Below are 114,060 nucleotides of genomic sequence, written 5' to 3' on the forward strand. Positions count from 1 at the left end.
CTCGATCAGGCCGAACCACCCGAGCGCGTCGAACGCGACGGCGAACGGGTAGAGGAAGATGATCTCGATGTCGAAGACGATGAACAGCATCGCGATGATGAAGTAGCGGATCGAGACCTTGCCGCCGCCCTCGGGCAGCGGGCTCGGCTCGATGCCCGACTCGTAGCGGTCGAGCTTGGCGCGGTTGTAGCGCTTGGGCCCGGTCAGCGGGGCGATCGCGACGCTGCCAATGGCGAATGCAGCCGCAATGGCTCCGAGCACGATGATCGGCGTGTAAGCCGTCACGGCACCTCCCAGGCGTCAACCGACAGAGCAAGAGCTGTGTGTGTTCGTGCGCTTGTGAATCGCTTCACAACGTGATCACGGTCTCACCCTACGCCCGGGTTTTCGGCAGTGTCACTTAGGTCACACTAACCTCGAGATGGAGACCTGGGTCACACCACGACCGATCCCTGCGGCTGCTGGCGACGAACACCTCACAAGACCACACGAACGAGGTGCACGACATGCAGAACTCCTTGCTCATGAGCATCGGTGACTCGCACCGCGTGCTCGATGACCAGCTCGCCGCAGTGGGTCACGCCGTGCAGGAGCGCGAGTCGACCCGCGCCATCGTCCAGAAGACCGACGCCTTCATGATCCATGCGTGCCGGCACGTCTCGGCATCGTGCGCCGTCATCTTGCCGACCGCCCGCCGCGAGCTGCCCGGGGGCCGGCGTCGGGTGCAGCTCTACATCGAGCAGGTGCGGCGGCTCGAGCGGTCCGTGGCGCAGATGAAGCGCCGACTCTACGGCGCCTCACGATCCATCCGCCTGCCGTGGACTCAGGTCTGGGAGGCGATGCAGCACGAGCTGGCGGAGCTCATGGCGATCGAGCTGGCCATCGTCGCGGACGTCGCCGCAGATGTCGGTCCGCGCACCGGCGGCCGTTTGGCCCGCCGCCTCGCGGGCTCCGAGGCCGGCAGTCCGACCCGGCCGCACCCCAACTCCCCGCACACCGGGTGGTTCGCGCCGCTGAGCCGCCACTTCTGGGCCCGCGCCGACACGTTCTGGGACGCCGTCGAGGGCCGCGTCGTCGCCGGCGCCGTCAAGGCGTTCAAGGCGCCCGCACGGCTGGCCTAGGGGCGGAACGAGTGGTGCAGCGCGACGATGCCGCCCGACAGGTTGTGCCACTCGACCTTGCCCCAGCCCGCCTCGACCATGCGGAGCGCGAGGCCCTTCTGGTCGGGCCACTCGCGGATCGACTCGGCGAGGTAGACGTACGACTCGGGGTTGGACGAGACCTTGCGGGCGATCGTGGGCAGCGCACGCATGAGGTAGTTGGTGTAGACCGCGTCGAACGGGCCCCACGTCGGCGTGCTGAACTCGCACACCACGATGCGCCCGCCGGGCTTGGTGACCCGGAAGAGCTCGCGCAGGCCCGCGATCGGGTCGACGATGTTGCGCAGCCCGAACGAGATCGTGACGGCATCGAACGTCTCGTCCCCGAACGGCAGTCGCATGCCGTCACCGGCCGTGAACGCCAGGCGGGGCCGCTCGCGCTTGCCGACCTCGAGCATGCCGATCGAGAAGTCGCAGGGCACGACCGTCGCGCCGGCATCGGCGAACGGCTGGCTCGACGTACCGGTGCCCGCGGCGAGGTCGAGGATCGTCTCGCCCGGCTGCGGGGCGACGAGGTCGACGACGCGCCTGCGCCAGCGACGGTCCTGTCCGAGAGACAGCACGTCATTGGTCAGGTCGTACTTCTCGGCGACCCCGTCGAACATCTTCGCGACGTCGTGGGGTTCCTTGTCCAGACCGGCTCGGCTCACCTTCCCACCTTGCCACGGGTACGCTCAATGACTGTGAGCAACCCTGCTGTCGATGCTGCGACGGCGCCACTCCTGGTCCGCTCCTCACCGATCGACGACCCTGGCGCGCTGCTGTCACTGCTCCCTCCCACCGACGCGTTCGCGTGGGTGCACGGGGGCGACGGGCTCGTCGGCTGGGGTCGCGCCGCTGAGTTCTCCACGGCCGGGCCGGAGCGTTTCGGCGACGCCGCCGAGTGGTGGCAGGACCTCTCGTCGCACGCCGTCGTGCGTGACGACATCGACGTCCCTGGCTCGGGGCTTGTAGCGTTCGGCTCCTTCACCTTCACCGACGACGCCGCGGGCAGCACCCTCGTCGTCCCCGAGGTCGTCATCGGTCGCCGCGACGGCGTCGCGTGGGTCACGGTCATCGGCCCGGGCATCAGCTCGGCGCCCGAGATCGCCGTCTCGACGCCTGCAGAGCCGGTCGGCACGACGTTCGCCGACGGGCCGGTCGACAGCGTCACATGGCAGGGCCTGGTCGGCGAAGCCGTCAGGCGCATCGAGCAGGGCGGCCTCGACAAGGTCGTCCTCGCCCGCGACCTCGTCGCCTCGCTCGACGAGCCCCTCGACGTACGCGCTCCGTTGGCCCGGCTCGCTGCGGACTACCCCAGCTGCTGGACGTTCCACGTCGACGGCTTCTTCGGCTCGACGCCCGAGATGCTCGTACGCCTCGAGCGCGGACTGGTCACCTCGCGCGTGCTGGCCGGCACCATCAGGCGTACCGGCGACGACGCCCACGACCTCGCCCTCGCCGGGTCGCTGGCCCGGTCGAGCAAGGACCTCGAGGAGCACGAGTACGCCGTGCGGTCCGTCGCCGAGGCGCTCGCCCCGCACTGCACCAGCATGAACGTCCCCGAGACGCCGTTCGTGCTGCATCTGCCCAACGTCATGCATCTCGCGACCGACGTCACCGGCGTCATCCGCGACGACGCCAGCGTCCTCAGCCTCGCCGCGTCGCTGCACCCTTCGGCTGCGGTGGGCGGCACGCCGACGGCGGAGGCCGTACGCCTGATCGCCGAGATCGAGCTGCTCGACCGGGGTCGCTACGCCGGTCCGGTCGGCTGGATCGGAGCCTCGGGCGACGGCGAGTGGGGGATCGGCCTGCGGTCGGCACAGATCGAGGACGACGGGACGGTCGTACGCCTGTTCGCCGGCTGCGGCATCGTCGCCGACTCCGTGCCGGCCGACGAGCTCGCCGAGTCCAACGCCAAGCTCATCCCCGTGCGCGACGCCCTGACGCCGCGCTAGCCCTGGAGCGCTTTCGCCGTCGCGTCGTCCGCCGGCAGGAAAGCCTCGATGCTGAGCTCGGCGGCGGTCAGGTCCAGCGCCGTGCCGAAGGTCGTGACGGTGCTGATGAACGACAGCGGACCGTCGGGTGAGTCCAGCACCATCGGCACCGCCACCCCGCCGTCGTCGACGCCGGCCTGCATCCCACCGGGATGGTCGAGAAGCTCCTCGTGCAGGCTGCGGAGCAGCTCCGAGCCGCTCGCCGCGGCTTCTCGGGCCAGGCGGCCCAGCACGTGGAACCGCCACTCGGCGAGGTTGAGGATGCGCGGCGCCAAGCCCTCGGGGTGGAGGCTGATGCGCAGCGCGTTCGGAGACTCCATGAGGTGCGGCGCCACACCCTCGAGGATTGGCGCGACGCCGGCGTTCGCCATGACGAGGTTCCAGCCGCGGTCGACGACGAGGCAGGGATAGGGCTCGTACGCCACGAGGACCCGGTCCAGCCCGGCCCGGATCGCGCCGAGCTCGGGGTCGTCGAGTGGGCGTTCCGGGAACGCCGGCGCGAACCCGGCGGCGATGAGCAGCTGGTTCTGCTCACGCTTCGGCACGTCGAGCGTCTGGGCGAGCTGCAGCACCATCGACCGACTGGGCCGGGACCGGCCGGTCTCGACGAAGCTGAGGTGGCGCGACGAGATGCCCGCCTCGATCGACAGGTCGAGCTGGCTGAAGTGGCGGCGCCGGCGCCACTCACGCAGGAGGGAGCCGACGGGTGAGGCGGCGGTCGCAGCGGTCATGTCCCCCACTCTCGCGGATCCGGGGACGCCGGGCCATGACCTCACAGGTCATTGCGACGCCTACCTGCCCCGTCCAGACTCCTCGGCATGAACACGACAACAGCTGACACCACCACTGCCACCACGGGCCCGGTCACCCTCAAGACCGCGCTCCTGCTCGATGCCGCGACCACCGGAGCGAACGGCCTGGCGTACGTCGCCGGCGCCTCGGTCCTCGACTCGCTGCTCGGGCCGTCGCCGACCCACTTCGTCCTCATCGGCGTCTTCCTCGTGGGGTGCGCCGCGATCCTCGGGGTCATCGGCACCCGTCGGCCGATCCCGCGCGGGTGGGCCACGTTCGCCGCCGAGGTCAACGTGGTCTGGGCGATCGGCTCCGTCGCCGTGGTCGCCCTCGGCTGGCTGGACCTCACCACGACCGGTGCGGTCTGGACGCTGCTGCAGGCGGGACTCGTCGCGACCTTCGCGATGCTGCAGCTCACAGCGCTGCGGCGTACGTCCTGACCCTCGACGGTGACCGAGCGACCTGTTCCGGCATGGGACAGGTCGCTGCGTCACCGCTGGACGGGGGTCAGGGTCGGCCAGCGCGGGCTGAGGTTGTCGCCGGAGGAGACGCCGGTGAGCCGCCGCTTGACCCAGGGCGCGGCGTGCGCCTTGGCCCACTCGAGGTTGGCGGCCCGGCGCTCCTTGGTCGTCAGCGGGGAGACGGGCGGCAGCTCGGCCATCGTCAACGTGTGCTCCACGCCGAGAGCATCCAGCACCGCGATCGCCATGCGTTGGTGCCCGAGGCTCGACATGTGCATGCGGTCGACGTCCCACATCCGGTCGTCGCGGTAGTCGCGCAGGCGCCAGAAGTCGACGAGAGTCGCACCGTACGTGTCGGCCACCTGGCGGACGAGCTCGTTGTAGATCGCGAAGCGGCCACGCAGGGCGCCGAACACCGGCGAGCCGCCCGGGTCGTACGCCGTGAAGAGCAGCAGGTGCGCCCCGGCATCGACCAGCCGGCCCAGCGCCACGTCGTACGCGGTGACGAGCCGGTCGATGTCGATGCGGGGGCGCAGGACGTCGTTGGCGCCGGCATAGATGCTGACCAGGTCGGGCTTCATCTCGATCGCCGGATCGATCTGCTCGGCCAGGATGGGCAGCAGCTGCTTGCCGCGGATCGCGAGGTTGGCGTAGGTGAAGTCGTCGCCGGCCAGCACCTCGGCGACCCGGTCGGCCCAGCCGCGTACGCCGTTGGGCAGGGCCGGGTCGTGGTCGCCGACGCCTTCGGTGAACGAGTCGCCGAGCGCGACGTAGCGATGAAATGGCACGGGGTCAGGCTAGCGAGTGACGTCGGCGTCAGTCGTCGAGGAGTCCGCGGCGGCGCGCGATGGCCGCCGCCTCGGTGCGACCCGAGGCGGCCAGCTTGGCGAGGATGTTGGAGACGTGGACCGACACGGTCTTGGTGCTGATGAAGAGCCGGCTCGCGATCTCGCCGTTGCTGAGCCCGGCGCTGACCTGCTCGAGCACCTCGCGCTCACGCGGAGTCAGCTCGATGTCGGACCTGGTGGGCCGCCGCGTGAGACCGCCGATCTCGCTGAGCAAGGGCCTGGCTCCGAGCCGCTCGGCGGTGACCCGGGCGTCGGCCAGGAGCTGCTTGCCCTCGGCCTCGCCGCCGGTCGTCAGCAGCACCGCAGCCAGCCGGGTCGCGGAGCGGGCGGCCTCGTAGGGGTCGTCCATCCCGATGAACGCCTGGTGGGCGCGGCGCCACAGCTCGGTCAGCTCGTCGCCCTCTGGCACGTCGACGCCGGTCAGCCAGCGCAGCCGCGCGTGCTCGGCGTGCACGCGGAGCTGCCACGCCACACCCTCAGGTCCCATGGGGTGGATGCCCGCCGCGACCCGGTCGGAGAACTCGGCCAGCTCTGCCGCCTGAGCGAGCAAGGGTGCATGGTCGGCGCGATCGAGCGTCGGCACCGCTGTGGCGTACTGGCCGACCAGCAGAGCCGAGAGCCGGATGCCGCCGGAGAACAACGGCTCGTCCCAGGCCCGAACCTGCAGGTCGGCGAGGTCGTCGAACGCCCGCCGTGCAGCCGACAGGTCACCCGCTACTCCGTGGAGCTCGATCAGAGCAGAGGTGGCATGCACCGAGGCGGAGATCTCGTGGCGCCACAGCGAGCGCATCGTGAGGGTGCGTTCGACCTCGTCGACATTGCCCCGGCCGGCATGCACCATGAGGGCGATCGCGGCGAGTGACGCATCGGGGATCGCGGGAGCGTCGGCGCCGACGTCGCGCAGCGCCAGTGCCTCGTCCCACCGCCCACGCATGTAGCAGATGAGTGCGGAGTAGAACCGGCCGTCGAATCCGTAGGGCCCCCAGGCCCACCCCGTCTCGGAGGCCCGGACCATGCCGTGCCGGAACGCGTCCTCGGCGTCGTCGAGCTCTCCGGCGTTGTAGTTGACGAACGCCAGCTGGTGCAGCCCGCGGAGCTCACCCAGCACGTGCCCGTCGGCACGGGAGACCTCGACGAGCTCGAGGAATCCACGCTTGGCCTTCTCGGGGTCGTCGCCCGTGCGGACCATGACGCGGGTCAGCGTGGCCTTGGCGTCGGCGATGACGTCGGCCGCACCGATCTGCTCCGCGATCGCCAGTGCCCGCTCACCCCACTCGATCGCCTCGTCGTGGCGCCTGCGGTTGGACGCCGTGCGCGCCCGCAACGCCGCGACCTCGGCCCGCAGCTCGGTCGGCTCGTCGGGCACGACCTTGACCGCCTCGAGGCTCGCCTGCTCGGACTCGCTGTCGAGATTGGCGTAGTAGGCCGTGTCGCCGATCGCCACGAGCAGGCGACCCCGGTCCTCTGCGGGCGCGTCGGACGGGAGCTGTCCGAGATGGTCGCGCAACAGCTCGACGGCGCGCAGCAACCGGCCCGAGGTGACGAGCGCAGAGGACGCGTCGATCACGAGCTTGACCGGATCGAGGTCGGGCGACGCGGCATCGACGAGGGTCAGCGCCTGCTCGTAGTGCTGGGCCGCCTCGTCGTAGCCCGACAGCCGTTGGGCCTGCTCGGCGGCCTGGACGCTCGCCAGGAACGCCGTCTCGCGCTCGCCGGCGCCGAGGGCGTGCAGGGCGATCTCCGCGGCCGGACCACGGCGACTGCCCGAGGTGAGCGCCTCGAGGTAGGCCGCGTGGATGCGCCGCCGCTCGCCGGGGAGCAGGTCGTCACGCACTGCCTCGGCGAGAAGAGCGTGCCGGAACCAGTAGGAGTCCTCCCCGACCCGGGTGAGCACCTTGTGGTCGATCGCTGAGCGGAGGGCCTCGTCGAGCTCGTCCTCAGCAAGCCCGACGACCTGCGTCAGCACCGCGTAGTCGTGGCGCGCGTCGGAGCACGCCGCAGCGCGGACGAGCCGGCGGGCGTTGTCGTCGAGCCGCTCGAGTCGCATCAGCAGCAGGTCGGCCAGGGTCTCGGGCAGGGCGCCGTCGACGTTGGCGAGGCCGGCGTCGAGCAGCTCCTCGGCGAAGAACGCGTTGCCGGCGGCGCGGCGCACGACAGCCAGCAGGCTCTCGCTGTCGAGCGCGTCGGCACCGTGAGCGCGGACGAGCTCGACGACGTCACCGTCGTCGAGCGGTTCGAGCTCGATGCGACGGACACCTGGCAGGCGTACCCATTCCGACAGCGCCTGGCGCAAGGGGTGGCGGCGGTGGAGGTCGTCGGCGCGATAGCTCACGACCACGTGGACGGGACCGTGGAAGCCGTGGGACAGCACGAAGCGGATGAGGTGGCGAGTCGAGGCGTCGGCCCAGTGGGCGTCCTCGATCACGAGGAGGAGCGGTTGGTCGGCGGCGAGTGAGTCGAGCCCGGCGACGACCGACGCGAACAGCTCGGCGCGCTCGACGCCGTCACCCGGGGCCGACGAGGGCCAGGGCAGGAGGGGCCCAAGCGCAGGGAAGCGAGCGGCGAGCTCGTCGCGCTCGGCGTCGGCGATCGACGCGAAGGCCTCGGAGAACGGCTGGTAGGGCGGTGCGCTGTCGCCGAGGTCGAGGCAGTGCCCGGCGAGGACACGGTGGCCGGCGGCTCGCGCTCGAGCACCGAGCTCGCGCAGCAGCCGGGTCTTGCCGATGCCGGCGTCGCCGCCGATCAGCACGACGTCGCGGGCGGCGGGGTCGGTCACACCGGCGGCCTCGAGCAGCTGCTCGAGCTCGCGCACCCGGCCGATCAGGGGGGTCGCGGGGGTCCGGTCGTGAGCCATGTCCCCCATCATGTCGGACGCGGCCGACATGGGGGCGATGGTCATACGTGCGCCGTCCGCCCCACCGTCATGCTGACGAGGCGTACGACGAGACCGCGGCGCGGCTTGCGGGCGCGCCGCGGGGCGAATCCGCTGCGGTCGCGCTCGTGCCGCGACAGCTCGGTCAGGGCCATTGCCACGGCGTGGTGGCGGCTCATCTCGACAGGGACGAAGGCTTCTGGACTCAGGATCATGACTCCAGAGTCGTCGCATGAGGTAGCCCGCCACATCGGGCGACCTACCTAGTTTCGGAAGGCAGGTACCTCAGATCTGCCTACTTCAGCGTCTTGCTGCCTCCGTGCATCACGGTGATGAGCTTGAGCGCCTTGTTGTCGGTCTTGGCGTCACGCGCGAACGACGTGAGCATCATGAGCGGCTTCATGCGCTGGCGGGTGATCGCCTTGGCGTACGTGAACTCCTTGAGGCCGTCCGGGCCGTGGATGCGGCCGAAGCCGGACTGGCCGACGCCGCCGAACGGCAGGCCGGGCACCGCGGCGAAAGCGATGACGGAGTTGACCGACGTCATGCCCGAACGGATGCGACGGGCGATGTCGACTCCGTTCTTCTTGGCGAACACCGAACCCGCGAGCCCGTACGACGTCGCGTTGGTCAGCTCGACCGCCTCGTCCATGTCCTTGACCGGGTTGATCGCCAGGGTCGGGCCGAATGTCTCCTCGGTGATCTCCGTCGAGTTCTCGGGCACGTGCGTCAGGATCGTCGGCTGCACGAACCGCTCGCCGACCGCCTCCGGACCACCCATCACGACTGTCGCGCCCTTGGCGATCGCGTCGTCGATGTGACTCTTGATGATGCCGATCTGCGACGGCATCGTGATCGGACCGAGCTTGGCCCCGGCGTCATCGCCGGCGCGCAGGTCCTTGGCCTGCTCGGTGATCTCCGTGATGAATGCGTCGAAGACCTTCTCGTGGACGTAGACCCGCTCGGTGCCGATGCACGTCTGGCCGGCGTTGGACATGCCGCCCCACAGCGCCGCCTCGGCGGCCTTGGTGAGATCGGCGTCCTCGTCGACGATCAGCGAGTCCTTGCCGCCGGCCTCGATCAGGACGGGGGTGAGGTTCTGGGCGCAGGCGGCCATGACCTTCTTGCCGGTCGGGCCGGACCCGGTGAACGCCAGCTTGTTGATGTCGGCGGTGCACAGCGCGTTGCCGGTCTCGCCGAGTCCCGTGACGACCTGCAGCACCGGACGGCCGTGGACGACCTCGGTGAACGTGTCGGCGAGCCACTGGCCGACACCGGGTGTGTACTCACTGGGCTTGAAGACGACGGAGTTGCCGGCGGCCAGGGCGTACGCGATGGAGCCCATCGGTGTGAAGACCGGGTAGTTCCACGGGCCGATCACGCCGACGACGCCGAGTGGGTGGTACTCGACCGACGAGGCCTGGTTGGCCATGAGCAGTCCCGACGAGACCTTCTGGGGACCGAGGATCTTCTTGGCGTGCTTGGCGACCCACGCGATGTGGTCGATCGCGATGATGATCTCGAGCTGGGCGTCGCCGTGCGGCTTGCCGGTCTCGCGGTGCGACAGCTCGGCGAGCTGCGCGATGCGGCGGGTGATGACGCTGCGCCAGGTCAGGAGGTAGTCGCCGCGTTCCTTGAACGTCAGCCCGCCCCACCACGCCGACGCGTCACGAGCGCGGGCCACTGCGGCGTCGACCTCGGCTCGGCCCTGGATGGGGTAGGTGCCGACGACGTCGCCGTTGGCGGGGTTGAGCGAGTCGAAGGTCGGCGTCGTGCCGCTCTCGACCGTGGGCTCCAGAATTGCGGTCATCTCGACTCCTTGATGAGGTCGGCAGCCTTCTCGCCGACCATGATGGCAGGTGCGTTGGTGTTGCCACGGGGTACGCGCGGCATGACGGAGGCGTCGGCGACCCGCAGGCCCTCGACGCCGTGGACCTTGAGGTCCGGATCGACGACGCTGCCCTCGATCGTGCCCATCGCGCAGGTCGCGACCGGGTGGTAGAGCGTCTGGCACAGCCGGCCGATCGCGGCCACGATCTCGTCAGTCGTGGGTTCGGCCGACGCCGGGATCCAGGGCTCGTCGATCAGCTTGGCCAGCGGGCCCTGGCTGACGATCTGCTGCACGGTGCGATAGCCGGCGATCATCGCGTCGAGGTCGGCACCGTCCGCGAAGTAGCCTGCCTCGATCTCCGGGTGCCACGTCGGATCGGCCGAGCGCAGCCGGATGTGGCCCTTGCTCTCGACGCGTACGAGCGTCGAGGCGATCGTCAGCCCTCGGCGTACGGGCTCGTGCAGCCCGTTGTCGTAGAACCCTGACGGCGCGACGTGGAACTGCATGTCGGGCGCCGCCATGTCGTCGCGCGTCCGGAAGAATCCGCCGGCCTCGCCGACGTTGGAGGTCAGTGGTCCGCGCCCGGCCTTCTGCGCCTTGAGCACGTTGCCGAGGGACAGGAATTCCGCAAGGTCGGTGGTGTCCTTGGTGTAGAACAGCGCACCGGAGACGGGGTGGTCCTGCAGGTTCTGGCCGACCCCCGGCAGGTCGACGCGTACGTCGATGCCGTGCTCGCGCAGGTGTGCGCCGGGGCCGATGCCGGACAGCATCAGCATCTGTGGGCTCGCGATGGCGCCCGCCGACAGGACGATCTCGGCCTTGGCGCGCGCTGTGTGGGTCGCACCCGCACGGCGATAGGTCACGCCGGTCGCGCGCGTGCCCTCCAGCTCGATGCGGGTCACGAACGCCTCGGTCAGCACCGTCAGGTTGGGGCGCTTGCGGGCGGGGTGGATGTAGGCGTCCGCGACCGACCAGCGGCGTCCCTTCTTGCACGTCACCTGGTAGAGCCCGGCACCCTCCTGCTCGGCGCCGTTGAAGTCGTCGTTGCGCTTGAAGCCCGCGGTCACGGCCGACTCGACGAACGCGTGGCTCAGCTCGTGGCTGTAACGGCGGTCCTCGACGTGCAACGGTCCACTCGTCCCGTGGAACTCGTCGTGCAGCCGGGTGTTGCCCTCGGCCTTCTTGAAGTAGGGCAGGACGTCGTCGTAGCCCCAGCCGGTCGCACCGTAGGAGTCGCGCCACTCGTCGTAGTCCGCGCGGTTGCCGCGGATGTAGATCATGGCGTTCATCGACGAGCAGCCGCCGAGCGCCTTCATGCGCGGCCAGTCGGCCCGGCGGCCGTCGAGCTGCTTCTGCGGCGTCGTCTGGTAGCCCCAGTCCCACTTGGTCTTGAACAGTGAAGGGAAGGCCGCCGGCAGGTGGATCATGTCGTCGTCGTCCTCGGGGCCGGCCTCGAGGAGGAGTACCGACACGGATGGGTCCTCGGTCAGGCGCGCGGCGACGACTCCTCCGGCGCTGCCCGATCCAATGACGATGTAGTCGTAGCTGTCGTCGCCCATGAGTCCCTTTCAGCGGCCGTGACGCGTGCCACACAACCTACTGCGGGTATGTCGCTGACACAACCAGTGTCAGGGTCGGACGGCAGCCCGGACCGCAGCGCCGATCCGTGCCGTCAGGTCGCGGCGCCCGGCCCGGTCGACGGGGACCTCGAGGACCCTGATGCCCAGGACGTCCTCGTCGAGCGCGGCGCCGAGGTCCGCGGGCTCGACGCGCCGGTGCGGCACCCCGTACGCCTGGCACATCGCCGCGATGTCGGCGCCGGTCGGCGTGGCGTAGACGCGTTCGAACGTCGAGGCGTACTCCGGGGCTCCTTGCTCGAGCGTCGAGAAGATGCTGCCCCCGTCGTCGTTCGCCACCACGATCGTGAGGTCGGGCCGGGGCTCGCCGGGTCCGATGAGCAGCCCGTTGCTGCCGTGCAGGAACGTGAGGTCGCCGACGTACGCGATCGAGCGGCTGGACGTACGCGCGAGGGCGGCGCCGATCGCGCTCGAGAGCACGCCGTCGATGCCGGCCAGCCCACGGTTGGCGATGATGAGTCTGCGCTCGCCGACCGTGGAGGGCCGGGCCACCAGGTCGAGGTCACGGATGGGGCTCGACGAGCCGATGAACAGCAAGCCCTCGGGTGGGACTGCGGCGTTGATCGTGCGGGCGACGTCATACGGTGTGGTGCCGTCGAGAAGTGCGTCGATCGCCGCGGTTGCTGCGGCGTCGGCGGCCCTCCAGTCGTCGAGCCAGCCGCGAAGGCTCGCGTCCGCGACCTGGACGGAGTCGACGAACGTGACGTTCTTGCCAGCCGGCACGGGGAAGGTCTCCTGCGTGCCGACATGGATGATCTCGATGTCCGTACGGGACAGCAGCTGTGTGACCGGCCGCGAGAGGGTGGCGTGGCCGAAGCTGACGACGCGCTCGATCTGCTCCGCGAGCGGGGAGTGCTGCAGGAGCATGCGGTAGGCGACGAGCGCTTCGTCTCCGTTGCGCGAACCCGAGCTGGGCTCGGCGAGGAGGGGCCAGTTGCCGATGAGTGCGGCCATCCGGGCCGGCTGCTTGGCGTCGTCACCCGCGACGACGACGGTGCGCGGCCCCGGTTGGAGCATGAGGGTCTCGCCCTCAAGCTCGACGGACGAGACGGCGAACGCGGGGTGGAAGTCCCACTCAATCGGCTCCACCAGCGGCTCGTCGAGCTCGAGGTTGAGGTGCGCCGGCCCCCCGACGATCGCCTTGACCCGGTCGAGAAACGGGATGCCGGGGAAGATCTCGCGCTGATCCGTCGTCTGGTTGGCGCCGGTCCCCCGCAGGCGAGCCGGACGGTCGGCCGTGACGGCGAGGACCGGGACGTACGAATGTCTGGCCTCGAGCATCGCCGGGTGCAGATTGGCGACCGCCGTGCCTGAAGTCGTGATCACCGGCACGAGGCGTCGAGATGACTTGGCCAGGCCCAGTGCGAGGAAGCCCGCCTCGCGCTCGTCGACGCGGACGTGGAGCCGGATCAGCCCTTGCTCGTCGGCCGCTGCGAACGCCAGAGCGAGTGGGCCCGACCGGGAGCCCGGCGCGAGTACGGCGTCGGTGACCTTCCATCCCAAGAGGGTGTTGACGAGTCGGCGGGCAACGCCGACGGCGTGCTGCTTGTCGTCGCTCATGCCAGCACCGCGCGTACGGCCGACAACCGCGCCTGCCAGCGGGCGTCGGTCTCGCCGTCGGCGGCGACCGCGTCGTACGCCATCGGGTCGAGCACCTGACGACCGACCGGCAGGAGCCCGTCGACAGGTCGCAACGGTTCCGCGACCACGTCGCCGGCGAGCAGCGAGGTGGTGGCGAGGCCGCAGGCGTAGGGCAGGTCCGGGAGGGCGGCGGCCAGGGCGAGGCCGGCGGCCAGCCCGACCGACGTCTCGACGGCGCTGGAGACGACGACCGGCAGTCCGATCTGCTCCGCGATCCGCAGGCACGCATGGACTCCGCCGAGCGGTGCGACCTTGAGCACTGCGACGTCGGCGGCCTCGAGCTCGACGACGCGGAACGGGTCGTCGGCGCGGCGGATCGACTCGTCGGCCGCGATCGGGACGCCGACCTTGCGGCGTACGGTTGCGAGCTCCTCGACCGAGGCACAGGGCTGCTCGACGTACTCGAGGCCGTGGGCGGCGATGTTGAGCGCGGCGATCGCGCTGATCGCGTCGTCGACGGACCAGCCGCCGTTGGCGTCGACGCGGATCTTGCCGCGTGGCCCGATGGCGTCGCGGACCGCCTCGACGCGCTCGACGTCGTCGGCGAGGGTCTGGCCCTTCTCTGCAACCTTGACCTTGGCGGTCGCGCACCCGCTCCTGCGCACGATGCCGTGCGCCTGCTCGGGACCGACGGCGGGAACCGTGCAGTTGACCGCGACGTGTGTGCGTACGGGTGTGGGCCAGGCGCGCTCCGCCGAGTCGAGCGCGGCGGCGAGCCAGGGCGCGCTCTCGCGGGCGTCGTAGTCCAGGAACGGGCTGAACTCGGCCCACCCGGCGGGACCCTCGACGAGCATCCCCTCACGCCGGTCGATGCCACGGAACCGCGTGGGCATCTCGATGGCGTACGTACGGAACTGCACGACTGGCAACTTACCGCCCGGTCCGTAGCGTGGAGTCATGACTCGTGTTGCCATCGTCGGAGGCCATGGCAAGATCGCCCGCCTCCTCATCCCGCTGCTCGTCGACGCCGGGCACCAGCCCGTGGCGCTCGTCCGCAATCCCGACTACTCCGCCGAGCTCGAAGCGCTCGGCGCCGAGGTCGGCATCCTCGACATCGAGCAGGACGGCGCGGAGGCATTCGCCGAGGCGTTCACCGGTGCCGACGCCGTGGTGTTCGCGGCCGGCGGTGGCCCCGACGGCAACATCGAGCGCAAGCGGACGGTCGACCTCGGCGGCTCGCTCAAGTCGATCGAGGGCGCACGTGCGGCGGGCGTCAGCAGGTTCGTGCAGGTCTCGGCGATCGGCGTCGACCAGCCGCTCGGCGGGGACGCCGGCGACGTGTGGACGGCGTACGTCGAGGCCAAGCGCGACGCCGACATCGCGCTGCGCGACAGCGACCTCGACTGGACCATCATCCGGCCCGGCGGCCTGACCGACGACGCACCGACGGGCCAGGTCGAGCTGGCCGACAAGGTCGAACGCGGACAGGTGCCTCGTGCCGACGTCGCAGCCGTGATCGTCGCGGCGCTCGACGAGCCGGCCACGATCAACCGCCAGTGGGAGCTCGTCAGCGGCAAGCACCCGATCGACGACGCCATCGCCGGGGCCGTTGCCTAGCGCCTGCGCACGCATCGGCGGTGACCCAGGTCGAACCTTCGCGCGTCGGCGGTGACCCAGGTCGAACCTTCGCGCGTCGGCGGTGACCCAGGTCGAACCTTCGGACCTCGCGTTCGACCAGACTCACCGCTCCCGCAGCCTTCCGACCCCGCGTTCGACCAGACTCACCGCCCACTCGCCGGCGCCGTCGCCTAGGCCCGTGCGGCGCGCCTCAAGGCCTCGCGGTCGAGCTTGCCGCCGGAGAGCAGCGGCAGGGCGTCGAGCAGGACGACCTCACGAGGTGCCCACGTGCGGGGCAGCCCCGCCTCCTCGACGCCGTCCCGCAGCTCGTCGAGCCGCAGCCCGTCGAGGCACACCGCGTCGTCGGGCACGAGAAAGGCCACGACCCGCGCGCCCCACTCCTCGTCGGGCACGCCGAGGGCGACCGCGTCGCGCACCCCGTCGTACGTTCGGAGGGCAGCCGTCACCGCCGGCAGCGGAATGTTGACACCGCCGCTGATCACGACGTCGTCGAGGCGGCCGGTGACGTGCAACCGGCCCTCGTCGTCGATCGAGCCGAGGTCGGCCGTCGCGAACCAGCCGTCGTGCAGCACCCGGGCGGTCGCCGCCGGGTCGGCGTAGCCGTCGAACAGCACCGGACCGGCGAGCTGCACCTGACCCGCGTCGTCGATCCGCACCTGCACGCCGTCGAGCGGCAGCCCGTCGTAGACACATCCCCCGCAGGTCTCGGTCATGCCGTACGTCCGCACGACACGAACGCCGGCCCTTCGGAGCGTGTCAAGGAGCTCCCCCGGAACCGCCGCACCGCCGATCAGCAGAGCATCCAGACCGGCGAGGACCGCGACGTCGCCCGACTCGACGAGGCGGTGCACCTGCGTCGGCACGAGCGAGGCGTAGCGACGAGTGCCGGGGACCGCAGCGATCGCCGCGTCCAGCGACGCGTGCTCGTCGGCGTACGCGGGCTCGAGACCGGCGACCGCCGAACGTACGAGCACCTGGAGGCCCCCGACGCCGCTGACCGGCATGGCCTGCAGCCAGCCGCCGGGTCCGCCGAGCCGGTCGAGGCTCGCGTGCGCGGACGCCAGCACGGCGGCGTGCGACAGCACGACGTCCTTGGGCTCGCCCGTGCTGCCGGAGGTACGGATGACGATCGGCTCGGCGCCGTCGCGGACCCAGGGCTCGACCAACGCGAAGACCTCACGCGGCGACCCAGCGACGGGTCGCAGCCCGGTCACTCCGGCTCCCCCGGCTCGGCCGGATCGTCGAGCGGACGCTTGAGGTAGGTCCAGGGGAACCACATCGTGCCGATGCGCTCCCAACCCTTGGACTCGAGATCCTTGGCCTTGCGGCTGCCGATCACGGCCCGCTTGTGCTCCCACTGCACGGGCGACTTCTCGACGTCGTGGAACAGCGGGCCGTACCCGATCGAGTGCCAGCCGTGCCGACCCCACGCGTTGAGCACGTCGATCTCGTTGAACGCGGTGAGGCCCACGAGCTGCCGCAGCTCGGCCGTGCCGGGGATCGGGACGGGCCGGTGCCCGAAGCGCTGCTGCGCCGCCTGACGCGACATCCCCAGCGCGGAGCCGATCGCCTCCCAGCTCGATCCGGCGGCGCGCGCAGACGTCACGGCGGACCTCAGCAGGCGGCCGACCTCCTCGTACGTACGGTGGGTCAGCACCACCAGATCGAGGTGCGCCTCGGGCTCGCTCTCGAGCCGCCGCTCGATCGTGGGATCCAGCCGGGCTATCGCCCGGCCGATCAGATCCGAGAACTCCTGGTCGTCGATCGCCATGTCGTCAACGCTAGCTTGACACTCAGCAAGCGTCAACCTGACGTTGACATGCTGTCAGGTGGCAGACTGGTCGATCGTGACCACCCCTTCACTCTCGCCCACCCAGCTCTGGGTCGCCGGCGCCAGGCCCCGTACGCTGCCCGCCGCGATCGCGCCGGTCCTGGCCGGCACCGGTGCCGCGGCCTTCGCCGACGCGTTCGTCTGGTGGAAGGCGCTGCTCGCCCTCGGGGTGTCGCTCTCGCTGCAGATCGGGGTCAACTACGCCAACGACTATTCCGACGGCATCAAGGGCACCGACAACGATCGGGTCGGACCCCTGAGGCTGGTCGGGTCCGGGCTCGTGCCGGCTCACTCGGTCAAGCGCGCTGCACTGCTGTTCCTCGGCCTCGGCGCCGCATTGGGGTTCGCCCTCGCGGCGACGTCGAGCTGGTGGCTGCTGCTCGTCGGCGCGGCCGCGATCGGCGCCGCCTGGACCTACACCGGCGGACCGTCGCCATACGGCTATCGCGCGCTGGGCGAGGTCAGCGTCTTCGTGTTCTTCGGCCTCGTCGCGGTGCTCGGCACGGCGTACGTGCAGATCGAGGACTTCACCTGGCTCGCCGTGGCCTGCGCGATCGGCGTCGGAGCGCTGGCCTGCGCGATCCTCGTCGCCAACAACCTGCGCGACATCCCGACCGACTCCGTCACCGGCAAGAAGACCCTCGCGGTCGTCCTGGGCGACACCTGGACGCGCCGGTTCTACTCGCTCCTGCTTCTCGTCGCGGTCGCGTCGCTGATCTGGGCGTCGGTGTTCACGCTGTGGGCGCTGCTCGGCCTCGCGATGGCACCCCTGGCCGTACGTGCCCGGCAGGCCGTCACGTCGGGCGCCAAGGGCATGGCCCTGATCCCCGTGCTGCGCGACACCGGCCTGGCCGAGCTCGTGTTCGCCGTCGGGCTCGCGCTCGGGCTGTTCATCGGGGCCTGACGTGCTGCGCGTCGCGGTGCTCGCCGACACCCATGCGCCGCGCTTCTGGAAGTCGATGCCACCTGCCGTCGCCGAGCAGCTCACCGACGTCGACGTGATCCTGCACGCCGGAGACGTCTGCGTGCCGAGCGTGCTCGAGGAGCTCACCGCGTACGCGCCGGTGCACGTCGTCCTCGGCAACAACGACGGTCCTGACGTCGCGGCGTGGGGCGCACCGGAGACCTTGGAGCTCGACCTCGACGGACTGCGCGTCGCGATGATCCACATCAGCGGTGACAAGGTCGGCCGTGCCGCCCGTATGCGGGGACGGTTCCCCGAGGCCGATCTCGTCGTCTTCGGGCATTCGCACATCCCGTGGGACACCGAGCAGGACGGTCAGCGGCTGTTCAATCCTGGCTCGCCGACCGACAAGCGCCGCCAGCCGCGCGGCACGATGGGCCGGCTCCTGATCGACGCCGGTGTGCTGGTGTCGGCCGAGATCATCCCGGTCACACCCTAGGCAGCACGCCCGTCAGGTCGAACTCGGCGAGCGCAGCCGCGTACGGGCCGATGTCGAGTCCATGGGCCGCGAGCCACGCGTCGTCGTAATAGGTGTGCCCGTAGCGCTCGCCGCCGTCGCACAGCAGCGTGACGACGCTTCCGGTCTCGCCCGCGGCGCGCATCTCGGCGATCATCTGCAGCGACGCCCAGACGTTGGTGCCGGTCGACCCGCCGACTCGCCGACCGAGGATGCCGGACACCCAGCGCATCGCCGCGATGGAGGCGGCATCCGGTACGTGGACCATGTCGTCGATGACGCCGCCGACGAACGACTTCTCGACCCGCATGCGGCCGATGCCCTCGATGCGGGACGGCCGGTCGGTCGTGACGTCCGAGCGGTCGGCCTCCCAGCCGCCGTAGAACGCCGAGTTCTCCGGATCGGCGACCACGACGCGGGTGTCGTGCCGGCGATAACGGACGAAACGGCCGATCGTCGCCGACGTCCCGCCCGTGCCCGCGCCCACGACGATGACGCTGGGGCACGGGTGTGGCTCGGCCGCCAGCTGCTCGAAGATCGACTCCGCGATGTTGTTGTTGCCCCGCCAGTCCGTCGCCCGCTCGGCGAACGTGAACTGGTCCATGTAGTGCCCGTTGCACTTGCTCGCGAGCTCCTGGGCCACGTCGTAGACCGTGCCCGGGTCGTCGACGAGGTGGCACTGTCCGCCGTAGAACTCGATGAGGTCGATCTTCTCGGGACTCGTCGTCGCAGGCATGACCGCGACGAACGGCAGGCCGATCAGGCCCGCGAAGTAGGCCTCGCTGACCGCCGTCGAGCCGCTCGACGCCTCGATGATGGTCGTGTCCGGCTTGAGCCAGCCGTTGCACAACGCGTACAGGAACAGTGAGCGGGCCAACCGGTGCTTGAGGCTCCCGGTCGGGTGGATCGACTCGTCCTTGAGGTAGAGGTCGATGCCCGGGACCGGGATCGGCAGGACGTGCAGATGCGTGTCGGCGCTGCGGTTGGCATCGGCGTCGACCCGGCGGATGGCCTCGGCGATCCAGGCTCGGCTCTCAGTCGACGTCTTCGGCATGGCGAGACTCCTCGATGCGTTGCGTCATCCGCGCGGCCCGCTCCTGGACGTTCTGGGCGAGCTTGTCGCGCAACCCGGCGAGCGCGAAGATCGAGATGACCGAGGACAGCACGAGCGAGACCAGCAGGACCAGGAGCGACGTGAGGTTGCCCCAGTCGACCCAGATCGACGCGATCAGCCAGACCACCCCGAACGTCGCCCCGAACACGGCGAGGCGGGCGAGCGTGTAGGTCCAGAAAGCCTTCATGACCGCAGCCTAATCGCTCGCGGAGTCACGCTGGGAGCCGGTTGCACCGTCCCCGGTACGGTTGACGCATGGGCAAGTTCCTGCTGATCGTCATCGGTCTGGCCCTGTTCGTCTACGCCCTCTTCGACCTCGTCGCGACGCCGCGCGAACGCGTCCGTTACCTGCCCAAGCCGCTGTGGTTCGTGGTCGTCCTGGTCATCGGCATCGGCCCGCTGGTGTGGCTGCTCCTCGGTCGCGAACGTGCGGCGCCAGGTGGCGGCCGGGCGCGGCCGCCCCGTCCGCCGAGCCCCGGCCCGCGCGGTCCCGACGACGATCCGGACTACCTCCGAGGCCTCTAGCCCCGCCCCCCCAGCCAACTTTTGAAGCGTTGCGCAGGTTCTGACGCGGTTTTGGCTGCGCAAGGCTTCAAAAGCTGGCGTGTCCACAGGATCCCCGGGCGCCCGCCGGTTCGCACAGGGCTCGGTCATCGTCGCGTCGCCGTGGCGGCGTGCCTGCATCGTCGGAGGAATGCCTCTCATCCGCGACCTGCCAGCCGATTTGAAAGACGTCCCCTTCACGACGGCGACGGCCAGGAAGCGCGGCATCGGGCGCGGGGTGCTCGCGGGCAAACGGTGTCGTCAGGTGTTCCGGGGTGTCTGGGTCTCCGCGGACGTCGAGCTGACCTTCAGGCTCCTGCTCCAGGCTGCACGACTGGCGTTGCCCCGCGACGTCGTCGTGAGCCACACCAGCGCCATGCGCCTCTACGGCCTCGAACCGCGCACTGGTCGCCACCCGCATCTCGAGTTCTCGACGACCCGCACGACCGTCACTCGCCACGTGGGCATCGTGCTGCACCGCCGGCAACGCCGGATCTCCACAATCGAGATCGAAGGGCTCCCCGTCACCGGCCCCGAGCGCACGTTCGTCGACTGCGCGGGCCGGCTGAGCTTCGTCGAGCTCGTCCAGCTCGGCGACTTGCTGATCCACACCGGGAGGACGACGCTCGACGCCCTCACGGCGTACGCCCTCGATCGCCACCTGCACGGCGTGCGGCGAGCGCGAAGGGCGGTCACGTACGTGCGGGAGAACGTCGAGTCGCCGATGGAGACGGTCATCCGTCTGTTGCTCGTCTTCGCCCGACTGCCCGAGCCGCGGCGCAACGTCGTCCTCCTCGACGACGATGGGCGCTTTCTCGGACGAGGCGACCTGGTCCTCGATCGGTGGAAGGTGCTCATCGAGTACGACGGGTGGCACCACGAACGCTCGTCGGCACAGCGGCAACAGGACATCCGACGGCGGGAACGCATCGAGGCCGCGGGTTGGGTCGTCATCGTCATCACATCAACAGACCTGACACGTCCTCAGGAGATTGCGTGGCGGGTGCACCGGGCGCTCACGGCGCGGGGCTACGCGGGGCGTCCCCCAAGGATGAGCATCATGTGGCAGCGCTGGTTCGCCTGACTCATCGCCAACTTTTGAAGCGTTGCGCACGTTCTCGTGGTCGGGAACCTGCGCAAGGCTTCAAAAGTTGGGGGCTGGTCAGTCGTCCCAGCGGAAGACTCGGCTCGCCACGGCGGAGACGACGACGGCGAAGCCCAGCAGGATGACGATCGGCATCAACGCGGCGCCCGGCCCCTCACCGCGGACCATCGTGTCGAGCATGCCCTCGTTGAGGTGCTTGAGCGGCAGCACCTCGCTGACCGCCGTGACCCAGCCGGGTGCACCGTCGAGCGGGAAGAACGAGCCCGACAGGAACGCCATCGGCAGCACCACGAAGTTGGCGATGCCGACCGCGGCCTCCTCGCTCTTGGCCACCGCGCCGGCCAGCAGCCCGATCGCCATGAACGACAGCGTGCCGGCCGTGAGCAGCGGGACGATCATGGGCCACGAGCCGGTCAGCTGCAGGCCGAAGAGAGCCACGCCGACGCCGATGAAGATCGCCGCCTGGACCGCCGCGATCGCAACGCTGACCGCGATGCGGGCCAGCACGACGGCCCACGTCGGGACCGGGGCCAGGCGCAGGCGCCGCAGCAGTCCGTTCTTGCGCCACACGACGAGGTTGGTCGCCGCTCCGAACGTCGCACCGGAGGCGATCGCCCAGCCCATCAGGCCCGGGGTGAAGAACTGGATCGTCGACAACGAGTCGTCCTCGACCTGGTCGGCGTGGAGCACGTATTTCGGCTGCTGGCCGGTGACGGCGATGTTGGCGGACTGCACGATGCCCTGGAAGGTGCCCTGCACGGTTGCCGCCTTGACCTGGTCGGCCTGTGAGAAACGTACGACCAGCGTGTCCCCGCGCTGCGTGATCATGGCGTCGGCGTCGCCCTTGCGCACCTTGCGGATCGCCGCCTTCTCGTCGGACGTGCGGTGGATGTCGAGGCTCTCCTTGAGGTAGGCCCGAACCTCCTTGGGCGCATCGTCGAGCACGGACACCTTGCCGACCTGCTCGACCTCGATCTTGGACCCGCCCGAGCCGCCCAGCAGGCCGCCGAACAGCGCCAGGAACATCAACGGGAAGATCACCGCGAAGAAGACCGCCATCTTGTCGCGGAAGAACCCCTTGAGCATCGCCACGGCGAGGCTCTTGAACGCGGTGCTCATGCTCGGTACTCCCGGCCAGTGAGGTCGAGGAAGACGTCCTCCAGCGAGGCACCCTTGACGCTCAGCCCGTCCAGCGCGTCGCGGTGCGCGAGCTCGGTCAGGATGCGGGCGGGGTCGCGGGTCGTGATCGTCAGTCCGGACTCCTCGTCGGCGACGTCGTCGGTGCCCGCCATCGTCCGGGCTGCCTCGGCATCGAGCGTGCCCGGCGCGACGCTGATGCGTACCGGGGCATCGAGGCCCCGGACGAGCGCAGCGGGAGTGTCGAGCTCGAGGATCTTGCCGGCGTCCATGATCGCGACCCGATCACACAGCGCCTCGGCCTCGTCCATGTAGTGCGTCGTCAGGATCACGGTGCGGCCGGAGTCGTTGATGCTGCGGAGGACGTCCCACAGGTTGCGGCGGGCCTGGGGGTCGAGCGCGGCGGTCGGCTCGTCGAGGAACACGACGTCGGGGTCGTGGATCAGTGCGCACGCGATCGACAGGCGCTGCTTCTGCCCACCGGAGAGGTCCTCGGTGCGGTCGTCGGCCTTGTCGACCAGGCCGACCTGCTCGAGCATCTCGTCCGTACGACCGGCGGCCACGCCGTAGAGCGCCCCGAACGTGTCGAGCTGCTCACGGGCGGTCAGCCGCTCGAAGAACGACGACGCCTGGAGCTGTACGCCCATGCGCCGCTGCAGCTCGGGCTCACGCCTGGACGGCACGAAGTCGTCGATGCGGACCGAGCCGGACTGCGGCTTGCGCAGCCCTTCGACCATCTCGAGAGTCGTGGTCTTGCCGGCGCCGTTGGGTCCGAGCAGCCCGAAGAACTCCCCCGACGCCACGGTGAAGCTGACGCCGTCGACCGCACGCACGTCGCCGTACGTCATGACGAGGCCCTCGGCTGTGATCTCCGCACCCATGTGGATGAGCCTATGGGACGGGCCGTCGCGTATGCGCCGGGGTTATTTGGCGTACGAGTGCATGCCCGAGACGAACAGGTTGATGCCGACGAAGTTGAAGACGAACGTCGCGAAGCCGATCAACGCGATGATCGCCGCGGCCTTGCCCTTCCAGCCCGCGGTGGCGCGTGCGTGGAGGTAGCCGGCATAGACGACCCAGGTGATGAACGCCCAGACCTCCTTGGGGTCCCAGCCCCAGTAGCGGCCCCACGCGTACTGCGCCCAGATCGGCCCGGCGATCAGCGCGGCGAACGTCCAGATGGGGAACGCGAAGGCGTGCACGCGATAGGCGATCTGGTCGATCTTGGCCGACGGCGGAATGCGCCACAGGAAGCCGACCCGGTCCTCGTCGGCGGTCGTACGCTCCGCACGCGCCTTGACGAGGTAGAGCACCGACGCGGCGGCACCGACGAGGAACGCCGAACCGGCGATCATGGCGCCGAGCACGTGGATCACGAGCCAGTAGGAGTGCAGCGCCGGCACGAGGGGGCCGGGCGGCACGAACACGAGCGCCGACAGGCCGAGCACGACGGTGCCGAAGCCGGTGATGATCGGCCCGACCCAGTCGATCGCCCACATGCGGACCAGCACGATGTACGCCGTGAGGGCCATCAGGGTCGCGGCGCAGCCGAACTCGTACATGTTGCCCCACGGCACGCGCTCGGCCGACAGCCCACGCGTGATGACGCCGGCCAGCAGGACGAGCCAGGCCAGACCCGTGAGCGAGAAGCCGATGCCGCCGGCGACATCGCTGCGCTCGGAGGCGGTGCCCTCGGCCGACGGCGGCGCACCCTCGGCGGCGCCGGCCGTCACCAGCTCACGGTCGGGGGCGATCCGCCGGGCGAAGCCCCACTGGGCGACGTACGCGACGAAGGCGAGGGCGAGGATGCCGGTGGCCGACGCGACGGCGTAGTTGGAGAACTGCTCGTACTGTGCGGCAGTCATGATGTTCTCTCCTCTGTCTCTCCGAGCGCTTCGCGGAACCGCTCGAGGAAGGCGTCCAGGTCGGCGGGCAGGTCGTCACGGGGGACGCGGTCGAGCACGGCGACGTCCACCACGGTACGTGAGCCGTCGCGGCGAGCCCTGATCCAGGTCCTCCGGGGCTTGATCGTCAAGGACGTGACGAGGCCCGCCAGCCCGGCGATGATGCCGATCAACGGCACCTTCACCCCGGGCGACGAGCTGATCTGGAGCCGGGCGAACTGCCTGAGGCCGGCGAACTCGATCGTCCCGCCGTTGGGCAGCTTCTGCGACTGGCCCGCCTTGAGGCTCACGCGATAGCTCTTGTCGCCGTCCTTGTACTGCTTCATCTTCGACTTGTCGAGGATGTAGACCGACTGCGGTGTGCCCTTGTCCAGCCCGAGATCGCCGTGCCACACGAACAGCCCGAGCAACGGGTTGGCGGCGGCGGGATAGACCGAGATGGACGCGCCGTCGGCCCCGGTGGCCGCGGTCGGCAGGAAGAAACCTTGGAAGCCGAGCTGCTGGGGCTCGGCATCGGGCACCTTGACGACGCCGGTCGACGTGTAGGACGGGTCGTTGGGCAGGAACGGCACGGCCTCGTTGAACACGACCTCGCCGTTGGCGTCCGTGACCTTGATGACGGGGGCGTACCCCTGGCCCACCAGGAACACCGAGGTGCTGCCGATCTCCAGCGGGTGGTTGACCGTGATGTCGAACGTACGCACGTCGGCGCCGGGCTTCTGCGTGTAGGTCCCCTGGGCGCGGAACAGCCGCGGAGCGCCGGCCTGCTGGCTGCCGAGCGCCTGGAACTTGGCGGTGAACGTGTCGAGCTTGAGGGAGAACGGCGGCAGCTGGTCGGCCTTGAACAGCGACCCGGAGCCGAACTCGTCGTACTGCGTCAGCGAGTTGGCGAAGCCCTGGCCCTCCGTGACGATCGCGGTGCCGCGATAGCCGAACAGCGTGCCGACCGCGACGCCGACCAGGACCACGACGACGCTGATGTGGAAGACCAGGTTGCCGGCCTCACGCAGGAAGCCACGCTCCGCACTGAGCTCGCCGTCGACGACGTCGACCCGGGCGCGTCCGATCGCCCGGCGACCGGCGCTGATGACCTCGTCGACGGATGCCGCGGTCTCGAAGGACGCAGAAGCCGGCATGCGCGAGAAGTTGCGCGGCGCCTTGGGCGGCCGGGCGCGCAGGGCGCGGAGATAGACGAACGAGCGGGGGACGATGCAGCCGATGAGCGACACCATCAACAGCAGGTAGACCGCGCTGAACCACGGCGACGTGTAGACGTTGAAGAAGCCCAGCTTGTCGAGCGTCGGCGCGCTCTTCGGGTGCTCGAGGAAGTAGGCCTCGACCGCCCGGGCGTCGACCCCGCGCTGCGGCACGAGCGAGCCCGGCACCGCGGCGATGGCGAGCAGGAGCAGGAGGAACAGGGCCGTACGCATCGAGGTCAGCTGGCGCCAGAACCACCGGGTGAACTCCCGGCGACCCAGAGCCGGAACTGCGTTGGAGCTCATACCGCGTCCTCCAAGAAGAGCCCACGATACGGAGGCCGCGGTATGAGTGCTGCCACATGATTCACTCGCTGGCGCTCGCTCATACCGGCGCCTCGAATCCGGTGACCCAGGTCTGCATCTCGCCGACCAGGTCGTTCCACGTGCCGGTCACGAGCATGACGCCCACAGCGATGAGCAGCAGCCCACCGGTGATCGAGACGCCCCGTTGGTGCCGCTTGAACCACGAGACCGTACGCATGAACTTGCCGAAGCCGAGTGCCGCCAGCACGAACGGGATGCCGAGGCCGAGGCAGTAGATCAGCGTGAGGAACGCGCCCCGGGCCGCCGAGGCGTCATCCGTGGCGAACGACAGGCTCAGCACCGCCGTCAGGGTCGGCCCGATGCACGGCGTCCAGCCGAGGCCGAAGAACACGCCGAGGAGCGGCGCGATCGCGAGGCCGACCGTCGGCACGGCGTGCACCCGGGCCTCGCGCTGCATGAACGGGACGAGGCCGATGAAGACCAGCCCCATGAGGATGACGAGGATGCCGGTGATGATCGAGAGGGTGTGCCGGTGCTCCTCGAGGCGCAGCCCGACGGACCCGAACAGCGCGCCGCCCAGAACAAACACGGTGCTGAAGCCGAGGACGAACAGCAGCGCCCCGGCCAGCAGCCGTCCGCGCCGCGCGGTCTCGAGGTCCTGGGCCGCGACCCCCGAGACGTACGACAGGTAGCCCGGCAGCAGCGGCAGGACGCACGGCGAGAAGAACGACACCAGGCCCGCGAGCGCGGCGACGGGTACGGCGAGGAGGAGGTTGCCAGAGAGGGCGGTGTCGCGGAACCAGTCCGTCACGACGTGCTCTTCTGCACGTCGTCGATGACGCCGGCCAGCGTCGACGCGCTGAGCTTGTCGTCCATGATGCGCGCGGCGACCCGGCCCTTGGCATCGATGACCCACGTCGTGGGGATCGCCTGGGTCGGCAGGGTCTTGACGAACTCGAGCTCCAGGCTGCCGCCCTCATCGGCGAAGCTCGGGTAGGTGATGCCCTTCTTGCGGTTGAACGCGATCGCCGACGAGGTGTCGGGCGTCCGCGTGAGCATGCCGACGAACTGGACGTCCTTGTCGGCGTACTGCTCGGAGATCTCCTTGAGCGCGGGCGCCTCGGCCCGGCACGGTGCGCACCACGGTCCCCACAGGTTGATCACGAGGGTCTTGCCGGCGAAGTCCGCGGTCGACAGCGGCTTGCCGTCGAGGCCGTCGCCCTCGAGCGTCGGCGCGGGCTTGCGATCCTTGACCGGCACGACGGTGACGAACGAGCCGTTGGCACCGACGTAGCCGTCGGTGTTGCGGTCGCGGCCGCCACCGCTGCAGGCGGCGAGCAGGACCAGCGCCCCGACCGCCACCATGACGCGGAGCGTGCGCATCGTCGGGTGCACGGGTCAGGCGCCGCCGACGAACTTGTTGCGCAGCGCGTCCGGGATCAGGTCGCCGGCCGGCTCGCTGTAGGTGAGACCGACGAACCGGTCGTCATCGAACGTCAGCGTCGTGAGGCTCGCGAGCGAGCACTGGCGCTTGCGCGGGTCGTGCGCGAAGCGGGCCTTCTCGTACGACCGGCGGGCCGTCCAGACCGGCAGCTGGTGCGACACGATGACGGCCTCGTGGCCGCGAGCGGCTTCGCGGGCGTCGTCGACCGCGGCGCGCATGCGCGCGGCGATCTCCTTGTAGGGCTCGCCCCACGACGGCCGGAGCGGGTTGCGCAGGAGCCACCAGTTCTGCGGACGCTTGAGGGCGCCGTCGCCGACCCCGAACGTCTTGCCCTCGAAGCGGTTGCCGGCCTCGATGACCCGCTCGTCGGTGACGATGTCGAGCTTGAGGATGTCCGAGATCGGCTTGGCGGTCTGCTGGGCGCGCTCCAGCGGCGAGGCGACGAGGTGCGTGATGTCGTTGCTCTTGAGCGACTCGGCGACCTTGGCAGCCATCTCGTGGCCGAGCTCGGAGAGGTTGTAGCCCGCGATGCGGCCGTAGAGCACGCCCATCGGGTTGTGGACCTCGCCGTGCCGCATCAAGTGCACGATCGTACGTTCGGACATCAGGTTTCCTCAGTTCTCGGGGGTGGCCTGCGCTGCAGCACGAGCGGCGGCGGGAAGTGCCTCGGCAATTCTAGAGAGTGCTTCCGAGTCGTGGGCCGCCGAGACGAACCAGCACTCGAAGGCGCTCGGCGGGAGGTAGACGCCGGCGTCGAGCATCGCGTGGAAGAACGGCCGGTAGCGCCACGCCTCCTGCGCCTGCGCACCGGCGAAGTCGGTCACCGGCTTGTCGACGCCCCAGAAGACGCTGAACATGTTGCCGGCGCTCTGCAACGCGTACGTGACGCCGGCGGTGTCGAGGGACTCGACGACGAGCCGCTTCAGCTGAGCGGACGCGTCGTCGAGCCGGGCGTACGCCTCGGCGTCCGCGAGCCGCAGCGTCGTGAGCCCTGCGGTGGTGGCGATCGGATTGCCCGACAGCGTGCCGGCCTGATAGACGGGGCCGACCGGTGCGAGCTGTTCCATGACGTCACGGCGACCGCCGAACGCCGCCGCCGGGAAGCCACCGCCCATGACCTTGCCGAACGTCAGCAGGTCGGGACGCCAGCCCTCGGGCTCGCCGTCGAGACCCCAGTGCCCCGAGCGCGTGACCCGGAAGCCGGTCATGACCTCGTCGCTGATGAACAGTGCGCCGTTGTCCCTGCAGGTCTCTGCGAGGAAGCCGTTGAACCCGGGCTCCGGCGGCACGACACCCATGTTGCCGGCGGCCGCCTCGGTGATCAGGCACGCGATCTGGTCGCCGTACTCAGCGAACGCGGCCTCGACGGCGGCGCGGTCGTTGTAGGGCAGCACGATCGTGTCGGCGGTGACATGCGCAGGTACGCCGGGAGTCTCCGGAAGCCCGAGGGTCACGACGCCGGAGCCCGCCTCGGCGAGCAGCGCGTCGACGTGGCCGTGGTAGCAGCCGGCGAACTTCACGATCTTGTCGCGGCCGGTGAACCCCCGCGCCAGCCGGATCGCCGACATCGTCGCCTCGGTGCCCGACGACACGAGCCGCACCGACTCGACCGGCGTACGTCCGGCGATCTCCTCGGCGAGCAGCACCTCCGGCTCGCTCGGCGTGCCGAACGACGTGCCGCGGCTCACCGCCTCCGCCACGGCGGCGAGCACCTCGGGGTGGGCGTGGCCCAGCAGCATGGGCCCCCACGAGCCGACCAGGTCGACGTAGCGGTTGCCGTCGACGTCAGTCAGCCAGGCGCCGGATCCGGACCGCATGAAGATCGGGGTGCCGCCGACCGCCCGGAAGGCGCGCACCGGGGAGTTGACGCCGCCGGGCGAGACCTCCCGCGCGCGGTCGAACAAGCCTTGCGAAGCGGGGTGTGACGTCACGCCCTCCATTGTCCTCAATGGGATTTCGCGCCGGTCGGCGGCGTCGCCAGACCGTAACCCAGGGGCCGTCGGAGTCGTTGTCAACGGGGTAACTGCTTTGCGGCGCGTCCTGCCTGGCAGTAACATCGGTTTACGCTATGTCGCACCTGTCGCGACAGCATGGAGGGCACGTACTTATGGGAGCTCGCAAGCTCACGCGTTGGCAGAAGGCCAGCGTCCTGGTTCCGATGACCGTTCTGGTCGGGGCCTATGGCGCCGTGCTGTCCCACGCGGACCTCGCGACAGCATCCGACGGCAACACCAGCTCCGACATCCCGGCGGTGCCCTCGACCGCGTTCGAGGACCCCGCCAGCGTGCAGCCGACCCCCGCCGGCATCGACCAGAAGGCGGGCCTCGCCGGCACTGTCTCGACGCTGTCGACCAACGGCATCCCGTCGTCCGCGCTCTACGCCTACCACCGTGCCGAGACGCTGCTCGGCAAGGCCGACGCGTCCTGCAAGCTGCCGTGGAACCTCGTCGCGGCGATCGGGCGGGTCGAGTCCAACCACGGCCGCACCGGTGGCAACTCCCTCAACGCCGATGGCGTCGCGACGCCCGGCATCTACGGTGTGGCGCTCGACGGTCGTGACGGCCGGGCCAAGATCTCCGACACCGACAGCGGCGCGCTCGACAACGATCCGGTCTACGACCGCGCGGTCGGGCCCATGCAGTTCATCCCCGGCACCTGGAAGTCCGTTGCGGTCGACTCCGACAACGACGGCAAGAAGAACCCGCAGGACATCGACGACGCCGCGACCTCGGCCGGCATCTACCTCTGCGCCGGTTCGGACGACCTCTCGACCCAGTCGGGCGCTGCGGCGGCGGTCCGGCGCTACAACCACTCCGACTCCTACGTCGACCTGGTCCTGGCGATCTCGGCCCGCTACGCGCAGGGCGACTTCACCCAGTCGCCTGACGGCTACACGACCGCCCCTGTGCTGACCTCCACGTCCAACGACCAGACGCTGAGCGCCAAGGAGCGCAAGAAGGCCAAGGCTGCTGAGGCCAAGGCCAACAGGCCCAAGCCCGGCTCGAGCACTGGCGGTGGAGGCACCGGCGGCGGGACCGGTGGAGGCACCGGCGGCGGCACGGGTGGCGGCACCGGCGGCGGCACGGGAGGTGGCACCGGCGGTACGACCTCGGGCGGCGTCACCGGCCTGGTCGACGGCCTCGTCACCGACCTGACCGGCGGCGGCACGGGTGGAGACACCGGTGGCAGCACGGACTCCGGCGGTTCGGCCACGCTGACCTGGGCCGAGGCCAAGGTGCAGTGCCTCGCGAGCGGCATCTCCGCCCTCGACCTGCTCAAGCTCACCAACTGCATCACCTCGCTGCTGAGCTGAGACGACCTACACAGAGGGGCCCTCCGATGGAGGGCCCCTCTGTTTGTCTACTTCGGCGCCGGCATCGACCGTTCCGTGCGGCGCACCGCGATGAGCACCGCGAGCCGACGCTTCGCCAACAGCCTGCGACGCCGGGCCGCAGTCCTCATGGCCCCCGTCACTGGGCGAGCCGCCTGACGATCGGCAGCCGGCTCCGTGTGAAGAGCATCGCGGCGAGCGCCGCCAGGACCGGGACCACCACGACCATCGCGCCGAGCAGCAGCCACGGCACCCGGATGGTGGGGGCGCCGATCGACTCGGCCCCCAGGACGTACGACGCGGAGGTCAGTGGCCAGGTGACGGCGATGCCCGGCGCGAAGCCGACAGCGATGCCGAGCACTGTTCCCAGCGAGGCCAGCACGATGGCCTGCGCGCCTGCGACGAGTCGGCGCGTACGCGGTGCGGCGCCGACAGCAGCCAGAGTCGAGAAGTCCGGCCGCGCGTCGCTCAGGGCCAGACCGGTCGCCGTCATCGTGCCGATCAGGACCGCGAGGGCGCCGAGGCCGAGGAGCGCCAGGAACGGAAGGGTGTACTTCTCCTGGAACCCGCGCTCGACCCGCGCGCTCCCGAAGTCGACCGACAACCCCGAGAGCGCGGCGTTGACGTTGTCCTCCACCGCCTTGCTGGGGACCGGAGCGCCCTTCGCCGAGATGGCTCTGACCGTCTGCCACGGCAGGTGGTGCTCCCGCATCGCCGCGGGTGAGATCACCCCGAGTCCGATCGTCGGCTCGAGACCCTGGGGCACGTGCCCGGTGCCCAGATCGCCGACGACTGCCGGGACACGAACCCGTCTCGTCTTCTCCCCCTCTGACACGTCGAGGGTCGCCTCACCGCCCTTGACGATCCCCCGGTCGCTCACGATCACCTGGCCGCGCTCCAGCGCTCGCACCGATCGCTCGTCGAGCCTGACGCCCCACGCGCGCAAGGTCGCCGCGTCGGCGACCATGAGCTCGCTGGGCCCGGAGTATCCGGCGGGTGGCTCCACCGTGACGCCCACGCCGCTGTCGTCCATGGCCTGGATCCCGGCCGTCCCGATCGTGGTGAACGCCAGGCCTCCGCTCGCACTCGACGCCACGTCGAGCATCTGGGCGGCCCGCTCGGGGTCGACGGTCACGACCATCCGGCCTGGCGGCGACTCGTAGACGTACTGCTGGCGACTCTGCTCGAAGTCGCTGGCCGAGCCGATCGCGATCGTCGTGATGCCGGCCACCGACGCCATGATCGCGGCGATCGCCGGAGCGCTGCGTGCCCGCTGCCGGGCGGTGTCGCGGATCGCGAGACGAAGCGGAAGGGGAAGCACCGCGCCGACGCGGGCCACCGCACCGATCAGGATCGGCGTGAGCAGCACGGTGCCCAGCACGATCGCGATGATGGACGCGGCCACCGCGGTCTCGCCGCCCGGTTGGATGCCGAGCGTGAAGCACATGGTCAGTCCCGCGACGATCAGGACCACGCCGAGCGCAGGCCATCCGCGGCTCGATCTGACAGTCCCCCGTCGACCGGCCAGGACCGCGGCCACCTGCTGCGCGGCCGCTTGGTGCGCCGGCACGAAGGCCGCGGCGAGCGCAGCGATCGAGCCCAGGACGACTGCGGCGGCGACGTAGAGCCACCGCACCTCGAACGGCCCGAACGCGACGCTCGGGATCATCGACGGCAGGAGCCACACGGTCACGACCGAGAGAGCGAGGCCGATGACCGCGCCGACGACGCACGAGAGGGCGCCGAGCACGAGTGCCTGGCCCAGCACGACCCGGCGGATCTGCTCGGGAGCCGCACCGGTCGCGGCGAGGAGCGCGAGATCGCGGCGCTGCCTGCGTACGCCCACGGCGAAGGCCGGACCCGCGAGCAGGATGACCTCGAGGACGATCGCCGTCACGATCACGGCCATGACGCCGCGGGTGCTGTCGTCGGCACTGTCACCGAACTGCTTCGCGGGCCCCAGCTCGGACCGGGCCGGCGGGTGGTCGAGGACGTGCCGGGACACGATCAGGAACCCGGCGGCGTTGAGCGTACGCACGTCTCGCCACGTGACGGGGGCGCTGCGATCGATCAGGTATGACGTCTCGCCGCCGGCAGGCGTCGAGCCAGGCATGACGAGGGCTCCCGACGGGTTGCCACCCCGGATCACCGAGCTCAAGCGGCCGATGCCGACCACCTGCGAAGCCTTGCCGTCGCCGATCTCGACGGTCTTGCCGATCGTCGCGCCGTGATCGGCCAGGGCCTTGGTGACCATGACTTCGCCGGCGGCACGCGGTACGCGGCCGCGCTGGACGGTGTACATGCCGCGCGTGACAGATGCGCTCGGGTCGAGTGCGGTGACATCGGCACGGTAGCCACGAGCACCGATCACGATCGACGTGCCGGTCGTACGATCGACCGCGACGATCTTGGCGTGGGTCGCTCGCTCGAGGGCGGCGACCTGTCCGGCCGGAGCGAGGTCGAGCGGCTTCCCGAACACGCCGTGCGACGACCCGTCGGGCAGCTGGCTCACCCCACCTACCCCGAGGAAGGTCGCGGAGGCCGCGGCTGCGCCCATCGAGTCGGCGAGGCCTTCGCGCTGGTCGACGTCGTTGGTCGCGACGAGCGTCGTCAGCATCACGGTCAGGAGCACCGGAGTGCCGACCATGATCGCGATGAGGAAGCTGCGTCCCTTGGACCGGAATGCATCCCGCCGGCCGGCACGCAGCGCCACGCGCCACGACGCGGAGAACTCGCTCACACGTGCCGTCCGGTGCCGAGCAGTGCCTCGGCCGACAGCTCGGAGGCCGTCGTGTCCGTGATCTGCCCGTCGCGGAGGAACACGATGCGGTCGGCCCATGCGGCATGCCGGGCGTCGTGCGTCACGAGCAACCCTGCACCCCCACGGTCGATGCGTCTGCGCAGGACCCGCAGCACGGCCTCACCGGTCTGCGAGTCCAGCGCACCGGTCGGCTCGTCGGCGAGCAGCACCCGACGCGGTCCGACCAAGGCACGGGCGATCGCCACGCGCTGCTGCTGACCGCCCGACATCTCGTCCGGGAACCGGTCGGCGAGATCCATCAGCTCGACGTCCTCGAGCGACTTCAGCGCCGTGCGTCTGGCCGTACGCCGCGACGCCCCGTCGAGCTCGAGCGGGAGGCCCACGTTCTCGACCGCCGTGAGCGTCGGGATCAGGTTGAGGTCCTGGAACACGTAGCCGACGCTGCGGCGGCGCATCGCGGCCAGCTTCTTGGTGGAGAGGTCGGCCAGGCTCTGTCCCTCGATGAACACCTCGCCGCTGGTCGGCCGGTCCAGTCCGCCGAGGAGTGTCAGGAGCGTGGACTTGCCCGATCCGGAGGGGCCCATCACGGCGACGAGCTCGCCCTCGACGAGCGTCAGGTCGACGTCGCGAAGGGCGTGCACCTCCGCCGCCCCTTCGCCGTGCACCCTGCTGACACCGCGCAGCTCGAGCACGACCGCACGGTCGGCCGTGTTCATGACCGCACCCGCTCAGTGTCGGCGGCGGTCGCCGATGCCGGCTCCGCGCGCCGCGCCCGCCTCACCCGTGACTCGACATGGTCGAGCCAGCGCACCTGCGACTCGGCGGAGAAGATCAGTCGTTCGAGCACGAGCTCCCATGCCAGGTCGTGCGCGTCGTCAGCCTGGCGCTTGAGCCTGGTGTAGTCCTGCAGCTGGCGCAGGGTCGCCGAGCGCTGGGCCTGCACGAGCGCCGCGATGTCGACGCCCTCCATGCCGACGCCCAAGGCCAGCTTGATCGACAGCTCGTCGCGGGGGTCCGAGGTCTTGTCGACCGGAGTCGTGAACCAGTCGGCCGCCTGGGCCCGGCCGGCGTCGGTCAGGACGTACGCGATCCGGCCCTCCGCGTCAGCCGCACCAGCACCCTCGACGAGGCCGTCACGCTCGAGGCGTTGCAGCGTCGTGTAGACCTGCCCCACGTTGAGCGGCCACGTCCCGCCCGTGCGCGCCTCGAACTCGGCCCGGAGCTGGTAGCCGTGACGTGGTCCCTCCGTCAGCAGGGCCATCAAGCTGTTCCTGATCGTCATCGGCCGTCCCTATACTCGGTATGCATGCGCTGGACATGACGGTATACCGGGTATGCACCGATGGCAAGCAGGTCAGCGGGACAGGCGCGTGGCGAGCTCGGCGGCCCAGTAGGTCAGCACGATGTCGGCGCCGGCCCGGCGGATCGACAGGATGATCTCGTCGATCGTGCGCTCGCGGTCGAGCCAGCCGTTGGCGGCCGCCGCCTCGACCATCGCCATCTCGCCGGAGATGTTGTAGGCCGCGACCGGCACGTCGACCGCAGCCCGCACGTCGGCGATCACGTCGAGGTAGGACAGCGCAGGCTTGACCATGACGATGTCGGCGCCCTCGTCGATGTCGAGCAGCACCTCACGGATCGCCTCACGACCGTTGGCCGGGTCCTGCTGGTACGTCTTGCGGTCGCCCTGCAGCGACGAGCCGACGGCCTCGCGGAAGGGGCCATAGAAGGCCGAGGAGTACTTCACGGCGTAGGCCAGGATCACCGTGTCGTCATGACCAGCAGCGTCGAGAGCGGAGCGCACGACGCCGACCTGGCCGTCCATCATGCCGCTGGGACCGACGACGTGGGCGCCGGACTCGGCCTGCACGACACCCATCCGGGCGTAGATCTCGAGCGTCGCATCGTTGTCGACCCGGCCCTGGGCGTCGAGCACGCCGCAGTGGCCGTGATCGGTGAACTCGTCGAGGCACAGGTCCGACATCACCAGCAGGTCGTCGCCGACCTCCGATCGCGCGTCGGCCAGGGCCACGTTGAGGATGCCTTCAGGATCGAGGGCTCCGGAGCCCTGGGCATCCTTGTGCTCGGGCACGCCGAACAGCATCACGCCGCCGAGCCCCAGCGCGGCCGCCTCGGCGTACGCCTTGCGGGCCGTGTCACGAGTGTGCTGCACGACGCCGGGCATGCTCGTGATCGGCCGCGGCTCCGCGATGCCCTCCGCGATGAACATCGGCAGGATCAGCTGCGACGGCTGGACGTGCGTCTCCGCCACCAACCGCCTCATCGCCGGCGACTGGCGCAGGCGACGAGGACGGTCGGAGGGGAAGGGCATGTCAGGCCTTGCGACGCGTCGAGGGACGCTTCTGCGAGGGCTTGGTCACCGGCTCGCCCGCGTCGAGGAACGCGAGGCGGCGAGCCGCACCGAACTCCGCGAGCGCGTCGGCCAGCACCTCGACCGACGGGGACTCGGCGAGGACGTCGACCCGCAGGCCGTGCTCCTCGGCGGTCTTGGCGGTCGCCGGGCCGATGCACGCGATGATCGTCGACGTGTGCGGCTTGCCGGCGATGCCCACGAGGTTGCGGACCGTGGACGACGAGGTGAACATGACCGCGTCGAACTTGCCGGTCTTGATCGCCTCGCGCGTCGGCGCTGGCGGCGGGGCGGCCCGGACGGTGCGGTAGGCCGTGACGTCGTCGACCTCCCACCCGAGATCGACGAGCCCGGCCACGAGGGTCTCGGTCGCGATGTCGGCGCGGGGCAGGAAGACCCGGTTGATCGGGTCGAGCAGGTCGTCGTACGGCGGCCAGTCCTCGAGCAGCCCGCGAGCCGACTGCTCGCCGCTGGGGACGAGGTCGGCGCGGATGCCCCACGTGGCGATGGCCTCGGCGGTCTTGTCGCCGACAGCAGCGATCTTGAGGCCCGAGAACGCACGCGCGTCGAGCCCGTACTCCTCGAACTTCTCGCGGACGGCCTTGACGGCGTTGACGCTCGTGAACGCGATCCACTCGTAGCGACCCTCGACCAGACCGCGCACGGCCTTGTCCATCTGCTGCGGGTTGCGCGGCGGCTCGACCGAGATCGTCGGAACCTCCTCGGAGAGCGCGCCGAAACCGCGCAGGCGCGCGGCGAGGCTGGCCGACTGCTCCTTGGTGCGGGGCACCAAGATGCGCCAGCCGTAGAGCGGCTTGGTCTCGAACCACGACAGTGCCTCGCGCATCGAGACGACCTGGCCGACGACCGTGATGGCCGGGGCAGTCATGCCGGCGGCCTTGGCGTCGGCGGCGATGTCGGCCAGCGTGGAGACGACCGTGGTCTGCTCGGTCGTCGTGCCGACACGGGTCATGGCGACCGGCGTCTCGGCCGAGCGGCCGGCGGCGACGAGGCCTGCGGCGACCTCACCGATGCGGGCGACCGCCGACAGCAGGACCAAGGTGTCCTGGCCGGCGTGATCGGACCAGTTGATCGACGCGTCGCCGACGCTGACGACGGAGTACTCGCGGTGCGTGCGGTTGGTCAGCGGCACCCCGGCGTACGCGGGCACGGCCGAGACCGAGGAGATGCCCGGCACGATCTCGAACCCGATGCCGGCCTTGCTGCACGCCGTCGCCTCCTCGGGCGCCGTCGCGTAGGTGAACGGGTCACCCGCGATCAGGCGTACGACGTGGGAGCCGGTCTTGGCGTGCTTGACGACGAGCCGGGCACGGGCGGCGTGCGTCAGGGTCTCGCCGTCCTCGCCGACGCCGCCGTCGATGATCTCGGCACCGTTGGTGACGAGGGCCGCCTGCTCGGGCAGCTCCGTGATGACGATGTCCGCCTGGGCGAGCAGCTCAGCGGCTCGAACCGTCAGCAGACTGGCATCGCCCGGTCCGGCGCCGACGAAGCTCACGTGGCCGCGGACAGCCTTGTGTGCGTTCGGTCGAGCCGTGGACGGTGCTTCTCGCATCGCAGTGGTGATGGTCACGGTGGTCCTTTTCTCGATCTGCCTGGGGGTTATGAGGCGACAGCCACAAGGGTGTCTGCGCCTTCGGCGAGCATCTCGGCAGCGAGACGCTCCCCGACCGCGGCGGCTTCAGATGGCAAGCCGGTCGCGGACAGTCGGATGGTGGGCGAGCCGGAAGTGCTTCCGACCACGGCACGGAGCCAGAGCTCGTCACCGTCGTCGCCCTGGGCGACTTCGGCAAGAGCTCCCACAGGTGCACTGCAGCCTGCCTCGAGGGTGGCGAGGAGGCTGCGCTCGGCGGTGACGGCAGCGCGGGTGTCGCTGTCGTCGAGAACGCTGAGCAGGTGGATCGTCGCGTCGTCATCGGCGCGACATTCGCAGGCAAGCGCTCCCTGCCCGGGGGCGGGAAGCATCTGCAGTGGATCAATGACCTCGGTCGCCTCGTCGGCGCGGCCGAGCCGCAGCAGTCCGGCACGGGCGAGCAGGACGCCGTCGTAGTCGCCCGAGGCGACCTTGGCGATGCGGGTGTCGACGTTGCCCCGGATCGGGACCACCTCGACGCCGAGGCCCAGCGCGTTGAGCTGCGCCTCACGACGCGGCGAACCCGTGCCGACGCGGGCACCCTGCGGCAGCTCGCCGAGGGTCAGCCCGTCGCGGGCCACGAGCACGTCGCGCGGGTCCTCGCGCTGCGGGATCGCGGCGAGGGCGAGGCGGGGGTCGGGCGTCGTGGGCAGGTCCTTGAGCGAGTGCACGGCGATGTCGACGTCACCGCGTACGAGCGCCTCGCGCAGGGCAGCGACGAACACACCCTGGCCGCCGAACTCGACGAGCGGCTGCTGGCTGCGGTCGCCCTCGGTGGAGATCGTGACGAGCTCGACCTCGACGCCGGTTGCCCGGAGGCGGTCGGCGATCTGACCGGACTGGGTCATGGCAAGCGCGGAGGCGCGGGTGCCGAGGCGGAGGACGGTCATGACGACTCCCCCTTGACCTGCGTCACGGCATCGACCGTGGACTGGTCGAGCGCGAACAGGTCGGCGAGCGCCTCGGCGTACGTGAGGTCGGCACGTCCGTCGATGAGCTGCTGGACGCGGACCGTCGGGGCGTGGATGAGCTTCTCGGCGACCCGGTGCAACGCCTTGCGGACCGCGGCGAGCTGGTCGGCCGTGAGGTCGGGCAGCCGGGTCTCGATGCGCGCGAGCTCGGCGGCGACGACGTCGGTCGCCATCGTGCGCAGCGCGACGACGGTCGGGGTGATGTGCGAGGCGGCCTTGGCGGCGAGGAACGTACGGACCTCGTCCTCGACAATCGCGCGCACCTGCTCGACGTCGCCCGCGAGCTCGGTGTTCTCGCCGAGGCGCGCCAGGACGACGAGGTCGATGAGGTCGACGCCGTCGACGTCTCGCACGCCCGGGTCGATGTCGCGGGGCAGGGCCAGGTCGATCAGCGCCATCGAACGGCCGGCACTGGCCCGGGCAATGCGCTCGCGATCGAACACGACACCCGTGGCGCCGGTGCAGCTGATCAGCACGTCGGTCGCGGCGAGCTCGACGTCCATGGCCTCCCAGCGGACGGCGCTGACGCCGAACGTGGCGACCAGCGCGTACGCCCGCTGGAACGTGCGGTTGGCGACCATGATGTGGCTCGGCGCGACGCCACGGTTGATCAGCGTGCGGACCGCGAGGCTGGCCATCGTGCCGGCACCCGCGACCAGGAAGCGGGTGTCCTCGGCGTCGACGACTGCACCGGCGGCGTCGAGGCCGGCGGTGACGATCGAGGGGGCGAGGCGGTCGATGCCGGTCTCGGCGTGACCGCGCTTGCCGATGCGCAGGGCCTGCTGGAACAGGGCGTTGAGCGCCGAGCCGACGGTCTGCTCGGCCTGGGCGCTGTGCAGCGCGTCGCGGACCTGGCCGAGGATCTGGCTCTCGCCGAGGATCATCGAGTCCATGCCGGCGGCGACGCCGAACAGGTGCGCCACGGCAGCCTCGTCGAAGTGCACGTAGACGTGACGGACGAAGTCGTCACGGTCGAGGCCCGAGTGCTCGGCGAGCAGGCGCGACACCTCTTCGACCGCGCCGTGGAACCGCTCCGCCTCGACGTAGATCTCGACCCGGTTGCACGTCGAGATGACGACCGACTCGGACACGAACGGGGCCTCGAGCACGAGGTGCGAGAGCTTGACCGCGGCATCGGTGTCGAGCGACGCGCGCTCGAGCACGTCGATCGGCGCCGACTTGTGCGACATACCGACAACCAAGACGCTCATGCCGCCACCTCCGAGGAAAGGGCACGATACGGAGGCATCGGCATGATTGCTGCCTCNNNNACCCACCACCTTGTCGTTCCCGGCCTTGCGCTGCTCGTGATAGGCGAGGATCTGCAGCTCGATCGACAGGTCGACCTTGCGGACGTCGACGCCCTCGGGCACCTGCACCAGCGCCGGTGCGAAGTTGAGGATGCTCGTCACGCCTGCCGCGACGAGGCGGTCAGCCACCTCTTGGGCAGCCGTGCCGGGCGTCGCGATGATGCCGATCGAGATGGCGCGCTCCTCGACGATCGCCGGCAGGTCGTCGAGCGAGGAGACCGTGATGCCGGAGATCGTGGTGCCGACGCGCTTGGGGTCGGCGTCGACGAGGGCTGCCACGCGGATGCCGCGGGTGCTGAAGCCTTGGTAGGCCGAGAGGGCGGACCCGAGGTTGCCGACGCCGACGATGACGACGTCCCAGTCCTGGGTCTGGCCGATCTCGCGGGCGATCTGGTAGCGGAGGTACTCCACGTCGTAGCCGACACCGCGGGTGCCGTAGGAGCCGAGGTAGGACAGGTCCTTGCGGAGCTTCGCCGGGTTGACGCCGGCGTTCTCGGCGAGGTCGTTGGACGAGCACGTCGAGACGCCCTGCTCGGTCAGCGCGTTGAGCGCGCGCAGGTAGACCGGCAGACGTGCGACGGTGGCATCAGGGATGCCACGAGCGCTGCCGTCCGCGAGGGGCGTGCGAAGTATGGTCACGGTGCTCCTGCACTGCACGGCCGGGGATTATCCCTGTCGGGACTGGCGCGCGGTGCACCCTCAGTTTAAGAGTTTGTGAACGCGTTAACAAAATCCGAGGACTGAGCGAGCCCTGCGAGCGAACGTCCGAGGAGGTTGAGCGATCCGCGCCGCAGGCGCCAGTCTGTCGAAACCACGCGAGATGTGTGACCCACGTCACCAAGAACCGATGGCATATCTCACATGAGCTCGTACTTCAGGACGTACGTTCCAGAGCCCCCCGCAGCCGCACCGCATCCACCCGCCAGAAGTCGTGCTGCGTCCCGTCGACGAACGTCACCGGCACCTGGTCGGTGAATCGTGCGGTCAGGTCGGCATCGTCCGTGATGTCGATGCGCGCCCACGTGTCACCGGTCTCGGCGCAGATCACCGCGACCAGCGCCTCGGCGGTCTCGCACAGATGACAGCCGGGGCGGGAGTAGACGACGACACGGGCGTCGTCGGCGTGCGCGATCGTCACGACGCGTCGAGGCCGAGCGTCTCGCTCCGCGCCAGCGCGCGCAGCCGGCCCTTGGCGACCTTGCCCGTCGCCGAGTGCGGGAGCCCCTGCACCACGACGACCCGCTTGGGCTGCTTGAACCTGGCGAGCCGCGTGCGGCAGTGCGCCTCGACCGACTCGATGATCGTGGCCTCAGGGGTGTCGGCGTTCTCCGGCACGACGAACGCCACGACAGCCTCGCCGGTCTCTTCGTCGGGCAGGCCGACGACGGCCACCTGGGCGACCCCCGGGACCTCGGCGATGACGTCCTCGACCTCGAACGGATAGACGTTGAAGCCTGAGACGATCACCAGCTCGCGCAGGCGGTCGACGAGCGTCAGGTCACCGTCCTCGTCGAGGAACCCGATGTCGCCGGTCGGATACCAGCCGTCGGCGCGCGGGCCGTCGACGCCGTCGGGCCAGTAGCCGGAGAAGAGGTTGTCGCCCTTGACCCAGATCTCGGCGGGGTCGCCGGCGTGCGCGTCGGCGTCGTTGGCCTCGACGATACGGACCTCGATGCCGGGCAGGGGTCGGCCGACCGAACCGGCCTTGGGCGGCGCGCCCTGCTCGCGCAGCGAGCCGAACGTCGTCGCGATGACGGGCGCCGTCTCGGTGAGCCCGTAGCCCTGCTCGATGTGCTTGCCCGAGGACGCGAAGAACGTCTCGGCGAGCTCGGGGTCGAGCGCCGACGCACCCGACAGGATCGTGGTGACTCGGGCGAGCTTGTCGCGCAGGTCGTCGCGACCCGCCCAGGCCGCCACGACGGGCGGCGCCAGTGGGATGTTGGTGACGCCTTCATCGACGATCCGGTCCAGCAGTCCGTCGGGGTCGAAGCCGTCGACGAGCAGCACGCGGGCACCTTGGCGTACGGCCTGGCCCAGGACGCAGTTGAGGCCGTAGATGTGGAACATCGGCAGCAGGCCCAGGCACACGTCGTCGGACGTCATCGCCGGCGGATCGAGCTGGGCGATCTGCTCGATGTTGGCGATCAGCGCCCGGTGCGTCAGCATCGCGCCGCGCGGCTTGCCACTGGTGCCGGAGGTGTAGAGCACGACCGCGAGCGCTTCGGCGTCAGCGGGCGCGGCCGGGTCGGTGCCGGTCGCGTCAGCGAGGAACGCGTCGAACGCCGTCTCGTCATGCTGCGGCGCGGCGCCGTCGACGATCACACTGACCTGGTGGTCGTCGGTGACGGCCTCGCGCACCTGGGTCACACCGGCCTCGTCGCACAGCACGACCCGGGCCAGCGAGTCGGCCAGCATGCGACCGATCTCGCGAGTCGTGGAGCGGGGATTGATCGGCACCGCGACCATGCCGCCCCGCAGGATGCCGAAGTAGGCGATCGGCAGGTCGATCCGGTTGGCCATGACCACCGCGACCCGGTGCCCCGCGACGAGGCCGCGGGCGGACAGGCCGCGCGCCACGGCGTCCGCCGCATCGTCGAGCTGGCGCCACGTGACCTCGCGCCGCTCGGCGCGGTGCTCGACCAGCGCGACGCCGTCTGGATCGGTGGACGCAGCGTCGCGGAGGTAGTCGCTGACATTGACTGTCACGCCTCCGAGTCAACCACACGTGGCACACGCTGGAGGGCGATAGTCTCGGTTACATGCCACGGGACGTACGACCCGATCAGCCGCGCAATCTGCGCTCGCGATCCGTGCTGTCCGGCCAGGCCGCCGCGTCGGCCGCCGAGATCGAGAGCGCGCTGTCGACCGAGCCCGACACGACGGCGGCGGCGTTCTTCGACGTCGACAACACGATCATGCAGGGCGCCTCGATCTTCCACCTCGCCCGCGGCCTCCACCGGCGCAAGTTCTTCACGACCAAGGACATCGCCAAGGCCACCTGGCAACAGCTCTACTTCCGGGTCGCCGGTGTCGAGGATCCCGAGCACATCGCCAAGGCCCGCTCGTCGGCCCTGGCGTTCATCGCCGGCCACAAGGTCTCCGAGCTCGAGGAGATCGGCGAGGAGATCTTCGACGAGCACATGGCGCACAAGATCTGGCCGGGCACCCGCGCCATCGCCCAGTGGCACCTCGATCGGGGCCAGCGCGTCTGGCTCGTGACCGCCGCACCGGTCGAGATCGCCAGCGTGATCGCGCGGCGCCTCGGCCTGACTGGTGCCCTCGGCACGGTGTCGGCCCACGTCGACGGCGTCTACACCGGCGAGCTCGTCGGCGAGATGCTGCACGGCGAGGGCAAGGCCGCGGCGATCCGGGAGGTCGCCGAGCGCGAGGGCCTCGTGCTCGCGGACTGCTACGCGTACTCCGACTCCAGCAACGACCTCCCGATGCTGTCCCTCGTGGGTCATCCCTGCGCGGTCAACCCTGACTCGACCCTGCGTGCGCATGCGCGGGCCAACGACTGGCGCATCCGCGACTACCGCACCGGTCGCAAGGTCGCGCTGGTCGGTGGGAAGGGTGTCATGGCCGCGATCGCGGCCGGTGGTGCCTGGCGCGTGCTGAGGCACAGAAAAAAGCAAAGAAACTGACAGCATCTCCACCCCGGGTTAGTATTTCGGGGATCAGGGAGGGCCTGTGAGAAACACCACGAGTCGGTTGCGCGTCGCGCTGTCGCTCGCACTCGCGACCCCCGACGACAGGTCCCTCCTCGTCGCCCTCGCTTTGGCGGACTCGCCCGCCTACGCACCCTCGACCGGCTCCTCCAGTCCACAGGACGACCAGGACCCCGAAGCCACCCGCCTTCGCGCTCTGGTCGACCTGGCCAAGGAGGGCGACGCCGAGGCGTTCGGCCAGCTCTACGACCACTACGTGACCGGCGTGTTCCGCTTCATCTACTACCGCGTCGGGTCACAGCAGCTCGCCGAGGACCTCACGAGCGAGACGTTCGTCCGCGGCCTCCGCGCCATCCAGCGATTCAACTGGCAGGGCAAGGACTTCGGCGCCTGGCTGACCACGATCGCGCGCAACCTCGTCGCCGACCACTTCAAGTCCAGCCGGGCCCGCCTCGAGATCGTCGCCGAGACGATCCCCGAGGGCAAGGTGACGGTTGCCAGCCCCGAGCAGGAGGTCCTCGCACTCATCTCCAACGAGATGCTGTTCGAGGCGGTCAACGCGCTGCCCAACGAGCAGCGTGACTGCATCCTCATGCGTTTCATCCAGGGCCTGTCGATCGCCCAGACCGCAGCCGCCCTCGGGCGGAGCGAGGGTGCGATCAAGCAGCTCCAGCTGCGTGCCGTCCGAAGTCTCGCCAAGACGATGCCGGAGGACGCCCGATGATCCCCGCCGACCACTTTGTCCTGTCATTTGGCCGTAACTTCGCGGACTCCAACGTCGTTGTACGTGTTGGAACGTCCACAGCAGTGAGGAACGCATCATGATCGGCCGTCGCTCCCACGACGACGCCCAGTCCTTCGAGGAGGCCTGGAGCGGCCGCACACCCCGCGACGAACACATCGCCGACCTCGTGCGTTTCGCCGAGACCCTGTGCGAAGCGGCGGTTGCCGAGCCCACCCCGATGTTCCGCGAGTCCCTGCGCACCCAGCTCATGTCCGAGGCCGAGACGGTCCTCGTGGCGATGCCTGCGAAGCCCTCCACCAGCCCGACCCGCACACCCGAGGCCAGCCCCGTCCGCCGTCGCGTCGCCGGACTCACCGCGGCCCTGGTCGCGTCGGCCGGTGTCGTCGGGATCGTGGCGTCCAGCGCGTCCGCCGTGCCCGGCGAGATGCTCTACCCGGTCAAGCGCAGCGTCGAGTCGGTCGAGCTCGCCCTGCACCGCGACGATGCCTCGCGCGGCTCGTTCCAGCTTCGTCAGGCCGCCGAGCGGCTCGCCGAGGCTCGCGAGCTGAGTGGCGAAGGTGCGTCTGAGAGTCTCATCGCCCAGACCCTCCAGGACTTCTCCTCACAGGCCGAGGCCGGGTCGACCGCACTGTTCAGCGACTACACCGGCAACGGCGAGAAGAAGTCGATCCGCACGGTCAACGACTTCGCGGTCGCGGCCACCGCCGACCTGTCGGCGCTGTCCTCGCAGCTGCCCCCGGGCGCCGACGACCCATTCGAGGCAGCCACTGCGACGATCACCGAGCTGGCGACGCAGGCGTCGTCACTGTGCTCGGCCTGCACGACCGGCGACCTCCAGCAGCTCGTCGCGTCGGTCAAGGACCTGTCGGTCAACCCCACCAGCAGCTCGGGTGAGTCGTCCGACGGCAAGTCGGGCAAGCCCTCGAGCTCGGACGCCAAGACCCCGGCGGCGCCGGCGAGCAGTCAGTCGGCCGACAAGCCGATCGTCGCACTGCCGTTGCCGACGACGGCACCCACCACCAAGGCCCCCAGCCTGACCGACCTCACGGACCCGGTGATCGGCGCCGTGCTCGGTGACGAGAACCAAGAGGGCTTGATCCCCGGCCTGCTGAACGGGCTGCTGGGCAAGAAGTAGAGGGCGCGGCTCGTTCGTCGCCTTCCTGCGCTCGACCCCTGGCCACCTCCATGGTCCAGCGGCGTCACAGCTTCAGAAGAACGCGTTGCCTCGGTCCACCAGCAGGCCGTAGAGCGTCTGCTGGATCGTCTCGCGCACCTGGTCGGTGACGTTGAACAGCAGCATCGGGTCGTCAGCCGACTCCGGGTCGTAGGCATCGGTGCGGATCGGCTCGCCGAACTCGATGATCCACTTGCTGGGGAGCGGGATCATGCCCAGCGGGCCGAGCAGCGGGAAGAACGGCGTGATCGGCAGATAGGGCAGGCCGAGCAGGCGAGCCAGGGACGGGACGTTGCCGACGAGGGGATAGATCTCCTCGGCTCCGACGATCGAGACCGGCACGATCGGCACCTGCGCACGCATGGCCGACGACACGAAGCCACCGCGGCCGAACCGCTGGAGCTTGTAGCGCTCGGCGAACGGCTTGCCGATGCCCTTGAACCCCTCGGGCCACACGCCGGCCAGCTCGCCCGTCGTGAGCAGACGTTCAGCGTCCTCGGTGCAGGCCAGGGTTGCGCCGACCTTGCGGGCGACCTGGCCGACGAACGGCAGCGAGAAGACGAGGTCGGCGCCGAGCGGCCGCAGGTTTCGTCCGCTGTACTTCTTGACCGCGTAGCCCGTGATGAGCCCGTCGATCGGAACGGTGCCCGAGTGGTTGGCGACGAGCAGCGCGCCACCCTCGACCGGGATGTTCTCGATGCCGCGCACCTCGAGGCGGAACCACTTCTCGGCGAGCGGCTCGATCGCCGCGGTCAGGACCTCGGTGATCTGGGGGTCGAAGCCGAACTCGTCGACCTCGTAGTCGCCGCTCATGCGCTTGCGGATCGTCGCGAGCAATGTCGCGACGCGGGCCTCCCAGTCGGTGCCGAGGACCCTCTGGGCCGCCTGGACCAGGGCCACCACGATGTCGTCGAGCGGAATGCCGGCCGACAAGGGTGCGGCGCCGGCGGTCCTCGTACGCTTCGCGGCTTCCTCGGCGGCCGCGGCGGCGGCTGCTGCTGCGTCCTCGTCCGTCACGGCCCGCAGCCGGGGCTTCGGCGGCGGGGTCGACTTCTTGGCTGCGCCGGGGGCACCTGCGGGGCGCTTGGCGCCCGCGGGATTCTTGGCGGCCGGCTTGCTCGTCTTGGCAGCCGGCTTGGCGGCCGGCTTGGCCTCGGCAACCGGACTCTGAGCGACCGGCTTCTTGGCGACCGGCTTCTTGACCGCCGGCCCGCCGGCCAGCGACCTCGCCGCGGCAGATGGCGAGGTCTGGCGGTTGCCGCGGCCCGCCTTGCCGGCCGAACCGATGCTCTTGCGCTCGTCGGTCATGCCCGTCCCCCCACGGCCGACATGATGCCGGGCCTCAATGATTCGCGGAACTCGTCGAACGTGTCCATCGAGCTCCGGGTGAGCTCGTAGCCGAAGATGTCGCGCAGGGCCAAGGTGTCGACGACCCGCCCGTAGGTCAGCAGCCGGTGCAGGTCCGGGGGGATGTCCGAGCCGGCCGCCCGAAGCACCCGCCGGGCGGCGGTCGCGAAGCCGATGGGCGGGAGCGGGATGACCGGGCGTCCGAGGCGGCGCGCGGCCTGGCTCAGAAGCACGACGCCGTCGCCGGCGATGTTGAACGTGCCGGGCCGATCCTTGAGGATCGACTGCTCGAGCACCGCGAACGCGTCGCGGAGGTCAGTGAACTGGAGCCGTGGGTCGAAGCCCATGACGGCCGGGAGCACGGGGCTGGCGAAGTAGGTCGCCAGTGGGGTGTCGATCGACGGGTGCAGGATCTGCGCCGCACGCAGCGTCGTGATGAGCACCTCGGGCCGGCGCCGCGCGAACCCGCGGACGTACGACTCGACCTCGACGATGTCCTTGGGGAACCCGCTGCGTACGCCGTCACGGGCCAGCAGCGACTCGGTGAACATCGCGGGGTCCCGCGGCGACGAGCCGTAGACCGCGGTCGAGGAGCCGAGGATGAACTTCTTGACCGTCGCCGAGCGCTGGCAGGCCGCGAGGAGCTGCATCGTGCCGATGACGTTGAGCTCCTTGGCGCCTCCGGCCCGGCCCCGCTTGGGCGGGTTGACGTCGAGGTGGACGACGGTGTCGACGTCCTCGACGGCGATGACCTTGCCGACCACCGGGGTGCGGATGTCGGCGCGGACGAACTTCACGCCACCGAGGTCACCTGGCGGCAGCATCGTGTCGATGCCGACGACCTTGCCGATGCCCGCGCCCTCGCCGAGGTCTGCGAGTCGGCGCGCGAAGAGCGACGCAAACGAACCCGCAACACCGGTGACGAGGACAGACCGGGCCATAGGGGCCTACTTGCCCAGACGACGACGCTGTACTCGGGTGCGCTTGAGCATCTTGCGGTGCTTCTTCTTCGACATCCGCTTGCGACGCTTCTTGATGACTGAACCCACGGGTCACGACTCAATTCTTGTTGGCCACGCGAAGTGGCTGGTGCCTGAGATTGGTGGCCATTGCGGTGATCGCAGACCCTCGCATGGCGCGGCTGCGGTCGCCCGTACTGGCTGCGAACAGCCTACACGGCAACATCGGCCGGGATTTTCCCCGACCAGTCATGCGCCCGGGCCCCCGGCGTACGGTGCTGCGTCCGGTCAGCCGGCCTGGAAGTAGGACTTGCCGAGGAACTCCTCGACGGCGTCCTCGGGCACCCGGAAGGAGCGCCCCACGCGTACGGCTTCGAGCTCGCCGGAGTGGACGAGACGGTAGACCGTCATCTTCGAAACCCGCATCTGAGCCGCCACTTCCGCGACGGTCAAGAACGTCGGTCCGGATGCCATGTCACCACCTGCTTCCTGAGGGGCACGCGCGCTCTCCGGCTTCCCCACCGGAGAAACAGCGCGCGTGCCTTGGTTGAGACTAGTGCCTCCTGAGGCCTCCGGGACAGTAGTTGCCGAAAATCCCTGTGTGGAGCGCGAACCGCCTCGATGACGGCCTCAGGGCTGTGGATCGAGGCCGTTCAGCGGGAAGGCCGCCGTGCGCGTGGCCTGGATGGAGCGATCCAGCCAGCTCGCGGGGTCGTAACCCTGCTCCCAGGCGCGATAGCCCACGGCCCGGCCGTCCGTCATCCTCAGGGGCCCGGGCGATCCGCGCATCTCCTCGATGCGCGCGCGCCAGCGTTCGGGAGTCAGCGTGGAGGGGTCCAGCGGCGAACCGGCGACGATGGCCAGGAGGTGCGCCCAGGCCCGCGGCACGACGTCCATGACGGCATATCCTCCGCCGCCCGTCGCGACCCACTTGCCGCCGCACACCTCCTCGGCGAGGTCGCGGAGCGCGAGGTAGGACGCGCGCTGACCGTCGACGCTGAGCATCAGGTTGGTCAGCGGGTCGTCCATGTGCGAGTCGCAGCCGTGCTGCGTCACGAGGATGTCGGGCTTGAACTCGCGGACCAGCGCAGGCACGACGGCGTGGAACGCCCGGAGCCAGCCGGCGTCGGACGTACCGGGCGGCAGCGGCATGTTGACGGCGGAACCTTCGGCTCCCTCACCGCCGGTCTCGGTGGAGAACCCGGTGCCGGGGAACAGCGTCTGCGGGCCCTCATGGATCGAGATCGTCAGGACGCGCGGGTCGTTCCAGAACATCTGCTGGACCCCGTCGCCGTGGTGGGCGTCGACGTCCACGTACGCCACGCGCTGCGCACCGTTGTCGAGCAGCCAGCGGATCGCGAGGGCGACGTCGTTGTAGATGCAGAAGCCGCTCGCCGTGCCGGGCATGGCATGGTGCAGTCCCCCGCTGACGTTGACCGCCCGCGGCGCTGCGCCGGTCCACACCCGGCGGGCGGCCTCGACGCTGGCGCCGGCGATCAGGGCGCTGGCCTCGTGCATGTGGGCGAACACCGGGTTGTCCTCGGTGCCCAGGCCGATGCTGGGATCGGTGTACGTCGGATGGTCGCTGAGCTTGTGGACCTTCTCGATGTAGGTCGCGGAGTGGACGAGGCTGAGCTCGTCGTCCGTCGCCGGTGTCGCCCCGACGACGTCGAGCTCGTCGACGATGCCGATCTCGCGCGCGAGCGCCATCGTGAGGTCGATCCGGACCGGCGCCATGGGGTGGGACAGACCGAAGTTGTACTCGGTCAGGTGCTGGTCGAAGACGACGCACGCGCGCTCGGTCATGCCATCACCCCCAAGGAGAAACGACGATACGGAGGCGACGGCATGAGTGCCTCATGATTCCCTCCCCCTACTCGCAGGGCTCGTGGGGGAACCCCCAGCTGGCGCTCGGTCATGCCATCACCTTAGGCCGGACACCTTCCCAGGCGGGTGGACGCTGTGCGGCGCAGTCCTTCACAACGACTGCGGCATCGGGTACGGTCGACGAATTGTTGGAGTCACCCCAAGATTTGCAGGCCACTCCGGAACGGGGAACATGACGATGTCCGATCTCAGCGCGGTGCTCGACGGCGAGGTCCTGACCAGCGGCGACGCGGGCTACGACGAGGCTCGTACGGTCTGGAACGCGATGGTCGACCGGCGCCCCGAGCTGATCGTCCGCTGCCACAGCGTCCCCGACGTCGTCGCCGCGATCGCGTCGTCCCGAGCCGACGGCCTCCAGATCGGCGTGCGGTGCGGCGGCCACAGCGTCGTCGGCCATGCCGTGCCCGACGGCGGCATGATGATCGACCTGACCCCGATGGGCGCGGTGGTCGTCGATGCCGAACGGCGGCGCGCGCACGTTCAGGGCGGAGCGCTCCTCGGCGCGCTCGACATCGCCGCCCAGCAGCACGGTCTCGCCACGACGGCCGGCAACGTCTCCCACACGGGTGTCGGCGGGCTCACCCTCGGCGGCGGCATGGGCTGGCTCGCACGCCAGCATGGCCTGAGCTGCGACAACGTCGAGTCGTTCGAGGTCGTGACCGCGGCCGGCGAGGTGCTGCGGGCGAGCGAGACCGAGAACCCTGAGCTGTTCTGGGGCCTGCGCGGCGGCGGCGGCAACTTCGGCATCGTCACGGAGTTCGAGTTCCGGCTGCACCCGGTCGGCACGCAGGCGTTGGTCGTCGAGCACGACTTCCCGAGCGACCAAGGCGGATCTGCGCTTCGCGCCTGGCGAGACCTGAGCGCGACCGCGCCGAGGGCCGCCACGTTCACCGCGTTCGTCCTCGGCGGCGTCGTCACGCTGGGTTACGTGTGGGTCGGCGATCCGGAGGAGGGCCGGGCTCTGCTGCCTGCGTTCGACTCCCTCGGGACGGCGACCGACACACGGGTCATGGACATGTCGTACGTCGAGCTGCAGCAGCGCGACGACACGATCGACGGCCACGCGTTCCGGCGCTACTGGAAGGGCCACTACTTCACCGGGCTGCCGGACGACCTGATCGACGCCATGCTCGAGGGATCCGCGGCGCCCGGGCTCGTACCGGCGGCGAGCCTGCAGGCGTACGGCGGCGCGATCGCCGACGTGCCGGACGACGCGACAGCGTTCAGCCAGCGCGGGACCGCGTTCGAGTTCGTGACCGCGGCACGCTGGACCGACCCGGCGGAGGATGTTGAGCGGATCGCCGCCGCCCGCGCCTACGCCGCGACGCTGGACACGTATGCGAGCGGTGCGTACGTCAATGCGCTCAACGACGAAGGGCTCGCCGGCGTGCGACGGGCGTATCCCGCCGACAAGCTGGCGCGGCTCACCGCACTCAAGGACACGTACGACCCGGACAACGTCTTCCGGCTCAACCAGAACATCCCGCCGTCGACCAAGGACTAGGCCGGGCCGGACAGCTCCGCGGACCTGGCAGCAGCCGCCGCGACGCCGGCGACCAGGGCGTCCTTGACCCCGCGGTCGTCGAACGTCGTGATCGCGGCGTGTGTCGTGCCGTTGGGCGAGGTGACCCGGCGCCGCAGCTCGTCGGCGGTCTCGCCGGACTCGGCGAGGAGCTTCGCGGCGCCGACGAGGGTCTGCGCGGTCAGCGTGCGGGCCGTGGGCTCGTCGAGCCCGGCGTCGACACCGCCGGCGATCATCGCCTCGGCGAGGTAGAAGACGTAGGCCGGCCCTGAGCCCGAGACCGCCGTGACCGCGTCCTGCTGCGCCTCGTCGACCACGACGACCTTGCCGCCGGACTCGAGCAGGCGAACGACGACGGAGAGCTGCTCGTCCGAGCAGGACGTGCCCGGTGAGACGCCGAACATCCCCTCGCCGACGAGGGCAGGCGTGTTGGGCATCGCGCGAACCACGGCGACACCGTCGGCGAGCGCGGACTCGATCGCGCTGATCGTGATCCCTGCGGCGAGGGAGACGACGGTGGCGCCGGCACGTACGGATCCTGCGATCTCGTCGAGGAGCGACGGTACGTCCTGGGGCTTCACGACGAGGAGGACCACGTCGGCGTCCGCAGCGGCCTCGGCGTTGCCGGTCACCGTGACCGCGTACGACTCGCGGAGCTCGGCGGCCCGCTCGTCGCGCTTCTCCGAGATCACCACATCGGCAGCAGGGTGGCCGGCCCGCAGGATCGCCGAGAGCAACGTCTCGCCCATCACGCCGGCACCGAGGATCGCGATCCGTTGAGTCATACGGGCAAGGCTACTGTCGCTGCGTGCGCCTTCGCCTCGACCCGTTCATCGTCGCCCTGCTGGTCACGGCGATCGCGGCGTCGTTCGTGCCGGTCACCGGCTCGGGCCTCGACGTCCTCAAGAACGTCTCGCTCGTGGCGATCGGCCTGCTGTTCTTCCTCTACGGCGCCCGGTTGTCGACGGCCGAGACGGTGGCAGGCCTCAAGCACTGGCGGCTGCACGCCGCGATCCTGTCGACGACGTTCGTCGCGTTCCCTCTGCTGGGACTCGGCGCCCATCTCCTGGAGCACGGCGTGCTGACGCCCGGCCTCGCCGACGGGGTGCTGCTGCTCTGCCTCGTGCCGTCGACCGTGCAGTCGTGCGTGGTCTACACCCGCATCGCCCGCGGCAACGTCGCCGGGGCCGTCGTCAGCGCGTCCCTGTCCAACCTCGTCGGCGTGTTCCTCACACCGGCGCTCGTCGCCCTGCTGATGACGTCGGACGCGCATGTCGACGCCGGCGCCGTCACACGGATCGTGCTCCAGCTCTTCGTGCCGTTCGTGCTCGGTCAGCTGCTGCGACCCGTGATCGGCGGCTTCGTCGCTCAGCACGACAGCCGACTCATCCTGTTCGACCGCAGCAGCATCCTGCTGGTCGTCTTCGTCGCGTTCAGCGAGGGCGCCGAGGCCCACATCTGGTCGACCCTGCAGGTCTGGGACGTCATCGCCGTCGTGGGCGTGTGCGCCGGGCTGCTGGCCGTCGCGATGGGCTGGACCGTGCTGCTGGGCCGCGTGCTCGGGTTCGCGCGCGCCGACCGGATCCCGCTGCTCTTCTGCGGCTGCAACAAGAGCCTGGCGAGTGGCCTGCCGATCGCCTCGGTCCTGTTCGCAGGGCCCGACGTCGCGCTGATCGTGCTGCCGCTGATGTTCTACCACCAGCTGCAGATCATCACCGGTGCCGTCGTCGCCGGGCGCCTCGCGCGTACGCCCTAGTGGTGGTTGCCCGAGACGGCCAGGCCGACGCCGAGCCCGATCATCGAGGTGCCGCCGACGGCGCCCATCGCCTCGCCGCGTCTCGGCGACGCGTTGAACCACGTGCGCAGCTGGCTGGCGATGACCGCCCACAGGCTGTCGGACAGCAAGCCGATCACCACGGCGATCAGGCCGAGCAGCAGCATCTGCGCCTGGACGTGGCCGTGGTCGCGGTCGATGAACTGCGGCAGGACCGCGCCGATGATCATGAACGCCTTGGGGTTGGAGACACCGACGATGAAGCCCTGGCGGATGACCTTGGGCCAGCTCAGCACCGGGTGGCCGCCCGCGCCGGCGTTCTGCACGCTGAACGCCTTGCGGTGCCGGATGGCCTGGACGCCGAGCCAGACCAGGTAGGCCGCGCCGGCGAACTTCAGCACCATGAAGACGACGATCGACTCCTCGACGATCACCCCGAGCCCGAACGCCACGAGGACCACGATGGTCAGCAGGCCGAGCGTGTTGCCGAGGACCGTCGCGAGTGCGACCCCTCGTCCGTACGCCAGAGCGCGACCGATCACGAACACGACACTGGGGCCGGGGATCGCGATGAGGATGAATGCCGCGAGGCCGAAGGCGAGGAACTGGTCGACCGTGATCATGCCGTCATCCTCGCAGAATAGGCGCCCTCAGACAGTGGCATGGAGGCGGGTGAACGCCAGCGCCTCGAGGAGATCGGCTTCACGATCGCTCTGATCCTTGGCTTTGCGGGTGTTGATCTCCACGACGACCTCACCGTCATAGCCCGACGCCGCGACGAGCTCGAGGAACTCCCGGCACGGCTGGGTTCCTCGCCCGGGCACGAGGTGCTCGTCCTTGGCCGACCCGGAGCCGTCGGTCATGTGGATGTGGGCGAGGCGGCTGCCCAGCGCCTTGGCCATCTCGACCGGGTCCTCGCCCGCCGTCGAGCTGTGGGACAGGTCGACCGTCACGTGCGCGTAGTCGTGCAGCAGCGGGTCCCACCCGGGGGCGTACGCCTGGAACTCGCGCTTGCCGGTGCGCCACGGGTACATGTTCTCGACCGCGTACGTGACACCGTGCTGGGCCTCGAGGTCGGCGATCCCCTCGACGAACCCGCGAGCGTAGTCGCGCTGCCACCGGAACGGCGGGTGCACGACGATGACGGACGCACCGACCTCGTGCGCCATGTCGGCGCTGCGGTGGAGCTTGCCCCACGGGTCGCTCCCCCAGACCCGCTGCGTGACCAGCAGGCAGGGTGCATGGATCGACACGACGGGGATCTCGTGGAACGCGCTGAGGGCCTTGATCGCGGTGATGTCGGCGCTGACGTCGTCGATGCCGACCATGACCTCGACCCCGTCGTAGCCCAACCGGGCGGCCGACTCGAAACCGCTCGCCGTCGACCCCGGGTAGACCGAGGAGGTCGACAACGAGACGCGGATGGGATCAGGCACGAGTTCAAGGCTAGTGCGGCGGTCCAGCAGAAGGCGCGGGGATCGCTGTGAATCTCAGAAGTGCGCCGAGCCCTAGAGCCCGTCGAGGTGCTCCAGGAGGATGCCCTCGCGCAGCGCCCACGGGCAGATCTCCAGCTCCGTGAGGTCGAACAGGTCCATCGTGGCCTCGGCGACGAGCGCGCCGGCGCGCATCTGGTGCGCGCGGTCGGGCGACACTCCCGGCATACCGGCGATGTCCTCCGACGGCAGCGTCGCGAGCTGCTCGACGAGGTGCGAGAGGTCCGGCTTGCGGAGCACGCGGCGTACGTACTGGCCCTCGTGCGACGACGCCGCGCCGCAGATGCGGGCCAGCGAGCGGAACGTCTTGCTGGTCGCCACCGCTCGGTCGAACGACCCGCCGCGCAGGATCGCGCCCGCCTCGTCGGCGATCGTCGAGCGGACGTGCAGCCGCAGCTCAGCGTGCGTACGACCCGCGTCGAGCCACTCGCGGGTCAGCCGGCCGGCGCCGAGGGCCATCGACTGCGCGACGTCAGGGGTCTCGTCGGAGCCGGCGGCGATCTCGAGTGATCCGCCACCGATGTCGAAGACGCCGAGGCGCCCTGCGGACCAGCCGAACCAGCGGCGTACGGCCAGGAACGTCAGCCGGGCCTCGTCCTCGCCGCCGAGCACCTGGAGGTCGAGGCCGCTTGCCGAGTTGACCCGGCCGATCACGTCGTCGGCGTTGATCGCGTCGCGGACGGCCGAGGTCGCGAACGCGACGATCGTCGTGCAGCCCTTGTCCTCCGCCTCGGCACGGGCGTCCACGACGTACTTGGTCAACCGGGAGATGCCCTCCTCGGTCACGGCATTGTCGGCATCGAGGTGCTCGGCGAGGCGCAGCGGCTCCTTGTAGCTGTGGGCCGGGAGAGGTGGGCCGCCGCGGAAGGCGTCGACGACGAGCAGGTGGCCGGTGTTGGAGCCGATGTCGAGGACGCCCATGCGCATGTGTCCATCCTCTCACTGGCAGCAGGGCGGCGGCCGGTGCGCACCCGCGGACTAGCATGAGGGCGATGCCAGAAGTCGAGCTCGGATTCCCCCGTACGTACGTGGAGTTCGCCAATCCCACTGACCCGACCGAGGTCTTCCGCTGCGACCTGACGTGGCTCACCTCGCGGTGGACCTGCATCTTCGGCGCGGGCTGCCCCGGCATCTACGACACGAGCCCCGAAGCCGGCTGCTGCACCCTCGGCGCGCACTTCGCCGATGACGACGACGCGCAGCGCGTCGGTGCGATCGTCGACCAGCTGACCCCGGCCCACTGGGAGCGTCACGACGAGGGCCGCCGCAACGGCTGGACCGAGAAGGACGACGAGGGCGAGCTCAAGACCCGCGCGTTCGAGGGCGCCTGCATCTTCCACAACTCGCGAGGCTTCGAGGGCGGCTACGGGTGCGCGCTGCACGGCTACGCGCTGGAGCAGGACCTCAAGCCCCACACGACCAAGCCCGACGTGTGCTGGCAGCTGCCGCTGCGGCGCCAGTTCCGCGACGTCGACCGCGGCGACGGCACGACGTACACCGAGACGCAGATCGGCGAGTACACCCGCGCCGGCTGGGGGCCCGGCGGCGCCGACCTCGACTGGTACTGCTCCTCCAACACCGAGGCGCACGTCGGCCCGGAGCCGGTCTACGTCACCAACCGCGACGAGCTGACCGAGCTCATGGGTGAGGCCGGATACGCCGAGCTGGCCCGCTATTGCAGGGAGCATGAGGCCGGAGGCACCAATACACCACACCCGGCCGACCCCCACCGCTGACCCCCTGCACCACCCCGACCCGGCGTCAGGCAACAATGCCGTATGCACCTCGACCACGTCTCGTTCGCCGTCGGCCCCGACGGCCTCGCCGGTACGACCGCAGAGCTCGGCCGGCTGCTGAATGCCACGTTCATCGACGGCGGTGCCCACCCCCGGTTCGGCACGCGCAACATGATCCTGCCCCTCAAGAACCGCCAGTACCTCGAGGTCGTCGAAGTCCTCGACCACCCCGCCGCTGACAAGGCCGCGTTCGGCCAGGCGGTGCGCGCCCGCCGCGACGCCGGCGGCGGATGGCTCGGCTGGGTCGTGTCGGTCGACGACATCACCGAGGTCGAGCACCGCATGGGCCGGCACGCCGTGCCCGGCAACCGTCGCCGCCCCGACGGCTACAACCTCGAGTGGAAACAGATCGGCACGAGCGGCATGAAGGCCGATCCCCAGCTGCCGTTCGTCATCAAGTGGGAGAAGGACCCGGCCGAGCACCCCTCGCAGATGGCCGACTCCCAGATCGCGCTCACGGCGCTCGAGATCGCCGGTGACCCCAAGCGGTTGGCCGACTACCTCGGCGAGCCCGCGGTCGAGGCGCTCGAGGAGATCGAGGTCCGGTGGGTCGCACCGCACGGCACCCCCGGCATCCTCGCCGCCGAGTTCAGCACCCCGGACGGTGTCGTCCGGATCTGAGCCGTCGGCGAGAGCCGAAGGGCTCGGGCGACCCGAGGGCGAAGGAACCAGCTGTGGGCGTGGCGCTCCGGACTGTCGTACGGCGCGCCTAGGCTGACGGCCATGGCAGCCACCAAGACCGCCCGGCCCGCATACGTCTGTGCCGACTGCGGCTGGACGACCAGCAAGTGGGTCGGCCGCTGCGGCGAGTGCCAGGCGTGGGGCACGGTCGACGTCGCGGCTCCCGTACGCACTGGCCGCACGCAGGCCGCTCCCGTGGCGACCCCTGCCGTCCCGATCAGCCAGGTCACGATCGAGTCGGCCCGGTCCACGACGTCCGGCATCGGCGAGCTCGACCGCGTGCTGGGCGGTGGCGTCGTCCCCGGCGCCGTGCTGCTGCTCGCCGGCGAACCCGGGGTGGGCAAGTCGACCCTACTGCTCGAGGTCGCTGCGCGGTGGGCGCGAGCCGGCCGCCGTACGCTCTACGTCTCCGGCGAGGAGTCGGCCGCCCAGGTGCGCCTGAGGGCTGAGCGCACCGGCGCGGTCGACGACAACCTCTATCTCGCCGCCGAGACCGACCTCGGCGCCGTGCTGACCCACGTCGAGACGGTCAAGCCCGGACTCCTCATCGTCGACTCGGTCCAGACCATCGGCTCGGCCGACGTCGACGGTGTCCCCGGCGGAGTCACCCAGGTCCGCGAGGTCGCGTCCGCGGTCATCCAGCGGGCCAAGCGCGACAACATCGCCACGCTGCTCGTCGGCCACGTCACCAAGGACGGCTCGGTCGCCGGCCCGCGCGTGCTGGAGCACCTCGTCGACGTCGTGCTGCAGTTCGAGGGCGATCGCAGCTCTCGCCTGCGCCTGCTGCGCGCGGTCAAGAACCGCTTCGGGCCCGTGGACGAGATCGGCTGCTTCGACCTCGTCGACGACGGCATCGTCGAGGTCCCCGACCCGACCGGCCTGTTCGTGTCCCGCCACGAGCAGCCGGTCCCCGGCACCTGCGTGACGGTCACGATGGAGGGTCGCCGCCCGCTGCTCGCCGAGGTGCAGGCGCTGACGGTCAAGTCCTCAACCCCCTCTCCCAGGCGTACGTCCAGCGGGCTCGACTCCTCGCGGGTGGCGATGATCCTCGCCGTCCTCACCAAGCACTGCAGGATCAACCTCTCCGAGCTCGACGTCTACACCGCAACCGTCGGCGGCGCGCGACTCGTCGAGCCGTCGGTCGACCTCGCGCTCGCGATCGCCACCGTCTCGGCCCAGCGGGAGTCTGCCGTGCCGGCCAACCTCGTCGCGATCGGCGAGGTCGGGCTCGCCGGCGAGGTCCGCAAGGTCAGCAACCTGGTCGCGCGGCTGCGCGAGGCCGAGCGGATCGGGTTCCGACAAGCCGTCGTCCCGGCGGGGTCGGAGGGCCTCGACGGCATCCGCACGTCGATGACGATCATGGCGGTCAGCAACATCGAAGCGGCGATGGCCTGTCTCGATGTCACGGCACCCTACTGATGCCGCATACACTGTGTGCGACCTGAGTGAGGTGAGTGACCATGGCGTCAGCAGCAGAGCGTGCCGCGGCGGCAGCAGAGGCTTCCGCGCGCCTGCGCGCCACCCTGGCCACCGTCGCACCGGGCACGTCCCTTCGTGAGGGCCTCGAGCGCATCCTGAGGGGCCGCACCGGCGCCTTGGTCGTGGTGGGCCACGACCGCCAGATCGAGGCGATCTCGACGGGCGGCTTCGCGCTCGACGTGCCCTTCACCGCGACCGGCCTGCGCGAGCTGGCCAAGATGGACGGCGCGATCATCCTCGACCGCGACGCGACCCGCATCCTGATGGCCGGCGTGCACCTGATGCCGGACCCGTCGATCGTCACGCAGGAGACCGGCACGCGCCATCGCACCGCCGACCGCGTCGCCCGCCAGACGGGCGTCCCGGTCATCTCGGTCTCGGCGTCGATGCACATCATCGCGCTCTACCTCGAGGACCTGCGCCACGTGCTCGAGGAGACCGGCGCCGTGCTGGGTCGCGCCAACCAGGCTCTGCAGACCCTCGAGCGCTACCGCAACCGACTCGACGAGGTCTCGGACGCGCTGTCGGCCCTCGAGATCGAGGACCTCGTCACGGTCCGCGACGTGTCGGCCGTCGCCCAGCGGCTCGAGATGGTCAGCCGCATCGCCGGCGAGATCGACACCTACGTCCTGGAGCTCGGCACGGACGGCCGGCTCCTGGCCCTCCAGCTCGAGGAGCTCATCAGCGGCGTCGACGCCGAGCGCGAGCTGATCATCCGCGACTACATGCCCAGCGGGCGTCGCGGACGTACCCCCGAGGCCGTGCTCGCCGAGCTCGCCGCGATCGAGTCGACCGACCTCGTCGACCTCGGCTCGGTCGCCCGGGCCTTGCGCATCGGCACCGAGGAGACCCTCGACACCCCGCTGGCTCCGCGGGGCTATCGGCTGCTGGCCCGCATTCCCCGCCTGCCGATCACGGTCGTCGAGCGCCTCATCGAGCACTTCGGATCACTCCAGAAGCTCCTCGCGGCGAGCATCGAGGACCTCCAGACCGTCGAGGGCGTCGGCGACCTGCGGGCTCGCGGCGTCCGCGAGGGTCTGTCCCGCCTCGCCGAGTCGAGCATCCTCGAGCGCTACGTATGACCCAGCTCAGCCGTCGGCGGGCTTGGTCGTGTTCTTGGCCGACGGGGTCGGCTTCGTCGGCGTCGGCCTGGTGGTCGGCGTGACCTTGGGCTCGGGCTTGCGGAGCAGCGTGAACGACGTCTTGCCGGGCTCGCCGCCGAGCGTGCCGACCTGCACCGCGTACGTCCCCGGTGTCGCGTAACCCTCCTTGGGCGAGCACTTCGATCCCGAGCCGCGACCTGACCACGTGGCGGTGACGAGCGACGCCCACTGAGGCGACACCGCGACCGGATCGTCGAGCAGCGAGATCTTGCAGACCGTCGAGTCCCAGATCGCGGTCTTGTTGGCGCTGATGACCGCGACCATGTCTGCGTCGCCGGGGGTCAGGGTGCAGGCGGTCGACTCCGTCGAGCTCACCACAAGGCCGATCTTGACCGGCCCCTTCGTGAACTGGCCGGGCTCGACCGTCGGCGTGATCCGCACCTTCTCGGGATCGCACGCGCGACTCGCGCTCACGAGCGTGACGTCCACCAGTCCGTTGACGGGCGCGGTGACGGGTGGCGGAGCAGTCGTGGCGGCGGGGGTCTCGGCCTTCGGTTCGGCGTCCGGCTTGTCGTCCCCGCCGACGAACCGCATGGCCAGCCACACGAGGGCGATCACCGCGGCCAAGGCGAGCAGCCGACGACGCCAGTAGACCTCTGCAGGCAACCGTTGCTGGCTCACGGACCCACGCTATCCGCGCACCAGCCGCTCCGGCGTCCCGACGCGCCCTCACCTGGGCCGCGTGCGAGGATCGACGCGTCATGACGCGTCCCGCTCCGCTCCCCGTCGCCGACCTGGCGCAGCTGCACGACAAGCTCCTCGACTGGTTCGCGCGCACAGCCCGCGACCTGCCCTGGCGGCGGAACGCCTCACCGTGGGCGGTCATGGTCTCGGAGTTCATGCTGCAGCAGACCCCCGTGTCGCGCGTCCTGCCGGTGTACAAGGCGTGGGTGCAGCGCTGGCCGACCCCTGCGGCGCTCGCCGCGGAGTCACCCGGCGAGGCCGTACGCGCGTGGGGCCGCCTGGGCTATCCGCGCCGCGCCCTGCGTCTGCATGCCGCCGCGACAGCCATCGTCGACCGGCACGGTGGTGAGGTGCCGTCGTCACTCGAAGACCTGCTCGCCCTGCCCGGCGTCGGCGCGTACACCGCCGCTGCGGTCTCGTCGTTCGCGTTCGGTGGCCGCGAGGCCGTGCTCGACACCAATGTGCGGCGGGTGTTCGCCCGTGTCGTCAGGGGCGAGCAGTTCCCACCGGACTCGGTCACCAGCGCCGAACGGGACCTGGCCAGCGGACTGCTGCCCGTACGCGACGCACATCGGTGGGCAGCCGCCACGATGGAGCTCGGCGCGCTGATCTGCACGGCACGGTCACCGCGGTGCGATGCCTGCCCGGTGGCCGATCTGTGCCGGTGGCGGGCCGCAGGCTATCCGGCGTACGACGGACCGGTCCGCCGAGGCCAGGCGTGGCATGGCACGGATCGGCAGTGCCGCGGCCGGCTCATGGCGGTGCTTCGCGAGGCGCCCGGCCCGGTGCCGAAGTCAGCGCTCGACGCCGCGTGGGCCGACGCCGTGCAGCGCGAGCGCGCTCTCGACGGCCTGGTCGCCGACGGCCTGGTCGACCCTCTGCCCGACGACACCTACTCGCTACCCCGCTGAGAGCGGCCGAGAGCCGTGGCCAGGTCCTCGACGATCTGCCGGGATTCCGCCTCGTCGTCGAGCGGCCGGTCCAGGAGCACGCCGTTGAACGTCGCGTCGATCAAGCCGGCCAGTCGCGGCGCGTCGGCGGCAGCCACACCCGAGCGTTCGAGGTGCGTCGCCATCGCGGCCATCCAGACGGCATTCGACGCACGTATCGACGTGGCATAGGGCTCGCGGCCGAACAACCCGAGCGCAGCCGCCTCGACGTACATGCGCTGGCACCGCTGGACCTGTCCTTCGGTGTAGGTGGCCCACAGGTCGAGCACCGCGGCGCGAAGCGACGCTGAGGGCTGCATGGCATGGATGACAGCCTTGGAACGGTCATTGGACGCCTCGAGCACCGCGGCGACGAGCTCGTCCTTGGAGCCGAAGTGATAGATCAGCATGCGATCGCTGGTGCCCAGCTCAGCGGCCAGCGGTCGCAGGCTCAGCCCGATCAGCCCGTGGGCGAGGGCGTAGTCGGTGGCTGCCTCGGTGAGCTCGTCGCGCTTGTTCATCGACACCAAACGTAGCATCTGCTACAGTCACGCATGTAGCAAGTGCTACAGGAAGCCAAGGAAGAACCATGTTCGTCGCAGCAGCCCTGCTCGCTGTCGCCATCGCGACCGAGGTGTTCGCCACCGCCGCGCTCCCCCGCGCCGAAGGATTCACCAACCCCGGGTGGGCCGCGATCGTGGTCGGGGGCTACGCCCTGTCCATCTGGCTGCTGACCGTCGTGGTCAAGGAGATCCCGGTCTCGGTGACGTACGCGATCTGGGCCGGGCTCGGCACCGCCGCGATCGCGGTCGTCGGCGTCGTCTTCCTCGACGAGCCGGTCAGCCCGGCCAAGATCGCCGCGATCGCCCTGATCATCGCCGGGGTCGTGCTGCTCAACACCCAGACCTCACACTGATCCGCACACGACGAAGCCCCCGCAGCCAGGCTGCGGGGGCTTCGTGCGTACGGGGTGTTACTCGGCTGACGCCTCGACGGCCGGCGGCACGTCGGCCGGCATCTCGAGCGCCAGGTCGGCCTTGTTGCGACCCTCGAACGTGAAGACCGCTTCTGCGCCTTCGCCCTCGACGCCGACCAGCACGAGCTGACCGGGTCGAAGCTCGCCGTAGAGCAGCTTCTCGGCCATGACGTCCTCGATCTCGCGCTGCACCGTGCGACGCAGCGGACGAGCACCCAGCACCGGATCGAAGCCACGCTTGGACAGCAAGTCCTTGGCCTCCATCGTCAGCTCGATGTTCATGTCCTTCTCGGCAAGACGCTTCTCGAGCGAGTCGATCATCATGTCCACCATCTGCAGGATCTCGTCCTGCGTCAGCGGCGGGAAGACGATGATCTCGTCGACGCGGTTGAGGAACTCAGGCCGGAAGTGCTGCTTGAGCTCGATCGACACGCGCTCCTTCATCTTGTTGTAGGACCCCGCGGTGTCGCCGGCCTGGCTGAAGCCCAGGTTGACGCCCTTGGAGATCTCACGCGCACCGAGGTTGGTGGTCATGATGACGACGGCGTTCTTGAAGTTGACGACGCGGCCCTGACCATCGGTGAGGTGGCCCTCCTCGAGGATCTGCAACAGCGAGTTGAAGATGTCGGGGTGTGCCTTCTCGATCTCGTCGAACAGCACGACGGAGAACGGCTTGCGGCGCACCTTCTCGGTGAGCTGGCCACCCTCTTCGTAGCCGACGTAGCCCGGAGGCGAGCCGAACAGTCGCGAGACCGTGTGCTTCTCGCTGTACTCGGACATGTCGAGCTGGATGAGGGAGTCCTCGTCGCCGAACAGGAAGTTGGCCAGCGCCTTGGACAGCCACGTCTTGCCGACGCCCGAGGGTCCGGCGAAGATGAACGAGCCGCCGGGACGCTTGGGGTCCTTGAGACCCGCGCGCGTACGACGGATGGCCCGCGACAGCGCCTTGATGGCCTCGTCCTGGCCGATGACCCGCTTGTGGAGCTCTTCCTCCATGTTGAGCAGGCGGCTGGACTCCGCCTCGCTGAGCTGGCCGACGGGGATGCCGGTGGCCTTGGCGAGGACCTCGGCGATGAGGTTCTCGTCGACGACCGCGACGGTGTCGAGGTCGCCGGACTTCCAGGCCTTCTCGCGCTCGCCCTTGGCGTTGATGAGCTTCTTCTCCTCGTCGCGCAGGGAGGCGGCAGCCTCGAAGTCCTGTGCGTCGATGGCCCCTTCCTTGCGGCGGCGGACGTCGACGATCTTGTCGTCGAACTCCTTGAGCTCCGGCGGGGTCGCCATGCGGCGGATGCGCAGGCGGGCGCCGGCCTCGTCGATCAGGTCGATCGCCTTGTCGGGCAGGAACCGGTCGGAGACGTAGCGGTCGCCCATCGTCGCCGCGGCCACGAGGGCCTCGTCGGTGATGGAGACGCGGTGGTGCGCCTCGTAGCGGTCGCGCAGGCCCTTGAGGATCTCGACGGTGTCGAGCACGGACGGCTCGTCGACGAGGATCGGCTGGAAGCGACGGTTGAGCGCCGCGTCCTTCTCGAAGTGCTTGCGGTACTCGTCCAGCGTCGTCGCACCGATCGTCTGCAGCTCACCGCGGGCCAGCATCGGCTTGAGGATGCTGGCGGCGTCGATCGCGCCCTCGGCGGCACCCGCACCCACGAGGGTGTGGATCTCGTCGATGAACAAGATGATGTCGCCGCGGGTGCGGATCTCCTTGAGGACCTTCTTGAGGCGCTCCTCGAAGTCACCGCGGTAGCGCGAGCCGGCGACGAGCGCGCCGAGATCGAGCGTGTAGATCTGCTTGTCCTTGAGCGTCTCGGGCACGTCACCGCGGACGATGTCCTGGGCGAGGCTCTCGACGACGGCGGTCTTGCCGACGCCCGGCTCACCGACGAGCACCGGGTTGTTCTTGGTGCGTCGCGACAGCGTCTGCATGACGCGCTCGGCCTCGTCGTCCCGGCCGATGACCGGGTCGAGCTTGCCCTCGCGGGCGGCCTGCGTCAGGTTGCGGCCGAACTGGTCCAGCACGGCGGACGTGCTCGGAGCGGACTCGCTGGGCGCGCCGGCCTGCTCGGCCTCCTTGCCCTGGAAGCCGCTGACGAGCGTGATGACCTGCTGGCGTACGCGGTTGAGGTCGGCGCCCAGCTTGACGAGGACCTGGGCGGCGACGCCCTCGCCCTCGCGGATCAGGCCGAGCAGGATGTGCTCGGTGCCGATGTAGTTGTGGCCGAGCTGCAGCGCCTCACGGAGGCTGAGCTCGAGGACCTTCTTGGCGCGGGGCGTGAACGGGATGTGCCCGCTCGGAGCCTGCTGGCCCTGGCCGATGATGTCCTCGACCTGGCCGCGGACGGCTTCGAGTGAGATGTCGAGGCTCTCGAGAGCCTTGGCCGCAACGCCCTCACCTTCGTGGATGAGGCCGAGGAGGATGTGCTCCGTGCCGATGTAGTTGTGGCTGAGCATGCGTGCCTCTTCTTGGGCAAGCACGACCACGCGACGAGCACGGTCGGTGAATCTTTCGAACATGGCGTCCCCCTCTGCTGGACTATCAGTTCAGTTTAGTCGGGTATGGAAATCTGCACGCATCGATGTCCATATGTGTAACCCAACCTTCACCGGGGACCCGGTGTTCCGGAGTTCGCTGTCGGCAGAACCGGCTCGGCGGTGGTGGTTTACCAAGAGGTCACGGCGAACTGCCACCTCGCAGGGCGCGCACACCTTGAGGAGTGGCACCTTGCCATGACCTCTTGGTAAACCGCGACTACTCGGCGCGGGACAGCGGGAACAGGATGGCCTCGCGGATGCCGATGCCCTGCAGCAGCATCACGAGCCGGTCGACGCCGAGTCCCATGCCGCCGGCCGGAGGCATGCCGAACTCGAGCGCGCGCAGGAAGTCCTCGTCGACGTCCATCGCCTCGGGATCTCCTGCCGCGGCGAGTCGCGACTGCTCCTCGAGCCGCTCGCGCTGGATGACCGGGTCGTTGAGCTCGGAGTAGGCCGGAGCCAGCTCGACCCCGTTGATGATGAGGTCCCACGCCTCGACCAGGCCGGGCTTGGTGCGGTGCTTCTTGGCGAGCGGGCGAACGGCCTCGGGGTAGTCGCGGACGAACGTCGGCTGGATCAGCGTGTGCTCGACGAGCTTCTCGTAGAGCTCAAGCACGATGTCACCGGCGACCCAGTGCGGCTGAAGGGCGACCTCGTGCTTGGCGGCGAGCGCCTTGAGGTCGTCGGCCGACGTGTCGTTGTCGACCGTCGTGCCGGTCGCGTCCGACACGAGCTCGTGGATCGTGGCGTGCCTCCACTCGCCCTCGAGGTCGATCTGCGAGCCGTCACGACCCGGGACCACGGTCTTGCCGATCGCCCGCGCGGCGTTGACCACCAGGTCGCGCGTGAGCTCGGCCATCGTGTCGTACGAGCCGTAGGCCTCATAGGCCTCGAGCATCATGAACTCGGGGTTGTGGGTGTTGTCGACACCTTCGTTGCGGAACGTCTTGCCGATCTCGTAGACCCGGTCGACACCGCCGACGAGCGCCCGCTTGAGGTCGAGCTCGATCGCGATGCGCAGCAGCATGTCCTCGTCGAACGCGTTGGTGTGCGTCGCGAACGGCCTGGCCGCAGCGCCACCGTTGGTGTGCTGCAGGACCGGGGTGTCGACCTCGATGAACTCGTGCGCGTCGAGCGTCGCCCGGAGCGACTGCAGGACCTTGGCCTTGACGCGTACGTTCTCCCGCGCCTCGGGCCGCACGATCAGGTCGACGTAGCGCATGCGGCTGCGGGCCTCGTCGGACAGAGGGTTGTGCTCGTTGGGCAGCGGACGGACCGTCTTGGCGGCGATCTGCCACGAGCTCGCCATGACGGAGAGCTCGCCGCGCTTGCTGGTGATGACTTCGCCCGTGACCGCGAGGTGGTCGCCGATGTCGACCGTCGACTTGAACGCCGAGAGCTGGTCCTCGCCGACACCGTCGAGCGAGATCATGGCCTGCAGCGGCGTGCCGTCGCCCTCACGAAGCGCGACGAACACGAGCTTGCCGGTGCCGCGCACGAAGATGACCCGGCCCGCGACGGTGACGATGTCACCGGTCTGCGTGTCAGGACCGAGCGCCTCTGCGTCGTACGTGTCGACGATCTGCTTGAGCGTGTGGGTGCGGCCGACGACGACCGGATAGGGCTCGACACCGCGGTCGATCAGCTGCTGGCGCTTGTCCAACCGCACGCGCATCTGCTCGGGGAGGTCGTCCTCGGGGACAGGGGTGCTGGTCGCGTCGCTCACGAGGGTCGATCCTATCGGTGCTGGTGGTGACGGAAGAATCGGGTTTTGTCCGGCTTTGGGCGGACAAAACCCGAGTCGTTCGTCACCACCAGCGTCACTCGTGGTTCTTCTCGTGGATCAGGCGGAGGCCTGTGAGGGTCAGCCAGGGGTCGCGGGTCGTGATGGTGGCGCAGTGGTCGACGACGGCTTCGGGGTAGGAGCCGGTGGCGATGACCGTGACATGGTCGGGATCGGCGTCGAGGGACTCGATGATGCGGGTGACGAGACCGTCGACGAGCCCGGCGAAGCCGTAGACGATGCCGGACTGCAGGGCCTCGACAGTGTTCTTGCCGATCACGTCGCGCGGCAGGGCGAGCTCGACGCTGCGGAGCTGGGCGCCGCGGCGGGCCAGTGCCTCGAGGGAGAGCTCGACGCCGGGGGCGATGGCACCGCCGATGTAGCGGTTGGACTCGTCGACGACGTCGAAGATCGTCGCGGTGCCGTTGAGGTCGACCACGATCGCGGGGCCGCCGTAGAGCTCGGCGGCGGCGAGGGCGTTGACGATGCGGTCGGCGCCGACCTCACGAGGGTTGTCGGTGTGGATCGGCACTCCGGTCTTGACGCCGGGCCCGACGATCGCGACGGGGAGGTCGGTCCAGTAGCGCTCCTGCATCGACCGGAGCTCGACGAGGATCGCCGGCACCGTGCAGCACAGCGCCACGGCGCTGATGTGCGAGATGCCCTCCTGGTCGACCAGGCCCATCAGCAGCATGTACCACTCGTCGGACGTACGCCGCTCGTCCGACGAGACCTGCCAGTGCGCGATCAGCTCGTCGTCGTCGAACGCGCCGATCGTCGTGTGGCTGTTGCTGACGTCCAGACAGAGCAGCGTCATGTCATCACCGCGAGGCCACGAGCGGGTTGTCGATGACGTCTCCGCGTACGAGGCCCGAACCGGCCAGCACCTCGGCCGGGTCGCTGCCGGTGCCGACGACGCGGTTGTCGGCGCCGACGAACACGACGCTGGGCTCGAACGTACGCGCCTCGGCGTCGTCCATCTGCGCGTACGCGATGAGGATCACGAGGTCGCCGGGGTGCACGAGGTGGGCGGCCGCACCGTTGATGCCGATCACGCCGCTGCCGCGCTCGCCGGCGATCGTGTAGGTCTCGAGCCGTGCACCGTTGTCGATGTCGACGATGTGGACGAGCTCACCGGGCAGCAGGTCCGCGGCGTCGAGCAGGTCCTGGTCGACCGTCACCGAGCCGACGTAGTGCAGGTCGGCCTGCGTCACCGTGGCGCGGTGGATCTTGGACTTCATCATGGTGCGGATCAACGTCAGGCTCCTAGCGTGAGGGCGGTGTTGTCGAGAAGTCGTGGGGTGCCGACCTTGGCGGCCACGAGCAGGCGGGCGTCGGCGCCGCGTCGCGGCTCACCCATGTCGGGATCCGTCAGCACGAGGTAGTCGGGTGTGATGCCGGCGGACTCGAGCACGGCGTGCGCCGCGGCGAGCACGGCATCGGCACCATCGGGCCCGGCGGCGACGCCGGCCCGGAGGGCAGCCGAGAGGTAGGCAGCTTGCTGGCGCTCGTCGGCGGAGAGGTAGCGGTTGCGCGAGCTCATCGCGAGGCCGTCGTGCTCGCGTACGGTCGGGCAGCCCACGATCTCGACGCCCAGCGCGAGCTCCCGCGCCATGTGCCGGATCAGCGTGAGCTGCTGGTAGTCCTTCTCGCCGAACACCGCGACGTCGGGACGTACGAGCCCGAACAGCTTGGCCACGACGGTCAGCACGCCGCGGAAGTGCGTCGGGCGTACGGCCCCTTCGAGCACCGAGCCGAGCGGGCCGGGGTCGACGGTGACGGTGTCGACGAGCCCGGTCGGGTACATCGTGTCGACCGTCGGGGCGAGCACGACGTCGACGCCGGCCTCCGCGCAGCGCTCGAGGTCGTCGTCGAACGTCCGGGGATAGGCGTCGAAGTCCTCGCCGGGCGCGAACTGCGTCGGGTTGACGAAGATCGACGCGACGAGCGTGTCACCGAGCGGCCGGGCATGCTTGAGCAGCTGGAGGTGACCATCGTGGAGCGCGCCCATGGTGGGCACGAACGAGACGGTCGAGTCACCCCGCGCGGCGTCGAGCTCCGCACGCGTACGCGCGATGATCGGCGTTGCCACGGGTCAGATCCCGGCGGCGATCTCGGCGAGCGTGTCCCAGTCGGCCTCGTCGAGCACCTGGCGGATCGTGCTGGCCTGGACCGGTGCGAGGCGGCCGTCGGACTCGGCGCGACCGGCGGTGGCGCGGGCCATCTCGAGGTAGGCGTCGACCGTGGCGTCGTCGACATCGGCCGCGGCGAGGGCATCGACGTGGGCGCGGATCGTCGTGACGTCTCCGCGTACGACCGGGCCGGTCAGCGCGGCGTCGCCGTAGGCGAGGACGTTGTCGAGCGCGGCGGTCAGCAGGGGCCGGAGCACCGCGGCCGGATCGGCGGCACCGGCCGTGCGGAGCAGGTCCATCGACTGGGCGACGAGGGTGACGAGGTGGTTGGCGCCGTGGGCGAGGGCGGCGTGATAGAGCACGCGGTCGGCCTCGTCGACCCACATCGGGGTGCCCCCGAGCGCGGCGACCAGCTCCTCGGCGAGCGCGCGCTCGGCCGATGCGGCGGTCAGGCCGAAGACCGGCGCACGGTCGAGGTCGACCGGTGTGCCGGTGAAGGTCATGGCGGGGTGGAACGCGATCGGGCGCGCTCCCAGGCGGGTCAGCGAGGCGAGGGCGTCGAGGCCGTGGCGGCCGCTGGTGTGCAGGACGTACTGGCCGGGGCGGACGGCGCCGGAGGAGGCGAGCTCCTCGGCGATCGCGATCAGGTCGTCGTCGGGGACGGCGAGCACGAGGATGTCGCTGGCTGCGGCGAGCTCGGCGGGCGTACGCACGGCGACGCCCGGCAGCAGCGTCGTGATGCGGAGCTGCGAAGCCTCGGACCGGCCGGACACGCCCACGAGGGGATAACCGGCGGAACGGAATCGTGAAGCGAGAACGGCGCCGACCCTGCCGGCTCCGATGACGCCCATGGAGAGACGCTGCATGCGTGGTGCCTTTCGTTCCAGTCCCGCGAGCGGGTACCAGACAAACTGACCACTTCAGTCTACCTTCGGGTGGCCGTGGCGACAGGCCTACGACCTATGCCATGAGTCACATGACGAGCGGTCCTCAGGGCACCTTGGCGGTGGCGGTGCCCTCGAGTGGGCCGTCCTGCAGCGTCACCGTGATGGCCCGTGGCGCCCGCCGGGCAGCACCACGAAGGGTCACGGTCCAGCCGGAGCCCGGGTAGGCCCGCTCGCTGCCCATCCGCGATCGGAAGAGCGCGGGCTCCCCCACGTGCTCGACGTCCGCGACGTCACCGTCGGTCTTGACCTCGATCGTGGGGCTGACGGGGTCGACGTTCGGGAACCATGCTGCGACGTCGAGCACGAGGTCGGTCCCATTCACGCGCGAGCCGCGGACCTGCACCTTCGCCGCGGTCTGCTCGGCTGTCAGCACGTACGCCTCGGGCGGCACCGGGTCGCTCTGCCAGCCCGGCAGGTAGGACGTGAGGCCGGCCGGCTCATAGCCGGAAGGATGCATCTCGGACTGCATGCCCTCGGCGCGTACGTATCGCCAGATCGCCTCGCGGTCCCCGTTGGCGAACAGCGCGTAGAGGACGCGGTACTGCGCCGGCACCTCCCGCGCGTAGCGGTCGGCCGGTGCCGCCTCGACGATGCGCGGCACGCGCTCGACGAGGGCGTCGAGATAGGCCTCGTCGGCCCGCTCGAGCTTGAGCACGGAGTTGGGGATGTTGTAGCGGAGGTACTGCAGCGCCCGCTCGGCGCGTACGTCCGGCAGTGGGGCGAGCACGTCGAGCACGGCGTCGATCGCGTCCTGACGGGCGTGCACCGCCTCGGCAGTCACCTGCCCCTGCGAGATCGACGACTCCTGACGGCGCCACGTGTAGCCCATGACCCCCGAGATATCGATGCCATCGGCGTCCCGGTAGGCCGTCGCCGTCACGATCTGGTCACCGGCGAGCAGCACCGTGGGGAATGCCAGCTGGGTCGAGTCCCAGAACGTACGCCGGAAGATCTTGGCGCACGCGACGGCATTGACGAGCACGTCGGGCCGGTCGACGAGGGCCACATGTCGGGCGGGCTTCGCGTGGAGGCTGCGGATCCACGGCGCCGGCGGTCGGATCGCCGCGCCCTCCTGCCGCTGGTAGGGCATCACCGAGACGTCGGAGCCGGTCTCCTCGAGGACGTCCATCGCCGCGCGGAGGCCGCCGAGGGTCAAGGAGTCGTCGGCGTCGAGGAACGTCAGGAACTCCCCCGTCGCCACCGCGACGGCCGCCCGCCGGGCCTCGCCGACACCGGCGTTGGCCTGGCTCAGCACCGTCACCCGGGCGTCGGCCTTGGCATGCCGGTGAGCGACAGCGAGGCTGCCGTCGGTCGAGCCGTCGTCGATCACGACGATCTCGACCCGGCGATAGTCCTGCTTGCGCGCCGAGGTCAGGCACTCGTCGAGGTAGGCCTCGCCGTTGTAGACCGGCACGACGATCGTCAGCATTGGGCGGGAGCGCTGGCGCCACCGGTCCAGCGGCATCGTCACGGCTCGCCGCAGACGCCTCCGAAGTCGAGCCACGCGCCGAGCATAGCGACGAGTGCGTACCGTGATCGCATGACGAGAGGGCCGCTCCCGTGGCGCGAGGCTTGGGAGCGGGCGCTGTACGCCGAAGCCGGGTTCTTCCGGACCTCGAGGCCCGCCGAGCACTTCCGCACCAACGTGCACATGACGGCGTTCGCGGGCGCGATCGCCGAGCTCGTGCGCAGCACGGGTGCGCGCCAGGTCGTGGACCTCGCCGCCGGTGGTGGAGAGCTGTTGATCGCGTTGGATCCCCTCGTCGACGGTGTCGAGCTCACCGGCGTCGAGCTCGCCCCCAGGCCCGATGCGGTGCCCGCATCGATCGGCTGGCAGCCCGATCTGCCCGATCACGTCGACGGGCTGCTGATCGCCAACGAGTGGCTCGACAACATCCCCTGCGACGTCGTCGAGCTCGACGGCGAGGGCGTCGTACGCGAGGTGCTCGTGGATCCGGGGACCGGCGAGGAGACGCTCGGCGAGGCGTACGACTCGGCGTGGCTGCGCGACTGGTGGCCGCTGCACGAACCGGGCGACCGGGCCGAGATCGGCGAGACGCGCGACGCGGCGTGGACCGACGCCGTGTCGCGGGTGAGGGGCACGGCCATCGCGATCGACTACGGCCACACCCGCGGCGACCGGCCGCCGTTCGGCAGCCTGCGGTCGTACGCAGATGGCCGTGAGGTCGATGTGGTCCCCGACGGCAGCCGTGACGTCACGGCGCATGTCGCCGTCGACTCGGTCGCGGCGCTGACCGGAGCGTCGCTGATCCGGCAGCGCGACGCGCTGGCCCGGCTCGGCCTCGACGGCACGCGTCCGCCGCTCGAGCTCGCGCACTCAGATCCGGGCGCCTACCTCCGGGGACTGTCGGCTGCGGGCGAGGCCGGCGAGCTCATGGCCGACGGCGGGCTCGGCGACTTCTGGTGGCTCGTCACCGACACCCTCGGCCATGGAACACTTGCGACATGACGCGGCTGCTGATCCGATCCGGCAAGGACCCGTTCACCCCCGTGGTCGCCGAGTCGACGTTGACGCAGGACGTGTTCAACAGCAACAGCGGCAACTACCTGTTCCAGCACTCGGTCTGGAAGGCGCTCTCGATCGACCGCGCCGAGCTCGTCTCCAACAGCACGCTGTCCGAGCGCATCCCGCCGGCCCACGGTGATGCGGCTCGGGTCAACGACGAGTTCGACCACTTCGTCATCCCGATGGCCAACGCGTTTCGTCCGGAGTTCGCACCCCGCCTCGACCGGCTCAGCGAGCTGCTCGAGGACCTGACGATCCCCGTCACGGTCGTCGGCATCGGCGCCCAGGCCGCCCACGGCCAAGGTGTCGAGTCGCTCGAGCCGATCGCCGACACCGTCAAGAAGTTCGTCGGGCTCGTCCTCGACCGGTCGGCCTCGATCGGCGTACGCGGTGAGTTCACCAAGGCCTATCTCGTGGGGCTCGGCTTCCCCGAGGCGTCCGTCGACGTCATCGGCTGCCCGTCCCTGTTCCTGCACGGTCGCGACTTCCGGGTCGACAAGAAGGTCGACTCGATCTCGGTCGACAGCCCGCTCGCGCTCAACCTGACGCCCGAGGTCGCCGGCATCGGCGCGTTCGCGACGGCGCAGGCAGCACGGCACCCCCACCTCACCTACATCGGCCAGGACGCCCACGACCTGCGCATGCTGCTGTGGGGCACCCCGTTCCCGCACGTCCACGACCCGCTCGTGCCGGTGCACCTCGACCACCCGCTCTACCAGTCCGACCGCATCAGGCTCTTCCTCGACACCTGGACCTGGTACGACTTCCTGGCGACGCAGGACTTCGCCTACGGCACCAGGTTCCACGGCAACGTCGCGGCACTCCTCGGGCGTACGCCGGCGTTGCTGCTGGCCCACGACTCACGGACGCTGGAGCTCGCCGAGTACCACCGGATGCCCTACACGCTGATGCCCGAGTTCACCTCAGAGCTCAAGGCCGAGGACCTCTACGAGTCGACCGACATGTCGGAGTTCAACGCCGCGCTGCCCGAGGGGTTCGACCGCTACACGGCGTTCCTCGAGCGCAACGGCCTCGAGCACATGTGGACCGAGGGCAACGGCACCGGCGACTTCGACGAGCGCCTCGCCGCCGCCAGGTTCCCCCCGCCGGTGCATCCGCTGATCGCCTCTGACGGCCATGAGGTCGCGTCGCGGCTCAAGTGGCTGCGCGACGGCATGGTCCTCGACATCACCCGCCACCCCCAGGCGTACGAGCACCCGTTCCCGCACCCGCCGTGGAGCGGCGCCGGCAGCCGGCACGCCCGCATCCAGGCCACCACCGCCGGGAAGCTGGCGACGCAGAAGCGCCAGATCGACGAGCTGTACGCCCGGCTCGAACGGGTCGAGCGCAACTCGCCGCGTGGTCTCACCAAGCGGCTCATCCGCTACGTCCAGCGGTTGTTCGGGCGGCACCCATGACCGAGGTCACCGCCAGCGTCGGCACGGGGTTCGCGACGACCGACATGGTGCTCAACATCGGTCCGCAGCATCCGGCGACCCATGGTGTCCTGCGCCTGCGGTTGACGCTCGACGGCGAGCGGGTCGTCGCGTGCGAGCCGATCATCGGCTACATGCACCGTGGTGCGGAGAAGCTGTTCGAGGTCCGCGACTATCGCCAGATCATCATGCTCGCCAACCGGCACGACTGGCTGAGTGCGTTCTCCAACGAGCTCGGTGTCGTGCTCGCGGTCGAGGACATGCTCGGGATGGAGGTGCCCGAGCGCGCGACGTGGATCCGTACGCTGCTCGCCGAGCTCAACCGGGTGCTCAACCACCTGATGTTCCTCGGCTCCTACCCGCTCGAGCTCGGTGCGATCACCCCGATCTTCTACGCGTTCCGTGAGCGCGAGACGATCCAGGAGGTCATGGAGGAGGTCTCCGGCGGGCGGATGCACTACATGTTCAACCGCGTCGGCGGCCTCAAGGAGGACATTCCGGCCGGCTGGACCGGGCGCGCGTCGGCGGCGATCGCGACCGTGCGCAGCCGCCTGCAGGAGCTCGAGGAGCTGATCTTCGGCAACGAGATCTTCCGGGCCCGCACCCGCGGGGTGGGCGTGCTGTCGACGGCCCTCGTCGAGGCGTACGGGGTCTCCGGACCGATCGCCCGCGCGTCGGGGCTCGACATGGACCTGCGGCGCGACGAGCCCTACCTCGCGTACGGCGAGCTGCAGGACGTGCTGCGGGTGCCGGTGCTGACCGAGGGCGACTGCTACGCCCGGTTCGCGGTGCTGCTGGAGCAGACCAAGGTGTCGCTCGACCTCGCCGACGCGTGCCTCGCGCGACTCGCCGACATCGCGCCCGGGCCGGTCAACGTCCGGCTGCCCAAGATCCTCAAGGCGCCCGAGGGCTCGACGTATGTGTGGACCGAGAACCCGTTGGGGCTCAACGGCTACTACCTCGTCTCGCGCGGCGAGAAGACGCCGTGGCGGCTCAAGCTGCGCACGGCGTCGTTCAACAACGTCGCGGTGCTGCCCGAGATCGTCGGCGGTGCGGTCGTGGCCGACCTCGTCGCGATCCTCGGCTCGACGTTCTTCGTCGTCGGCGACGTCGACAAATAGCCGGTGGTTGAGGTGCTGAGGCCGCCCGCGGCCGAAGCCCCGAAACCACCTGACGTCAGATTTGCGTCACCCTCGTGATCTGCGTGCGGGCCACCGAGCGGTCCCGGAGGGGAGCGGCGGCCAGGCGGCGCGGATCGGCCAGGTACGCCTCGAGGGCGGCCTCGTCGGGCAGCTCGATGATCTGCACCTCGTACGGACCGTCGCCGCGCTCGACGCTGCGTACGCGCTGGAGCAGCCGCGCGCCGTGATCGCCGAGCAGGCTCAGGACCTCGTCCTCGTACGTCGCCAGGAGTCCTTCGTTGCCCGGCACCGCCCAGAGCTGTACACAGAGCGTCAGTGACATGGGGTCATCGTAGGGTCGGACCATGGCCGACTCCACGCCCCGCATCCCGACCCTGATCGACACGCTCGCCGAGGAATGGCTCGACACCATGCTCGAGCTCGAGCCCGAGCTGCACATCCACCTCGGCCGCCCGGGCCGCGAGGCCGACTACGCCGACCGGTCGCCCGACGGCGCGGCGGCGGCCGTCGATGCGGCCAAGGCGATGCTGGCGCGCGTGCGCACCGCGACCCCCGTCGATCAGGTCGACCGCGTCACGCAGGCCGAGCTCATCCGCACGCTGAGCCTCGACGTCGAGAAGCATGACGCCGGCTTCTGGCAGCGCGACCTCAACGTCATCGCCTCGCCCGGGCAGGACCTCCGCGACATCTTCGACCTCATGAGCACCGAGACCGACGACGACTGGGCGCACGTTGCCCGGCGGATGCACAACGTCCCCGGCGCGATGGCCGGCTACCTCGAGTCGCTGCGCGCCGGCATCGCCGCCGGCAACGTCCCCGCGATCCGCCAGGTGCGCGAGGTTGCCGACCAGGCCCGCAAGCAGGCCGGCGCCGACAGCTTCTTCCTCGGCCTCGCGGCCGGGGCGGACGTGCCGGCGGCGCTCAAGGCCGAGCTCGAGGCCGGGGCGCGCGCGGCGACCGAGGCCTACGCCGACATGGCCGAGTTCCTCGATCAAGAGCTCGCTCCGCATGCGCCGCAGGCGGACGGCGTCGGGCGTGAGCACTACGCCATCGCCTCGCGCTACTTCGTCGGCGTCGAGATCGACCTCGACGAGACCTACGAATGGGGCATCGACGAGCTCGCCCGCATGGTCGACGAGCAGGAGCGCATCGCCGACCAGATCCTGCCCGGCGCCACGGTCGCCGAGGCCATCCAGCACCTCGACGCCGACCCCGCGCGCAAGCTGCACGGGACCGACGCGCTGCAGGCGTGGATGCAGAAGACGAGCGATCGCGCCGTCGCCGACCTCGGACGTACGCACTTCGACATCCCCGAGCCCATGCGCCGCCTCGAGTGCATGATCGCGCCGACCCAGGAGGGCGGCATCTACTACACGCCGCCGAGCGAGGACTTCGAGCGCGCCGGACGCATGTGGTGGAGCGTGCCGGAGGGCATCACCGAGTTCGACACGTGGCGCGAGCTGACGACGGTCTATCACGAGGGTGTGCCCGGCCATCACCTCCAGTGCGGCCTCGCGGTCCACAACAGCGCCGAGCTCAACGGCTGGCGCCGCATCAACTGGAACTCCGGCCACGGTGAGGGCTGGGCGCTCTATGCCGAGCGGCTCATGTCCGATCTCGGCTACCTCGACGACCCGGCCGATCGGCTCGGGATGCTCGACGGGCAGCGCATGCGGGCGGCTCGGGTCGTCATCGACCTCGGCGTGCACCTCGGCAAGCCCAAGCCCGACGGCACCGGCACGTGGACCGGCGACGACGCGTTCCCGTTCCTGTCGCAGCACGTCAACATGAACGAGCCGTTCATCCGCTTCGAGTCCAACCGCTATCTCGGCTGGCCCGGCCAGGCGCCGTCCTACAAGGTCGGCCAGCGGATGTGGGAGCAGCTCCGCGACGAGTGGGTCGCGGCCCATGGCACCGACCTCAAGGAGTTCCACCGACAGGCGCTCGCCGTCGGCAGCGTCGGCCTCGGCACCCTCCGCGACACCCTGCTCGGTTAGCGCCAGTCACCTCAACGTCGTCAGGCCGGCGTGGGGTCGGGGCGGCCGTTCTTGGCCTTGCCGCTCTGGCCCTCGTCGTCGTCACCGGGCAGCCGGCAGGCCCGCTCCAGCAGCAGCGCCGCGGTCATCAGCACCAGGCTGGCGATCGCGGCTGCGCCACCGCGTACGACCCGTTCCTTGCCCAACGGCGAGTCCATGGCGTCGACATAGGCCAGTGCGAAACCACCGTAGAGACCGGCGACGAGCGCGCCCACGACGATGCACGACTTGGCGATCGACAGCATCCTGATGCCGTGGTCGGCGGTCATCCGCTCGTGCTTCTTGTGCAGCGTCTGCCAGGTGTTCCACGCGAACGTGCCCACGAGGATCGCTGCAAGCAGCAGCGTGAGCGGCGCCGCCCAGCCGAGTCGCGGCACGCTGCCGTCGAGCCGGATGATGAGCGGCGGGATCAGCCGGCCGATCACCAGTCCTGAGCCGACCAGCGCGACGACCAACAGCGCCGAGGTGGGCCGGACCCGGTTCATGCGCGAGACGAGATCACAGGATGATCTCGAGGTCCTCGCGCTTGTGTACGCCCTTGGTGTCGATGCCTTCGAGCAGATCGGCGACGAATCCACGACCGGGGATCTCGCCCTCGGGGTCGATCTCGAGCCACGGCACCAGGACGAAGCCGCGCTCGTGGGCGCGGGGGTGCGGCAGCTTGAGGGACTCGTCGTCGGCGACGCGCGGTCCGACGACGATCAGGTCGACGTCGAGCGTGCGCGGGGCGCCGGGCTCGGAGCGCTCACGGCCGAACGCGTCCTCGATCGCCAAGGCGCGGTCGAGGAGCGTGTGGACCGTCAGCGTCGTGTCGATCAGCACGACGGCATTGAGGAACTTGCCGGAGTCCGCAGGCGCGTCGACCGGGTCCGTCTCGTAGACCGAGGAGATCGCGACGACCGTCACCTCAGGGGTGTCCTCGAGGGCCGAGACCGCGCCCTGAAGCTTGCCGTGCCGATCGCCCAGGTTGGAGCCGAGGGACAGGACGGCCTGGCGGATGGGACGCATCCCGCCAGTCATCGTGTCGGCGTCCAGGACGTACGGGGTGGGCGCTTCGGTCACAGTTTGCTCCGCTCTATCGTGACGGCGACATCTTCGAACGTCACCTCGATGGGCGCTTCCGGCTTGTGCACCGTCACGCTAACCCATTGGACCGACTCTTCGGCCAGGCACAAGTCCACCATACGGAGCGCGAGCGACTCAATCAGGTCGACCGGCTCCCCCACGATGGCATCGTGTATCTGCTGGGCGAGGATGCCGTAGTGGACCGTCTTGGTCAGGTCGCCCTCGCGAGCCGCCGGGCCGAGGTCGAGCCCCAGGCTGACGTCGGCGATGAACGTCTGCCCGTTCTGGCGCTCCTCGGGGAACACGCCGTGGTGACCGTGTGCCGCGATGCCGCGCAGGTCGATCCGGTCAAGACCGTTCGGGATCATCAGGAGTCCTCGTCATCGATGTGCAGCTCGGCGATCGGGGAGGCGTGGCGCGACCAGAACTTCCAGCCCCCGTGTTCCTTGACCAAGATACTGGTGCACACCGCCTTGCCCCCCGCGAAGGCCTCGGCGGACGACAGCCCCTCGCCCGACAGGATGTTCTCGGTGCACGTGATCACGGCCGTGGTCGGCTCGGCGTCGCCCCGCGGGAAGGTCGTGACCTCGACGTCGGTGAGGAAGAACTGGATGTAGCCGACGTTGGCCATGAGCACGGTCCACGACCGCAGCACCTGAGCCGTCCCGCGCAGCGGCAGCGCGCCGGGATGTACGCACGAGGTGTCCGCATCGTCGACCCACAACGACGCCATGAGGTCGACGTCGCCGGTCTCGACGGCGTCGTAGAACAACCGGTGCGACGTGAGGTAGTCGCTCACCCGGCCTCCTGGGCGAGCCGGGCGACCACGCGTACGGCGTCGGCGGAGGCTGCCGGCTCGTGGACACGTACGCACCACGCACCGGCCTGCGCGGCGATCGTCGTGATCGCCGCGGTCGCGTCGTCACGGCCGTCGGTGGGCCGCAGCTCTGTGTCGTCGGCGAGCAGCTCACCGAGGAACCGCTTGCGGGAGGCGGCGACCAGCACGGGATGACGCAGCTCCACGAAGGCGTCGAGGTGGGCGAGGACGGTCCAGTTCTGCTCGCCGGTCTTGGAGAAGCCCAGGCCCGGGTCGAGGACGATCCGCTCGGGGTCGACCCCGGCGTGCACCGCGGCGTTGAGCTGCACCATCAGCTCCCGGACGATGTCGTCGACGAGGTCGTCGTAGTGCGTGTGGTGCTGCATCAGGGCCGAGTGCGCCCGCCAGTGCATCAGGACGATCGGCGCGTGCGCCTGCGCCGCGAGGCGCATCATCCCCGGATCGGCGCGGCCGCCCGACACGTCGTTGACGAGCACGGCGCCGGAGTCGAGCGCCTGCTGCGCGGTCGAGGCGCGCATCGTGTCGACCGAGACGGTGATGCCCTCGGCCACCAGGCCCTGGATGACCGGGATGACGCGGCGGAGCTCCTCGTCGCCGTCGATGCGGCTCGCGCCCGGCCGGGTGGACTCGCCGCCGACGTCGACGAGGTCGGCGCCGTCGCGCACGAGGTCGATGCCGTGCTGGATCGCCGTCGGCGCGTCCAGCCACTTGCCGCCGTCGGAGAACGAGTCGGGCGTGACGTTGACGACGCCCATCACGAGGCAGCGGTCCTCGGGGAGCCCAGGCAGCACGGCGGACGGACCTAGCGTGCCGTGATGAGGCCCATGGCCTCGGCCCTGGTGGCCGGATCGCGCAGCTGGCCGCGGACGGCGCTGGTGATCGTCTTGGCGCCACCCTTGCGTACGCCGCGCATCGTCATGCAGAGGTGCTCGGCCTCGATCACGACGATGACGCCGCGGGGGTTGAGGTGCTCGATGAGCGCGTCGGCGATCTGGGTCGTCAGGCGTTCCTGCACCTGCGGACGGCGGGCGAAGACGTCGACGACCCGCGCGAGCTTGGACAGCCCGGTGACGCGGCCGCCATCGGTCGGGATGTAGCCGACGTGGGCCACGCCGAAGAACGGCACCAGGTGGTGCTCGCACATCGACCACATCTCGATGTCCTTCACCAGGACCAGCTCGTCGTGGCCGACGTCGAAGACCGCTGTCAGCACCTCTTCGGGGTCCTGGTCGAGCCCGGCCAACAGCTCCTCGTACGACTTGGCGACCCGCGCCGGCGTGTCCCGCAGGCCGTCGCGGTCCGGGTCCTCACCGACCGCGATCAGGAGCTCGCGAATGGCCGCCTCGGCGCGCGGCCGGTCCACCGTCATGGCAGCTCGGGGTCGCCGTGCACGTCGCCGGCGGCCGGGGTCGGGGCGTCAGGTCCGCTGTCAGGACCGATCACGACCGGGGTCCCGTTGGTGCCGTTGGTGCCGCTGTAGGACTTGCCCGGGATCGTGGCGACCGGCGGACGCGTCGACGGCACGCGGGTCTCGGAGCCGGTCCATGCCGGGCGGACCTCGCGACGGCGGAGCGGCTTGAAGATCTCGGCGACCTGGGACTTGTCGAGCGTCTCCTTCTCGAGCAGCTCGGTCACCAGGGCGTCGAGGACGTCGCGGTTCTCGTTGAGGATGTCGAACGCCTCCTGGTGGGCGTAGGAGATCAGCTTGTTGATCTCCTCGTCCACGACGGCCGCGACGGCCTCGGAGTAGTTGCGGGCGTGGCCGATGTCGCGGCCCAGGAACGGCTGCGACTCGTTCTCGCCGAGGCGTACGGCGCCGAGGCGCTCGGTCATGCCGTACTGCGTCACCATGGCGCGGGCCAGGCCCGTGGCCTTCTCGATGTCGTTGCCGGCACCGGTGGTGGGGTCGTGGAACACGAGCTCCTCGGCCGCCCGGCCGCCCATCATGTAGGCGAGCTTGTCGAGCAGCTCGGCGCGGGTCTGGGAGTACTTGTCCTCGTCGGGGAGCACCATCGTGTAGCCCAGGGCCCGGCCTCGCGGCAGGATCGTGATCTTGTGGACCGGGTCGCTCTGCGGCAGCGCTGCGGCGACGAGCGCGTGGCCGCCCTCGTGATAGGCCGTGATGCGCCGCTCGTCCTCGTTCATCAGCCGGCTGCGCTTCTGCGGTCCGGAGATCACGCGGTCGATCGCCTCGTCGAGGGACGTGTTGGTGATCGTCTTCTCGTTGTTGCGAGCCGTGAGCAGCGCGGCCTCGTTGAGCACGTTGGCCAGGTCGGCGCCGCTGAACCCGGGGGTGCGGCGGCCGATCGCCTCGAGGTCGACGCCGGGTGCGATCGGCTTGCCGCGCGAGTGCACCTTGAGGATCTGCGTGCGGCCGGCGAGGTCGGGCGCCTCGACGCCGATCTGCCGGTCGAAGCGGCCCGGGCGCAGCAGCGCCGGGTCGAGCACGTCGGGACGGTTGGTCGCGGCGATCAGGATGACCCCGCCGCGTACGTCGAAGCCGTCCATCTCGACGAGCAGCTGGTTGAGGGTCTGCTCGCGCTCGTCGTGGCCGCCGCCCATGCCGGTGCCGCGGTGGCGTCCGACCGCGTCGATCTCGTCGATGAAGACGATCGCCGGGGCGTTCTCCTTGGCCTGCTCGAACAGGTCGCGGACGCGGCTGGCGCCGACACCCACGAACATCTCGACGAAGTCGGAGCCGGAGATCGAGTAGAACGGGACGCCGGCCTCACCCGCGACCGCGCGGGCGAGCAGCGTCTTGCCGGTGCCGGGAGGGCCGTAGAGCAGGACGCCCTTGGGGATCTTGGCTCCGACGGCTTGGAACTTGGCCGGTTCCTGGAGGAACTCCTTGATCTCGCCGAGCTCCTCGATCGCCTCGTTGACGCCTGCGACGTCGGCGAACGTCGTCTTGGGGGTGTCCTTGGTCATGAGCTTGGCCTTGGACTTGGCGAACTGCATGACCCGGCCGCCACCGCCCGCGGCGTTGTTCATCATGTAGATGATCAGCAGGAAGATCAGGATGATCGGCAGGAGGCTGAACAGCACCGACAGCACGGGGTTGGACTTGGGCACCTTGACGTCGAACGTCTTGAGGTCCTTGGCCGCCTTGGCCTTCTCGGCCTGCTCGACGAGGCGCACGCCCTGGTCGCCGAGGTACTTGGCCTTGACCTTCTTGCCGTCGTCGAGCGTCGCCTGGATCTGCTGGTCACCGTCGACGAACGTGACGTCCTTGACCTTGTTGTCGTCGAGGTAGCTCACCATCGTGCCGGTCGTGACCGACTTGTAGCCGTCGGCGTTGGAGGACAAGCCGATGATCGCGATGACGGCAAGGATGATCAGGATGATCCAGAGCCACGGGCCCTTGAAGAGGCGTTTGAAGTTCATGTACGGCGTGGAGCGGGTCCACTCCTCCTGGTGTGCTGGTCGGTAATGAGACGGTACACGCAGCGCCGTCTCCCAGTTGAACGAGCATCCTGCCGTTCAACGTTCCCCGAACGCGTTCGCCAGCAGCGAACCATCCCTGCGGTTGCTAGGAATAGACGTGCGGGGAGAGCGTGCCGATGCACCGCAGGTTGCGGTAGCGCTCGTTGTAGTCGAGGCCGTAGCCGACGACGAACGCGTTGGGGATGTCGAAGCCGACGTACTTGACCTCGACCTCCATCTGCTGGGCCTCGGGCTTGCGCAGGAGCGTCGCGATCTCGACCGACGCCGGGCCGCGCGAGCGGAGGTTGGTGATGAGCCAGGACAGGGTCAGGCCGGTGTCGATGATGTCCTCGACGATCAGCACGTGCCGGCCCTGAAGGTCGGTGTCGAGGTCCTTGAGGATCCGGACCACGCCGGACGACTTGGTGCCCGAGCCGTAGGACGACACCGCCATCCAGTCCATCTCGACGTGGCGGTCGAGGCTGCGGGCCAGGTCGGCCATGACCATCACCGCCCCCTTGAGCACGCCCACGAGGAGGATGTCCTTGCCCTCGTAGTCGCGCTCGATGTCCGCGGCCATCTCCTTGAGCCGGGTCACGATCTGTTCCTCGGTGAACAGCGTCTGATCGAGCTCGAGGTCGTCTTCGACATGCGTCAGGTCCACGGGATCAGCCTCCCACAGGGGTCCTGACGTACGACAGGGAATCCCCCTCCCGTACGCAGGCGACTCCTCCGGGCAGCTCGATCCGCACCTGGCCGTGCCAGTCGGTGACCAGCCGGTCGAGCTCGACGAGGTGTGCGGCGGCGAGCGCGGACCCGTCGGCGCCGGCCTCGAGGGCACCGCGGCGGAGCACGCGGGAGCGCACCGCCGGGTGCAGATCAGTGAGGGTCGGAACGTCCAGGGGCAGCTTGACGGCCGCTGCGACGTCGTCGAGATACGCGGAGTCGCTTCGCACCTGGTCGGCCGTGCGTGAGAGCGCCTCGGCGACGCCGCCGCCGAGCACGTCCTCCAGGAGCGGCAGCACGTCAGCCCGGAGCCGCGACCGGCGATAGGCCGGATCGCTGTTGTGCGGGTCGGTCCACCAGTCGAGTCCCTGCGCCTGACAGATGCGCTCGGTGTCGGCTCGTCGCAGCGTCAGGAACGGCCGCCGGAGCACGCCGTCGACCGGCGACATGCCGGCGATCGAGCGCGGTCCCGAGCCGCGACCGAGCCCGAGGAGGACGGTCTCGGCCTGGTCGTCGAGGGTGTGCGCCAGCAGGATCGCGTCGGCGCCCGTACGTTCGAGGGCTGCATATCGGGCCCGGCGCGCGGAGGCCTCGGGCCCGCCCGCCGTGCCGACGTCGACGACGACCACTTCTGAGGCGATTCCCAGGGTTGCGAGCTGCTGAGCAGCCCGGCCGGCAACGGCCGCCGAGTCGTCCTGCAGCTGATGGTCGACGACCACGGCCGACAGCTCGAACGCCTCGCGCGCTGCCACGAACGCGGTCACCGCGGCGAGTGCCAGCGAGTCGGCACCGCCGGAGACGCCGATGACGACGCGGCTGCCGGGTCCGAGGTCGGCCAGCGCGGCACGTACGAGGTTGCGTCCCGTCGCGACCGTGGGGTCGAGTGCGCCGCCCATGGTGCTGCGCTCAGCCGTGCACGCGGGTGACCCACGAGGACGGGTCGAGGATCTCGGACTTGGTGGGCAGGTTGGCCGGTTCGGCCCACACGGCGTTGAAACCCGAGAGCCCGACCTTGGCATTGACCTCACGGACGAACTCGGCGCCGTCGCGATACTGGCGCATCTTGGCGTCAAGGCCGAGCAACCGGCGCAGCAGGCGGTCGAACGTACCGGCGCCCTTGCGGCGCTGCGTGAACTTGCGTCGGATCTCGGCGACGGTCGGGATGACCTCGGGACCCACGCCGTCCATCACGACGTCGGCGTGGCCCTCGAGCAACGACATGATGCCGGTGAGCCGGTCGACGATCTCGCGCTGCCGCTCGTTCTGGAACAGGTCGGCCAGCGACGCGTCGGAGTCACCGCGGGCGATGCGGATCGCCTCGCCGAGGCCGTCCGTGACGAGTGAGGAGAGGGCCGAGGCGTCGAGGTCGGTCGCCTCGACGAACTCGTCGAGCAGCGAGCGCATGTGATCGCGCATCCAGTCGACCGCAGTGAACTGGACCCGGTGGGTCTCCTCGTGCAGGCACACCCAAAGGCGGAAGTCGTGGGGATCGACGTCCAGCTGTCGCTCGGCCTGGACGATGTTGGGCGCCACGAGCAGGAGCCGGCCGCCCTCACCGTTGGGACCGTCCCAGAAGGGGTCGAACTGGCCCAGGACCTTGGTCGACATGAACGACATCAGTGCGCCGAGCTCGGCCCCGCTGATCTTCTCGCCGACGACCCGGCCGACGCCCGACGGCATCTTGTTGCCGGCCGCGAGCTTGGCCATGACCGGATCCATCATGACCTTGAACGTGTCGAGGTTGGCCTCGACCCAGCGGGGGCGGTCGACGACCAGGACCGGCGCCGTGGCCGACGTCGCGTGCAGGTCGCTGAACTCCCGGACCGGCCCCTCCGACCTGGCGGCGCCCTCGCGGAGCTCGGCCACGGCCTCGGCGACCTCGGCCGCCGAGAGGTCAGGGCCGGGCTTCGACAGCTTCGTCGCCGTCGAGAGCGCCAGCTTCCAATCGATCATGGGGCTACGTTACGCGGCGCGTGGGCGATGTCGTCTCGGTCACGAACCGCATCGGCACGCGGCGATGGCGGCGGCGACCTTGTCGAGGGCGGCCTGCGCCTCGACCGGTGCGCCCTTGCTGGTGCGGTCGGCCATCACGGCGAACACGACCGGTCGCCCCTCGGCGTCGAGCGCGTAGCCGGCGAGCGAGTGAACCCCGGTGAGCGTCCCGGTCTTGGCGCGGACCGTCCCCAGCGACGTCTTGAGCTTGGCGAAACGGTCGACCAGGGTCCCGGTGAATCCGCTGACCGGCAGGTCCGCGACGAGCTGGGCCGTGCGCGGCGTCGACGCCGCGACGTTGACGGTCTGCGCCAGGGTCAGCGGGGCTATCCGGTTGCGTCGCGAGAGGCCGCTGCCGTCGTGCAGTGCGAGGCCTTGCGTGTCGATGTCGGCCTGCTCGAGGACGTCGGTCACGGCCTCGGTGCCGCCGTCGAACGTCGCGGGCTTGCCGGCCGCGATCGCCAGCTGGCGCAGCATGACCTCGGCGGCCTGGTTGTCGCTCACCCGGATCAGCGTCGCGACGATCCGGGCGACCGTCGCACTGCGGACGACCGCCAGCGTCGTGGCATCGTCCTCGGCGGTCGTCGCCGCCGGCTCGCCGCTGACCGAGATGCCGCGATCCTCCAGGAGACTCGCGAACGTACGGGCGGCGCTGGCAGCGGGATCCTTCGCGCGTACGCCGTTGGTCTCCCCCTGGTCGGCCCACAGGGCGCTGACCGGCGTGACGATGTTCTGGCTGACGTAGGACGACTCCCACGCCGGACTGGCGTCGGGGCCGCTGAACAGCGAGGCGTCGAAGCCGACCCGGACGCTCGTCGTGCCGGTCTTGTCGAGGGCCGCGGCGGTGCGCTTGGCGAGCGTCGTCAGGTCGGCGCGGATGACCGGGTCACTGGTCTTCGTGCGCTTGACCGCGAGGTAGGGATCGCCGCCGCCGACGAGCACGATGCGATCGCCCGAGCCGACGACACGGGTCACGTAGCGGTGCTGCGAGTCGATCAGCGACAGCGCGGCGAAGCTCGTCAGCACCTTGGTGGTGGACGCCGGGACGTACGCTCCGCGGCCCGCAGCCATGAGCTCGGTGCCGTTCGAGGGCGCGACGGCGGCGAAGCCGACGTGCGGCCCGAGCACCCCGGCGTCGAGCAGCGGAGTGACCGCAGCCTTGAGCCTGGCCGGATCGACGTCGCCGGGCTTCGGCAGTCGCGGCCCCGGCTCGGCCGGCTGCGTGTCGGACGTCAGCGATCGCGGCGGGATGACGTTGGCCGGCCCACAGTCGCCGTCGCAGATCAGGCTGTTGAGGTCGCCGCGCGACCACAGGACGATCCCGAGCGCCACGACGAGCGCGAGGACCAACGCCGGGATGGCGATCGCCCCGCGAGGCTTCGAGACCCTGGTTTCCCCGTGAGACGGCACATGCGCCAGACTATAGAAACCCGTTGCGCGGCCTTCACGGCCCGCGCCCCCCACATTCAACAGCCGGAGGCACCAGTGATTTTCGACGTCACCGTGGAGATCCCCAAGGGCAGCCGCAACAAGTACGAGGTCGACCACGCGACGCATCGCATCCGCCTCGACCGCACGCTGTTCACCGCGACGCAGTACCCGGCTGACTACGGCTTCATCGACGACACGCTCGGCCTCGACAGCGATCCGCTCGACGCCCTCGTGCTGCTGTCCGAGCCGACGTTCCCCGGCTGCGTCATCTCGTGCCGCACGATCGGCATGTTCCGCATGACCGACGAGGCCGGCGGCGACGACAAGGTCCTGTGCGTGCCGGCCAAGGACCCTCGCCAGGAGCACCTGCGCGACATCCACCACGTGCCCGAGTTCGACCGGCTCGAGATCGAGCACTTCTTCACGGTCTACAAGGACCTCGAGCCCGGCAAGTCCGTCGAGGGCTCCACCTGGACCGGCCGGGTCGAGGCCGAGGCCGAGATCCAGGCGAGCTACGACCGCTTCAAGGCCAACGGCGGCTACTGAGCAGTCGCGCCTGGTCCGCCCCGGGCGCACACTGGTGCGATGAAGCGCTGGTGTCTCGCGGCCGTCGCGGTCGCCCTGCTGTCCACCGTCGTCTCGCCCGCGTCTGCGGCGACGACCCGTCCCTCGATCGACGTCACGGTCGTCAGGTCCGGCCTCGCGATCCCGTGGGACCTGGCGTTCCTGCCTGACGGGTCGATGCTCTACACCGAACGCTCCCTCAAGCGGCTGACCCTCCGCACGCCTACCGGCGCCGAGCGGGTCCTGCTCGACTCGCCGGCAGGGATGTGGGCATCGGGCGAGACCGGGCTGATGTCAGTCGAGGTGCCCGCAGACTTCGCCACGACGCACGACATCATCACGTGCCACGGCTATCAGTCCGGCGCGACCCAGGACGTACGAGTCGTGCGCTGGCACCTCGACGACACGCTCTCGCACGCGACGCTCAAACGTACGCTCGTCAGCGGGCTGCCCTCGACGAGCGGCCGGCACGGCGGCTGCGCGCTGCTCAAGGGCTCCGGCAACATGCTCTTCATCGGCACCGGCGACGCCGCGACAGGGCGAAACCCCCAGAACCTGTTCTCCGGCGGCGGCAAGGTGCTGCGGGTCGACGCCACGACCGGCGGCACGGTGAAGGGCAACCCGTTCCAGACGAGCACCAACCTCATGAAACGCAAGATCTACTCGTACGGGCACCGCAACGTGCAGGGCCTCGCTCGGCGAACCGACGGGCCGATCTGGTCGGTCGAGCACGGCAGCTACCGCGACGACGAGATCAACCTGTTGCGCAATGGCGGCAACTACGGCTGGAACCCCGTGCCGCGCAAGGCCGGCGACCCGTCCTACAACGAGGGCGCCGACTCCCCCATGACCGATCACAGCCTGCCCGGGACGCAGATCTCGGCACGCTGGCGTTCCGGCGACCCCACCAAGGCGATCAGCGAAGCGACGTTCGTCAGCAGCTCCGGCTGGGGCGGCTGGCGCGGAGCGCTCGCGGTCACCGCGCTCAAGGACACCTCGCTGAGGATGCTGCGGTTCAGCTCGGCCGGCACCCTGCTCGAGACCTGGAAGCCCGCCGAGCTCAATCACACGTACGGGCGACTGCGCGGCGCCGTGCAGGGACCGGACGGCGCGCTCTACGTGACGACGTCCAACGGCAGCGACGACAAGATCCTCAAGATCACGCCGTCGAGCTGAGCAGCACTGCCCCTGCCCGAATTTCCGCGTTCTCGGGACGCGAAGCGGGCGCGTGAGGTTTGATGTCCGTACCACCCGTGCGCCCTCGGCGTCAAGACTTTCAAGGGCGACTCCCGTGCCACCATCCTCCCGTCGAACGACGTCTGTCGTCGCGACCCTGCTCACCACCGCAGCCATCACGATCGGCGGGACGCTCGTCGCGGCACCGACCCAGGCCGCGACGGTCCCCACGATGGTCGTGATCGGCGACTCGATCACCTGGCGCTACAACAACACCGTGGGCAGCACGAACCGCGGGTGGTGGTCCTACCTTGGCACCAGGCTGCACCTCAAGATCGTCCGCTATGCCGAGCGCGGCTCCGGCTTCGGCAAGCGCGGCAAGGCGTCAGACGGAACCCAGGTGTGCGAAGGAACGACGTTCTACGAGCGGCTCCGCACCACCGCCGTGACGCAGGCGGTCAAGAACGCCCGGGTCGTCATCGTCGCCGGAGGTGTCAACGACTTCAACACGTGCAAGCACCGCAGCGACGGGAGCTGGTACCAGACGCCGACCGATCCGGCGCGCCTCAAGTACGAGATCCATCGCACCATGACACGTCTCGCAGCGATCCGCCCCACTCGGAAGTCGTCGGTCTACATCACGTCGCCGTTCGGTCCCTTCGATCCGGCGGCCGAGGCCAAGAAGTGGATCGTTCCGCTCATCCATGACGAGGCCAAGGCGGCCGGCTTCCACTATGTCGACACGGCGACCGGCACACTCGACGGCGACCGGACCGACGACATGGTCCACCCCAACGCCGCCGGCAACCTGCAGCTCTACCGTGACCTCTTCAACCGCGGCTCCCTCGAGCGCTGGGACTCGGCCGTCACGGCGTACGCGCTGCTGCACGCCACGGCACCCACGTCGACCGGTCATCCGTACGACCCGGCCAGCCGCTGACCCACGCGCGGGTCCGGGCTACGTTGGGATGCGTGAGTCCTCGTACCCCCGACGACCTGCGCACCGCGCTCGCCGCCGTCCTGCCGTCCGTCCGCGCCGACCTCGAACGCCTGGTCAAGATCCCCTCCGTCAGCGCCGCTCCCGAGCACGCTGCTGACGTCGAGAAGTCTGCCGAGGCGACCCGCGACCTGTTCGCGGCCGAGGGATTCGACACCCAGATCCTGCGCAGCGGCGGTGCGCCGGCCCTGCTCGCCACCAAGCCCGGGCCGCCCGGCAGCCCCACGGTCCTGCTGTACGCGCACCACGACGTACAGCCCGAGGGCGACCACGAGGCGTGGGACTCGCCGCCGTTCGAGCCGACCGAGCGCGACGGCCGCCTGTACGGCCGAGGTGCGGCTGACGACAAGGCCGGCATCGCGGTGCACCTCGCCGCCGTCCGCGCGCTCGGCGACCCGTTGCCGGTCGGCGTCAAGGTCTTCGTCGAGGGCGAGGAGGAGATCGGCTCACCCACGCTCGAGGCGTTCATCGCCGAGCACGGTGCGCTGCTCGAGGCGGACGTCATCGTGATCGCCGACTCGGGCAACTGGGACATCGGCGAGCCGGCGCTCACCACGAGCCTGCGCGGCCTCGTCCGGGCGACGCTCGAGGTCCGCACACTGCGCCACGGCGTCCACTCCGGGATGTTCGGTGGAGTCGTGCCCGATGCCCTCATGGCGCTGACCCGGATCCTGACGTCGCTCCACGACGACGACGGCACGGTCGCCGTGCCGGGGCTGGTCACCACTGATGCCGCCGACGTCGACTACCCGCACGACCGCTTGGTCGCCGAGTCCGGCCTCGCCGACGGCGTCCAGCTGATCGGCACGGGGTCGTCCGTCGAGCGGATGTGGACCAAGCCGTCCCTCACGGTGACCGGCATCGACGCGCCGGCGGTCGAGGCGGCGAGCAACACGCTCGTCCCGGCTGCCCGGGCGATGATCTCGATGCGGATCGCTCCCGGCGACAGCTGCGCCGCGGCGTACGAGCGACTGCGCGAGCACGTCCTGGCGCACGTGCCGTGGGGCGCCCAGGTCACCCTGACGTACGCCGACGGTGGCGAGCCCACCGCACTCGACGCGACCGGACCGGCGTACGACGCCGCTCGTGAGGCGATGCGCGAGGCGTGGGACGGGGTCGCCCCGATCGACATGGGTGTGGGCGGTTCGATCCCGTTCATCGCGACGTTCGCGGAGGCGTTCCCGCAGGCATCCGTGCTGGTGGTCGGCGTGGAGGATCCCGACACCCGCGCGCACGGCACCAACGAGGGCCTGCACCTGGCCGAGTTCGAGCGGTGCTGCCTCGCCGAGGCCCTGCTGCTCGCGAGGCTCGGGGTCTAGCGCCGCAGCGGGTCGCGGCCGATGAAGGCCAGCAAACGGGTCTGGACGTCGGCGTCGTCGGGCACCTCGACGCGGGGCCCGTAGTGGCCACTCGACCGCATCGCGTCCTCGGCGGGCTCCATGCCCGCGAGCAGATCGGCACACTTCGCGGGATCGAGTGCTTCGTCCTGGCCGGTGGCTCGGGCGAGGTCCCACGTGTGCAGGAAGACGTCCCCGGTGTAGAACCGGTCGACCGCCTGGTCGAGCGGGACGTCGCCGATGTGCCGATTGGCGAGGACCCGGTCAGGAGTGGCCGGATCGTCGAGCAACGCCTGCACGGCGTCGCTGTGCACCTGCCAGGCCGCGACGGGATCGTCGTCGGCCGAAGGGCCGCGGGCCAGCGTCACTCCCGCACCGCTCTCGAGGAATGCCGGGAACCACTCGACCAGGTGACGGACGACGTCACGCGCCGCCCAACCCTCGACCGGAGCGGGACTGTCCCATCGGTCGACAGGCGTGCCGACGACCTTGGCGGTGAACCCCGCGGCTATCCATCGGTGTTCGTCAGCGGGAGTCATCCCGCCATCATGCCGACGCTGTCGTGAAGGTCAAGCCTTGGCGGTCTTGAGCAGCGCCCGCATGGTGTCGGCGAACACCCCGACGTCGATCGTGCTGTCGAGCGAGCGCAGGGTGCCGAGGCCGATGCCCAGGCTCAGCAGCGTCGTTGCGGCCTGGTCGGCGTCGACGGCGTCACCCAGCCCGGCCTCGGCCGTCACCTGGCGGACCAGTTCGGCGATCGCGGCGCGGATCTCGCGGTGCCGCTTGACCAGCTCGGTCGCGACGTAGGGGCTCTGCCGGGCGATGGCGCCGAACTCGACCTCGAGGGCGGTCCAGCGAGGCTGCCCGAGACCTTCGCGGGCCCATGCGGCGAACGCCTCGATGCGACCGTCGAGGTCGGTGTCCTGCGAGAACGCCGTGACGACGCCCTCGATCTGCTCCTCGTGGATGCTGTCGAGCACCGCCATGCAGAGCTGTTCCTTGCCCGCGAAGTTGGAGTAGACCGCACCCTTGGAGAACCCCGCGCGCACGGCGACCTTGTCGAGCGACGTGGCGGCGTATCCGTCGGAGAGGAACATCTCGCGGGCGACCTCGATCAGCCGCTCACGGGTCTGCGCCTGGCGCTCGGCCCTGGTGACCCGCGTGCCGGTGACTGCCACAAGCTCTCCTTCATCCCTTTTCATCGTACTCAGATACCGATAGTATCTGAAAAATGATCAAAAAGGACGTCGTCATCATCGGAACGGGCTTCTCCGGCATGGGAGCGGCGATGAAGCTGCGGGAGTCCGGCCGTGAGGACTTCGTGGTCCTCGAGAAGGCGCACGACGTCGGCGGCACGTGGCGCGACAACACCTACCCCGGCTGCGAGTGCGACATCCCGAGCCACATGTACTCCTTCTCCTACGAGCTCAACCCCGAGTGGAGCAAGAGCTTCTCGGGCCAGGAGGAGATCTGGGCCTACCTGCGCAAGGTCGCCGACGAGCAGGGCATCCGCCCCTACATCGACTTCGGCGTCGAGGTCACCGGGGCCGAGTGGGACGAGGACCGCAGCGTCTGGACCGTCCGTACGCGTTCGGGCGACGACTACGAGGCGCGCGTCGTGGTCGCCGGCGTCGGCGGACTGCACATCCCCAACGTCCCCGAGATCGCCGGCGCAGACACGTTCGAGGGGCCGCGCTTCCACTCCGCGGAGTGGGACCACTCGGTCGACCTCAAGGGCAAGAAGGTCGTCGTCATCGGCACCGGGGCCAGCGCGATCCAGTTCATCCCGATCATCGCCCAGGAGACCGGCCACCTCACGGTCTTCCAGCGCACACCCGCCTGGGTGCTGCCCAAGAAGGACCGGCCGACGCCGGAGTGGCGCAAGAAGCTCTTCGCGACCGTGCCCGGTGCCACCAGGGCGTACCGCAACGCGCTCTACTGGTCGCTCGAGGCGCGGGCGATCGCCTTCAACGGCCACCTCAACGTGCTGCCGTTCGCTGAGAAGATCGTGACGCGCTACATCGACAAGACGATCCCGGACCCCGAGCTGCGAGCCAAGCTGACGCCGGACTACCGGCTCGGCTGCAAGCGCGTGCTGCAGTCCAACACGTACTACAAGACGTACCTGCGTGACGATGTCGAGCTCAGCACCGACGGCGTGAAGGAGATCGTCGCGGACGGCGTGATCGACGGCAACGGCGTCAAGCACGAGGCCGACATCATCATCTACGGCACGGGGTTCCACGTCATCGACGCGTTCGACTACCTCGACGTCAAGGGCAAGAACGGCGTCGACCTCGCGACGCAGTTCCGCGAGCAGGGCGTCGAGACCTACATGGGGATGACGATCCACGGGTTCCCCAACCTCTACTTCATGCTCGGCCCCAACACCGCCCTCGGCCACAACTCCGTGGTGTTCATGATCGAGCAGCAGACCAAGTTCATCGTCCGCATGCTCGACGAGATGGATCGGCGCGGGGCCGTGTCCGCCGAGCCGACCAGGGCTGCGCAGGACGACTTCAACGAGGAGATCCAGCGGCTCGTCGAGAAGGGCATCTGGACGCAGGGCGGCTGCACGTCGTGGTACCTCGACAGCCAGGGCAAGAACCGTACGATCTGGCCCAAGTTCACGTTCCAGTACTGGTGGGAGACGCGGAAGGTCAACGCGCCCGACTTCGTCTGGGAGAAGGCCGCCTGATGGCTCGCCGGCCGGTGCAGCGCGAGGGCTACGACATCCCGGACGGCCCGACGCTGTCGCCGGGGCGGATGACGTGGAAGTTCCTGCGTGACCGCGCCGGGACCATCCCGGCGTACCACCAGGAGTTCGGCGACACGTTCACGCTCCGGATCCTGCCCGGGCCTCGTACGCTCGTCGTGTTCAGCGACCCGGCGGACATCAAGGAGATCTTCGCCGCCGACCCGTCGCAGTTCCACGCCGGCAAGGGCAACGAGATCCTCAAGCCCGTCATGGGCAAGCACTCGGTGCTCCTGACCGACGACGTGGAGCACCAGCGGGCCCGCAAGCTGTTGATGCCGGCGTTCACGGGTCCGTCGATGCGGGCCTACCAGCCACTCGTCGAGGCCATCGCCAAGGTCGAGGTCGACTCGTGGCGCGACGGTGACACCCTGGTCGCGCTCGACCGGATGAACGCGATCACCCTCGACGTGATCCTCCAGGTCGTCTTCGGCGTCACCGACGAGTCACGCCTCGCGGTGCTGCGGCCCAAGGTCAACCGCATGGTCAACATCGACGCCAAGATGCTGCTCGCCTGGTCCTACCCCCGACTGTTCGCGCTGCCGCCGTGGCGTGGCTACTTCAAGAACCAGCAGGAGGTCGACGAGCTCCTCTACGCCGAGATCGCCGAGCGGCGCGAGGCGCACGACCTCGACGGCCGCGACGACGTGCTGTCGCGGTTGCTGCGGGTCGGTGCCACCGAGGGCGAGACGCCGTTGACGGATGCCGAGATGCGCGACCAGCTCGTCACGCTGCTGCTCGCCGGGCACGAGACGACGGCCTCGGCGCTGTCGTGGACGCTGCACGAGCTCGGCCGCAACCCCGAGGTCCACGCCCGCGCCCTCGACGCCGCCGACACGGGCGACGACGCCTACCTCGAGGCCTGCCTCAAGGAGTCGATGCGGCTGCACCCGATCATCGACTTCGTCGCCCGTACGTTGCAGAGCGACCAGGTCGTCGCGGGTCGCCGGCTGCCGCGCGGCACCACGGTCACGCCGTCGATCATGCTGTCGCACAGCCGCGAGGCCAGCTTCGCCGACTCGCACCTGTTCAAGCCCGAGCGGTTCACGGTCGACAAGGTCGCGCCCAACACCTGGATCCCGTTCGGTGGTGGCGTGCGGCGCTGCATCGGCGCGGCGTTCTCGCTGATGGAGGGCACCGTCGTGCTGCGCGAGGTGCTGCAGCGCTATGCGGTGACCGCCGAGGCGCCGTCGCCCAACAAGCTGCGCAACATCACGAACGTCCCCGGTGACAAGGCCCCCCTGAAGCTGACCGAGCGGAGCGAGCTCTAAGCCCGGCTCCAGTTTTTGAAGCGTTAGACAGGTTCCCGACGCCGAGAACCTGCGCAACGCTTCAAAAACTGGCGGTTAGCGCGGGCCGACGTCGAGGATCGTGACGACGGCTTCGCCTGCCTCGTCCGACGCCGGCAGGTCGACCTGGGCCGTGATGCCCCAGTCGCGATCGCCCTCGGGGTCGTCGAACGTCTGGCGCACGTTCCAGGTCGTCGAGCCCTCCTCGACCATGAACAGGTCGGGCCCGCGCGCGGCCGGTCCCGTGCCGAGTGACTCGTACTCCTCGCGATAGGCCGCCATCGCCTCCATCCACGCCGCGGCGTCCCAGCCGTCCTCGCCGTCGAGGTCGCCCAGCGCGCTCCAACGGCCTAGTGCCGCGAGCTCGACGCGGCGGAACAGCGCATTGCGTACGAGCACCCGGAACGCCCGCGCGTTGCCCGTGACCGGCCGCGGCGGCGCGCTGCCCTCGGCCTTCGCGCGCACCTCCACAGGATCGGTGTCGGGATTGATGAGCTGCTCCCACTCGTCGAGCAGGCTCGAGTCGGTCTGCCGCACGAGCTCGCCGAGCCACTCCGTGAGGTCGATCAGCTCCTCGTTGCGCAGCTGCTCGGGCACCGTGCGCAGCAGCGTCTTGTAGACGTCGGAGAGATAGCGCAGGACGAGGCCTTCGGACCGGGCGAGCTGATAGTCGCCGATCAGCTCGGAGAACGTCATCGCCCGCTCCCACATCTCGCGGACGACCGACTTGGGCCGCAGCTCATGGTCGGCGACCCACGGATGACCCGTGCGATAGGACTCGTACGCCGCGGTCAGCAGCTCCTCGAGCGGCTTGGGGTGCGTGATCTCCTCGAGCAGCTCCATCCGCTCGTCGTACTCGATGCCGTCCATCTTCATCTCGTTGATGGCTTCGCCGCGGGCCCGATGACGCTGTGCGTTGATGATCGGCCGCGGGTCGTCCAGCGTGGACTCCACCACCGAGACCATGTCGAGCGCGTACGCCGGGTCGTCGCGGTCGAGCAGCTCGAACGCCGCGACGGCGAACGGCGACAGCGGCTGGTTGAGGGCGAAGTTTGCCTGCAGGTCGACCGTCAGCCGGAGCGTACGACCGTCGGCATCCGGCGGGTCGACATGCTCGACCACGCCGCCGGCGAGCAGCGCGTCGATGATCTCGTCGACCTCGGCCAGCAGCTTGTCCTGGGACTCCTCGGTCTCGTCGCTCTCCCGCAGCAGCCGCTCGAGCGAGGCGCGCGCGTCGCCGGGCCGGGAGATGACGTCGAGCACTATGGCGTGGCTGACGCGCATGCGCGACACGAGAGGCTCGGGCGTGCCGGTCGAGAGCTTGGTGAACGTTCCCTCGCCCCACGACACGAAGCCCTCGGGCGCCTTCTTGCGCTGGATCTTGCGCTGCTTCTTGACGTCGTCCCCGGCCTTGCGCACGAGCCGGGCGTTCTCGATGTCGTGCTCCGGAGCTTCCACGATGACGTGCCCGACCGTGTCGAACCCGGCTCGGCCCGCACGCCCGGCGATCTGCTGGAACTCACGCACCTGGAGCTGCCGCTGGCGGACCCCGTCGTACTTGGAGAGGCCGCTGAACAGCACGGTGCGGATCGGCACGTTGATGCCGACGCCGAGGGTGTCGGTGCCGCACACGACCTTGAGCAGCCCGGCCTGGGTCAGCGTCTCGACGAGCCTGCGGTAGCGCGGCAGCATGCCGGCGTGGTGCACGCCGACGCCCATGCGGATGAGCCGCGACAACGTCTTGCCGAATGCCGAGGAGAAGCGGAAGTCGCCGAGGTGCTCGGCGATGACGTCGCGCTCCTCGCGCGTGGCGACCTTGATGCTGGTCAGCGCCTGCGCCCGTTCGAGCGCCGAGACCTGGGTGAAGTGCACGACGTAGACCGGCGTCTGGTGGGTCTCGATGAGCTGCTCGAGCGTCTCCTGGATCGGCGTCGAGACGTACTCGGAGATCAGTGGGACGGGGCGCTCGGACGTCGTGACGAGCGTGGTCTGGCGGCCCGTACGTCTGGAGAGGTCGGTCTCGAACCGGGTCGTGTCGCCCAGCGTCGCCGACATCAGCAGGAACTGCGCCTTGGGCAGCTCGATCAGCGGCACCTGCCACGCCCAGCCGCGGTCCGGATCGGCGTAGAAGTGGAACTCGTCCATCACGACCAGCCCGATGTCGGCGCCGGCACCCTCGCGCAGCGCCATGTTGGCGAGGATCTCGGCGGTCGCGGCGATGATGGGGGCGTCGGCGTTGACCGCAGCGTCGCCGGTCACCATCCCGACGTTGTCGGCCCCGAAGATCTCACAGAGGTCGAAGAACTTCTCGCTGACGAGCGCCTTGATGGGCGCGGTATAGACGCTGCACTCGCCGCGCGCCAGCGCTGCCGCCATCGCCCCCGTCGCCACGAGGCTCTTGCCGGAGCCGGTCGGCGTCGCGAGGATCACGTTGGAGCCGGCGACGCACTCGAGGATCGCCTCGTCCTGCGCCGGGTAGAGCGTCAGGCCGCGGTGCTCGACCCATCGCGTGATGGCGTCGTAGACGACGTCCTCATCGTCCGTCACGCCCTTGGGCAGCAGGTCGATGAGTCTCACCCGTGCATTGTCTCCCGCGTACGCCCGAGCCAGGCGGGCGGCACTGACGGGGTCAGGTCAGGCCCGCCCGCTTGAGCAGCAGCATCATGCCTCCGGTGATGGCTGCGCCCAGGGCCCAGCCGACCAGCACGTCGGACAGCCAGTGACCGCCGAGGTAGATCATCGCCGCGCCGGAGAGCAGGCAGCCGGCAGCGCCGAGCACGCCGACCGCGAGCCGCAGCCGTGGCGAGGTCCACCACGGCGCCAGCACGAGGGCGGCGACGATGGACGAGGTCAGGATCGCGTGGGACGACGGCATCGCCGGGCCCGAGAGATGCGTGATCGCGAGGTCGTACGGCGGCCTCGGCCGGTCGATCCACTCCTTGAGCGGACCCGTCGCCGTCGCGGTCACGGCCATCGCGACCAGGATGCGAGCCAGCCCTGTGCGCAGCCGGAACGCAAGGACCAGGATCACCGCGACGATCCCGGCGACGACGAAGAAGGCCGTGGACTCCCCGACGTCCTCGAGGAACCGGAAGACGTCGGTCACCGTCCCGTTGCGGTGCTCGGCGCACCAGCGCGCGACCTCGATGTCGACCGACTGATGCATGCGCCAAGCGTACGAGTACTAAGCGCTCGCTTAGTCGGTGCGCTAAGGTCACGGCATGAAAGCCGTACAGATCACGACCCTCGACGGCCCTGAAGCGATCGAGCTGGTCGACCTGCCGAGCCCCCGACCCGGCGACGACCAGGTCCTGATCCGCGTGCACGCGGCCGGGGTCGCGTTCCCCGAGGTGCTCCAGAGCCGCGGGCTCTACCAGCTGAAGCCAGAGCTGCCGTTCACGCCCGGCGCCGAGATCGCCGGCGAGGTCATCAGCGCTCCCGACGGGTCGGGCTTCTCCCCCGGCGACCGGGTCGCGGCGCTCTGCCTGCTCGGCGGCTTCGCCGAGGAGGCCGTCGCCAACCTCGACCTGACGTTCCCGATCCCCGACACCATCTCGTACGAACAGGGTGCCGCGATCGTCTTCAACTACGGCACCGCCTATTTCGCGCTTGTCGAGCGTGGCCGTCTCCAGCCCGGCGAGTCGGTGCTGGTGCACGGCGCGGCCGGCGGCGTCGGCACCGCGGCGATCCAGGTCGCCAAGGCCTTCGGCGCGGAGCGGGTCATCGCCGTCACCTCGACTCCCGAGAAGGGTGCGATCGCGCTGGCCGCGGGCGCCGATGCGTTCGTCCTGCCGGACGGCTTCAAGGACGCGGTCAAGGAGCAGGGCGGCGTCGACATCGTGGTCGACCCCGTCGGCGGCGACCGGTTCACCGACTCGCTGCGCTGCCTCAACGAGGACGGCCGGCTGCTCGTCATCGGGTTCACCGCGGGCGAGATCCCGACCGTCAAGGTCAACCGCCTGCTGCTCAACAACGTCTCGGTCGTCGGCGTCGGGTGGGGTGCGTACGCCCTCTCGCGCCCGGGCCACATCGCCACGGAGTGGGCCGCGCTCGCGCCACACCTCGAGAGCGGCGCGCTGCGCCCCGTCGTCGGGCCCACGTTCCCGCTCGCCGAGGCCACGCAGGCGTTGCTGACCCTCGACGAGCGCCGCGCCACCGGCAAGGTCCTGCTGATCCCGTAGTCCGTCATGGGGCGAACCGGGCGATCGGGTTGGGCGGGCTCGGCCCTTGCCAGACCTTGGCCTACGCACCAGCCAGGTCGGCGAGCGGCTCAGCCCAACCCATGCGCGGATCGGGTCGCGAGTCGTCGGACCACATCCCGGTGCACGTGTGGGCGACGGCCATGTTCGAGTCGGGATGAGCAAACCCGATGTTTCCACCCGCTCCGGGATGCCCGAAGGTTCCACCGGAGGCGAATCGCCCGCTCTCGAACTGCGAGCCCAGCCAGAATCCGAGCCCGAACTCGGCCAGCTTCTGGTTGGGCACGGCCGCGAGCTGCGACACGGGGCCCAAGCCCGCCGTGCGCGGCTGGGTCACGAAGTCACGCGTCTGTGTTGAGAACAGCTGGACGGAGTCGACCTCACCGATGGTGGCGGCGTAGATCCTTGCCACCGAGCGTGCGCTCGCGATTCCACCGGCCCCACCGAATTCCATCTGGTGCCCCTCGGCAGAGTTGAGGAACTCGACCATGTCGGGAATCGACTGCACCTCTTCGAGGAGCTCCTGGACGACTGGGTCGGAAAGATCCACCCCATGTCGTGACCACAATCCAGCGGGACTGGTGGAGGACACCGGGCTCATGCGACTGCGGTGCGTGACGTCGATCTCGCGAGCCACCGGGAGTCCGCCGATCCAGGCGTCGACGTCCAGCGGTCTGGCGATGCGCTCGGCGAAGAGCTCGCTCACGCTCTTGCCGGTGACACGGCGAATCACCTCGCCGTTGAGATAGCCGAACGTGAACGGGTGGTACCAGGACGCGGTCCCTGGTGCCCACAGTGGTTCGGCGGCGGCCAGCGTCTCGACGCAACGCGCCCAGTTCGGCAGGTCACCACTCTCGATTCCTGCCGCGGAGGGAAAGAAAGGCAGGCCAGCTGAGTGGCTGAGGAGGTGCGCAACGGTCGTCTGGTCCTTGCCGCCGACGCCGAACTCCGGCCACACCTGTGACACCGGCTGATCCGGGTCAAGCTGACCCTGTTCGATGAGCAACGCCGCGATGATCGCGACCATGCCTTTGGTCGTGGACCACAACACGAAGAGGGAGTCGCCGCCGACAGGGACGTGAGTTTCGGGGTCCGCGCCGGCCCACAGATCGACCACCACGTTCCCCCCTTGATAGACGCACAGCTGGGCGCCACCGGGGTCGTCTGCTTGTCCGCGCTCGAAAGCATCCGCGATTCGCTCAAAGCCTGGAGCCACGTGGCCGTGAACCATGGCATGGGCTCCTCTCTGCTCGCGGACGTCCTGCTGTGGTGGGGATTTCGATGTCTGTCGCGCCTGTCGTGAGTCAGGCATCGTCTCGAGGTAGCTCGACGATCCGGACCTCCTCAGTGTCACGTGCTTCCACGTCGATGTCCGGGTCGTTGGTGATGACGACGAGCTGCTGCTTGTGCCACCAACCGCGCCACCACAAGTCTTCTTCGGCACCGCGCACGGCCACCTGGCCCGGCGTCAGGACCCGTCGATCTGCGGTGAGTGGCTTGAGCGCCTGCATCCACGTCGCGATTCCTTCGAGGGTGCGCCGTTGCACCTCTGGGATGCGGCCATCGGCGTCGGGACCCACGTTCAGCAACAGGCGGCCACCGCGCGAGACCACGTCTGCGTACACCGTGGCCAGCTCGCGCGGCGACAGCGTGAGCGAGGCGTCTTCAACGCGGTTGTAGCCGAAGGAGTAGCCCAACCCCCGGCAGTGCTCCCAACCGGAGCCCAGCTCGTTGCTGGTGTCGAAGGCGTACTCGCTGGTGCGGTAGTCGGCCAGGTCCATGCGGCCCCAGCGGTCGTTGACGATGCCGTCGGGCACGACGGAACGGTAGAACGACCGGAGGTCGTCCAGCGTGCCGTCGTGCTGCCCGGCGTCGGGCCAGTTGATGTCGTTCCACACGACACACGGCTCGTAACGCTCGATGAGATCACGCACCTGGCTGGTCGCGTACTCGGAGTAGGCCGCGTCGGCCGGCCGGAAATCTTCGACATGAGCCATGCTCGTGATCGGCGGATGGTCGGTGACGTGCCAGTCGAGTCCGCCGGAGTAGTACACGCCGAAGCGCAGGCCCTCGCCACGGACGGCCTCAGCCAGCGGGCCGATCAGGTCGCGTCGCGGGCCACGCTCGACCGTGCTCAGGCCTCTGGCGCCAGGTGCGTCCCACAGCGCGATCCCGTCGTGGTGCTTGGTCACTGGGACGACGTAGTCCGCCCCGACCGAGGCGAAGAGGCGCGCCCAGTCGACGGGGTCGAACGACTCGGCACGCCAGATGTCGAGCAGCTCGACATAAGGGATGCCGCCGAACTCGGCGAGGTGGTGCTGGGCCGCTGGCGACCCCTCGATGCGAATGGTGTTGGCGTACCACTCGGCGTAGGCGTTGTGCGCGAACCAGTCCTCTGGCGGCACGGCACCCCACGCGCCGGACGGCTCAGCCCAGGCAGGCACCGAGTAGGCGCCCCAGTGGATGAAGATGCCGAGGGTGGCATCGTGCGCCCAGGCGGGCAGCTGGTGATCTTGCACGAGGATCGAGCTCCTGGATTCAGGTTTGGCGGGAGGGAGTCAGCGGAACACGCCGCCGAGGGCGATGCCCTTCGCAATGGATCGGTTGAACACGAGATAGAGCAGGACCAAGGGAATGGTCGCCAGGGTGAGGCCGGCGAAGATGGCTCCGGTGTTGGCACTGAACTGACCCTGGAAGTCGAGGAGGCCGACCGGGATGGGCCTGCTTTCGGGCGCCTGCAAGAGCACGATCGCCAGCTGGGTCTCGCCCCAGACGAAGATGCCGTTGATCAAGCCGACCGCCACGAGCGGACCGCGCGAGAGCGGGAGCACAATTCTGAGGTAGGTGCGCATGAGCCCCAAGCCGTCGATCGCGGCCGCCTCCCGGAGCTCCGCGGGAAACCCCAGGTAGAAGCCGTGCAGGATCAGCACGGACGTCGGCAGGCACAGGCACGCGTAGACCACGCCCACGGCCCACGGCGTGCTCAGCAACGACAGTGCGCTGAATGCTGAGTAGTAGGGGATCAGCAACATGATCAACGGCAAGGTGGCGGCGGCCAGGAATCCGGCAATGACGAGCGCCCGCACGCGCGGCGAGGCAAGGGTCGCGAAGTACGCGGTGAAGGATCCCAGGAAGACACACCCAGCGACGCCGATCGCCGTCACCACGACGGAGTTGAACACGTACTGCACGAAGCCCTGGCCGCCCGGAGGTCCGGACCACGCCTCTGAGAAGTTCTCCGGGCGCCAGTCGACGTGGAGGACGCCGAGCGGGTTGCTGAAGATGTCGGTGTTGGACTTGAAGCTGAGAAGAATGATGAGGAGGAACGGCAGCACTGCCAGAGACGTCCACATCACGGCGATGAGCTGGCTGAGCAGCTGTCCGAGCCTTGGGCGCCGCGACGGCGCGCTGCGGCGGGTGGGGGTGTCAGTCAGGTCTTGAGTACTCATGCGTCTGGAGCCTTCCTTGAGCCGAAGACGTAGACGGCGAAGCCGAGGATGAGCAGGAAGACCCCGCCCACGACGCTCACGGCGGCAGCGACACCGAAGTTGGATGATTCGAAAGCGTCCTTGTAGACGAGAACCGGCAGGATGGTCGTGGAGTCTCCCGGACCGCCTCGCGTCATGCCCCACACGAGCGTGAATCCGTTGAAGGCCCAGATGACGTTGAGCAGGACGACCGTCGAGAGCACCGGGCGAATCATGGGCAGGGTGATCTGGAAGAAGGACCTCACTCCCCCGGCTCCGTCGATCATCGCCGCTTCGTAGACCGAGACCGGCACCTCCTCCATGGCACCGAGGATGATCAGGAAGGCAAACCCGACTCCCTGCCATATGCCGACCGCGATGATGACGATCAAGGCAGTCGACGGGTCGGCCAGCCAGGCATGGTCGTCTCCGAGTCCCACTCCGCCCAGCACGACGTTGACGACACCAGCGAACGGCTGCACGGACAGCGCCCAGAAGACTGCCACCGCGGTGGGCGGTGCCACGCCGGGTAGGAACCAAAGCACGCGGTAGATCCGCGAACCGGCCAACCCGCGAGACACGAAGGCGGCAAGGACCGTGCCGAGCGCCGCGATGCCCAGGGCAACTCCGACGCCCATGACGATCGACCTGACCAGGGCGGACCGGATGGTGGCGTCACTGAAGACCTCGGCGAAGTTGTCGACACCCGTCCACTCACGGGGTCCGATGCCCGACCAGCTCGACAGTGACGTGCGCACGAGGTCGAGAACGGGGAGGCCGAAGAAGATCGCGAGGACCGCCAGGCCGGGCAGCAGCATGGCCACCGTCTGCGGGGACGTCTTGAGCCGTCGTCGCCGCCCACCCGGTGCAGCCACGCGCAGCAGAGTCGCATCACTCATGCCGGTCGTGGCCTGTTCGCTGCGGGTACTCATAGTGTCGTCCGTTCGTTGTTCAATGGTGACCTTGGCGCCGCCGAGCCCGAGCCCGGCGGCGCCCCGGAGGGTCGATCAGCTGTTGTCCTTCTTGAAGGACTCGAACTGCTTCTGCTGTGCTTCCCCAAGCTTCTTGAGGGACGTCTGCCCGGCCAGCAGCTTCTGCATCTGGGGGTCGATGAACGTCTGCGACAACGCCCCGGGAGAAACGCTGGTCCAGCCGACGCCGGCTCCGTTGTCGTTGACGAACGAGACAACGTCCTGGGTCACCTTCGGGAGCTTGTCGATCTTCGTCGGGTCGACCGACTTCACCGCTGGCATCGACCCCACGTTGACGGCTGCGTAGCGCTGGACGTCGTCCGAGACGTAGATCTCGAGGAACTTCTTCGCCATCGCCTTGTTGTCAGAAGCCTTGGGAATGGCGAGGGTGTCGCCGGCGTAGACCGTCGGCAAGGTCGGGCCCGCCTTGCCGGGCAGGAGCAGCCAGTCGTAGTCGAACTTCACGCCGGTCTTGGCATCATCGAAGATCGCGGGCATCCAGATGCCGCCGAGCATCATCGCGGCCTTTCCGGAGGTGAAGGCCGCCTGCGCCTGGTCGATCTTCTGTCCGAGATAGCCGGGGACGAAGACGCCCTTCTTGGCGAAGGTCTGCACCTGAGCGACCGAGTCGACGAACTCCGGATCGGTGTACGGGACCTTCTGCTCCTTGCCACTCTTCCACGCGTTCGTGAAGTCGTCGAAGGCAGCCTTGTCGTCGTTCGCCGCCAGCTGGGCGTCCAGCATCCATCCGAGCTGGAAGCCGGAGCTGCCGCCCACTGCGAGGCCCTTGTAGCCGGCGTCGTCGAGCTTGCCTGCGATGTCGTAGAGCTGCTCAGGCGACGTCAGCTGGTGGTTGGCCGGCGCGGTCACGCCGGCCTTCTTGAAGGCTTCCTTGTTGTAGAAGACGACGTTGTAGTAGACGGTGTCGAACAGCACGACGTACGGCGTCCCGTCACTCTTGATCGACTCTGCGGTCGCCTTGTCCATCCGGTTGTCCAGATCGGCCGACTTCCACACGTCGTTGAGAGGGACGAGCTCCTTGTTCTTCATGAGCTCCAGGTACGGGGATGCGTTGGTGGGCACGATCCCGATGTCCGGAGCGTCTCCCGAGACCAGGACCTGGGCGTTGGTGGTGTTCTTCTGCTCCCCGGTGATGGTCTGCAGCTTGACCTTCACGCCCGGGTTCTTCTTCTCGAAGATGTCCGCGGCGTACTGGAAGGACTTGAGCTGCTCCGCCTGCACCTGGACGGTCAGGGTGGAAGATCCGCCTCCGGAGTCTCCCGAGCTGCAGGCCGCGGCAAGGAGGGACAGGCTCAGCACCGCGGCCAGTGCCACGGACCTGCGCCTGGGCTTCGCAGCCGACCGCGAGAAACCTGCGGCGGCGTGAGTGGCAGAGGCGGCAGAGCCGGCCCTGCCAAAGATGGGTGTGCGCTTCATGGTGGCCTCTCGTCGAGCTCATCGCAATTGGATTGATCCCTTAAAGATCAGATGTCTGAGTCACTATCGCTGTGACACCGACCACATGTCAAGCACTAAATGAATCGATTTACACGACATCCTGTTCCACGGCCGCACGTATCCAGTGCTCCACACCCGATACGTGCGCCAGCGCCAACGCCTCCGCCAGTCGTGCGTCTCCTGCTTCGATGGCCGCCAGGATCGCGGCATGCTCGGCGATGGTGACGTCGGCGGCGTCAGAGTCAACGACTCCTCGCCAGACCCGTGCGCGCACAGTGGCGCTGGAGATCCCGTTGAGCAGCGCCGCGAGGGTGAGGTTGCCACTTGCTCGCGCGACCGCCGCGTGGAAGTCGGCGTCGTGCTCGACCAGGTCGTCGTATTCGTTCCACCGTCGCATGAGGCGAAGGTGGGCAGCGATCTCGGCCCGCTCCTCGGCCGTGGCCCGCGTTGCTGCCAGGGCTGTGACCTGCGGTTCTATGACCCGTCGCGCCTCAACCAGCTCGAGGATCGACTCCTCCCCCATGAACTCCACGGCTCGCCCCAAGCCGGTCAGCAAGGTCTCAGCCGACAGGTTGGTGACGAAGGTTCCGTCCCCTCGCCTCACGTCGAGCACGCCGACCGTGACCAACGCCCTTACCGCCTCGCGAGTGCTGCTGCGAGAAACGCCGAGCTGTTCACTCAGCTGCGCTTCCGGCGGCAGCCGGTCGCCGGGGCCGAGACGGCCGTCCCTGATGAGGCCTCGGATCTTGTCGATGGCCAGCTCTATCAGAGGTGCGCCCATGGGGCTTCCCTTCGTCAGCGCGCGTCCTGGTCGGCCGCGCTCTCATACCCAGACATCATATCTCTGACTAGACATCTGATGTCTTGGCTTCTACGGTGGCTCTTGCGTGCCGTCGCCAACCAGGCGTCGATCTCGCGCCGACACAGCAGGTGGGGCGACCGACGCTCATGCTCAGGAGGAACTCGTGTTGTCAGAACACACACACGGCCAGGCCAGCCGTACCGCGCGGATCACTGGCTTGGAGGTGACCGATGTCAGGTTCCCCACGTCCAAGACGCTCGACGGCTCGGACGCGATGAACCCCGAACCTGACTACTCGGCTGCCTACGTGACGATCTGCACCGACGACCCTGACCACCCTGCGGGACATGCCCTGGCGTTCACCACGGGCCGCGGGAACGACATCCAGGTGCGGGCCATCGAGGCGCTGTCCGACCTGGTCGTCGGTCGGCACGTGGAGGACGTGTGTGCCGACCTCGGTGGACTGTCGCGTGCGCTGGTGCATGATCCGCAGTTCCGCTGGCTCGGGCCGGAGAAGGGGGTCATCCACATGGCTGCCGGCGCCGTGGTCAACGCGGCGTGGGACCTCGCAGCGAGACGAGCGAACCTCCCGTTGTGGCAGTACATGTCCCAGCTGTCGCCTGAGCAGCTCGTCGACTGTGTCGACTTCCGCTACCTCAGTGACGCCCTCACGCCACAGCAGGCGCTCGAGCTGCTGAAGCGCGCTCATGATGGCCGGGCCGAGCGAGAGGCGCACCTGCTCGCCACGGGCTACCCGGCGTACACGACGACGCCAGGGTGGCTCGGATACTCCGACGAGAAGCTCGCCCGGCTCGCGGCTGAGGCCGTGAAGGACGGGTTCCGGCAGATCAAGCTCAAGGTCGGCGCAGACGTCGAGGACGACGTTCGCCGCATGCGTATTGCTCGCGAGGTCGTGGGGCCAGAGATTCGGGTGGCTGTCGACGCCAACCAGCGATGGGACGTCGCGGAGGCGATCGAATGGATGTCGCGCCTGGCCCCGTACGACCCATGGTGGATCGAGGAGCCTACGTTTCCCGACGACGTGCTTGCGCATGCCGCGATCCGGCGAGCCGTCGCCCCCATCAAGGTCGCCACCGGCGAGCACGGCGCCAACCGGGTCATGTTCAAGCAGATGCTGCAAGCCGGCGCCATCGATGTGCTCCAGCTGGACGCAGCCCGGGTGGCCGGCGTCAATGAGAACATCGCGATCTTGTTGCTCGCGGCTCAGTACGAGACACCGGTGTGTCCGCATGCCGGCGGCGTGGGACTGTGCGAGATGGTCCAGCACCTGTCGATGTTCGACTACGTGGCAGTGAGCGGGACAACCCAGGATCGGGTCATCGAGTACGTCGACCACCTCCACGAGCACTTCACCGCGCCGGTGCGCATCCGCAACGGCCACTACGTCACCCCGACCGTTCCCGGGGGTGGGGGTCAGATGCTGGTCGACAGCGTCAACACCCACCGGTTCCCCGACGGTCCCGTGTGGAGCGGATATGACCCGCTGTCGTCTGCGGCACCACAGACCTCCACCGACTGAACCTGACACCTGGGAGCGAGCCATGATCACTGGGACCCTCATTCACCCTCAGCTGCTGGCCGCCGTCGCGCGCGCAGGCCACGGCGCCCATGTGCTTGTGCTCGACGGGCACTATCCGGCAAGCACTGCCGTGCAGGAGCGGGCTGAGCTGGTGCACCTCAACCTCGCGCCCGGCCTGTTGGACACGAGCACGGTGCTGCGGGTGCTGCTCACGGCCATGACGGTCGAGTCGGCAGCCGTCATGGTCCCGCCAGCAGGCGAGGATCAACCGCAGGCCGTCACCCAGCACCTGGCTGACCTTCCGGGGATCGAGGTCGACCGGCTGGACAGGTGGGCGTTCTACGAGATCGCGCGCTCCCGCGACGTTGCCCTAGCCGTCGTCACCGGCGACGTTCGGACATACGCCAACCTCCTCCTCACCGTTGGCGTCCGTCAGGTCGCTTCCCACGACGACCAATCACTCACCCAAGGCTCTCGCACCCAGGGAGAAGCCCCATGAGGATCGTCCGTTTCGGAGAGCCCGGTCGCGAGCAACCCGGCGTCCTGACATCCGACGGACGCCTGTTGGACGCCACGCCCCTCGTAGCTGACTGGACCGGCGAGCATCTGGACCCGAGCTCACTCACGTCGGTCTCAGAGTCGCTGGACAAGCTGCCCTTGGTCGACGCCGAGGCTGTCCGTCTGGGGCCACCGATCGGACGCCCAGGAAAGATCGTGTGCATCGGTCTCAACTACGCCGATCACGCAGCCGAGTCGGGGGCAACCATCCCCGATGAGCCGGTCGTGTTCATGAAGGACCCCTCCACGGTGGTGGGACCTCACGACTCGGTCCTTGTCCCACGAGGATCCCAGAAGACTGACTTCGAGGTCGAGCTGGCCGTCATCGTCGGGCGTCCGATCCGCTATGCCGCGTCAGCCGACGAGGCGCTCGCCTGCGTTGCCGGCTACGCCACCAGCAACGACCTGTCCGAGCGAGAGTTCCAGCTCGAGCGCGGTGGCCAGTGGGACAAGGGCAAGAGCTGCGAGACCTTCAATCCACTGGGCCCCTGGATGGTCACGGCCGACGAAGTGCCTGATCCCCAGGCTCTCGCGCTCGAGCTGTGGGTCAACGGTCGCAACATGCAGTCCTCAACAACCGCCGAGATGGTGTTCGCAGTCGGAGAGATCCTGCGCTACCTCTCGCAGTTCATGGTGCTGCGGCCAGGCGACCTCGTGAACACCGGCACGCCGGCCGGCGTGGCCTTGGGCCAGCCCGACCTTCCGTACCTGCGCGAGGGAGACATCCTCGAGTGCTCGATCTCCGGCCTCGGCACCCAGCGCGCGATGGTGGGTCAGGCATGAACGGCACAGCAGGCTCGCTTCAACTGCCGTGGCGCCGGCTCGGCCGAAGCTCTGCGCGGGTCAGCGAACTGGGGTTCGGGGGCGCCGGGATCGGCAATCTCTATGCCGCGTTGGACGAGACCGAGGCACGAGAAGCGATTCGGGAGGCGTGGAACCTGGGGATCCGGTGGTTCGACACCGCACCGCACTACGGGCTCGGGCTGTCGGAGCGGCGACTTGGCGCCGAGCTGTCTGGATGTCCTCGCAGTGAGCTGGTGGTGAGCTCGAAGGTTGGGCGGCTCCTGGTGCCGCACAGTGCCCCAGGCCGCGACACCGAAGGCTTCGATGTTCCCGCCGATCACGTGCGGGTGCGGGACTACAGCCGGGACGGCGTACTCCGTTCGATCGACGACACCTTGAGTCGCTCGGGGCTCGATCGGCTCGACCTCGTCATGGTCCATGACCCGGACGATCACTGGCCGGAAGCATCGACGCAGGCCGTGCCGACCCTTGCGCGACTCCGGGACGAGGGGGTTGTGGGCGCCATCGGCGTCGGCACCAACCAGTCGGCACTCGCCGCGCGCTTCCTACGAGAGACCGACGTGGACTTCGCCATGATCGCCGGACGCTACACCCTGCTCGAGCAAGGCGCCTTGGACGACGCACTCCCGGCGGCGACCGAGACCGGACGAAGCATCATCGTAGTTGGCGTCTTCAACTCCGGCCTTCTGGCGTCACAAGAGGTGCCGGACGATGCGCGCTACAACTACGCCACCGCTCCGCCTCACCTACTGAGCCGCGCCCGTGAGATCGCGGCCATCTGCAAGGAGCACGGCACCACGCTGCCCGCGGCCGCGATCGCCTTTCCCCTGCGTCACCCAGCCGTTGCCGCCATCGCCGTGGGGATGCGTTCGGCCCGGGAGGTGCGCCGCAACGTCGAGCTGTACTCCGCCGGGGTGCCGCACGAGCTGTGGGATGCACTGATCGACGCACGGCTTGTGAGGCCACAGCACGATCCACCAGGCAAGGAGCGGTCCCGTGCAGGCACCTGACCCCGCACGTCAGCACGCAGTCATGGATCCAGCACATCGCTCGGACGCCATGCCCTTTCGACTCTCCGGCGACGACCTCGCGACTTCCATCAAGGGCGCGGTGCACATCGAGGTCATCGGAAGCGGCGCGATCCCCCGACGACTGAATCCGGACATGGCGCGCCGCGCCCACTCCCAGGATCTCGAGCTCACCAGCGCCCAAGCTGCCGGCGTCACCATGGAGCTGCTCACCTCAGCGAGCGTCCTGGAGATCGAAGCTCACCTGACACGGCTGACGTACAACGCCGACACCCCGCCCGCGTCAGAGTGGGTGGTGGAGACCCCGGACCTGTATGTCGCTGTCGGAGCCGACCCCGCGGACGGCGACCTGGCTGTCGCGCAGCCTGACGGAACGTTCGAGACCCGCCCGGGAGGGCCGTCCACCGTCTCGGTCAGGATCGGCACATCGTCCAGCGCTCGGTTGGTTCGGGTGTGGCTGCCGCACAATGCGGAAGTCCACGTCACGGCCGTTCGCGCTGATGCGCTGTTGACGCCCGCGGAGGCAGGAACGGCGAGGCCTCGTTGGGTCCACCACGGATCCTCCATCAGCCACTGCACCGACATCGCCAGCCCCCGCGACATCTGGCCCTCGGAAGTTGCCAGTGATCTGGGACTGGACGCCATCAACCTCGGCTACGCCGGCAATGCGCTTCTCGACCCGTTCACCGCCGCATGCATCAGGGACCTGCCTGCAGACGTGATCACGCTCAAGCTCGGGATCAATGTCGTCAACCGGGACGCCTTCACCGCCCGCACCTTCGCTCCCGCGCTGCATGGATTCCTTGACGTCATACGGATCGGCCATCCAGCGACGCCCATCGCTCTCATCACCCCCATGTGGTGCGGCCTGCATGAACACACTCCCGGTCCGACTGCCCAGGATGCCGAGTCAGGTCGATTTCGAGCGGCCGCAAGCACTGCTCCAGACCGTCTCACCCTGACGAAGGTGCGTCAGTTGGTCCGCGACGTCGCCGACCTTCGTGGCGACTCCGCGCTTCACCTGGTCGACGGCCTCTCCCTCCTCGGTCCCGACGACGCCCACCTCCTGTATGACGACTTGCATCCCGATGAAGAGGGTTGCGCCCTGGTCGGGCGCAGATTTGCAGGCTACGCGCGGGACTGCGACACCGCGCTCGGTCGGGCGTTCGCACCGGCTCTCGCGAGCGACCGGCCATTGGAAACCAACTGACCCGGCGAGCCGGGTCCGGGTCGACCACAGCGTCGACCCGGATCTCTTGCACTCGCTCGTCGTCAGCCCTGCTGGTGGAAGACTGCCAACCCCCCGATCAGCAGGCGTCCACCGGATCGGGCAGGACCGGTCACGGACCGACCAACACCACGGAGATCTCCCCGCCGTCGGTCGGCCAGGACGTACGCGGTTTGTCCCCGTTGCCCGGAAGGGACTCCCACCTGAGGTAGTACGTGCCCGACGTCTGAGGGCCGGCAACGTCCGGAGTCAAGTTCACCTCAAGGCCCGGGTACGTCCCCCGCACATCAGCGATATGGCCCGGCAGTGAAGGTGTCGGCACCTGAGCCACCCGGTGCAGATCATCATTGATGACGATGCTCTGGCTGTTGTTGGAGCACAGGAAGTCGACCCGGACGTCGCCGTTGTCCAGCACCTGCGCGCCCTTCATCTGGACCTCGAAGTTCAGGCTTCCGCCGCCCCCGAACTGCCACCGCCCGTCCCAGTCGCTGATCTGCTGCACGTCCCACTGACCCGTCCCGTCGGCCCGAGCCGCGTAGATCTGGGACGCGCCGTCGTCGTCGTACTTGTGATAGGTGATCAGGGGCTTGCCCTCGGCGTCGAAGCCGATCTTGGCGTTGCCGTTCAGCAAGCCGCCACCGTTCGGGACGGGGTCGACGATGTCGCCCTCGCCGTACTTGAAGGGAGTGTCGAGCGGGTTGCCGGCACTGTCGAACCAGTCCACGAGGTTCGCGCTGCGTGCGTAGGACAGCATGCTGTTCGTTGCCGCGTCCCCGGTGTCGCGCCAGACCCACAGCAGGTGGAACAGGCCGTCAGGGCCGCGAGTGGGTCCCTCGAAGTACGCGTTCCACGTCCCTCCCGGGTTGCTGGCCGTCCCGCCACCGTCGAAGAGCGGCGCGTCGAGGAGCCGCTTCCAGGTCTTCGTGTTCTCGTCGTAGACATTGAAGTAGCTGACACCGTCGCCGGAGCCGCCGTTCCTGTAGCTGAACACGAGGCTGCCGTCGTTGCGGTTCACGAACTCTGGGTAGGTGACGGAATTCTCAGTGCCGGCGCTGACCATGTTGGTCACTCGCTTGAGTGACGTGACATCACCTGCGACGTCTGTCCGGAAGTAGACGAGCGGGACGTTGTGCATGTTTCCCGACACGTGAAGCTGTCCATCACGGTCAAGTCCGAGCGAGACGTAGTTGTGGCTGTCCCATCCAAGGCGAGTGGGGAGCACCATCTTGGTCCAGACCGCCGCGGGGTCGCTCAGGCTTCGGTGACCGACGACCATGTCACGATTGACGTTGTAGTACGCGATGTACTGGTCATTGCCGTCAGTCAGCACGCGCTGAGTCACGTGCATCCCAGCCCAGCCGCTCCCGATCCCAGACTCTTCCCGGACGACGTCGTCATTGCTGGGGAAGTCATAGCTGTCGCCTTCCTTGACGCAGTCCAGCGGACCCGGTGGCGACACCGACGGGGTGGAGCTGGACACCGAGAAGGACTGCGCTCGGAGGTTTCCGGTGTTGCTGTAGAGACCGGCGTACCCGCCAACACCATTCGGGTCGACGACGGAAAGCTCGGCTGAGGCGTCGACGAGGACCGCCCCGGTGTCGCGGCGACTCACCCCGATGTCGAACACCTTCGCATCACGGCTGAGTGAGACNAGCCAAGGACGTGCTGTTGGTGACCGTCAGCAGCTGCCACTGGCCGAGCGGGCGCGTCCCGCCAGCCGTCGTCACCCGCAAGACGTAGGACCCGAGCGACGACGAGGTTCCGTGCACGTTGGCGGCAACACCTCCCCACTCCGCACCCCCGGGAGCCGCGCTGACCAGCGCGACGTCCGCCGCAACCGTGAACCGGGAACCGAGCTGAACCGGGCGATAGGTGGCGACGTCGTTTCCGGGCGAGCCGCTGGAACGCGCACTCCCGCCACCAATGGACCAGGTGCCCCGGTCTGCGACCCAATCAGCCCCCAGCGGCCCGTCGGCGCGCTCGAAGTCATCGGCGCCGGCGATGGAGTTGGACACTGAGAAGGACTGCGCTCGGAGGTTCCCGCTGTTGCTGTAGAGACCGGCGTACCCGCCAACACGATTCGGGTCGACGACGGAAAGCTCGGCTGAGGTGTCGACGAGGAGCGCCCCGGTGTCGCGGCGACTCACCCCGATGTCGAACACCTTCGCATCACGGCTGAGTGAGACNGGCCAAGGACGTGCTGTTGGTGACCGTCAGCAGCTGCCACTGGCCGAGCGCGCGGGTCCCACCAGCCGTCGTGACCCGCAAGACGTAGGAGCGGAGCGACGAGGAGGTGCCGAACACATTGGCGGCAACTCCTGCCCATTCGCGACCGGAGGGAGTCGGGCTGACCAGCGTGACGTCCGCCGCGACCGTGAATCGGGAACCGAGCTGAACCGGGCGATAGGTGGTGACGTCGTTGCCTGGCGAGCCGCTGGAACGCGCACTCCCGCCAACGATGGACCAGGTGCCTCGGTCCGCGACCCAATCAGCCCCCAGCGGTCCGTCCGCACGTTCGAAGTCATCGGCGCCAGTGACCCGCTCGCCCGCTGCGGAGGCCGCAGGGACGCCGTTCGACACGTACAGAAGTCCGGCGCAGGCAAGGGCGGCTGCCAGAACGGCGACGAACAAGCGTCGTGTTGCGGTGGCAATGGATCGATTCATGTGGTGTCCCCGATGGTCGGCCTGATCGACGAAAGATGTGACGCCCATTACATGATCAAACGTTTGATCATGTCAAGAGAGCGCTCCATCCGTCTCGCCCACCGATCCGCGCTGAGCGCTCGATCTAGCCCTCGATGGCGCTGGTCGACGCCCGACGTATCAGCTGAGGCGACTCGTTGCTCAGGAGGCGGTCAGCGGCGGTTCCTACTTGGAGCCGTTCGATCAAGCATTCAACGGCCGCCCTCCCCAGCGAGCGCAGCGGCATCCGCACGGTGGTGAGCGGCGGCCAGGTCATCGCCGCCGGCCATGCGTCATGCACTGCGACAACGGACAGGTCCTCTGGCACAGACCACTTCATGCGGCGTGCTGCGCCAAGAGCGGCCATGCCCGCATTCATGTTGGCAACCACCAGGGCCGTGGGCCGCGGCTGCGCCTCGGCGAGAACCGCCAGGGCGGAGTCCGCGTCAGAGATGCGGTAGCCGAATCGAGTCACCAGCTTCTCGTCGACCGCATGCCCGGCTTGCGCCATCGCCTCACGGAAACCCTCCTCGCGGCGCCGGGCCGAAGGCGACCCGGCCAAACCCCCTACGAAAGCGATCCGCTCATGCCCCAGGGCGAGCAGATGGTCGGTCGCGGTCCGCGCGGCCGCGGCGTCATCGAGCATCACTGATCCCGTTCGGCGCGGGTGAGCAGCGTGCAGGAACACCACCGGAAGTGCATCGTGCACGAGAGAGTCCAAGCTCTCGGGCTCGAGCCCGTCAGGCATCTGCACGATGGCCCCGTCGACCCGCCCCTCACCCAGTAGCCGCGCCAGCGTGTCGTCAAGGTCGTGCATGCCCTCCGCTCTCGAGAGCAGCAAGGTGTATCCCCGTTCCCGAGCCGCATCCTCAGCGCCTTCCACGAGCTCGCTGAAGAGGGCATTGGTCAGATCGGGCAGGACACATGCCAAGACGGCCGTCCGCTGCAGTCGAAGTGACCGGGCCGAGTGGTTGGGCCGGTAGTCCATCTGACGGGCCGTCTCGAGAATCCGCTGCCGAGTCTCCTCGCTCACACGGGTGCCAGGCGCGTCATTCAGGACGCGAGAGACGGCGGACACGGATACTCCGACCGCGCTCGCCACATCACTGAGGGTCGTCACAACCCTCCTTCTCCAGTCCGACTGTTCACTGCCCCGATCCTCCCACGCCGACGACGCGGCGCGGCCGGATGCTGACGATGACCTCGCGTCGAGGTGGTGTCGGGGAGCTGGCCGCCGCGCTCGATGCGCGCGACGGCCAACCCGTGCTCAGAGGTCCGACTGAGCCAGGGCTCGGCCCTTCATCTTGAGGCCGAGCGCGAAGACACAGCCGATGGCGAGCCAGATGAGGCCGACGGTCTTCGCGTTGTTGCTCGCGTTCCACAGGGCGTACACCAGCACCGCGGACCCGATCACGGGCGAGACCAGATGCACGAAGTACTTGCGCGACTTGGTCCGGACGATGAAGTGCCTCAACACGCTCAGATGCAACAGGATGTACGCCGTCAGGGCGCCGAACGTCACCAAGCTCGTCAGGAGCGCCACATGCTCCACACCGAAGATTCCCACCAGGATCGACAGGGCGGCGATGAAGAGCATCGCGTTCGCGGGCACCTGCCGAGACGTGACCTTGGACAGGAATTTCGGGAGCTGCCCGTCACGAGCCATGCTGTAGAGCAGTCGAGCCGAGACACCGTTGGACGCGATGGT

At 69.4% G+C, this 114,060-nt stretch carries 109 protein-coding genes and 2 pseudogenes (2 of these 111 cut by a window edge); 36 read left to right on the forward strand and 75 right to left on the reverse strand.

Annotated elements, in window-relative coordinates:
- Positions 1-285, reverse strand: partial view of an NADH-quinone oxidoreductase subunit A gene (locus ASC61_RS04215; RefSeq protein ID WP_056209772.1) — the 5' portion only. The gene continues 75 nt to the left of window position 1, outside the view; the window shows 285 of its 360 coding nt (coding positions 1-285); its start codon is at positions 283-285; the stop codon falls past the left edge of the window.
- 221 nt (positions 286-506) lie between these two features.
- On the opposite strand from ASC61_RS04215, the gene ASC61_RS04220 reads away from it, so the two are divergent.
- Complete coding sequence (locus tag ASC61_RS04220; RefSeq protein WP_157439370.1) at positions 507-1,121, forward strand: hypothetical protein; 615 nt, start codon at positions 507-509, stop codon at positions 1,119-1,121.
- Here the strand turns inward: ASC61_RS04220 and ASC61_RS04225 are convergent.
- Positions 1,118-1,810 carry a demethylmenaquinone methyltransferase gene (locus tag ASC61_RS04225; RefSeq protein ID WP_056209779.1) on the reverse strand — a complete coding sequence of 231 codons (693 nt, stop codon included), beginning with the start codon at positions 1,808-1,810 and terminating at the stop codon, positions 1,118-1,120. The two genes, ASC61_RS04220 and ASC61_RS04225, sit on opposite strands and share 4 nt — an antisense overlap.
- Before the next feature lie 27 nt (positions 1,811-1,837).
- Here ASC61_RS04225 and ASC61_RS04230 point away from each other — a divergent pair, with 27 nt between their 5' ends.
- Positions 1,838-3,097: an isochorismate synthase gene (locus ASC61_RS04230; protein WP_056209782.1), complete on the forward strand. Its 1,260-nt coding sequence runs from the start codon at positions 1,838-1,840 to the stop codon at positions 3,095-3,097.
- Here the strand turns inward: ASC61_RS04230 and ASC61_RS04235 are convergent.
- On the reverse strand, positions 3,094-3,867 hold the full coding sequence (locus ASC61_RS04235; RefSeq protein ID WP_056209785.1) for a helix-turn-helix domain-containing protein: 774 nt from the start codon (positions 3,865-3,867) through the stop codon (positions 3,094-3,096). The genes ASC61_RS04230 and ASC61_RS04235 overlap by 4 nt on opposite strands.
- Before the next feature lie 87 nt (positions 3,868-3,954).
- On the opposite strand from ASC61_RS04235, the gene ASC61_RS04240 reads away from it, so the two are divergent.
- On the forward strand, positions 3,955-4,368 hold the full coding sequence (locus ASC61_RS04240; RefSeq protein WP_056209790.1) for a hypothetical protein: 414 nt from the start codon (positions 3,955-3,957) through the stop codon (positions 4,366-4,368).
- 50 nt (positions 4,369-4,418) lie between these two features.
- Here ASC61_RS04240 and ASC61_RS04245 read toward each other — a convergent pair whose 3' ends face one another.
- The 7 genes from ASC61_RS04245 to ASC61_RS04275 all read right to left on the reverse strand — a co-directional run bounded on the left by ASC61_RS04245 (position 4,419) and on the right by ASC61_RS04275 (position 14,078).
- On the reverse strand, positions 4,419-5,177 hold the full coding sequence (locus ASC61_RS04245; RefSeq protein ID WP_056209793.1) for an SGNH/GDSL hydrolase family protein: 759 nt from the start codon (positions 5,175-5,177) through the stop codon (positions 4,419-4,421).
- Positions 5,178-5,205: 28 nt separating this feature from the next.
- Positions 5,206-8,136: a helix-turn-helix transcriptional regulator gene (locus tag ASC61_RS20410; protein WP_056209796.1), complete on the reverse strand. Its 2,931-nt coding sequence runs from the start codon at positions 8,134-8,136 to the stop codon at positions 5,206-5,208.
- Positions 8,133-8,324, reverse strand: a complete 192-nt coding sequence (locus ASC61_RS19915; protein ID WP_056209799.1) for a hypothetical protein — start codon at positions 8,322-8,324, stop codon at positions 8,133-8,135. Before ASC61_RS19915 ends, ASC61_RS20410 begins: the two co-directional genes overlap by 4 nt.
- An 80-nt stretch (positions 8,325-8,404) precedes the next feature.
- The gene (locus ASC61_RS04260; protein WP_056209802.1) at positions 8,405-9,919 is read right to left on the reverse strand and encodes an aldehyde dehydrogenase family protein; all 1,515 of its coding nucleotides are present in this window, start codon (positions 9,917-9,919) and stop codon (positions 8,405-8,407) included.
- The gene (locus tag ASC61_RS04265; RefSeq protein ID WP_056209805.1) at positions 9,916-11,499 is read right to left on the reverse strand and encodes a GMC family oxidoreductase; all 1,584 of its coding nucleotides are present in this window, start codon (positions 11,497-11,499) and stop codon (positions 9,916-9,918) included. The genes ASC61_RS04260 and ASC61_RS04265 overlap by 4 nt, the downstream gene beginning before the upstream one ends.
- 69 nt (positions 11,500-11,568) lie before the next feature.
- Positions 11,569-13,137, reverse strand: coding sequence for a 2-succinyl-5-enolpyruvyl-6-hydroxy-3-cyclohexene-1-carboxylate synthase (menD, locus tag ASC61_RS04270; RefSeq protein ID WP_056209808.1), 1,569 nt, complete (start codon positions 13,135-13,137; stop codon positions 11,569-11,571).
- A complete protein-coding gene (locus ASC61_RS04275; protein WP_235503479.1) occupies positions 13,134-14,078 on the reverse strand; it encodes an o-succinylbenzoate synthase in 945 nt (314 codons plus the stop codon). The genes menD and ASC61_RS04275 overlap by 4 nt, the downstream gene beginning before the upstream one ends.
- A gap of 37 nt (positions 14,079-14,115) precedes the next feature.
- Between ASC61_RS04275 and ASC61_RS04280 the strand changes: the two genes are divergently transcribed.
- A complete protein-coding gene (locus tag ASC61_RS04280) occupies positions 14,116-14,775 on the forward strand; it encodes an SDR family oxidoreductase (RefSeq protein WP_056209814.1) in 660 nt (219 codons plus the stop codon).
- 191 nt (positions 14,776-14,966) lie between these two features.
- Here ASC61_RS04280 and ASC61_RS04285 read toward each other — a convergent pair whose 3' ends face one another.
- Together ASC61_RS04285 and ASC61_RS04290 are read right to left on the reverse strand one after the other, a co-directional pair.
- On the reverse strand, positions 14,967-16,010 hold the full coding sequence (locus ASC61_RS04285) for an AMP-binding protein (protein ID WP_235503480.1): 1,044 nt from the start codon (positions 16,008-16,010) through the stop codon (positions 14,967-14,969).
- Complete coding sequence (locus ASC61_RS04290; protein ID WP_056209818.1) at positions 16,007-16,567, reverse strand: hypothetical protein; 561 nt, start codon at positions 16,565-16,567, stop codon at positions 16,007-16,009. Before ASC61_RS04290 ends, ASC61_RS04285 begins: the two co-directional genes overlap by 4 nt.
- Before the next feature lie 73 nt (positions 16,568-16,640).
- Here ASC61_RS04290 and ASC61_RS04295 point away from each other — a divergent pair, with 73 nt between their 5' ends.
- Both ASC61_RS04295 and ASC61_RS04300 read left to right on the forward strand, forming a co-directional pair.
- Positions 16,641-17,531 carry a 1,4-dihydroxy-2-naphthoate polyprenyltransferase gene (locus ASC61_RS04295; protein ID WP_056215293.1) on the forward strand — a complete coding sequence of 297 codons (891 nt, stop codon included), beginning with the start codon at positions 16,641-16,643 and terminating at the stop codon, positions 17,529-17,531.
- A 1-nt stretch (position 17,532) separates the two neighbouring features.
- Positions 17,533-18,030, forward strand: a complete 498-nt coding sequence (locus tag ASC61_RS04300) for a metallophosphoesterase family protein (RefSeq protein WP_235503481.1) — start codon at positions 17,533-17,535, stop codon at positions 18,028-18,030.
- Here the strand turns inward: ASC61_RS04300 and ASC61_RS04305 are convergent.
- Together ASC61_RS04305 and ASC61_RS04310 are read right to left on the reverse strand one after the other, a co-directional pair.
- Complete coding sequence (locus tag ASC61_RS04305; protein ID WP_056209821.1) at positions 18,020-19,102, reverse strand: PLP-dependent cysteine synthase family protein; 1,083 nt, start codon at positions 19,100-19,102, stop codon at positions 18,020-18,022. The genes ASC61_RS04300 and ASC61_RS04305 overlap by 11 nt on opposite strands.
- Entirely contained in the window at positions 19,083-19,349 is a 267-nt protein-coding gene (locus tag ASC61_RS04310) for a DUF4229 domain-containing protein (protein WP_056209825.1), read from the reverse strand. Before ASC61_RS04310 ends, ASC61_RS04305 begins: the two co-directional genes overlap by 20 nt.
- A 68-nt stretch (positions 19,350-19,417) precedes the next feature.
- On the opposite strand from ASC61_RS04310, the gene ASC61_RS04315 reads away from it, so the two are divergent.
- Positions 19,418-19,687: a PLDc N-terminal domain-containing protein gene (locus ASC61_RS04315; protein ID WP_056209827.1), complete on the forward strand. Its 270-nt coding sequence runs from the start codon at positions 19,418-19,420 to the stop codon at positions 19,685-19,687.
- Positions 19,688-19,766: 79 nt separating this feature from the next.
- Positions 19,767-20,789 carry a hypothetical protein gene (locus ASC61_RS04320; protein WP_157439372.1) on the forward strand — a complete coding sequence of 341 codons (1,023 nt, stop codon included), beginning with the start codon at positions 19,767-19,769 and terminating at the stop codon, positions 20,787-20,789.
- Positions 20,790-20,867: 78 nt separating this feature from the next.
- Here ASC61_RS04320 and ASC61_RS04325 read toward each other — a convergent pair whose 3' ends face one another.
- The 8 genes from ASC61_RS04325 to hemL all read right to left on the reverse strand — a co-directional run bounded on the left by ASC61_RS04325 (position 20,868) and on the right by hemL (position 28,758).
- Positions 20,868-21,929, reverse strand: coding sequence for an ABC transporter permease (locus ASC61_RS04325; RefSeq protein WP_056209835.1), 1,062 nt, complete (start codon positions 21,927-21,929; stop codon positions 20,868-20,870).
- Positions 21,926-22,828 carry an ABC transporter ATP-binding protein gene (locus ASC61_RS04330; RefSeq protein WP_056209839.1) on the reverse strand — a complete coding sequence of 301 codons (903 nt, stop codon included), beginning with the start codon at positions 22,826-22,828 and terminating at the stop codon, positions 21,926-21,928. Before ASC61_RS04330 ends, ASC61_RS04325 begins: the two co-directional genes overlap by 4 nt.
- A gap of 42 nt (positions 22,829-22,870) precedes the next feature.
- A complete protein-coding gene (gene ccsB / locus ASC61_RS04335; RefSeq protein WP_056209843.1) occupies positions 22,871-23,812 on the reverse strand; it encodes a c-type cytochrome biogenesis protein CcsB in 942 nt (313 codons plus the stop codon).
- Entirely contained in the window at positions 23,809-25,353 is a 1,545-nt protein-coding gene (resB, locus tag ASC61_RS04340) for a cytochrome c biogenesis protein ResB (protein WP_056209847.1), read from the reverse strand. Before resB ends, ccsB begins: the two co-directional genes overlap by 4 nt.
- 79 nt (positions 25,354-25,432) lie before the next feature.
- Positions 25,433-26,185, reverse strand: a complete 753-nt coding sequence (locus ASC61_RS04345) for a cytochrome c biogenesis CcdA family protein (RefSeq protein ID WP_056209851.1) — start codon at positions 26,183-26,185, stop codon at positions 25,433-25,435.
- Positions 26,182-26,757 (reverse strand): TlpA family protein disulfide reductase, encoded by a 576-nt coding sequence (locus ASC61_RS04350; protein ID WP_056215298.1) that lies wholly within the window; start codon positions 26,755-26,757, stop codon positions 26,182-26,184. Before ASC61_RS04350 ends, ASC61_RS04345 begins: the two co-directional genes overlap by 4 nt.
- A 15-nt stretch (positions 26,758-26,772) precedes the next feature.
- Positions 26,773-27,423 carry a histidine phosphatase family protein gene (locus tag ASC61_RS04355; RefSeq protein ID WP_056209853.1) on the reverse strand — a complete coding sequence of 217 codons (651 nt, stop codon included), beginning with the start codon at positions 27,421-27,423 and terminating at the stop codon, positions 26,773-26,775.
- Between the two features lie 9 nt (positions 27,424-27,432).
- Positions 27,433-28,758 (reverse strand): glutamate-1-semialdehyde 2,1-aminomutase, encoded by a 1,326-nt coding sequence (gene hemL / locus ASC61_RS04360; protein ID WP_056209856.1) that lies wholly within the window; start codon positions 28,756-28,758, stop codon positions 27,433-27,435.
- A 218-nt stretch (positions 28,759-28,976) separates the two neighbouring features.
- On the opposite strand from hemL, the gene ASC61_RS20235 reads away from it, so the two are divergent.
- Positions 28,977-30,131 carry a lytic transglycosylase domain-containing protein gene (locus tag ASC61_RS20235; protein ID WP_235503483.1) on the forward strand — a complete coding sequence of 385 codons (1,155 nt, stop codon included), beginning with the start codon at positions 28,977-28,979 and terminating at the stop codon, positions 30,129-30,131.
- Positions 30,132-30,288: 157 nt separating this feature from the next.
- Here the strand turns inward: ASC61_RS20235 and ASC61_RS04370 are convergent, their stop codons facing one another.
- From ASC61_RS04370 to ASC61_RS04410, 10 genes and pseudogenes are all read right to left on the reverse strand, one after another.
- Entirely contained in the window at positions 30,289-32,889 is a 2,601-nt protein-coding gene (locus ASC61_RS04370; RefSeq protein ID WP_056209859.1) for an FtsX-like permease family protein, read from the reverse strand.
- Positions 32,886-33,626: an ABC transporter ATP-binding protein gene (locus ASC61_RS04375; protein WP_056209861.1), complete on the reverse strand. Its 741-nt coding sequence runs from the start codon at positions 33,624-33,626 to the stop codon at positions 32,886-32,888. The genes ASC61_RS04370 and ASC61_RS04375 overlap by 4 nt, the downstream gene beginning before the upstream one ends.
- Positions 33,623-34,192, reverse strand: coding sequence for a PadR family transcriptional regulator (locus ASC61_RS04380; protein ID WP_056209863.1), 570 nt, complete (start codon positions 34,190-34,192; stop codon positions 33,623-33,625). The genes ASC61_RS04375 and ASC61_RS04380 overlap by 4 nt, the downstream gene beginning before the upstream one ends.
- Before the next feature lie 72 nt (positions 34,193-34,264).
- Complete coding sequence (gene hemB, locus ASC61_RS04385) at positions 34,265-35,242, reverse strand: porphobilinogen synthase (protein WP_082530450.1); 978 nt, start codon at positions 35,240-35,242, stop codon at positions 34,265-34,267.
- A 1-nt stretch (position 35,243) separates the two neighbouring features.
- Positions 35,244-36,854 (reverse strand): uroporphyrinogen-III synthase, encoded by a 1,611-nt coding sequence (locus ASC61_RS04390; protein ID WP_056215304.1) that lies wholly within the window; start codon positions 36,852-36,854, stop codon positions 35,244-35,246.
- Positions 36,855-36,901: 47 nt separating this feature from the next.
- Entirely contained in the window at positions 36,902-37,822 is a 921-nt protein-coding gene (hemC, locus tag ASC61_RS04395) for a hydroxymethylbilane synthase (RefSeq protein ID WP_056209865.1), read from the reverse strand.
- Entirely contained in the window at positions 37,819-39,114 is a 1,296-nt protein-coding gene (locus ASC61_RS20020; RefSeq protein ID WP_056215305.1) for a glutamyl-tRNA reductase, read from the reverse strand. The genes hemC and ASC61_RS20020 overlap by 4 nt, the downstream gene beginning before the upstream one ends.
- Positions 39,115-39,174: 60 nt before the next feature.
- Positions 39,175-39,852 (reverse strand): annotated as a pseudogene (locus ASC61_RS20025) (redox-sensing transcriptional repressor Rex); the annotation flags it as partial.
- Positions 39,853-40,087: 235 nt separating this feature from the next.
- On the reverse strand, positions 40,088-40,351 hold the full coding sequence (locus tag ASC61_RS04405) for a glutaredoxin family protein (protein ID WP_056209867.1): 264 nt from the start codon (positions 40,349-40,351) through the stop codon (positions 40,088-40,090).
- Positions 40,348-41,919, reverse strand: a complete 1,572-nt coding sequence (locus ASC61_RS04410; protein ID WP_056209870.1) for a class I adenylate-forming enzyme family protein — start codon at positions 41,917-41,919, stop codon at positions 40,348-40,350. The genes ASC61_RS04405 and ASC61_RS04410 overlap by 4 nt, the downstream gene beginning before the upstream one ends.
- 53 nt (positions 41,920-41,972) lie before the next feature.
- Here ASC61_RS04410 and ASC61_RS04415 point away from each other — a divergent pair, with 53 nt between their 5' ends.
- The 3 genes from ASC61_RS04415 (at position 41,973) to ASC61_RS04425 (ending at position 44,761) form a co-directional block, all read left to right on the forward strand.
- On the forward strand, positions 41,973-42,857 hold the full coding sequence (locus ASC61_RS04415) for an HAD family hydrolase (RefSeq protein ID WP_056209872.1): 885 nt from the start codon (positions 41,973-41,975) through the stop codon (positions 42,855-42,857).
- A gap of 46 nt (positions 42,858-42,903) precedes the next feature.
- Positions 42,904-43,605, forward strand: coding sequence for a sigma-70 family RNA polymerase sigma factor (locus tag ASC61_RS04420; RefSeq protein WP_056209874.1), 702 nt, complete (start codon positions 42,904-42,906; stop codon positions 43,603-43,605).
- A 97-nt stretch (positions 43,606-43,702) separates the two neighbouring features.
- Positions 43,703-44,761 carry a DUF5667 domain-containing protein gene (locus ASC61_RS04425; RefSeq protein WP_056209876.1) on the forward strand — a complete coding sequence of 353 codons (1,059 nt, stop codon included), beginning with the start codon at positions 43,703-43,705 and terminating at the stop codon, positions 44,759-44,761.
- A gap of 72 nt (positions 44,762-44,833) precedes the next feature.
- Here ASC61_RS04425 and ASC61_RS04430 read toward each other — a convergent pair whose 3' ends face one another.
- From ASC61_RS04430 to ASC61_RS04445, 5 genes are all read right to left on the reverse strand, one after another.
- Positions 44,834-46,108, reverse strand: a complete 1,275-nt coding sequence (locus tag ASC61_RS04430) for a lysophospholipid acyltransferase family protein (protein ID WP_056209878.1) — start codon at positions 46,106-46,108, stop codon at positions 44,834-44,836.
- Positions 46,105-47,088 (reverse strand): NAD-dependent epimerase/dehydratase family protein, encoded by a 984-nt coding sequence (locus tag ASC61_RS04435; protein WP_056209880.1) that lies wholly within the window; start codon positions 47,086-47,088, stop codon positions 46,105-46,107. Before ASC61_RS04435 ends, ASC61_RS04430 begins: the two co-directional genes overlap by 4 nt.
- Positions 47,089-47,094: 6 nt before the next feature.
- Positions 47,095-47,196, reverse strand: a complete 102-nt coding sequence (locus ASC61_RS19305; RefSeq protein WP_019143756.1) for a 30S ribosomal protein bS22 — start codon at positions 47,194-47,196, stop codon at positions 47,095-47,097.
- Between the two features lie 198 nt (positions 47,197-47,394).
- Positions 47,395-47,580, reverse strand: coding sequence for a helix-turn-helix domain-containing protein (locus tag ASC61_RS04440; protein WP_056209883.1), 186 nt, complete (start codon positions 47,578-47,580; stop codon positions 47,395-47,397).
- 156 nt (positions 47,581-47,736) lie between these two features.
- Entirely contained in the window at positions 47,737-48,912 is a 1,176-nt protein-coding gene (locus ASC61_RS04445; RefSeq protein ID WP_056209884.1) for an acetoin utilization protein AcuC, read from the reverse strand.
- A gap of 259 nt (positions 48,913-49,171) precedes the next feature.
- Here ASC61_RS04445 and ASC61_RS04450 point away from each other — a divergent pair, with 259 nt between their 5' ends.
- Positions 49,172-50,497 (forward strand): FAD-binding oxidoreductase, encoded by a 1,326-nt coding sequence (locus tag ASC61_RS04450; protein WP_200935389.1) that lies wholly within the window; start codon positions 49,172-49,174, stop codon positions 50,495-50,497.
- On the opposite strand, the pseudogene proC reads toward ASC61_RS04450, so the two are convergent.
- Positions 50,494-51,306 (reverse strand): annotated as a pseudogene (gene proC, locus ASC61_RS04455) (pyrroline-5-carboxylate reductase); the annotation flags it as partial. The gene ASC61_RS04450 and the pseudogene proC sit on opposite strands and share 4 nt — an antisense overlap.
- 17 nt (positions 51,307-51,323) lie before the next feature.
- Here proC and ASC61_RS04460 point away from each other — a divergent pair.
- Positions 51,324-52,271 (forward strand): bile acid:sodium symporter family protein, encoded by a 948-nt coding sequence (locus ASC61_RS04460; protein ID WP_056209890.1) that lies wholly within the window; start codon positions 51,324-51,326, stop codon positions 52,269-52,271.
- On the opposite strand, the gene ASC61_RS04465 is transcribed toward ASC61_RS04460, so the two are convergent.
- From ASC61_RS04465 to ASC61_RS04475, 3 genes are all read right to left on the reverse strand, one after another.
- Positions 52,268-52,912 carry a LysE family translocator gene (locus tag ASC61_RS04465; protein WP_056209891.1) on the reverse strand — a complete coding sequence of 215 codons (645 nt, stop codon included), beginning with the start codon at positions 52,910-52,912 and terminating at the stop codon, positions 52,268-52,270. The two genes, ASC61_RS04460 and ASC61_RS04465, sit on opposite strands and share 4 nt — an antisense overlap.
- Before the next feature lie 27 nt (positions 52,913-52,939).
- Positions 52,940-53,725, reverse strand: coding sequence for a sugar phosphate isomerase/epimerase family protein (locus ASC61_RS04470; protein ID WP_056209893.1), 786 nt, complete (start codon positions 53,723-53,725; stop codon positions 52,940-52,942).
- A gap of 72 nt (positions 53,726-53,797) precedes the next feature.
- Entirely contained in the window at positions 53,798-54,709 is a 912-nt protein-coding gene (locus ASC61_RS04475; protein ID WP_056209894.1) for a Ppx/GppA phosphatase family protein, read from the reverse strand.
- Between the two features lie 65 nt (positions 54,710-54,774).
- Here ASC61_RS04475 and ASC61_RS04480 point away from each other — a divergent pair, with 65 nt between their 5' ends.
- The 4 genes from ASC61_RS04480 to disA all read left to right on the forward strand — a co-directional run bounded on the left by ASC61_RS04480 (position 54,775) and on the right by disA (position 58,820).
- Positions 54,775-55,518: a hypothetical protein gene (locus ASC61_RS04480; RefSeq protein ID WP_157439374.1), complete on the forward strand. Its 744-nt coding sequence runs from the start codon at positions 54,775-54,777 to the stop codon at positions 55,516-55,518.
- A 42-nt stretch (positions 55,519-55,560) separates the two neighbouring features.
- Entirely contained in the window at positions 55,561-56,199 is a 639-nt protein-coding gene (locus ASC61_RS04485) for a VOC family protein (protein WP_056209898.1), read from the forward strand.
- 102 nt (positions 56,200-56,301) lie between these two features.
- Positions 56,302-57,678, forward strand: coding sequence for a DNA repair protein RadA (gene radA / locus ASC61_RS04490; RefSeq protein WP_056209899.1), 1,377 nt, complete (start codon positions 56,302-56,304; stop codon positions 57,676-57,678).
- A 41-nt stretch (positions 57,679-57,719) separates the two neighbouring features.
- Positions 57,720-58,820: a DNA integrity scanning diadenylate cyclase DisA gene (disA, locus tag ASC61_RS04495; RefSeq protein ID WP_056209901.1), complete on the forward strand. Its 1,101-nt coding sequence runs from the start codon at positions 57,720-57,722 to the stop codon at positions 58,818-58,820.
- 6 nt (positions 58,821-58,826) lie between these two features.
- On the opposite strand, the gene ASC61_RS04500 is transcribed toward disA, so the two are convergent.
- Entirely contained in the window at positions 58,827-59,522 is a 696-nt protein-coding gene (locus ASC61_RS04500; protein WP_056209903.1) for a hypothetical protein, read from the reverse strand.
- A gap of 80 nt (positions 59,523-59,602) precedes the next feature.
- Here ASC61_RS04500 and ASC61_RS04505 point away from each other — a divergent pair, with 80 nt between their 5' ends.
- Positions 59,603-60,496 carry an A/G-specific adenine glycosylase gene (locus ASC61_RS04505; RefSeq protein WP_056209905.1) on the forward strand — a complete coding sequence of 298 codons (894 nt, stop codon included), beginning with the start codon at positions 59,603-59,605 and terminating at the stop codon, positions 60,494-60,496.
- Here the strand turns inward: ASC61_RS04505 and ASC61_RS04510 are convergent.
- Positions 60,478-61,035 carry a TetR/AcrR family transcriptional regulator gene (locus tag ASC61_RS04510; RefSeq protein WP_235503484.1) on the reverse strand — a complete coding sequence of 186 codons (558 nt, stop codon included), beginning with the start codon at positions 61,033-61,035 and terminating at the stop codon, positions 60,478-60,480. The genes ASC61_RS04505 and ASC61_RS04510 overlap by 19 nt on opposite strands.
- A 68-nt stretch (positions 61,036-61,103) precedes the next feature.
- On the opposite strand from ASC61_RS04510, the gene ASC61_RS04515 reads away from it, so the two are divergent.
- Positions 61,104-61,430 (forward strand): DMT family transporter, encoded by a 327-nt coding sequence (locus tag ASC61_RS04515; RefSeq protein WP_056209910.1) that lies wholly within the window; start codon positions 61,104-61,106, stop codon positions 61,428-61,430.
- Positions 61,431-61,487: 57 nt separating this feature from the next.
- On the opposite strand, the gene ASC61_RS04520 is transcribed toward ASC61_RS04515, so the two are convergent.
- The 7 genes from ASC61_RS04520 to ASC61_RS04550 form a co-directional block, all read right to left on the reverse strand.
- Positions 61,488-64,001: an ATP-dependent Clp protease ATP-binding subunit gene (locus tag ASC61_RS04520; protein ID WP_056209912.1), complete on the reverse strand. Its 2,514-nt coding sequence runs from the start codon at positions 63,999-64,001 to the stop codon at positions 61,488-61,490.
- Between the two features lie 235 nt (positions 64,002-64,236).
- The gene (gene lysS / locus ASC61_RS04525; RefSeq protein ID WP_056215308.1) at positions 64,237-65,694 is read right to left on the reverse strand and encodes a lysine--tRNA ligase; all 1,458 of its coding nucleotides are present in this window, start codon (positions 65,692-65,694) and stop codon (positions 64,237-64,239) included.
- Positions 65,695-65,839: 145 nt separating this feature from the next.
- Entirely contained in the window at positions 65,840-66,619 is a 780-nt protein-coding gene (locus tag ASC61_RS04530; protein ID WP_056209914.1) for a type III pantothenate kinase, read from the reverse strand.
- Between the two features lie 4 nt (positions 66,620-66,623).
- Complete coding sequence (panD, locus tag ASC61_RS04535) at positions 66,624-67,058, reverse strand: aspartate 1-decarboxylase (RefSeq protein ID WP_056209916.1); 435 nt, start codon at positions 67,056-67,058, stop codon at positions 66,624-66,626.
- A gap of 2 nt (positions 67,059-67,060) precedes the next feature.
- Positions 67,061-67,894, reverse strand: a complete 834-nt coding sequence (gene panC / locus ASC61_RS04540) for a pantoate--beta-alanine ligase (protein WP_056209918.1) — start codon at positions 67,892-67,894, stop codon at positions 67,061-67,063.
- A 3-nt stretch (positions 67,895-67,897) separates the two neighbouring features.
- Positions 67,898-68,800, reverse strand: coding sequence for a Rossmann-like and DUF2520 domain-containing protein (locus ASC61_RS04545; RefSeq protein ID WP_056209921.1), 903 nt, complete (start codon positions 68,798-68,800; stop codon positions 67,898-67,900).
- Between the two features lie 124 nt (positions 68,801-68,924).
- Positions 68,925-70,385 (reverse strand): glycosyltransferase family 2 protein, encoded by a 1,461-nt coding sequence (locus tag ASC61_RS04550; protein ID WP_157439375.1) that lies wholly within the window; start codon positions 70,383-70,385, stop codon positions 68,925-68,927.
- A gap of 36 nt (positions 70,386-70,421) precedes the next feature.
- Between ASC61_RS04550 and ASC61_RS04555 the strand changes: the two genes are divergently transcribed.
- From ASC61_RS04555 to ASC61_RS04565, 3 genes are read left to right on the forward strand one after another with little or no spacing between them, the layout of a single operon-like run.
- A complete protein-coding gene (locus ASC61_RS04555) occupies positions 70,422-71,351 on the forward strand; it encodes an SAM-dependent methyltransferase (protein ID WP_056209926.1) in 930 nt (309 codons plus the stop codon).
- A complete protein-coding gene (locus ASC61_RS04560) occupies positions 71,348-72,826 on the forward strand; it encodes a polysaccharide pyruvyl transferase family protein (RefSeq protein WP_056209928.1) in 1,479 nt (492 codons plus the stop codon). Before ASC61_RS04555 ends, ASC61_RS04560 begins: the two co-directional genes overlap by 4 nt.
- The gene (locus ASC61_RS04565) at positions 72,823-73,965 is read left to right on the forward strand and encodes an NADH-quinone oxidoreductase subunit D (RefSeq protein WP_056209931.1); all 1,143 of its coding nucleotides are present in this window, start codon (positions 72,823-72,825) and stop codon (positions 73,963-73,965) included. The genes ASC61_RS04560 and ASC61_RS04565 overlap by 4 nt, the downstream gene beginning before the upstream one ends.
- 55 nt (positions 73,966-74,020) lie before the next feature.
- Here the strand turns inward: ASC61_RS04565 and ASC61_RS04570 are convergent, their stop codons facing one another.
- On the reverse strand, positions 74,021-74,308 hold the full coding sequence (locus tag ASC61_RS04570; protein ID WP_056215311.1) for a hypothetical protein: 288 nt from the start codon (positions 74,306-74,308) through the stop codon (positions 74,021-74,023).
- Between the two features lie 22 nt (positions 74,309-74,330).
- Here ASC61_RS04570 and ASC61_RS04575 point away from each other — a divergent pair, with 22 nt between their 5' ends.
- Positions 74,331-75,983, forward strand: a complete 1,653-nt coding sequence (locus tag ASC61_RS04575) for a DUF885 domain-containing protein (RefSeq protein ID WP_056209933.1) — start codon at positions 74,331-74,333, stop codon at positions 75,981-75,983.
- A 20-nt stretch (positions 75,984-76,003) separates the two neighbouring features.
- On the opposite strand, the gene ASC61_RS04580 is transcribed toward ASC61_RS04575, so the two are convergent.
- The 11 genes from ASC61_RS04580 to dacB all read right to left on the reverse strand — a co-directional run bounded on the left by ASC61_RS04580 (position 76,004) and on the right by dacB (position 85,476).
- On the reverse strand, positions 76,004-76,507 hold the full coding sequence (locus ASC61_RS04580; RefSeq protein WP_056209935.1) for a DUF3180 domain-containing protein: 504 nt from the start codon (positions 76,505-76,507) through the stop codon (positions 76,004-76,006).
- Between the two features lie 13 nt (positions 76,508-76,520).
- Positions 76,521-77,084, reverse strand: a complete 564-nt coding sequence (folK, locus tag ASC61_RS04585; RefSeq protein ID WP_056209936.1) for a 2-amino-4-hydroxy-6-hydroxymethyldihydropteridine diphosphokinase — start codon at positions 77,082-77,084, stop codon at positions 76,521-76,523.
- Positions 77,081-77,455 (reverse strand): dihydroneopterin aldolase, encoded by a 375-nt coding sequence (folB, locus tag ASC61_RS04590; protein WP_056209938.1) that lies wholly within the window; start codon positions 77,453-77,455, stop codon positions 77,081-77,083. The genes folK and folB overlap by 4 nt, the downstream gene beginning before the upstream one ends.
- Positions 77,455-77,886 (reverse strand): nuclear transport factor 2 family protein, encoded by a 432-nt coding sequence (locus ASC61_RS04595; protein WP_056209940.1) that lies wholly within the window; start codon positions 77,884-77,886, stop codon positions 77,455-77,457. Before ASC61_RS04595 ends, folB begins: the two co-directional genes overlap by 1 nt.
- Positions 77,883-78,680: a dihydropteroate synthase gene (folP, locus tag ASC61_RS04600; RefSeq protein WP_056209942.1), complete on the reverse strand. Its 798-nt coding sequence runs from the start codon at positions 78,678-78,680 to the stop codon at positions 77,883-77,885. The genes ASC61_RS04595 and folP overlap by 4 nt, the downstream gene beginning before the upstream one ends.
- Before the next feature lie 47 nt (positions 78,681-78,727).
- Entirely contained in the window at positions 78,728-79,294 is a 567-nt protein-coding gene (gene folE, locus ASC61_RS04605; protein ID WP_056209944.1) for a GTP cyclohydrolase I FolE, read from the reverse strand.
- Positions 79,291-81,309: an ATP-dependent zinc metalloprotease FtsH gene (ftsH, locus tag ASC61_RS04610; protein ID WP_056209947.1), complete on the reverse strand. Its 2,019-nt coding sequence runs from the start codon at positions 81,307-81,309 to the stop codon at positions 79,291-79,293. The genes folE and ftsH overlap by 4 nt, the downstream gene beginning before the upstream one ends.
- 145 nt (positions 81,310-81,454) lie before the next feature.
- The gene (gene hpt, locus ASC61_RS04615) at positions 81,455-82,012 is read right to left on the reverse strand and encodes a hypoxanthine phosphoribosyltransferase (protein WP_056209949.1); all 558 of its coding nucleotides are present in this window, start codon (positions 82,010-82,012) and stop codon (positions 81,455-81,457) included.
- 4 nt (positions 82,013-82,016) lie between these two features.
- Entirely contained in the window at positions 82,017-82,970 is a 954-nt protein-coding gene (gene tilS / locus ASC61_RS04620; RefSeq protein WP_056209951.1) for a tRNA lysidine(34) synthetase TilS, read from the reverse strand.
- 10 nt (positions 82,971-82,980) lie between these two features.
- Positions 82,981-84,027 (reverse strand): zinc-dependent metalloprotease, encoded by a 1,047-nt coding sequence (locus ASC61_RS04625; protein ID WP_056209953.1) that lies wholly within the window; start codon positions 84,025-84,027, stop codon positions 82,981-82,983.
- 39 nt (positions 84,028-84,066) lie between these two features.
- Entirely contained in the window at positions 84,067-85,476 is a 1,410-nt protein-coding gene (gene dacB / locus ASC61_RS04630) for a D-alanyl-D-alanine carboxypeptidase/D-alanyl-D-alanine endopeptidase (protein ID WP_162243641.1), read from the reverse strand.
- On the opposite strand from dacB, the gene ASC61_RS04635 reads away from it, so the two are divergent.
- The 4 genes from ASC61_RS04635 (at position 85,477) to ASC61_RS04650 (ending at position 89,553) form a co-directional block, all read left to right on the forward strand.
- The gene (locus ASC61_RS04635; RefSeq protein ID WP_442854209.1) at positions 85,477-86,043 is read left to right on the forward strand and encodes an inorganic diphosphatase; all 567 of its coding nucleotides are present in this window, start codon (positions 85,477-85,479) and stop codon (positions 86,041-86,043) included.
- A 39-nt stretch (positions 86,044-86,082) separates the two neighbouring features.
- Positions 86,083-87,237 (forward strand): PQQ-dependent sugar dehydrogenase, encoded by a 1,155-nt coding sequence (locus ASC61_RS04640; RefSeq protein WP_056209959.1) that lies wholly within the window; start codon positions 86,083-86,085, stop codon positions 87,235-87,237.
- A 115-nt stretch (positions 87,238-87,352) separates the two neighbouring features.
- Positions 87,353-88,177, forward strand: a complete 825-nt coding sequence (locus ASC61_RS04645) for an SGNH/GDSL hydrolase family protein (RefSeq protein ID WP_056209961.1) — start codon at positions 87,353-87,355, stop codon at positions 88,175-88,177.
- A 32-nt stretch (positions 88,178-88,209) separates the two neighbouring features.
- Positions 88,210-89,553 (forward strand): dipeptidase, encoded by a 1,344-nt coding sequence (locus ASC61_RS04650; RefSeq protein ID WP_056209963.1) that lies wholly within the window; start codon positions 88,210-88,212, stop codon positions 89,551-89,553.
- On the opposite strand, the gene ASC61_RS04655 is transcribed toward ASC61_RS04650, so the two are convergent.
- Positions 89,550-90,110 carry a TIGR03086 family metal-binding protein gene (locus tag ASC61_RS04655; RefSeq protein WP_056209965.1) on the reverse strand — a complete coding sequence of 187 codons (561 nt, stop codon included), beginning with the start codon at positions 90,108-90,110 and terminating at the stop codon, positions 89,550-89,552. The genes ASC61_RS04650 and ASC61_RS04655 overlap by 4 nt on opposite strands.
- 30 nt (positions 90,111-90,140) lie before the next feature.
- Complete coding sequence (locus ASC61_RS04660; RefSeq protein WP_235503485.1) at positions 90,141-90,749, reverse strand: TetR/AcrR family transcriptional regulator; 609 nt, start codon at positions 90,747-90,749, stop codon at positions 90,141-90,143.
- Between the two features lie 53 nt (positions 90,750-90,802).
- Between ASC61_RS04660 and ASC61_RS04665 the strand changes: the two genes are divergently transcribed.
- Together ASC61_RS04665 and ASC61_RS04670 are read left to right on the forward strand one after the other, a co-directional pair.
- Positions 90,803-92,269: a flavin-containing monooxygenase gene (locus tag ASC61_RS04665; RefSeq protein WP_056209969.1), complete on the forward strand. Its 1,467-nt coding sequence runs from the start codon at positions 90,803-90,805 to the stop codon at positions 92,267-92,269.
- Positions 92,269-93,597, forward strand: a complete 1,329-nt coding sequence (locus ASC61_RS04670; RefSeq protein ID WP_056209971.1) for a cytochrome P450 — start codon at positions 92,269-92,271, stop codon at positions 93,595-93,597. Before ASC61_RS04665 ends, ASC61_RS04670 begins: the two co-directional genes overlap by 1 nt.
- Positions 93,598-93,672: 75 nt before the next feature.
- Here ASC61_RS04670 and ASC61_RS04675 read toward each other — a convergent pair whose 3' ends face one another.
- Both ASC61_RS04675 and ASC61_RS04680 read right to left on the reverse strand, forming a co-directional pair.
- Complete coding sequence (locus ASC61_RS04675; protein WP_056209973.1) at positions 93,673-96,192, reverse strand: DEAD/DEAH box helicase; 2,520 nt, start codon at positions 96,190-96,192, stop codon at positions 93,673-93,675.
- Between the two features lie 52 nt (positions 96,193-96,244).
- Positions 96,245-96,781 (reverse strand): phosphatase PAP2 family protein, encoded by a 537-nt coding sequence (locus ASC61_RS04680; protein WP_056209975.1) that lies wholly within the window; start codon positions 96,779-96,781, stop codon positions 96,245-96,247.
- Positions 96,782-96,836: 55 nt separating this feature from the next.
- Here ASC61_RS04680 and ASC61_RS04685 point away from each other — a divergent pair, with 55 nt between their 5' ends.
- On the forward strand, positions 96,837-97,796 hold the full coding sequence (locus ASC61_RS04685) for an NADPH:quinone oxidoreductase family protein (RefSeq protein ID WP_056209978.1): 960 nt from the start codon (positions 96,837-96,839) through the stop codon (positions 97,794-97,796).
- 61 nt (positions 97,797-97,857) lie between these two features.
- Here the strand turns inward: ASC61_RS04685 and ASC61_RS04690 are convergent, their stop codons facing one another.
- From ASC61_RS04690 to ASC61_RS04720, 6 genes are all read right to left on the reverse strand, one after another.
- Entirely contained in the window at positions 97,858-99,045 is a 1,188-nt protein-coding gene (locus ASC61_RS04690) for a serine hydrolase domain-containing protein (protein ID WP_162243642.1), read from the reverse strand.
- A 73-nt stretch (positions 99,046-99,118) separates the two neighbouring features.
- Entirely contained in the window at positions 99,119-100,333 is a 1,215-nt protein-coding gene (locus ASC61_RS04700; protein ID WP_056209985.1) for an alpha-L-fucosidase, read from the reverse strand.
- 39 nt (positions 100,334-100,372) lie between these two features.
- Positions 100,373-101,263 (reverse strand): carbohydrate ABC transporter permease, encoded by an 891-nt coding sequence (locus tag ASC61_RS04705; protein WP_082530456.1) that lies wholly within the window; start codon positions 101,261-101,263, stop codon positions 100,373-100,375.
- Positions 101,260-102,180 (reverse strand): carbohydrate ABC transporter permease, encoded by a 921-nt coding sequence (locus tag ASC61_RS04710; protein ID WP_200935390.1) that lies wholly within the window; start codon positions 102,178-102,180, stop codon positions 101,260-101,262. The genes ASC61_RS04705 and ASC61_RS04710 overlap by 4 nt, the downstream gene beginning before the upstream one ends.
- Positions 102,181-102,288: 108 nt before the next feature.
- Positions 102,289-103,587 carry an ABC transporter substrate-binding protein gene (locus ASC61_RS04715; RefSeq protein WP_056209990.1) on the reverse strand — a complete coding sequence of 433 codons (1,299 nt, stop codon included), beginning with the start codon at positions 103,585-103,587 and terminating at the stop codon, positions 102,289-102,291.
- A 211-nt stretch (positions 103,588-103,798) separates the two neighbouring features.
- Positions 103,799-104,491 carry a FadR/GntR family transcriptional regulator gene (locus ASC61_RS04720; RefSeq protein WP_056209992.1) on the reverse strand — a complete coding sequence of 231 codons (693 nt, stop codon included), beginning with the start codon at positions 104,489-104,491 and terminating at the stop codon, positions 103,799-103,801.
- Positions 104,492-104,735: 244 nt separating this feature from the next.
- Here ASC61_RS04720 and ASC61_RS04725 point away from each other — a divergent pair, with 244 nt between their 5' ends.
- Genes ASC61_RS04725 through ASC61_RS04745 form a run of 5 tightly spaced genes read left to right on the forward strand, consistent with a single transcriptional unit; the run spans position 104,736 to position 109,652 of the window.
- Positions 104,736-106,052, forward strand: coding sequence for an enolase C-terminal domain-like protein (locus ASC61_RS04725; protein WP_235503486.1), 1,317 nt, complete (start codon positions 104,736-104,738; stop codon positions 106,050-106,052).
- 22 nt (positions 106,053-106,074) lie between these two features.
- Positions 106,075-106,551, forward strand: a complete 477-nt coding sequence (locus ASC61_RS04730) for an RbsD/FucU domain-containing protein (protein ID WP_082530458.1) — start codon at positions 106,075-106,077, stop codon at positions 106,549-106,551.
- Positions 106,548-107,393 carry a fumarylacetoacetate hydrolase family protein gene (locus tag ASC61_RS04735; protein WP_056209994.1) on the forward strand — a complete coding sequence of 282 codons (846 nt, stop codon included), beginning with the start codon at positions 106,548-106,550 and terminating at the stop codon, positions 107,391-107,393. Before ASC61_RS04730 ends, ASC61_RS04735 begins: the two co-directional genes overlap by 4 nt.
- A complete protein-coding gene (locus ASC61_RS04740) occupies positions 107,390-108,424 on the forward strand; it encodes an aldo/keto reductase (RefSeq protein WP_056209996.1) in 1,035 nt (344 codons plus the stop codon). Before ASC61_RS04735 ends, ASC61_RS04740 begins: the two co-directional genes overlap by 4 nt.
- Complete coding sequence (locus tag ASC61_RS04745) at positions 108,411-109,652, forward strand: GDSL-type esterase/lipase family protein (RefSeq protein WP_157439377.1); 1,242 nt, start codon at positions 108,411-108,413, stop codon at positions 109,650-109,652. Before ASC61_RS04740 ends, ASC61_RS04745 begins: the two co-directional genes overlap by 14 nt.
- A gap of 130 nt (positions 109,653-109,782) precedes the next feature.
- On the opposite strand, the gene ASC61_RS20030 is transcribed toward ASC61_RS04745, so the two are convergent.
- From ASC61_RS20030 to ASC61_RS04760, 3 genes are all read right to left on the reverse strand, one after another.
- Positions 109,783-111,321: BNR repeat-containing protein (locus ASC61_RS20030; RefSeq protein WP_235503487.1), on the reverse strand; the 1,539-nt coding region annotated here is incomplete at its 5' end.
- Positions 111,322-112,458: 1,137 nt separating this feature from the next.
- Positions 112,459-113,472, reverse strand: a complete 1,014-nt coding sequence (locus ASC61_RS04755; protein ID WP_056210001.1) for a LacI family DNA-binding transcriptional regulator — start codon at positions 113,470-113,472, stop codon at positions 112,459-112,461.
- Between the two features lie 147 nt (positions 113,473-113,619).
- Positions 113,620-114,060: the final stretch of an APC family permease gene (locus ASC61_RS04760; RefSeq protein ID WP_056210003.1), read on the reverse strand. 951 nt of this gene lie beyond the right edge of the window; only the last 441 of its 1,392 coding nucleotides appear in the window; its start codon lies beyond the right edge, outside the window; the stop codon is at positions 113,620-113,622.

This window comes from Aeromicrobium sp. Root344 (assembly GCF_001425755.1).
GTDB lineage: Bacteria > Actinomycetota > Actinomycetes > Propionibacteriales > Nocardioidaceae > Aeromicrobium.

Coding starts and splice junctions, on each gene's coding strand:
- ASC61_RS04220 (WP_157439370.1), top strand. CDS start 507: ATGCAGAACTCCTTGCTCATGAGCATCGGTGACTCGCACCGCGTGCTC.
- ASC61_RS04230 (WP_056209782.1), top strand. CDS start 1,838: ATGACTGTGAGCAACCCTGCTGTCGATGCTGCGACGGCGCCACTCCTG.
- ASC61_RS04235 (WP_056209785.1), bottom strand. CDS start 3,867: ATGACCGCTGCGACCGCCGCCTCACCCGTCGGCTCCCTCCTGCGTGAG.
- ASC61_RS04240 (WP_056209790.1), top strand. CDS start 3,955: ATGAACACGACAACAGCTGACACCACCACTGCCACCACGGGCCCGGTC.
- ASC61_RS20410 (WP_056209796.1), bottom strand. CDS start 8,136: ATGACCATCGCCCCCATGTCGGCCGCGTCCGACATGATGGGGGACATG.
- ASC61_RS19915 (WP_056209799.1), bottom strand. CDS start 8,324: ATGATCCTGAGTCCAGAAGCCTTCGTCCCTGTCGAGATGAGCCGCCAC.
- ASC61_RS04260 (WP_056209802.1), bottom strand. CDS start 9,919: ATGACCGCAATTCTGGAGCCCACGGTCGAGAGCGGCACGACGCCGACC.
- ASC61_RS04265 (WP_056209805.1), bottom strand. CDS start 11,499: ATGGGCGACGACAGCTACGACTACATCGTCATTGGATCGGGCAGCGCC.
- menD (WP_056209808.1), bottom strand. CDS start 13,137: ATGAGCGACGACAAGCAGCACGCCGTCGGCGTTGCCCGCCGACTCGTC.
- ASC61_RS04280 (WP_056209814.1), top strand. CDS start 14,116: ATGACTCGTGTTGCCATCGTCGGAGGCCATGGCAAGATCGCCCGCCTC.
- ASC61_RS04290 (WP_056209818.1), bottom strand. CDS start 16,567: ATGGCGATCGACGACCAGGAGTTCTCGGATCTGATCGGCCGGGCGATA.
- ASC61_RS04305 (WP_056209821.1), bottom strand. CDS start 19,102: ATGCCGAAGACGTCGACTGAGAGCCGAGCCTGGATCGCCGAGGCCATC.
- ASC61_RS04310 (WP_056209825.1), bottom strand. CDS start 19,349: ATGAAGGCTTTCTGGACCTACACGCTCGCCCGCCTCGCCGTGTTCGGG.
- ASC61_RS04315 (WP_056209827.1), top strand. CDS start 19,418: ATGGGCAAGTTCCTGCTGATCGTCATCGGTCTGGCCCTGTTCGTCTAC.
- ASC61_RS04325 (WP_056209835.1), bottom strand. CDS start 21,929: ATGAGCACCGCGTTCAAGAGCCTCGCCGTGGCGATGCTCAAGGGGTTC.
- ASC61_RS04330 (WP_056209839.1), bottom strand. CDS start 22,828: ATGGGTGCGGAGATCACAGCCGAGGGCCTCGTCATGACGTACGGCGAC.
- ccsB (WP_056209843.1), bottom strand. CDS start 23,812: ATGACTGCCGCACAGTACGAGCAGTTCTCCAACTACGCCGTCGCGTCG.
- resB (WP_056209847.1), bottom strand. CDS start 25,353: ATGAGCTCCAACGCAGTTCCGGCTCTGGGTCGCCGGGAGTTCACCCGG.
- ASC61_RS04350 (WP_056215298.1), bottom strand. CDS start 26,757: ATGCGCACGCTCCGCGTCATGGTGGCGGTCGGGGCGCTGGTCCTGCTC.
- ASC61_RS04355 (WP_056209853.1), bottom strand. CDS start 27,423: ATGTCCGAACGTACGATCGTGCACTTGATGCGGCACGGCGAGGTCCAC.
- hemL (WP_056209856.1), bottom strand. CDS start 28,758: ATGGAGGGCGTGACGTCACACCCCGCTTCGCAAGGCTTGTTCGACCGC.
- ASC61_RS20235 (WP_235503483.1), top strand. CDS start 28,977: ATGACCGTTCTGGTCGGGGCCTATGGCGCCGTGCTGTCCCACGCGGAC.
- ASC61_RS04375 (WP_056209861.1), bottom strand. CDS start 33,626: ATGAACACGGCCGACCGTGCGGTCGTGCTCGAGCTGCGCGGTGTCAGC.
- ASC61_RS04380 (WP_056209863.1), bottom strand. CDS start 34,192: ATGACGATCAGGAACAGCTTGATGGCCCTGCTGACGGAGGGACCACGT.
- hemB (WP_082530450.1), bottom strand. CDS start 35,242: ATGCCCTTCCCCTCCGACCGTCCTCGTCGCCTGCGCCAGTCGCCGGCG.
- ASC61_RS04390 (WP_056215304.1), bottom strand. CDS start 36,854: ATGCGAGAAGCACCGTCCACGGCTCGACCGAACGCACACAAGGCTGTC.
- hemC (WP_056209865.1), bottom strand. CDS start 37,822: ATGACCGTCCTCCGCCTCGGCACCCGCGCCTCCGCGCTTGCCATGACC.
- ASC61_RS20020 (WP_056215305.1), bottom strand. CDS start 39,114: ATGAGCGTCTTGGTTGTCGGTATGTCGCACAAGTCGGCGCCGATCGAC.
- ASC61_RS04415 (WP_056209872.1), top strand. CDS start 41,973: ATGCCACGGGACGTACGACCCGATCAGCCGCGCAATCTGCGCTCGCGA.
- ASC61_RS04425 (WP_056209876.1), top strand. CDS start 43,703: ATGATCGGCCGTCGCTCCCACGACGACGCCCAGTCCTTCGAGGAGGCC.
- ASC61_RS04430 (WP_056209878.1), bottom strand. CDS start 46,108: ATGACCGACGAGCGCAAGAGCATCGGTTCGGCCGGCAAGGCGGGCCGC.
- ASC61_RS04435 (WP_056209880.1), bottom strand. CDS start 47,088: ATGGCCCGGTCTGTCCTCGTCACCGGTGTTGCGGGTTCGTTTGCGTCG.
- ASC61_RS04440 (WP_056209883.1), bottom strand. CDS start 47,580: ATGGCATCCGGACCGACGTTCTTGACCGTCGCGGAAGTGGCGGCTCAG.
- ASC61_RS04445 (WP_056209884.1), bottom strand. CDS start 48,912: ATGACCGAGCGCGCGTGCGTCGTCTTCGACCAGCACCTGACCGAGTAC.
- ASC61_RS04450 (WP_200935389.1), top strand. CDS start 49,172: ATGTCCGATCTCAGCGCGGTGCTCGACGGCGAGGTCCTGACCAGCGGC.
- ASC61_RS04465 (WP_056209891.1), bottom strand. CDS start 52,912: ATGATCACGGTCGACCAGTTCCTCGCCTTCGGCCTCGCGGCATTCATC.
- ASC61_RS04475 (WP_056209894.1), bottom strand. CDS start 54,709: ATGCGCATGGGCGTCCTCGACATCGGCTCCAACACCGGCCACCTGCTC.
- ASC61_RS04480 (WP_157439374.1), top strand. CDS start 54,775: ATGCCAGAAGTCGAGCTCGGATTCCCCCGTACGTACGTGGAGTTCGCC.
- ASC61_RS04485 (WP_056209898.1), top strand. CDS start 55,561: ATGCACCTCGACCACGTCTCGTTCGCCGTCGGCCCCGACGGCCTCGCC.
- radA (WP_056209899.1), top strand. CDS start 56,302: ATGGCAGCCACCAAGACCGCCCGGCCCGCATACGTCTGTGCCGACTGC.
- disA (WP_056209901.1), top strand. CDS start 57,720: ATGGCGTCAGCAGCAGAGCGTGCCGCGGCGGCAGCAGAGGCTTCCGCG.
- ASC61_RS04505 (WP_056209905.1), top strand. CDS start 59,603: ATGACGCGTCCCGCTCCGCTCCCCGTCGCCGACCTGGCGCAGCTGCAC.
- ASC61_RS04510 (WP_235503484.1), bottom strand. CDS start 61,035: ATGAACAAGCGCGACGAGCTCACCGAGGCAGCCACCGACTACGCCCTC.
- ASC61_RS04515 (WP_056209910.1), top strand. CDS start 61,104: ATGTTCGTCGCAGCAGCCCTGCTCGCTGTCGCCATCGCGACCGAGGTG.
- ASC61_RS04520 (WP_056209912.1), bottom strand. CDS start 64,001: ATGTTCGAAAGATTCACCGACCGTGCTCGTCGCGTGGTCGTGCTTGCC.
- lysS (WP_056215308.1), bottom strand. CDS start 65,694: ATGCGCGTGCGGTTGGACAAGCGCCAGCAGCTGATCGACCGCGGTGTC.
- ASC61_RS04530 (WP_056209914.1), bottom strand. CDS start 66,619: ATGACGCTGCTCTGTCTGGACGTCAGCAACAGCCACACGACGATCGGC.
- ASC61_RS04545 (WP_056209921.1), bottom strand. CDS start 68,800: ATGCAGCGTCTCTCCATGGGCGTCATCGGAGCCGGCAGGGTCGGCGCC.
- ASC61_RS04555 (WP_056209926.1), top strand. CDS start 70,422: ATGACGAGAGGGCCGCTCCCGTGGCGCGAGGCTTGGGAGCGGGCGCTG.
- ASC61_RS04560 (WP_056209928.1), top strand. CDS start 71,348: ATGACGCGGCTGCTGATCCGATCCGGCAAGGACCCGTTCACCCCCGTG.
- ASC61_RS04565 (WP_056209931.1), top strand. CDS start 72,823: ATGACCGAGGTCACCGCCAGCGTCGGCACGGGGTTCGCGACGACCGAC.
- ASC61_RS04570 (WP_056215311.1), bottom strand. CDS start 74,308: ATGTCACTGACGCTCTGTGTACAGCTCTGGGCGGTGCCGGGCAACGAA.
- ASC61_RS04575 (WP_056209933.1), top strand. CDS start 74,331: ATGGCCGACTCCACGCCCCGCATCCCGACCCTGATCGACACGCTCGCC.
- ASC61_RS04580 (WP_056209935.1), bottom strand. CDS start 76,507: ATGAACCGGGTCCGGCCCACCTCGGCGCTGTTGGTCGTCGCGCTGGTC.
- folB (WP_056209938.1), bottom strand. CDS start 77,455: ATGATCCCGAACGGTCTTGACCGGATCGACCTGCGCGGCATCGCGGCA.
- folP (WP_056209942.1), bottom strand. CDS start 78,680: ATGGGCGTCGTCAACGTCACGCCCGACTCGTTCTCCGACGGCGGCAAG.
- folE (WP_056209944.1), bottom strand. CDS start 79,294: ATGACGGTGGACCGGCCGCGCGCCGAGGCGGCCATTCGCGAGCTCCTG.
- ftsH (WP_056209947.1), bottom strand. CDS start 81,309: ATGAACTTCAAACGCCTCTTCAAGGGCCCGTGGCTCTGGATCATCCTG.
- tilS (WP_056209951.1), bottom strand. CDS start 82,970: ATGGGCGGCGCACTCGACCCCACGGTCGCGACGGGACGCAACCTCGTA.
- ASC61_RS04625 (WP_056209953.1), bottom strand. CDS start 84,027: ATGATCGATTGGAAGCTGGCGCTCTCGACGGCGACGAAGCTGTCGAAG.
- ASC61_RS04635 (WP_442854209.1), top strand. CDS start 85,477: ATGCGCCAGACTATAGAAACCCGTTGCGCGGCCTTCACGGCCCGCGCC.
- ASC61_RS04640 (WP_056209959.1), top strand. CDS start 86,083: ATGAAGCGCTGGTGTCTCGCGGCCGTCGCGGTCGCCCTGCTGTCCACC.
- ASC61_RS04655 (WP_056209965.1), bottom strand. CDS start 90,110: ATGACTCCCGCTGACGAACACCGATGGATAGCCGCGGGGTTCACCGCC.
- ASC61_RS04665 (WP_056209969.1), top strand. CDS start 90,803: ATGATCAAAAAGGACGTCGTCATCATCGGAACGGGCTTCTCCGGCATG.
- ASC61_RS04670 (WP_056209971.1), top strand. CDS start 92,269: ATGGCTCGCCGGCCGGTGCAGCGCGAGGGCTACGACATCCCGGACGGC.
- ASC61_RS04680 (WP_056209975.1), bottom strand. CDS start 96,781: ATGCATCAGTCGGTCGACATCGAGGTCGCGCGCTGGTGCGCCGAGCAC.
- ASC61_RS04685 (WP_056209978.1), top strand. CDS start 96,837: ATGAAAGCCGTACAGATCACGACCCTCGACGGCCCTGAAGCGATCGAG.
- ASC61_RS04690 (WP_162243642.1), bottom strand. CDS start 99,045: ATGGTTCACGGCCACGTGGCTCCAGGCTTTGAGCGAATCGCGGATGCT.
- ASC61_RS04705 (WP_082530456.1), bottom strand. CDS start 101,263: ATGAGTACTCAAGACCTGACTGACACCCCCACCCGCCGCAGCGCGCCG.
- ASC61_RS04710 (WP_200935390.1), bottom strand. CDS start 102,180: ATGAGTGATGCGACTCTGCTGCGCGTGGCTGCACCGGGTGGGCGGCGA.
- ASC61_RS04720 (WP_056209992.1), bottom strand. CDS start 104,491: ATGGGCGCACCTCTGATAGAGCTGGCCATCGACAAGATCCGAGGCCTC.
- ASC61_RS04730 (WP_082530458.1), top strand. CDS start 106,075: ATGATCACTGGGACCCTCATTCACCCTCAGCTGCTGGCCGCCGTCGCG.
- ASC61_RS04735 (WP_056209994.1), top strand. CDS start 106,548: ATGAGGATCGTCCGTTTCGGAGAGCCCGGTCGCGAGCAACCCGGCGTC.
- ASC61_RS04740 (WP_056209996.1), top strand. CDS start 107,390: ATGAACGGCACAGCAGGCTCGCTTCAACTGCCGTGGCGCCGGCTCGGC.